General features: G+C 59.5%; 113 protein-coding genes, 4 tRNA genes and 2 pseudogenes (1 of these 119 cut by a window edge). 88 read left to right on the top strand and 31 right to left on the bottom strand.

The window, feature by feature from the left end:
• Window positions 1-189, top strand: the 3' portion of a protein-coding gene (locus EAH74_RS04410) for a DUF2058 domain-containing protein (protein WP_008148015.1). 354 nt of this gene lie to the left of the window's left edge; the window shows 189 of its 543 coding nt (coding positions 355-543); its start codon lies beyond the left edge, outside the window; the stop codon is at window positions 187-189.
• Window positions 190-259: 70 nt separating this feature from the next.
• On the opposite strand, the gene EAH74_RS04405 is transcribed toward EAH74_RS04410, so the two are convergent.
• The 6 genes from EAH74_RS04405 to EAH74_RS04380 form a co-directional block, all read right to left on the bottom strand.
• Window positions 260-448 carry a hypothetical protein gene (locus EAH74_RS04405; RefSeq protein ID WP_095132420.1) on the bottom strand — a complete coding sequence of 63 codons (189 nt, stop codon included), beginning with the start codon at window positions 446-448 and terminating at the stop codon, window positions 260-262.
• Between the two features lie 403 nt (window positions 449-851).
• The gene (gene fabB, locus EAH74_RS04400) at window positions 852-2072 is read right to left on the bottom strand and encodes a beta-ketoacyl-ACP synthase I (RefSeq protein ID WP_140676405.1); all 1221 of its coding nucleotides are present in this window, start codon (window positions 2070-2072) and stop codon (window positions 852-854) included.
• Between the two features lie 11 nt (window positions 2073-2083).
• Window positions 2084-2599: a 3-hydroxyacyl-[acyl-carrier-protein] dehydratase FabA gene (gene fabA / locus EAH74_RS04395; RefSeq protein WP_111451717.1), complete on the bottom strand. Its 516-nt coding sequence runs from the start codon at window positions 2597-2599 to the stop codon at window positions 2084-2086.
• A 247-nt stretch (window positions 2600-2846) separates the two neighbouring features.
• Window positions 2847-4748: an ATP-binding protein gene (locus EAH74_RS04390; RefSeq protein ID WP_140676402.1), complete on the bottom strand. Its 1902-nt coding sequence runs from the start codon at window positions 4746-4748 to the stop codon at window positions 2847-2849.
• Window positions 4745-5677: an ABC transporter substrate-binding protein gene (locus EAH74_RS04385; protein ID WP_140676399.1), complete on the bottom strand. Its 933-nt coding sequence runs from the start codon at window positions 5675-5677 to the stop codon at window positions 4745-4747. The genes EAH74_RS04390 and EAH74_RS04385 overlap by 4 nt, the downstream gene beginning before the upstream one ends.
• Window position 5678: 1 nt before the next feature.
• Window positions 5679-7802, bottom strand: a complete 2124-nt coding sequence (locus EAH74_RS04380; protein ID WP_140676397.1) for a TonB-dependent receptor plug domain-containing protein — start codon at window positions 7800-7802, stop codon at window positions 5679-5681.
• A 196-nt stretch (window positions 7803-7998) separates the two neighbouring features.
• Here EAH74_RS04380 and EAH74_RS04375 point away from each other — a divergent pair, with 196 nt between their 5' ends.
• The 10 genes from EAH74_RS04375 (at window position 7999) to EAH74_RS04330 (ending at window position 16774) form a co-directional block, all read left to right on the top strand.
• On the top strand, window positions 7999-9024 hold the full coding sequence (locus EAH74_RS04375) for an NAD(P)H-dependent glycerol-3-phosphate dehydrogenase (RefSeq protein ID WP_129437532.1): 1026 nt from the start codon (window positions 7999-8001) through the stop codon (window positions 9022-9024).
• Between the two features lie 19 nt (window positions 9025-9043).
• Window positions 9044-9391, top strand: coding sequence for a DUF4389 domain-containing protein (locus tag EAH74_RS04370; RefSeq protein ID WP_046046475.1), 348 nt, complete (start codon window positions 9044-9046; stop codon window positions 9389-9391).
• The gene (sixA, locus tag EAH74_RS04365; RefSeq protein ID WP_123364752.1) at window positions 9388-9840 is read left to right on the top strand and encodes a phosphohistidine phosphatase SixA; all 453 of its coding nucleotides are present in this window, start codon (window positions 9388-9390) and stop codon (window positions 9838-9840) included. Before EAH74_RS04370 ends, sixA begins: the two co-directional genes overlap by 4 nt.
• A gap of 168 nt (window positions 9841-10008) precedes the next feature.
• On the top strand, window positions 10009-11676 hold the full coding sequence (locus tag EAH74_RS04360) for an AMP-binding protein (protein ID WP_140676394.1): 1668 nt from the start codon (window positions 10009-10011) through the stop codon (window positions 11674-11676).
• A gap of 32 nt (window positions 11677-11708) precedes the next feature.
• Window positions 11709-12152: a hotdog fold thioesterase gene (locus EAH74_RS04355; protein ID WP_140676391.1), complete on the top strand. Its 444-nt coding sequence runs from the start codon at window positions 11709-11711 to the stop codon at window positions 12150-12152.
• 308 nt (window positions 12153-12460) lie between these two features.
• A complete protein-coding gene (locus EAH74_RS04350; RefSeq protein ID WP_140676388.1) occupies window positions 12461-13267 on the top strand; it encodes an alpha/beta fold hydrolase in 807 nt (268 codons plus the stop codon).
• A complete protein-coding gene (locus tag EAH74_RS04345) occupies window positions 13264-14118 on the top strand; it encodes an alpha/beta hydrolase (RefSeq protein ID WP_140676385.1) in 855 nt (284 codons plus the stop codon). The genes EAH74_RS04350 and EAH74_RS04345 overlap by 4 nt, the downstream gene beginning before the upstream one ends.
• Before the next feature lie 50 nt (window positions 14119-14168).
• The gene (locus EAH74_RS04340; RefSeq protein ID WP_056745055.1) at window positions 14169-14828 is read left to right on the top strand and encodes a glutathione S-transferase family protein; all 660 of its coding nucleotides are present in this window, start codon (window positions 14169-14171) and stop codon (window positions 14826-14828) included.
• An 8-nt stretch (window positions 14829-14836) separates the two neighbouring features.
• Complete coding sequence (locus EAH74_RS04335; protein WP_140676382.1) at window positions 14837-15643, top strand: DUF4892 domain-containing protein; 807 nt, start codon at window positions 14837-14839, stop codon at window positions 15641-15643.
• Between the two features lie 69 nt (window positions 15644-15712).
• Window positions 15713-16774 carry an AI-2E family transporter gene (locus tag EAH74_RS04330; protein WP_140676379.1) on the top strand — a complete coding sequence of 354 codons (1062 nt, stop codon included), beginning with the start codon at window positions 15713-15715 and terminating at the stop codon, window positions 16772-16774.
• 122 nt (window positions 16775-16896) lie between these two features.
• Here the strand turns inward: EAH74_RS04330 and xopAW are convergent, their stop codons facing one another.
• The 3 genes from xopAW to EAH74_RS04315 form a co-directional block, all read right to left on the bottom strand.
• Entirely contained in the window at window positions 16897-17745 is an 849-nt protein-coding gene (xopAW, locus tag EAH74_RS04325; RefSeq protein WP_140676376.1) for a XopAW family type III secretion system calcium-binding effector, read from the bottom strand.
• 113 nt (window positions 17746-17858) lie between these two features.
• Entirely contained in the window at window positions 17859-18908 is a 1050-nt protein-coding gene (locus tag EAH74_RS04320; protein WP_140676374.1) for a sensor histidine kinase, read from the bottom strand.
• Window positions 18908-19666: a response regulator gene (locus tag EAH74_RS04315; protein ID WP_140676371.1), complete on the bottom strand. Its 759-nt coding sequence runs from the start codon at window positions 19664-19666 to the stop codon at window positions 18908-18910. Before EAH74_RS04315 ends, EAH74_RS04320 begins: the two co-directional genes overlap by 1 nt.
• Before the next feature lie 293 nt (window positions 19667-19959).
• Between EAH74_RS04315 and pyrF the strand changes: the two genes are divergently transcribed.
• Complete coding sequence (gene pyrF, locus EAH74_RS04310; RefSeq protein WP_161990885.1) at window positions 19960-20658, top strand: orotidine-5'-phosphate decarboxylase; 699 nt, start codon at window positions 19960-19962, stop codon at window positions 20656-20658.
• Window positions 20659-20797: 139 nt separating this feature from the next.
• Here the strand turns inward: pyrF and EAH74_RS04305 are convergent, their stop codons facing one another.
• Window positions 20798-21802 (bottom strand): NADP-dependent oxidoreductase, encoded by a 1005-nt coding sequence (locus tag EAH74_RS04305; protein WP_140676368.1) that lies wholly within the window; start codon window positions 21800-21802, stop codon window positions 20798-20800.
• The gene (locus EAH74_RS32960) at window positions 21799-21936 is read right to left on the bottom strand and encodes a hypothetical protein (RefSeq protein WP_161600319.1); all 138 of its coding nucleotides are present in this window, start codon (window positions 21934-21936) and stop codon (window positions 21799-21801) included. The genes EAH74_RS04305 and EAH74_RS32960 overlap by 4 nt, the downstream gene beginning before the upstream one ends.
• A gap of 101 nt (window positions 21937-22037) precedes the next feature.
• Between EAH74_RS32960 and EAH74_RS04300 the strand changes: the two genes are divergently transcribed.
• The 5 genes and pseudogenes from EAH74_RS04300 to EAH74_RS33720 all read left to right on the top strand — a co-directional run bounded on the left by EAH74_RS04300 (window position 22038) and on the right by EAH74_RS33720 (window position 26449).
• Window positions 22038-22799: an SDR family oxidoreductase gene (locus EAH74_RS04300; RefSeq protein WP_140676365.1), complete on the top strand. Its 762-nt coding sequence runs from the start codon at window positions 22038-22040 to the stop codon at window positions 22797-22799.
• A 185-nt stretch (window positions 22800-22984) separates the two neighbouring features.
• Entirely contained in the window at window positions 22985-24376 is a 1392-nt protein-coding gene (locus tag EAH74_RS04295) for a PLP-dependent aminotransferase family protein (protein ID WP_140676363.1), read from the top strand.
• A gap of 108 nt (window positions 24377-24484) precedes the next feature.
• The gene (locus EAH74_RS33730) at window positions 24485-24640 is read left to right on the top strand and encodes a hypothetical protein (protein ID WP_430539702.1); all 156 of its coding nucleotides are present in this window, start codon (window positions 24485-24487) and stop codon (window positions 24638-24640) included.
• Window positions 24641-25588 (top strand): annotated as a pseudogene (locus EAH74_RS33725) (HAMP domain-containing protein); the annotation flags it as partial.
• Window positions 25568-26449: a methyl-accepting chemotaxis protein gene (locus tag EAH74_RS33720; protein ID WP_371317146.1), complete on the top strand. Its 882-nt coding sequence runs from the start codon at window positions 25568-25570 to the stop codon at window positions 26447-26449. The pseudogene EAH74_RS33725 and the gene EAH74_RS33720, both read left to right, overlap by 21 nt.
• Before the next feature lie 506 nt (window positions 26450-26955).
• Here EAH74_RS33720 and EAH74_RS04280 read toward each other — a convergent pair.
• Window positions 26956-27714 carry a hypothetical protein gene (locus tag EAH74_RS04280; RefSeq protein ID WP_193560117.1) on the bottom strand — a complete coding sequence of 253 codons (759 nt, stop codon included), beginning with the start codon at window positions 27712-27714 and terminating at the stop codon, window positions 26956-26958.
• A 393-nt stretch (window positions 27715-28107) separates the two neighbouring features.
• Here EAH74_RS04280 and EAH74_RS04275 point away from each other — a divergent pair.
• The 4 genes from EAH74_RS04275 to EAH74_RS04260 all read left to right on the top strand — a co-directional run bounded on the left by EAH74_RS04275 (window position 28108) and on the right by EAH74_RS04260 (window position 28522).
• A tRNA-Glu gene (locus tag EAH74_RS04275) sits at window positions 28108-28183 on the top strand.
• Window positions 28184-28186: 3 nt separating this feature from the next.
• Window positions 28187-28262, top strand: a tRNA-Gly gene (locus tag EAH74_RS04270).
• Window positions 28263-28367: 105 nt separating this feature from the next.
• Window positions 28368-28443, top strand: a tRNA-Glu gene (locus EAH74_RS04265).
• 3 nt (window positions 28444-28446) lie between these two features.
• Window positions 28447-28522: transfer RNA gene (locus EAH74_RS04260), tRNA-Gly, on the top strand.
• A gap of 58 nt (window positions 28523-28580) precedes the next feature.
• On the opposite strand, the gene EAH74_RS04255 is transcribed toward EAH74_RS04260, so the two are convergent.
• Window positions 28581-29450 carry a response regulator transcription factor gene (locus tag EAH74_RS04255; protein WP_140676358.1) on the bottom strand — a complete coding sequence of 290 codons (870 nt, stop codon included), beginning with the start codon at window positions 29448-29450 and terminating at the stop codon, window positions 28581-28583.
• Between the two features lie 410 nt (window positions 29451-29860).
• Between EAH74_RS04255 and EAH74_RS04250 the strand changes: the two genes are divergently transcribed.
• The 11 genes from EAH74_RS04250 (at window position 29861) to EAH74_RS04200 (ending at window position 39800) form a co-directional block, all read left to right on the top strand.
• Entirely contained in the window at window positions 29861-30046 is a 186-nt protein-coding gene (locus EAH74_RS04250) for a Flp family type IVb pilin (RefSeq protein ID WP_140677269.1), read from the top strand.
• 46 nt (window positions 30047-30092) lie between these two features.
• On the top strand, window positions 30093-30623 hold the full coding sequence (locus tag EAH74_RS04245; protein WP_140676355.1) for an A24 family peptidase: 531 nt from the start codon (window positions 30093-30095) through the stop codon (window positions 30621-30623).
• 2 nt (window positions 30624-30625) lie between these two features.
• Window positions 30626-31954: an AAA family ATPase gene (locus tag EAH74_RS04240; protein ID WP_140676352.1), complete on the top strand. Its 1329-nt coding sequence runs from the start codon at window positions 30626-30628 to the stop codon at window positions 31952-31954.
• Window positions 31955-31969: 15 nt separating this feature from the next.
• Window positions 31970-32785, top strand: a complete 816-nt coding sequence (gene cpaB / locus EAH74_RS04235; protein WP_140676349.1) for a Flp pilus assembly protein CpaB — start codon at window positions 31970-31972, stop codon at window positions 32783-32785.
• A gap of 75 nt (window positions 32786-32860) precedes the next feature.
• Entirely contained in the window at window positions 32861-34186 is a 1326-nt protein-coding gene (locus EAH74_RS04230; RefSeq protein WP_140676346.1) for a Tad domain-containing protein, read from the top strand.
• 8 nt (window positions 34187-34194) lie between these two features.
• A complete protein-coding gene (locus tag EAH74_RS04225; protein WP_140676343.1) occupies window positions 34195-34689 on the top strand; it encodes a TadE family protein in 495 nt (164 codons plus the stop codon).
• On the top strand, window positions 34689-35168 hold the full coding sequence (locus EAH74_RS04220; RefSeq protein ID WP_140676340.1) for a TadE/TadG family type IV pilus assembly protein: 480 nt from the start codon (window positions 34689-34691) through the stop codon (window positions 35166-35168). The genes EAH74_RS04225 and EAH74_RS04220 overlap by 1 nt, the downstream gene beginning before the upstream one ends.
• A complete protein-coding gene (locus EAH74_RS04215; RefSeq protein ID WP_140676337.1) occupies window positions 35162-36382 on the top strand; it encodes an AAA family ATPase in 1221 nt (406 codons plus the stop codon). Before EAH74_RS04220 ends, EAH74_RS04215 begins: the two co-directional genes overlap by 7 nt.
• 3 nt (window positions 36383-36385) lie before the next feature.
• Window positions 36386-37819, top strand: a complete 1434-nt coding sequence (locus tag EAH74_RS04210; protein WP_140676334.1) for a CpaF family protein — start codon at window positions 36386-36388, stop codon at window positions 37817-37819.
• A complete protein-coding gene (locus tag EAH74_RS04205) occupies window positions 37816-38802 on the top strand; it encodes a type II secretion system F family protein (RefSeq protein WP_140676331.1) in 987 nt (328 codons plus the stop codon). The genes EAH74_RS04210 and EAH74_RS04205 overlap by 4 nt, the downstream gene beginning before the upstream one ends.
• A gap of 29 nt (window positions 38803-38831) precedes the next feature.
• Window positions 38832-39800: a type II secretion system F family protein gene (locus EAH74_RS04200; RefSeq protein WP_140676328.1), complete on the top strand. Its 969-nt coding sequence runs from the start codon at window positions 38832-38834 to the stop codon at window positions 39798-39800.
• Between the two features lie 300 nt (window positions 39801-40100).
• On the opposite strand, the gene EAH74_RS04195 is transcribed toward EAH74_RS04200, so the two are convergent.
• From EAH74_RS04195 to EAH74_RS04165, 6 genes are all read right to left on the bottom strand, one after another.
• Window positions 40101-40370, bottom strand: coding sequence for a DUF3613 domain-containing protein (locus EAH74_RS04195; protein ID WP_123364768.1), 270 nt, complete (start codon window positions 40368-40370; stop codon window positions 40101-40103).
• A gap of 18 nt (window positions 40371-40388) precedes the next feature.
• Window positions 40389-41099: a tetratricopeptide repeat protein gene (locus EAH74_RS04190; RefSeq protein WP_140676325.1), complete on the bottom strand. Its 711-nt coding sequence runs from the start codon at window positions 41097-41099 to the stop codon at window positions 40389-40391.
• A gap of 113 nt (window positions 41100-41212) precedes the next feature.
• Window positions 41213-42436: a type II and III secretion system protein family protein gene (locus tag EAH74_RS04185; protein WP_140676320.1), complete on the bottom strand. Its 1224-nt coding sequence runs from the start codon at window positions 42434-42436 to the stop codon at window positions 41213-41215.
• A gap of 635 nt (window positions 42437-43071) precedes the next feature.
• Entirely contained in the window at window positions 43072-43710 is a 639-nt protein-coding gene (locus tag EAH74_RS04175) for a LysE family translocator (protein WP_140676314.1), read from the bottom strand.
• 1 nt (window position 43711) lies between these two features.
• Window positions 43712-44482, bottom strand: coding sequence for a 2OG-Fe(II) oxygenase (locus EAH74_RS04170; RefSeq protein WP_140676311.1), 771 nt, complete (start codon window positions 44480-44482; stop codon window positions 43712-43714).
• Window positions 44483-44574: 92 nt separating this feature from the next.
• Window positions 44575-45201 carry an alanyl-tRNA editing protein gene (locus tag EAH74_RS04165; protein ID WP_140676308.1) on the bottom strand — a complete coding sequence of 209 codons (627 nt, stop codon included), beginning with the start codon at window positions 45199-45201 and terminating at the stop codon, window positions 44575-44577.
• A gap of 91 nt (window positions 45202-45292) precedes the next feature.
• On the opposite strand from EAH74_RS04165, the gene EAH74_RS04160 reads away from it, so the two are divergent.
• Complete coding sequence (locus tag EAH74_RS04160; RefSeq protein ID WP_140676305.1) at window positions 45293-46291, top strand: LysR family transcriptional regulator; 999 nt, start codon at window positions 45293-45295, stop codon at window positions 46289-46291.
• Window positions 46292-46445: 154 nt separating this feature from the next.
• Here EAH74_RS04160 and EAH74_RS04155 read toward each other — a convergent pair whose 3' ends face one another.
• Together EAH74_RS04155 and EAH74_RS04150 are read right to left on the bottom strand one after the other, a co-directional pair.
• A complete protein-coding gene (locus EAH74_RS04155) occupies window positions 46446-46853 on the bottom strand; it encodes a PA2817 family protein (protein ID WP_008152400.1) in 408 nt (135 codons plus the stop codon).
• 83 nt (window positions 46854-46936) lie between these two features.
• Window positions 46937-49384, bottom strand: coding sequence for an acyl-CoA dehydrogenase (locus EAH74_RS04150; protein ID WP_140676302.1), 2448 nt, complete (start codon window positions 49382-49384; stop codon window positions 46937-46939).
• Between the two features lie 249 nt (window positions 49385-49633).
• Here EAH74_RS04150 and EAH74_RS04145 point away from each other — a divergent pair, with 249 nt between their 5' ends.
• From EAH74_RS04145 to EAH74_RS04130, 4 genes are all read left to right on the top strand, one after another.
• A complete protein-coding gene (locus tag EAH74_RS04145) occupies window positions 49634-50293 on the top strand; it encodes a transglutaminase-like domain-containing protein (protein ID WP_140676299.1) in 660 nt (219 codons plus the stop codon).
• Between the two features lie 43 nt (window positions 50294-50336).
• On the top strand, window positions 50337-50960 hold the full coding sequence (locus tag EAH74_RS04140) for a glutathione S-transferase family protein (RefSeq protein WP_140676296.1): 624 nt from the start codon (window positions 50337-50339) through the stop codon (window positions 50958-50960).
• A gap of 133 nt (window positions 50961-51093) precedes the next feature.
• Window positions 51094-52026, top strand: coding sequence for an ABC transporter ATP-binding protein (locus EAH74_RS04135; RefSeq protein WP_123364779.1), 933 nt, complete (start codon window positions 51094-51096; stop codon window positions 52024-52026).
• On the top strand, window positions 52023-52802 hold the full coding sequence (locus tag EAH74_RS04130; RefSeq protein WP_140676293.1) for an ABC transporter permease: 780 nt from the start codon (window positions 52023-52025) through the stop codon (window positions 52800-52802). Before EAH74_RS04135 ends, EAH74_RS04130 begins: the two co-directional genes overlap by 4 nt.
• Window positions 52803-52847: 45 nt before the next feature.
• Here EAH74_RS04130 and EAH74_RS04125 read toward each other — a convergent pair whose 3' ends face one another.
• Window positions 52848-53369: a DUF2062 domain-containing protein gene (locus EAH74_RS04125; protein WP_140676290.1), complete on the bottom strand. Its 522-nt coding sequence runs from the start codon at window positions 53367-53369 to the stop codon at window positions 52848-52850.
• A 135-nt stretch (window positions 53370-53504) separates the two neighbouring features.
• Between EAH74_RS04125 and EAH74_RS04120 the strand changes: the two genes are divergently transcribed.
• The 12 genes from EAH74_RS04120 (at window position 53505) to EAH74_RS04065 (ending at window position 64951) form a co-directional block, all read left to right on the top strand.
• Window positions 53505-55727 (top strand): DNA internalization-related competence protein ComEC/Rec2, encoded by a 2223-nt coding sequence (locus EAH74_RS04120; RefSeq protein WP_140676288.1) that lies wholly within the window; start codon window positions 53505-53507, stop codon window positions 55725-55727.
• A gap of 98 nt (window positions 55728-55825) precedes the next feature.
• The gene (locus EAH74_RS04115; RefSeq protein ID WP_046054381.1) at window positions 55826-56461 is read left to right on the top strand and encodes a MotA/TolQ/ExbB proton channel family protein; all 636 of its coding nucleotides are present in this window, start codon (window positions 55826-55828) and stop codon (window positions 56459-56461) included.
• A complete protein-coding gene (locus EAH74_RS04110; protein WP_140676281.1) occupies window positions 56458-56889 on the top strand; it encodes an ExbD/TolR family protein in 432 nt (143 codons plus the stop codon). Before EAH74_RS04115 ends, EAH74_RS04110 begins: the two co-directional genes overlap by 4 nt.
• Window positions 56889-57899 carry a tetraacyldisaccharide 4'-kinase gene (lpxK, locus tag EAH74_RS04105; RefSeq protein ID WP_140676278.1) on the top strand — a complete coding sequence of 337 codons (1011 nt, stop codon included), beginning with the start codon at window positions 56889-56891 and terminating at the stop codon, window positions 57897-57899. Before EAH74_RS04110 ends, lpxK begins: the two co-directional genes overlap by 1 nt.
• Window positions 57900-57922: 23 nt before the next feature.
• The gene (locus tag EAH74_RS04100; RefSeq protein WP_007945752.1) at window positions 57923-58108 is read left to right on the top strand and encodes a Trm112 family protein; all 186 of its coding nucleotides are present in this window, start codon (window positions 57923-57925) and stop codon (window positions 58106-58108) included.
• Complete coding sequence (gene kdsB / locus EAH74_RS04095; RefSeq protein ID WP_046049062.1) at window positions 58105-58869, top strand: 3-deoxy-manno-octulosonate cytidylyltransferase; 765 nt, start codon at window positions 58105-58107, stop codon at window positions 58867-58869. The genes EAH74_RS04100 and kdsB overlap by 4 nt, the downstream gene beginning before the upstream one ends.
• A complete protein-coding gene (locus EAH74_RS04090; protein WP_140676276.1) occupies window positions 58869-59333 on the top strand; it encodes a low molecular weight protein-tyrosine-phosphatase in 465 nt (154 codons plus the stop codon). Before kdsB ends, EAH74_RS04090 begins: the two co-directional genes overlap by 1 nt.
• Window positions 59330-60349 (top strand): UDP-N-acetylmuramate dehydrogenase, encoded by a 1020-nt coding sequence (gene murB / locus EAH74_RS04085; protein WP_140676273.1) that lies wholly within the window; start codon window positions 59330-59332, stop codon window positions 60347-60349. The genes EAH74_RS04090 and murB overlap by 4 nt, the downstream gene beginning before the upstream one ends.
• Window positions 60350-60592: 243 nt before the next feature.
• On the top strand, window positions 60593-61063 hold the full coding sequence (locus EAH74_RS04080) for a (2Fe-2S)-binding protein (RefSeq protein ID WP_008152370.1): 471 nt from the start codon (window positions 60593-60595) through the stop codon (window positions 61061-61063).
• Complete coding sequence (locus EAH74_RS04075; protein WP_140676270.1) at window positions 61060-63381, top strand: xanthine dehydrogenase family protein molybdopterin-binding subunit; 2322 nt, start codon at window positions 61060-61062, stop codon at window positions 63379-63381. Before EAH74_RS04080 ends, EAH74_RS04075 begins: the two co-directional genes overlap by 4 nt.
• Window positions 63381-64364, top strand: a complete 984-nt coding sequence (locus EAH74_RS04070; RefSeq protein ID WP_140676267.1) for an XdhC family protein — start codon at window positions 63381-63383, stop codon at window positions 64362-64364. Before EAH74_RS04075 ends, EAH74_RS04070 begins: the two co-directional genes overlap by 1 nt.
• Window positions 64361-64951, top strand: a complete 591-nt coding sequence (locus EAH74_RS04065; protein WP_140676264.1) for a nucleotidyltransferase family protein — start codon at window positions 64361-64363, stop codon at window positions 64949-64951. The genes EAH74_RS04070 and EAH74_RS04065 overlap by 4 nt, the downstream gene beginning before the upstream one ends.
• 181 nt (window positions 64952-65132) lie before the next feature.
• Here the strand turns inward: EAH74_RS04065 and rne are convergent, their stop codons facing one another.
• Window positions 65133-68342 carry a ribonuclease E gene (gene rne, locus EAH74_RS04060; RefSeq protein ID WP_140676261.1) on the bottom strand — a complete coding sequence of 1070 codons (3210 nt, stop codon included), beginning with the start codon at window positions 68340-68342 and terminating at the stop codon, window positions 65133-65135.
• A 701-nt stretch (window positions 68343-69043) separates the two neighbouring features.
• Between rne and rluC the strand changes: the two genes are divergently transcribed.
• From rluC to EAH74_RS04045, 3 genes are read left to right on the top strand one after another with little or no spacing between them, the layout of a single operon-like run.
• Window positions 69044-70006 carry a 23S rRNA pseudouridine(955/2504/2580) synthase RluC gene (gene rluC, locus EAH74_RS04055; protein WP_046049069.1) on the top strand — a complete coding sequence of 321 codons (963 nt, stop codon included), beginning with the start codon at window positions 69044-69046 and terminating at the stop codon, window positions 70004-70006.
• Window positions 69993-70655, top strand: coding sequence for an HAD-IA family hydrolase (locus tag EAH74_RS04050; RefSeq protein ID WP_140676258.1), 663 nt, complete (start codon window positions 69993-69995; stop codon window positions 70653-70655). Before rluC ends, EAH74_RS04050 begins: the two co-directional genes overlap by 14 nt.
• Window positions 70656-70679: 24 nt before the next feature.
• Entirely contained in the window at window positions 70680-71669 is a 990-nt protein-coding gene (locus tag EAH74_RS04045) for a S49 family peptidase (protein ID WP_140676255.1), read from the top strand.
• A 144-nt stretch (window positions 71670-71813) separates the two neighbouring features.
• Here the strand turns inward: EAH74_RS04045 and EAH74_RS04040 are convergent, their stop codons facing one another.
• Entirely contained in the window at window positions 71814-72392 is a 579-nt protein-coding gene (locus EAH74_RS04040) for a Maf family protein (RefSeq protein WP_140676252.1), read from the bottom strand.
• Window positions 72393-72497: 105 nt separating this feature from the next.
• Between EAH74_RS04040 and EAH74_RS04035 the strand changes: the two genes are divergently transcribed.
• The 17 genes from EAH74_RS04035 (at window position 72498) to EAH74_RS03955 (ending at window position 86208) form a co-directional block, all read left to right on the top strand.
• The gene (locus EAH74_RS04035) at window positions 72498-73025 is read left to right on the top strand and encodes a YceD family protein (RefSeq protein WP_004371317.1); all 528 of its coding nucleotides are present in this window, start codon (window positions 72498-72500) and stop codon (window positions 73023-73025) included.
• Window positions 73026-73038: 13 nt separating this feature from the next.
• Window positions 73039-73221, top strand: a complete 183-nt coding sequence (gene rpmF / locus EAH74_RS04030; RefSeq protein ID WP_008152339.1) for a 50S ribosomal protein L32 — start codon at window positions 73039-73041, stop codon at window positions 73219-73221.
• Between the two features lie 4 nt (window positions 73222-73225).
• Window positions 73226-74236: a phosphate acyltransferase PlsX gene (plsX, locus tag EAH74_RS04025; RefSeq protein WP_140676249.1), complete on the top strand. Its 1011-nt coding sequence runs from the start codon at window positions 73226-73228 to the stop codon at window positions 74234-74236.
• 125 nt (window positions 74237-74361) lie between these two features.
• On the top strand, window positions 74362-75300 hold the full coding sequence (gene fabD / locus EAH74_RS04020) for an ACP S-malonyltransferase (RefSeq protein ID WP_123364795.1): 939 nt from the start codon (window positions 74362-74364) through the stop codon (window positions 75298-75300).
• 16 nt (window positions 75301-75316) lie between these two features.
• On the top strand, window positions 75317-76060 hold the full coding sequence (gene fabG / locus EAH74_RS04015) for a 3-oxoacyl-ACP reductase FabG (protein WP_123364796.1): 744 nt from the start codon (window positions 75317-75319) through the stop codon (window positions 76058-76060).
• Between the two features lie 191 nt (window positions 76061-76251).
• Window positions 76252-76488: an acyl carrier protein gene (gene acpP, locus EAH74_RS04010; protein ID WP_003442511.1), complete on the top strand. Its 237-nt coding sequence runs from the start codon at window positions 76252-76254 to the stop codon at window positions 76486-76488.
• Window positions 76489-76596: 108 nt separating this feature from the next.
• Window positions 76597-77841, top strand: a complete 1245-nt coding sequence (gene fabF, locus EAH74_RS04005) for a beta-ketoacyl-ACP synthase II (RefSeq protein WP_140676246.1) — start codon at window positions 76597-76599, stop codon at window positions 77839-77841.
• Window positions 77841-78656, top strand: a complete 816-nt coding sequence (pabC, locus tag EAH74_RS04000) for an aminodeoxychorismate lyase (RefSeq protein WP_140676243.1) — start codon at window positions 77841-77843, stop codon at window positions 78654-78656. The genes fabF and pabC overlap by 1 nt, the downstream gene beginning before the upstream one ends.
• A gap of 3 nt (window positions 78657-78659) precedes the next feature.
• Entirely contained in the window at window positions 78660-79925 is a 1266-nt protein-coding gene (gene mltG, locus EAH74_RS03995; RefSeq protein WP_140676240.1) for an endolytic transglycosylase MltG, read from the top strand.
• Window positions 79926-79944: 19 nt separating this feature from the next.
• Window positions 79945-80577, top strand: a complete 633-nt coding sequence (tmk, locus tag EAH74_RS03990; protein WP_140676237.1) for a dTMP kinase — start codon at window positions 79945-79947, stop codon at window positions 80575-80577.
• Window positions 80570-81559 carry a DNA polymerase III subunit delta' gene (locus tag EAH74_RS03985; protein ID WP_140676234.1) on the top strand — a complete coding sequence of 330 codons (990 nt, stop codon included), beginning with the start codon at window positions 80570-80572 and terminating at the stop codon, window positions 81557-81559. The genes tmk and EAH74_RS03985 overlap by 8 nt, the downstream gene beginning before the upstream one ends.
• Window positions 81560-81641: 82 nt before the next feature.
• Window positions 81642-81998, top strand: coding sequence for a PilZ domain-containing protein (locus tag EAH74_RS03980; RefSeq protein ID WP_033056958.1), 357 nt, complete (start codon window positions 81642-81644; stop codon window positions 81996-81998).
• A 14-nt stretch (window positions 81999-82012) separates the two neighbouring features.
• Window positions 82013-82798, top strand: coding sequence for a TatD family hydrolase (locus EAH74_RS03975; RefSeq protein WP_033056960.1), 786 nt, complete (start codon window positions 82013-82015; stop codon window positions 82796-82798).
• A gap of 342 nt (window positions 82799-83140) precedes the next feature.
• Window positions 83141-83779, top strand: coding sequence for a TetR/AcrR family transcriptional regulator (locus EAH74_RS03970; RefSeq protein WP_123364802.1), 639 nt, complete (start codon window positions 83141-83143; stop codon window positions 83777-83779).
• A gap of 139 nt (window positions 83780-83918) precedes the next feature.
• Window positions 83919-84887 (top strand): GTP 3',8-cyclase MoaA, encoded by a 969-nt coding sequence (locus tag EAH74_RS03965; RefSeq protein WP_140676231.1) that lies wholly within the window; start codon window positions 83919-83921, stop codon window positions 84885-84887.
• A gap of 134 nt (window positions 84888-85021) precedes the next feature.
• Entirely contained in the window at window positions 85022-85630 is a 609-nt protein-coding gene (locus EAH74_RS03960; protein WP_033056964.1) for a DUF4823 domain-containing protein, read from the top strand.
• Window positions 85631-85647: 17 nt separating this feature from the next.
• Window positions 85648-86208, top strand: a complete 561-nt coding sequence (locus EAH74_RS03955; protein WP_140676228.1) for a DUF1285 domain-containing protein — start codon at window positions 85648-85650, stop codon at window positions 86206-86208.
• Between the two features lie 58 nt (window positions 86209-86266).
• Here EAH74_RS03955 and EAH74_RS03950 read toward each other — a convergent pair whose 3' ends face one another.
• A complete protein-coding gene (locus EAH74_RS03950) occupies window positions 86267-87139 on the bottom strand; it encodes an esterase/lipase family protein (RefSeq protein WP_140676225.1) in 873 nt (290 codons plus the stop codon).
• Window positions 87140-87350: 211 nt separating this feature from the next.
• Here EAH74_RS03950 and EAH74_RS03945 point away from each other — a divergent pair, with 211 nt between their 5' ends.
• From EAH74_RS03945 to EAH74_RS03895, 10 genes are all read left to right on the top strand, one after another.
• On the top strand, window positions 87351-88067 hold the full coding sequence (locus EAH74_RS03945; RefSeq protein WP_008152308.1) for a FadR/GntR family transcriptional regulator: 717 nt from the start codon (window positions 87351-87353) through the stop codon (window positions 88065-88067).
• 130 nt (window positions 88068-88197) lie between these two features.
• Complete coding sequence (locus EAH74_RS03940; RefSeq protein ID WP_140676222.1) at window positions 88198-89073, top strand: SMP-30/gluconolactonase/LRE family protein; 876 nt, start codon at window positions 88198-88200, stop codon at window positions 89071-89073.
• A gap of 198 nt (window positions 89074-89271) precedes the next feature.
• Entirely contained in the window at window positions 89272-90090 is an 819-nt protein-coding gene (locus tag EAH74_RS03935) for an SDR family oxidoreductase (protein WP_140676219.1), read from the top strand.
• A 114-nt stretch (window positions 90091-90204) separates the two neighbouring features.
• Window positions 90205-91209, top strand: a complete 1005-nt coding sequence (locus EAH74_RS03930; RefSeq protein WP_140676216.1) for a substrate-binding domain-containing protein — start codon at window positions 90205-90207, stop codon at window positions 91207-91209.
• 63 nt (window positions 91210-91272) lie between these two features.
• Window positions 91273-92823, top strand: coding sequence for an L-arabinose ABC transporter ATP-binding protein AraG (gene araG / locus EAH74_RS03925; RefSeq protein WP_140676213.1), 1551 nt, complete (start codon window positions 91273-91275; stop codon window positions 92821-92823).
• Between the two features lie 9 nt (window positions 92824-92832).
• Window positions 92833-93801 carry an L-arabinose ABC transporter permease AraH gene (gene araH / locus EAH74_RS03920; RefSeq protein WP_111451791.1) on the top strand — a complete coding sequence of 323 codons (969 nt, stop codon included), beginning with the start codon at window positions 92833-92835 and terminating at the stop codon, window positions 93799-93801.
• A 227-nt stretch (window positions 93802-94028) separates the two neighbouring features.
• On the top strand, window positions 94029-94742 hold the full coding sequence (locus EAH74_RS03910; protein ID WP_140676209.1) for a GntR family transcriptional regulator: 714 nt from the start codon (window positions 94029-94031) through the stop codon (window positions 94740-94742).
• Window positions 94739-95737: an ADP-ribosylglycohydrolase family protein gene (locus tag EAH74_RS03905; protein WP_140676206.1), complete on the top strand. Its 999-nt coding sequence runs from the start codon at window positions 94739-94741 to the stop codon at window positions 95735-95737. Before EAH74_RS03910 ends, EAH74_RS03905 begins: the two co-directional genes overlap by 4 nt.
• A 222-nt stretch (window positions 95738-95959) precedes the next feature.
• Window positions 95960-97426, top strand: a complete 1467-nt coding sequence (locus EAH74_RS03900; protein WP_140676203.1) for a purine-cytosine permease family protein — start codon at window positions 95960-95962, stop codon at window positions 97424-97426.
• Complete coding sequence (locus EAH74_RS03895; protein WP_140676200.1) at window positions 97419-98348, top strand: PfkB family carbohydrate kinase; 930 nt, start codon at window positions 97419-97421, stop codon at window positions 98346-98348. The genes EAH74_RS03900 and EAH74_RS03895 overlap by 8 nt, the downstream gene beginning before the upstream one ends.
• A gap of 115 nt (window positions 98349-98463) precedes the next feature.
• Here EAH74_RS03895 and EAH74_RS03890 read toward each other — a convergent pair whose 3' ends face one another.
• The 4 genes from EAH74_RS03890 to EAH74_RS03875 form a co-directional block, all read right to left on the bottom strand.
• A complete protein-coding gene (locus EAH74_RS03890) occupies window positions 98464-98844 on the bottom strand; it encodes a Rho termination factor N-terminal domain-containing protein (RefSeq protein ID WP_140676198.1) in 381 nt (126 codons plus the stop codon).
• A gap of 105 nt (window positions 98845-98949) precedes the next feature.
• Window positions 98950-99204, bottom strand: coding sequence for a hypothetical protein (locus tag EAH74_RS03885; protein WP_140676195.1), 255 nt, complete (start codon window positions 99202-99204; stop codon window positions 98950-98952).
• Between the two features lie 101 nt (window positions 99205-99305).
• Window positions 99306-100511 (bottom strand): MFS transporter, encoded by a 1206-nt coding sequence (locus tag EAH74_RS03880; protein ID WP_140676192.1) that lies wholly within the window; start codon window positions 100509-100511, stop codon window positions 99306-99308.
• Between the two features lie 112 nt (window positions 100512-100623).
• Window positions 100624-101277 (bottom strand): HD domain-containing protein, encoded by a 654-nt coding sequence (locus EAH74_RS03875; protein WP_140676189.1) that lies wholly within the window; start codon window positions 101275-101277, stop codon window positions 100624-100626.
• A 172-nt stretch (window positions 101278-101449) separates the two neighbouring features.
• Here EAH74_RS03875 and EAH74_RS03870 point away from each other — a divergent pair, with 172 nt between their 5' ends.
• From EAH74_RS03870 to EAH74_RS03840, 6 genes are all read left to right on the top strand, one after another.
• Window positions 101450-101929, top strand: a complete 480-nt coding sequence (locus EAH74_RS03870) for a GNAT family N-acetyltransferase (protein WP_140676186.1) — start codon at window positions 101450-101452, stop codon at window positions 101927-101929.
• A gap of 190 nt (window positions 101930-102119) precedes the next feature.
• Window positions 102120-103112, top strand: coding sequence for a 2-dehydro-3-deoxygalactonokinase (locus tag EAH74_RS03865; protein ID WP_140676183.1), 993 nt, complete (start codon window positions 102120-102122; stop codon window positions 103110-103112).
• 19 nt (window positions 103113-103131) lie between these two features.
• Window positions 103132-103752, top strand: a complete 621-nt coding sequence (locus EAH74_RS03860) for a 2-dehydro-3-deoxy-6-phosphogalactonate aldolase (protein WP_140676180.1) — start codon at window positions 103132-103134, stop codon at window positions 103750-103752.
• A gap of 62 nt (window positions 103753-103814) precedes the next feature.
• Window positions 103815-104963, top strand: a complete 1149-nt coding sequence (gene dgoD / locus EAH74_RS03855) for a galactonate dehydratase (protein ID WP_140676177.1) — start codon at window positions 103815-103817, stop codon at window positions 104961-104963.
• A gap of 198 nt (window positions 104964-105161) precedes the next feature.
• Window positions 105162-106472 (top strand): MFS transporter, encoded by a 1311-nt coding sequence (locus EAH74_RS03845; RefSeq protein ID WP_074878934.1) that lies wholly within the window; start codon window positions 105162-105164, stop codon window positions 106470-106472.
• A 60-nt stretch (window positions 106473-106532) separates the two neighbouring features.
• Window positions 106533-107336, top strand: coding sequence for an IclR family transcriptional regulator (locus EAH74_RS03840; RefSeq protein WP_140676171.1), 804 nt, complete (start codon window positions 106533-106535; stop codon window positions 107334-107336).
• On the opposite strand, the gene EAH74_RS03835 is transcribed toward EAH74_RS03840, so the two are convergent.
• Window positions 107333-108385, bottom strand: coding sequence for an NAD(P)-dependent alcohol dehydrogenase (locus EAH74_RS03835; RefSeq protein WP_140677268.1), 1053 nt, complete (start codon window positions 108383-108385; stop codon window positions 107333-107335). The two genes, EAH74_RS03840 and EAH74_RS03835, sit on opposite strands and share 4 nt — an antisense overlap.
• Before the next feature lie 193 nt (window positions 108386-108578).
• On the opposite strand from EAH74_RS03835, the gene EAH74_RS03830 reads away from it, so the two are divergent.
• Window positions 108579-109469, top strand: a complete 891-nt coding sequence (locus tag EAH74_RS03830) for an AraC family transcriptional regulator (protein ID WP_140676168.1) — start codon at window positions 108579-108581, stop codon at window positions 109467-109469.
• Window positions 109470-109650: 181 nt separating this feature from the next.
• Here the strand turns inward: EAH74_RS03830 and EAH74_RS03825 are convergent, their stop codons facing one another.
• Window positions 109651-111315 carry an electron transfer flavoprotein-ubiquinone oxidoreductase gene (locus tag EAH74_RS03825; protein ID WP_140676165.1) on the bottom strand — a complete coding sequence of 555 codons (1665 nt, stop codon included), beginning with the start codon at window positions 111313-111315 and terminating at the stop codon, window positions 109651-109653.
• A gap of 549 nt (window positions 111316-111864) precedes the next feature.
• Here EAH74_RS03825 and EAH74_RS03820 point away from each other — a divergent pair.
• Both EAH74_RS03820 and EAH74_RS03815 read left to right on the top strand, forming a co-directional pair.
• Window positions 111865-112614 carry an electron transfer flavoprotein subunit beta/FixA family protein gene (locus tag EAH74_RS03820; protein ID WP_140676162.1) on the top strand — a complete coding sequence of 250 codons (750 nt, stop codon included), beginning with the start codon at window positions 111865-111867 and terminating at the stop codon, window positions 112612-112614.
• Window positions 112615-112870: pseudogene (locus EAH74_RS03815) on the top strand (electron transfer flavoprotein subunit alpha/FixB family protein); the annotation flags it as partial.

Below are 112870 nucleotides of genomic sequence, written 5' to 3'. Positions count from 1 at the left end.
CTCAGCAGCGGTTCGCTGGCCATCGTGCACCATGCCGGCGGCTACGAAGTGATCCCGCGTGAAGCGGCCCTGAAGATCCAGGAGCGCGATCCACAGCGTATCGTGCAGATGAACGTGAAGACCGAAGAAGTCGCTGCCGAGGACGATCCGTACGCGGCCTATCAGATCCCGGACGATCTGATGTGGTAAGCCTTTAAAGGCTGCAACAACGACAAACCCCGCTCATGGCGGGGTTTGTCGTTTTCAATGCTGTCATTGCTTATGCGGATTGGAGCTCTCGTTGCTGCTCCAGTTTTTCCAGTTCGGCCTTGTAGCTGTGGGCATCGGTTTCGGAGTGGAACATCCCCACCAGCATGTCTTGTTGGTGCACGTCCCAGATCCGGATACCGGCGGCTACGCCTTCGTGGGACTTATGTGAATCGTCGCGTTCAGTTACTTTTACAGTCATCTGCTAGCTCCAATCTCTGTTATCTGCAGCAAGGCGTGTGCAGGACTCCGTTATTTGTTTGGTTAGCCTGCTAAGTAAACGACTGAGTTTGGTAACGAATTTTTGCGAAATCTGCAATAGTCCTGCAGCCCGCCAAATACGCGGCATTTGGTCGCAGGGCGTTGAGTTTCATGACAAAAGCTTCATGTTCGCGACGACGAAAACCGAGAGTTCAACACAGAACCTGTGGGAGCGAGCCTGCTCGCGAAGACGGTATCACTTTCAATATCAATGTATCTGTCAGACCGCCTTCGCGAGCAGGCTCGCTCCCACAGGGATTGCGTTGTTCCATATTATTCAGGCACAAAAAAAACGCCCCGAACCAGTCGGGGCGTTTTTGTGTGCAGCGTAGCGGGGCGGGGTATTACTTACCGGCCCAGCGCTTCAGTACCAGCGTGGCATTGGTGCCACCGAAGCCGAAGCTGTTGCTCATCACGGTGTTGATGGTGGCGTCTTCACGAGTCTTGGTCAGGATCGGCATGTCAGCCACTTCCGGGTCCAGTTCGTCGATGTTGGCGGAACCCGCCATGAAGTTGCCTTCCATCATCAGCATGCAGTAGATCGCTTCGTGAACGCCGGCGGCGCCCAGGGAGTGACCCGACAGGCTCTTGGTGGAGCTGATGGCCGGTGCCTTGTCGCCGAACACTTCACGCACACCTTTCATTTCCATGACGTCGCCGACCGGAGTCGAGGTGCCGTGGGTGTTCAGGTAGTCGATCGGAGCGTCAACGGTGGACATGGCCATCTGCATGCAGCGGATGGCGCCTTCGCCGCTTGGGGCGACCATGTCGTAGCCGTCGGAGGTCGCGCCGTAGCCAACGATTTCCGCGTAGATCTTCGCGCCGCGGGCCAGAGCGTGTTCCAGCTCTTCGACCACGACCATGCCGCCACCGCCGGCGATGACGAAACCGTCACGCTTGGCGTCGTAGGCACGGGAAGCTTTTTCCGGGGTTTCGTTGTATTGGCTGGACAGTGCGCCCATGGCGTCGAACAGGAACGATTGGCTCCAATGCTCTTCTTCACCGCCTCCGGCGAACACGACGTCCTGTTTGCCCATCTGGATCTGTTCCATGGCGTTACCGATGCAGTGAGCACTGGTGGCGCAGGCAGAAGCGATGGAGTAGTTCAGGCCCTTGATCTTGAACGGCGTGGCCAGGCAGGCGGAAACGGTGCTGCTCATGGTCCGCGTGACGCGGTATGGGCCGACGCGCTTGACGCCTTTCTCGCGCAGGATGTCCAGCGCTTCCATCTGGTTCAGCGTGGAGGCGCCACCGGAACCGGCGATCAGGCCAGTACGCGGGTTGGACACTTGCTCTTCGGTCAGGCCGGAGTCAGCAATGGCGTCTTTCATGGCCAGGTAGGCGTAAGCCGCCGCGTGGCCGACGAAGCGATAGATCTTGCGATCGATCAGCTCTTCGAGGGGAAGGTCAATGGAGCCGGAAACCTGGCTACGCAGACCCATTTCGGCATATTCCGGGTTGAACCGGATGCCAGGGCGGCTTGCACGCAGGTTAGCGGAGACGGTCTCTTTGTCATTGCCCAGGCACGAAACGATGCCCAGACCAGTGATAACGACGCGGCGCATGCGGATAACCCTTAGAAGTTGTCAGTGGAGGTGAAAACGCCGACCCGAAGGGCTTCGGCGGTGTAGATCTCGCGGCCGTCGACGCTGACCGAACCATCGGCGATGGCCAGGTTCAGCTTGCCCTTCAGTACGCGCTTGATCTGAATGTTATAGGTTACTTTCTTGGCGGTCGGCAGAACCTGACCGAAGAATTTCACTTCGCCCGAACCCAGGGCGCGACCGCGGCCCGGCAGACCTTGCCAGCCGAGGAAGAAGCCGACCAGTTGCCACATGGCGTCGAGGCCCAGGCAGCCTGGCATCACCGGATCACCTTCGAAGTGGCAGGCGAAGAACCACAGGTCCGGAGTGATATCCAACTCGGCGACCAATTCACCCTTGCCGTACTTGCCACCCTCGGCGCTGATATGGGTGATGCGATCCACCATCAACATGTTCGGGGCGGGCAGTTGTGCGTTACCTGGGCCGAACAGCTCACCGCGACTGCAGCGCAGCAGGTCTTCCCGAGTAAAGGCGTTTTGTTGGGTCATGCGAGCTCCTCAATAGTCCCATGCGGCAGGTGGGGCAAATCTTCCCGGCCGATCGAAGCGTTCATGCCTCGAGTCAGCAGCCTACTCATAGACTATTGCGTTGTGGTGAAAGTCACAGCACCAAGGACATGAATGTACACTTGTGCACTGAAATTATTATTCAAGCCCCTTTTCGGGCCTGTTCGGGTGCCTAAGACTGCCGCACTTTCGCCTTTCACGCCAGTCGCAGATAGCCGAAAGGCCTGCACTACTGCACCCAACGCTGCAGAATTTGCTGCAAATCTGTGCGTTTGAAGGGTTTGGCCAGGTAATCGTTCATTCCCGCCGATAAACAGGCTTCGCGGTCACCCTGCAAGGCGTTGGCGGTCAGCGCGATGATCGGCAAGTCTGTGCAGCCGGGTAATTGGCGAATCTGTCGGGTGGCCTCGTAGCCGTCGATGATCGGTAGCCGGCAGTCCATCAGAATGGCTTCAAAAATCAAACTCTCCGCACTGCGTACTGCCTGGGCGCCATCGGTGGCGACGCTGACAGTAAAGCCCAGACTGCGCAACATTGCTTCGATGACCGTCTGATTGACCGGATTGTCTTCCACCAGCAACACGTTGCGCCCTTCGCCATCACCGCTGCCGGTCGGTATGCGCGGCGCCAGTACGGGCAGCGTCTGTTTATAGAGCGCCAGCGGGATTTCCAGGGTGAACACCGAGCCGCGACCTTCCTCGCTCTGGGCGCGCAATGTGCCGCCCATGCGTTCAGCCAGCGTGCGAGCAATCGGCAGGCCCAACCCGGTGCCACCGTATCGCCTCGAAATAGAACTGTCGGCCTGCTGGAAGGCGTTGAACATCAATTCCAGGCTTTCAGCCGAGATACCAATCCCGCTGTCGCGCACCGTGCAGGTGAACCACAGCAGTTCGTGATCCAGCGACTGCCATTGCGGTTCGATGCTGACGCGGCCCTGTTCGGTGAATTTCAGCGCATTGCCAATCAGGTTGACCAGGATCTGCCGGATCCGCGTCGGGTCGCCCTGCACCTGCAACGCGCGCATGTCGTCCGGGATCGACAGCGCCAGGTCGAGCCCACGTTGCACGGCGCTGTGCGAGAACGACTGGGCGCAACTGCCGATCAGGTCTGCGAGGTTGAATGGAATGTGCTCCAGCTCCAGTTCCGAACGCTCGATGCGCGAGAAATCGAGAATGTCGTTGATGACTTTGAGCAGGTGTTCGGTGGACTCCGAGGCAAGCGCCGCGTATTCGACCTGCTCCTCGGTCATCTCGGTGGTTTCCAGCAGTTGCAGCATGCCCAGCACGCCATTCATCGGCGTGCGCAGTTCATGACTCATCATCGCAAGGAAATCGGATTTGGCGTTGTTGGCCTTTTCCGCTTCCTCGCGAGTCTGAATCAACTGCGCCATCGCTTGATGCTGTTCGCGACTGGCTAGTTCGAGCCCGTTGGCGAGGTTGTTGATGTGTTGCGACAACGCGCCCAGTTCGGTGTCGTCGACGATCGGCAGCGGCGTTTTGTAGTCGCCGTCCTGAATCGCCTTGACCGCGTTGCCGATGTCGCGGATCGGTTGCGACAGGCTGCCGGCCAGGCGCCGGGCGAGCAGAAAAGTGAACAACAGGGCGAACAGCGCCAGGATCCCGGCCTTGAGCAGGATTTCCTGCTGACGCTGGCTGAAGGCGTCATTGGACAGGCCGACGATCACCCGGCCCAGATAATCCTCGGTGGGCGCCGTGTTGGCGACGCGGCTGCCCTGCAGGAAATCATTGTGCAGCGGGATTCGTTGCAGCCGCACCGGGGCCTGGAACACTTCGACCTGGTGCGAGCGGTTGTAGGTTTCCGACGGTTGCTCGACGTACACCAGAATCCGGTTGGCGCTGTCCTGGACTTCCAGAAAGCGCACATTGGGCGTGGCCAGAGTGGCCTTGAGCAAACTGTCGAGCACCTCGTTGTTGCCCGAGATCACCCCGTATTCGGTGGCCGGCGCCAGTTGGTTGGCGATCAGTTGCCCAGTGTGATTGAGCTCCTGACGCAGGTCCTGGATCCGCACAAAGGTGAAGAAACTGATCAACAGCAATGTCAGCAACAGGGCAGGGCCGAGGCTGATAATTTGTGTGCGGGTGTTGATGTCCCAACGGCGACGGAAGGTCATGGGCGGTTTTCTCCTTCGGCCAACTGTGTTGCGACAGACGCTTCATTCATCTGTTCAATCCCTAATGAACGAGCCACTTGCGGGTTGCTTAAGACTTTGAAGCGTTGCGGGTAGTGCGTGCGTGGCCACGTGGCCGGTGGCCGGTCGAGCAGTTCGTCGAGCATCGCCAGCCAATCACTCTGATCGCTGTAGGTGCTGGCCAAGCTCCCGGCCCTGACGAACCCGGCGTTAGGGCCGATCAGCGCCAATTGCCGTGCATAGCTGCTGAGCAACAGGTTTTTCGCGGTTTTCGGGTTGTACAGATCCGGGTCGTCGAGGCCCAGCAACACGTCGCTGTTCTTCAGCAAGGTCTGCAGCGGCCGGCTGTCGTTGGTGTTATCCCAGCGCTCGGTGACCACCTCAAGGCCCAGGGAGTGGGCGGCCTGATGCAGTTCTTTCAAAAGGAACTCGCTGTGGCTGTCGAACAGCACGCCGACCCGTTTGGCCTGCGGCAGCAGCAGTCGGGTCAGGCGCAATTGTCGGTCCAGAGGCGGATCGCTCCAGAGCAGGCTGAGGTGTGGGGGCAGGGTGGCCCCCAGATGCTGACGAGCTTGCAGGCGGCTGATGCGCAGCACTAGCGTCGCCGGGCCCTGAGTGTCTTGCAGGCGCCAGTCGAGGCTCGGCAGGTCGAGCAGAATCAAACGGGTGCCGGCGGGCAGTTTGCCTGGCGCCGGCAGGCTGGCCAGTGGCTGGAAGCGCACGTTATCGGCAGGCCGCAAGGCGCTCAGGGCCTGGGTGAAGGATTGCATGCCCGGGCTGTCCTCGGCGCCGGTCAGCAAAATGTCCGCGGCGGTGGCCTCCAGGCTGCTCAGCAGTCCGGCAAACACCAGGCACAACCCGGCCAGCAGGCGGCCAAGAATTGGCGTCTTGCGTGACGGGCTATACAGCATCTTAGAACGCCAGCTCTGCGCTGAAGTAAAGCACCCGGCGCTCGTCGTAGTTGTTGTCGACGAAGGTCGTGGGCTGGCTGTCGAGGCGTTGCTGGAGCACACCGGCCAGTTCCAGGCTCGCCTTGCCCAGGCCGATGCGTTTGGCGATGCGCGTGTCGACCCGTTCGAAGCGGTAGCCGTTCAGGGCATCGTCACCATAGTAGAAGAGCGCGCTGTTCCAGCCGTGGCCCCAGTTGTGCAGCCAACCGGCGGAACCGCTGTTTCGAGCGGTCTGTTGTGCATCCTGCGGGTTGCTCGCCTCGGCATCGACGTAGGCATACGTCAGGCGCAGGCGATCGGCGCTGCCGATTCGCCAGTCGAGCTGGGTTTCTGTCCCGGAGAAGCGCGAGCTGTTTGAGTTGCTGGCGATGTACTGATTGTTGCGCAGCGGTTCGCTGATCATTCCGGTGATTTCGTCGTAGAACAGCTTCACATCGACCGCCAGCCCCACTTCGGCAAAGTAGCCGTTATAGCCCAGCTCCCGGGAGCGCATGTATTCCTGTTCGAGGTCGCCGGGGCCACGGGTCTTGACGAAATAACGGGCACTGGACTGGCCATAAGCGCTGGGCCGCAGGTTCTTTACCTGATAGCTCCAGTTGACGTTGTTCTCGAACATGTCCGGCGAGCGGGTGGCTTCCGAGTACACCGCTCGCAGGCCATGGCGTGGGTTGATCAGGTAGTTGACCGCCACCCGGGGGGTGAGCGAACTGCCGATCAATTGCGTGTCTTCGAACATCGCGCCGCCCTGCAGCAACCAATGCTCGGTGGCGCGCCACTCGAGTTGGCCGAACGCCCGCCAGGTGGTGTCGTCGAGGGTGCCATTGAAGTAGGTCTCGGAATCTGCCCGGTCGTAACGATAGTTCATGCCGCTGACCAGCCGCAGACTGTCGGACAGGCTGAGGGTGTCCTGTAACTCAAGGTCGTAGCGCGATTCCCGGGTGCTCTGGTCAATATCGCCACAGAGGGTTTGCCGGGCGCCGTTTCGCCATTGGTCGAGCACTTGATTGGCCAGTGCGCGCTGGGCCGGATCACCTGCGGGCGCGCCGGGGCCGGTGTAGCGCTCCATGTTGCGCGCCAGGCGTTCGGTGTAATTCGGGTTGAGCTGCCAGAGTTCGGTCAACTGCGGGCTGAACGAAACCTCGGCATCGCAGGCACGCCAGGTCTGCTGACGATCCCAGTGCTGCGCCGAGCCCTGGATGTAAAGGCTGTGATCGGGATTGATGTCGAGGTTCCAGCGCAGCGAGCCGGCGTAGTCCTTGGCGATGACATCGGAATTGTTCCCCGCAGCGGTAATCCCCGAGAAGACCGGGCGGTAGGTATACGGCCGCTGGTTGCTCCCGTCCTTGGCATTCAATTGCCAATCGATGCTCTGGTTTTCAGTGAGCGTCTGGCTGACGGCGAGGTTGAAGCGGTTCAAGCGGCGGCTGTCGCGGTAGTCGGCGCCGTTTCGGTCCGAGTCGAAGCCGTCGTCTTGTTGACCGGACAGTGACAGGCGCAGGTCGCCATCGTCCCAGCCCACGGCCTGGCTGGCGTAAAAGTCGTCGATGCCGCGCTGCCCACGGGTGACTTTCATTCGCGTGCCGTGGCTGTCGGCCGGGTTGCGCGTGATGATGTTGACCACCGCCATCAGCGCATTGGCGCCATAGCTGACGGTGTTCGGGCCGCGGAAAACTTCGATGCGTTCGATGTCTTCCAGGGCCACCGGAATGTCACTCCAGTCCACCGTGGCCAGGCCTGCGCGGTACACCGAGCGGCCATCGATCAACACTTGCATGCGTCGCGCTTCGTTCGCATTGGTGCCGTGATAGTTCACCGCTGCCTGGTTGCCGTTGATGTTGCCGACCATCATTCCCGGCACCAGTCGCAGCAACTCACTGATGTCCCGGGCGCCGCTGGCGTTGATCAGTTCGCTGTCGATCACCGTCATGCTCCCCGGTACCGCGGCCGGCGACTGCTTGAGTCGCGTCGCGGTCAATACTTGCGGCAGCGGCTCGCTGTCGAGGAACAAGTCGTCGGCAAGCAATGGCGAGCTGAAGATCAGCGCCAGTACCAACGGCGAGCGAGGTGATGGAGAGCCAAACGACACAACACATCCTTGATAGCGAACAATTGGCGCGCATGTTAACCGAGCGCAATGACTTTTCCAGTCACGTTGCGGGCATTTTCCTCGGTTTTATTGGTCTTCTTCCTACAAGTGTCGGTAATTGATGCGGGGGCTGGCCGCCACTGGGCCGCTCCGTATAATGCCGACATCGCCACTGGTATGGATTAACGGATTGCATATGACTGAACAGCGCCCAATTGCGGTCCTGGGAGGCGGAAGTTTTGGTACCGCCGTGGCTAATCTGCTGGCCGAGAACGGGCATCAGGTCCGGCTGTGGATGCGTGACCCCGAGCAGGCCGAGGCCATTCGGGTCAATCGCGAGAACCCGCGTTACCTCAAAGGCATCAAGATTCTGCCGGCCGTGGAAGCGGTCACCGACCTGCTGGCCACCCTGCAAGCCTGCGACCTGTGCTTCGTCGCACTGCCGTCCAGCGCGCTGCGCTCGGTATTGATGCCGCACGCCGAACGTTTGAGCGGCAAATTGCTGGTGAGCCTCACCAAAGGCATCGAAGCCCACACCTTCAAGTTAATGAGCGAAATCCTCGAAGAGATCGCCCCGCAAGCGCGCATCGGCGTGCTGTCCGGGCCGAACCTGGCCCGTGAAATCGCTGAACACGCGCTGACTGCCACGGTGGTCGCCAGCGAAGACGAAGAACTCTGCCAGCGGGTCCAGGAGGCGTTGCATGGTCGGACCTTTCGCGTGTACGCCAGCGCCGACCGCTTCGGCGTGGAGTTGGGCGGGGCGCTGAAAAACGTTTACGCAATCATCGCCGGCATGGCGGTGGCGCTGGGCATGGGCGAAAACACCAAGAGCATGCTGATCACCCGGGCGCTGGCGGAAATGACCCGCTTTGCGGTGAATCAGGGCGCCAACCCGATGACCTTCCTCGGTTTGGCGGGCGTCGGCGATTTGATCGTCACCTGCTCGTCGCCGAAAAGCCGTAACTACCAGGTCGGATTTGCCCTCGGCCAGGGTTTGAGCCTGGAAGATGCCGTGACGCGCCTGGGCGAAGTCGCTGAAGGCGTGAACACCCTCAAGGTGCTCAAGGCCAAGGCTCAGGAGGTGGGCGTGTACATGCCGCTGGTCGCCGGGCTGCACGCGATCCTGTTCGAAGGGCGCACGCTTAATCAGGTGATTGAACTGTTGATGCGTGCCGAACCGAAAACCGACGTCGATTTTATTTCCACCAGTGGTTTCAACTAGGCATCAGGGAGAGCGAGACATGAACGATCCGAAAACAGAAGCCAAGTACGAATCCATCCTGCTGCGCGTGTTGTGGATGATCGTCTACGTGCTGGTATGGCAAGTGGCGCAATTCATCCTCGGCGCCGTGGTGTTGGTCCAACTGATCTATCGTTTGATCTATGGCGCACCAAGCGCCAGCCTGATGAACTTCGGCGACAGCCTGAGCCAGTTTCTGGCGCAGATCGGTCGATTCGGCAGTTTCCACAGTGACCAGAAGCCCTGGCCGTTCGCCGACTGGCCGACGCCGCGTACACCGGAAGGTGAAGCGCCGCACGCTGTGGCGCCGGCACCACACCCGGCCCGAGATGAGGAGCCCAAGCTATGAAACTCTGGATACTGCGTCATGGTGAAGCCGAGCCACACGGCAAGCGTCCTGATTCGGAGCGGGCACTGACCGCCCATGGTCGTGAAGAAGTGCTGCGCACGGCCGCCGAGTTGGCCGGCAAGCCGCTGACCGCGATCTATGCCAGTCCTTACCTGCGAGCGCAGGAGACCGCAGAAATTGTGCGTACAGCGCTGAATTTCGCGCCGGAGATTCGCACCGTCGACTGGCTGACTCCCGACAACCGCCCGCAAGCGGTGGCGGAGCAGTTGGTGTCTGTGGATCACGCGTTGCTGGTCAGTCATAACCCGCTGGTGGGCAACCTGTTGGGTTACTTGCAGCACGGCCATGTGCAAGACCCGGAAGCGGTGAAAACCGCCGGCCTTGCAGAACTTGAAGGTGATTTGCCGCTGGCCGGCGCGATGAAACTCAACGGCATCAAGCACCCTTAAAAGCAAAAGATCTCAGCCTGCGACAGCTCCTACATGGGTTTCGCAATCCCCTGTAGGAGCTGCCGCAGGCTGCGATCTTTTGATCTTGTTTTTGCCGACAAATAATTAACCGAGCAACTGCTTGGTTGGCTACGCTTGCTCCAGACCAAAAACAAAGGAGCGAGTCGCATGCCTGCTGCTTTTCGTTTGCCGCTGGACGTCTTCTACGAGCGTGAGGCCCGTCATCCTCGCCAGCGCTTTCTGGTCCAGCCCACGGGCGGCGGACAGGTCGAGACCCTGAGCTGGGCCGACGTCGGTCACCAGGCGCGCTGCGCCGCGCATTGGCTGCGCGCACGCGAACTGCCCCAAGGCAGCCACATCGCCCTGATCTCGAAAAACTGCGCGCACTGGATCATCGCCGACCTGGCGATCTGGATGGCCGGTCATGTGTCGGTGCCGCTCTACCCGAACCTCACCGCCGAGACCGTGGCCCAGGTCCTTGAACACTCCGAAGCGGCCCTGGTGTTCATCGGCAAACTCGATGACTGGCCAGGCATGTCTCGCGGGGTCAGCCCCGATCTGCCAACGATCAGCCTGCCGTTGCATCCGCCTGTTACTTTCGACTACAGCTGGGCCGACCTGCAAAAGAGCTCACCGATCCAGGACGATCCCAAGCCGTCCGCCGACCAGTTGGCGACCATCATTTACACTTCCGGTACCACCGGCATGCCTAAAGGCGTGATGCACAGTTTCGCCAATCTGGGGTTTGCCACCACTCGCGGCACGCAGTTGTTTGGCTTGAATGAGTCGGATCGGTTGCTGTCCTACCTGCCGCTGTGCCATGTCGCCGAGCGGATGTTCGTCGAGCTGGCGTCGATCTACACCGGGCAAACGGTGTTTTTTGCCGAGAGCCTCGACACCTTTCTCACCGATTTGCGCCGTGCACGACCGACCGCGCTGTTCGGTGTGCCAAGGATCTGGACCAAATTCCAGATGGGCGTGTACAGCAAGATCCCGGCAAAGCGCCTCGACTTCTTGCTCGGTCTGCCGATCATCGGCAAGCGGGTCGGCCACAAAGTCCTGGCCGGGCTTGGGCTGGATGCCTTGCGCATCGCCTTGTCCGGTGCCGCGCCAGTGCCGCAGACCTTGCTGCTGTGGTACCGCAAACTGGGGCTGGATGTGCTGGAGGTCTACGGCATGACCGAAAGCTGCGGGTATTCGCACGTTTGCCGGCCGGGCCAGAACAAACCCGGCTGGATCGGCAAGCCCTGCCCGGAGGTCGAGGTGCGGATCGCTGAGTCGGGCGAGGTCATGGTGCGCAGCGGCGCGACCATGCTCGGCTATTTCAAGGAGCCTGAGAAAACCGCAGAAACCATCACCGAAGACGGCTTCCTGCGCACCGGCGACAAGGGCGAGGAGGACGCCGAAGGCAACCTGCGCCTGACCGGGCGACTGAAGGAAATATTCAAGACCAGCAAAGGAAAATACGTTGCTCCGGCACCCATCGAGAATCGTCTGGCGGAGCATTCGCGCATCGAGCAGGTGTGCGTGGTGGGCGATGGTCTGAGTGCGCCGTTGGGGCTGTGCGTGCTCTCGGCGGTCGGTCAGCAGGACGCCAGCGGAACGGCTCGGGCGGGCCTGCATTCAAGCCTGGAAAAACTGTTGGAAGAGGTCAACGGCGTCCTCGACAAACACGAACGCTTGCGTCGATTGGTGGTGGTCAAGGACAGCTGGGCGGTGGAAAACGGCTTCCTGACACCGACCCTGAAGATCAAGCGCAATGTGATCGAGGCCGTCTACGGTGCCCGGTTCGAAGAATGGAGCGAGCGCAGTGAAGCGGTGCTGTGGCAGGATTGAGTCACGAATAAAACCAACAAAGGAAAGCAACAATGAGTCTGTGGCGTACCACTCCCAACGTCGAGCAGTTGAACGCAATCCAGAAAAACACCATCGGCGAAGTGCTGGATATTCGCTTCGAAGCCTTCGACGAAGAGTCTCTGACCGCGAGCATGGTCATCGACCATCGCACTCACCAGCCTTACGGCTTACTGCACGGCGGCGCCTCGGTGGTGCTGGCGGAAACGGTCGGCTCGATGGCCAGTTACCTGTGCATCGACACCAGCAAGTTTTACTGCGTGGGCCTGGAAATCAACGCCAACCATTTGCGCGGCTTGCGCAGCGGACGGGTCACGGCGGTGGCCAAGCCGATTCACATTGGCCGCACGACGCATGTCTGGGATATCCGTTTGACCAGCGATGAGGGGAAGGCTAGCTGTGTGTCGCGGTTGACGATGGCGGTGGTGCCGTTGGGTGAGAATCCGCCAGGTCGTTGAGGGTGTGTGTTCAGATGAATCCACCCCTCACCCCAACCCTCTCCCCAGAGGGTAGAGGGGGGAAAGGGAGCCGATCTTCAAGCTTTTCAAATCCTGAGTTAGACGCTATTGATCAGGTCGCAGTATTTCGAGAGAAACCCACGGTCAGTCCCCTCGCCCCTTTGGGGAGAGGGTTAGGGTGAGGGGGCGATCTAACTGACACCCCATAGCCTTGACCGGACTGTCATCACTCCTGTCACTTACAGTCATTGCTGTAGCCGCCAGTGTTACGGACAATCAACCCTTGTTTTCGTTGATGGATCACCGGTATGTCGCAACAGATATTTTTCGCCCACGCCAACGGTTTTCCCTCGGGCACCTATGGCAAGTTGTTCGCGGCGTTGGCGCCCGAGTATCAGGTGACGCATCTGCAGCAGCACGCCCATGACCCGCGCTTTCCGGCGGACGACAACTGGTACAACCTGGTCGACGAGCTGATTCATCACCTCAAGCAGCAACCGGAACCTGTGTGGGGGGTCGGCCATTCCTTCGGAGGCGTGCTGCATCTGCACGCGGCGTTGCGATGCCCCGAGCTCTATCGCGGCGTGGTGATGCTTGATTCGCCGGTGCTGACCCGCGCTGATCAATGGGTGATCCGCGCCGCCAAACGCTTCGGTTTCATCGATCGCCTGACCCCGGCCGGCCGTACGTTGGGACGTCGGGAAGAGTTCGCTGATCTGGAAGCTGCACGCGTGTATTTCGCCGGTAAAACCCTGTTTCGCGGCTTCGACCCGGAATGCTTTGATGCTTACCTGCAACACGGCTTGCACAAGGTGGGCGACACACTGCGCCTGCGCTTCGACCCGGCCACGGAAATCAGTATCTACCGCGGCGTGCCGCACACCAGTCCCGGCCGCGCACGGCAATTGAAAGTGCCGCTGGCGGTAGTGCGCGGGCACAAGAGCCGGGTGGTGATGCGTCATCACGCAAGCCTCGTGGGGCGCATGCCGCTGGGCGAGTCCCTGACCATGCCCGGCGGCCACATGTTTCCCCTCGAACGTCCCCAGGACACGGCCACGCTGCTGAAGAACCTGTTCAGCCGTTGGGAAGGTCGCCGCCAACAGGATTGCGCATGAGCAACGTCGTTGAAGAAGTTCGCCTGAGCCTGCCGCATATCGAGTTGGCAGCGCACCTGTTCGGCCCCGAAGACGGCATGCCGGTGATCGCCTTGCATGGCTGGCTGGACAACGCCAACAGCTTCGCCCGGCTGGCGCCGAAGCTCAAAGGCTTGCGCATCATCGCACTGGATATGGCTGGTCACGGTCATTCCGGGCATCGGCCGAGCGGTGCCGGTTACGCACTGTGGGACTACGCCCATGACGTGCTGCAAGTGGCCGAGCAATTGGGCTGGAAGCGCTTTGGGCTGCTGGGGCATTCCATGGGCGCGATCGTTTCGCTGGTGCTGGCCGGTTCGTTACCGGAACGCGTGACCCATCTGGCATTGATCGACGGCATCATTCCTCCTACAGACAAAGGCGAAAGCGCTGCCGAACGGATGGGCATGGCCCTGCAAGCGCAGCTGGATTTGCGGGAGAAGCGCAAACCGGTCTACAACACCCTCGACCGGGCCATCGAGGCACGCATGAAAGGCTTGGTAGCCGTCAGTCGCGAAGCCGCAGAACTGCTGGCCCAACGTGGATTGATGCCGGTGCCGGGCGGTTATACCTGGCGTACCGATAACCGACTGACATTACCGTCGCCGCTGCGTCTGACCTCCGAACAGGCGATGGCCTTCGTCCAGCGAGTCGGTTGTCCTGCAAAACTGGTGGTGGCTGCCGACGGCATGCTCGCCAAACATCCCGAGTTGCTGGAGCGTCTACCCTTTAGCCGTGAACAGCTGCCTGGCGGCCATCATTTGCACCTGAATGACGAACCCGGCGCCGACCTTGTCGCAGACTGTTTCAATCGGTTCTTCGCCGTTCCTTGACTTGCGCCGGGCAACTGTCGAGGCTGGGCGGGTTGAAATGGGAGACAACCATGATAGATCTCTACACCGCTGCGACCCCGAATGGCCACAAGGTCTCTATCGTGCTCGAGGAACTCGGCCTGCCCTACACGGTGCACGCCTTGAGTTTCGACAAAAAGGAACAGAAGTCCGAGGGCTTCCTCAAGATCAATCCCAATGGCCGGATTCCGGCGATTGTCGACCGCGCCAACGGCGATTTCGCCGTGTTTGAATCCGGTGCGATCCTGATTTACCTGGCTGAACTGAGCGGCAAGTTGCTGCCAAAAGACCCCAAGGGGCGCTCGGTGGTCCTGCAATGGCTGATGTTCCAGATGGGTGGAATCGGCCCGATGCAAGGCCAGGCCAACGTGTTTTTCCGTTATTTCCCGGAGAAGCTCCAGGGCGCCATCGATCGCTATCAACATGAAACCCGCCGCCTCTATGAAGTGCTCGACACGCGCCTGCAAGCCGTGGAGTTTCTGGCCGGTGAATACAGCATTGCCGACATCGCCACTTATCCGTGGGTCCGTGGCCATGAGTGGTCGGGTGTCGAGGTCGACGGTTTGCCGGCCCTGCAGCGCTGGATGGCAACCATGGAGGCGCGTCCGGCGGTACAGCGCGGTTTGCTGGTGCCTGAGCGCATCGATGACGCCAGTATCATCAAGGGTGCCCAGGCCATGCTGATCCGATGAGTCTATCCATGCGTTCACTCAATCTTCTGGCGCTGTGTTGTTTCAGTCCCCTGTTGTTTGCCGCTGATGTCCCTGGCAGTCAGGACCTGCCGATCGTGCCGCGTATGGCCGATGCGCAGATCGTCGACTATCGTCCGGTCGCCGAACTTGAGCGGATTTATCCATTGGGCTCGATCCGCAAAATCAGCGGCCAGCTGCGCTTTGACGGCCAGGTCGCTGCCCGAGGGCAAACCACTTCGGTAACCTACGAGTTGCCACCGGAGCATTCCTCCACCGAGGCCTTCACCGCCGCTCGTGAAGCCTTGCAGAAGCAGGATGCCCAGTTGCTGTTCTGGTGCCAGGCCCGTGATTGCGGCGAAAGCAGCCTGTGGGCCAATGATGTCTTCGGCAATGCCAAGCTCTATGGCGCTGATGATCAGCAAGCGTTCTTGCTGTTGCGTCTGGCGGCCCCACAGGACAACACGCTAGTGGCGCTTTACAGCATCACGCGCGGCAATCGCAAAGCTTATCTGCACGTCGAACAGTTCGACGCCGCTGCGCCGCTGGGCGATTTGCTGCCGACCTCTGCAACCTTGCTTCGAGAGCTCAAAAGCACCGGTGAGCTCGATTTCCCCAAATTGACCGGCGATCCTGACGATACCTGGCTACGCCTGATCTCTCGTGGGCTGAATCTGGACACCACGCTGCGGGTCAGTGTTTCGGGGCCGAAGGCCGAAGCCTGGCGTCAGGCACTGATCGGGCAGGGTGTGCGTACTGCCAGGATGGAGGCCGGCAGCATCGACGGCTCTGGCTTGCACATCCAACTGTTGCGATAAGCTTTATCAGGCGAACGTACACGCTGCGTTCGCCTACTCTTTTGCGGACTGACTTTTTTCGAGATTTAGATGATCAATAACGATCGGCTGTTGGTGCAGATCCTGCTCCTGGTGCTGTTTGGCGCGAGCTTCTGGGTGATGGCGCCGTTCTGGTCGGCGCTGTTCTGGGGCGCGGTGCTGGCATTTGCCAGTTGGCCGCTGATGCGTTTGCTGACCCGTTTGCTTAATGGTCGCGAATCGCTGGCGGCGGCTTTGCTGACGCTGGGCTGGATGTTGCTGGTGGCAGTGCCATTGGTCTGGCTGGGGTTCAACCTCGCGGACCATGTACGCGATGCCACGGCGTTCATCAAGGATGTGCAGGTCGACGGGCTGCCGGAAGCGCCGATCTGGCTGGGCAGTATTCCCTTGGTGGGCGAGCGGCTGGTGGGTGTCTGGAACAGCATCGATCAGCAGGGCGCGGCGATGATGCTGGCGGTCAAACCTTATCTGGGTCAGGTCGGCAATTGGTTGCTGGCGCGCAGCGCGCAGATTGGCGGCGGGATTCTTGAGCTGACGTTGAGTATCGTCTTCGTGTTCTTTTTCTACCGTGACGGGCCGCGTCTGGCGGCGTTTGTCCACGGGTTGCTGGAACGTCTGATTGGTGACCGTGCCACGTATTACATTGAATTGGTGGCGGGCACGGTGCAGCGGGTGGTGAACGGCGTGATCGGGACGGCGGCGGCCCAGGCGGTTCTGGCGTTGATCGGGTTTTTGATTGCCGGGGTACCCGGGGCGCTGGTGCTGGGGATCGTCACGTTTTTGTTGAGCCTGATTCCGATGGGGCCGCCGCTGGTGTGGATTCCGGCCACGGCCTGGCTGGCCTGGAAGGGCGAGTACGGGATGGCGGTGTTTCTCGGCATTTGGGGGATGTTCATCATCAGTGGCGTCGACAACGTGCTCAAACCGTACCTGATTAGCCGGGGCGGTAATTTGCCGTTGGTGATTGTCCTGCTCGGGGTGTTTGGCGGGCTGATTGCCTTCGGGTTTATTGGCTTGTTCATCGGCCCGACGTTGTTGGCGGTGGCCTACAGCCTGCTGAACGACTGGAGCAAGAGTCAGGCTCGGGTTGAGGATCGCCGGCCTGGAGCTTAGGGCCTCTTCGTCGGAACGCCGCCCGGAGCAAGCTCGCTCCCACATTGATTTTGTATCGATAACAAATTATGTGATCAATGCAGATCAACTGTGGGAGCGAGCCTGCTCGCGATGCTTTTGACTCAGGTCGCGACGTTCAGGTATTTGCCTACGGTCGCCACATTGTCGAGCGAGTACTGCTTGCTCAGGTTGGCGATCATTTTGTTCAGGGCTTCTGTCACGTTCGACTGATCGGTGGAGCTGTCGGTGTTTCGCTCGCGGCCGGCTTGCAACGCCGCTTTCAACTCGTCGCTGCTGATGCCGCCATTGCTGTCGCTATCCAGCACTTTGAGCAACGCGGCGCTGGAGTCGGTGTTGGTCGATGAGGTGCTGCTGGTCTGCAACGCGCTGGTCAGTTCGGTGGCGCTGACACTGCCGTCGCTGTCCGCATCGAGCTGGCTGAACAGTTCTTCGCTGGACACTTGTTGAGGTGGCGGCGGAGGAGGGGCGAGGCTGGCGGCGAGTTCGTCCTGGCTGACGGAGCCGTCTTCGTTCTTGTCCAGGGCCGAGAAGATTTCTGTGCTGTCGGCGCTGCTGCCGGCGCTGGTCAAGCCGTTGCTCAGTTCATCGCTGCTGATGGCGCCGTCCCCGTCGGCATCCAGGGCGCTGATAAGCGCGTCAGCCAGTTCGGTGTTCGGTGCCTGGTCCCGCGGCGGTGGCGGCGCAGGGGCCATCGCGGCCATCTCTTCACTGCTCAGGCTGCCGCTTTCGTCGCTGTCCAGGTCGGCGAAATTCTTGCTCAGGCTGACCAGCAGACCGTCGTCGGTTTTCTGCGACAGGGCGCTCTTGAGTTCATCCTGATCCACCGCACCGTCGCTGTTGCTGTCGAGTTTGGCGAGCAATTCTTTCTGAAATTGCTGGCTGCGGGCGGTGCTGGTGGTGGTGCTGTTGATGCTGGTATAGCTCGTATAACTGCTGACGCTACCGATCATTGCGCTCACTCCTTGGAATGGATAACCGGTGGGTGCACCGGCTTATGCAGCCTCAAGGGGCAAGTTGTCGTGGGTATATGGGGTTTGTACCGAGCGGTACACAGAGCGGGTAATCAGGCTCGGGGCAGGCGAATCACTGCTGTCAGGCCACCACCGGGGGTTTCTTCCAGGCTCAACTGCCCACCCAGGCGTTGGGCCGCCTCGCGGGCGATGGTCATGCCCAGTCCGACGCCACCGGAGTTGCGGTTGCGCGATCCTTCCAGACGAAAGAATGGCTCGAACACGGCTTCACGTTTATCCGCCGCAATACCCGGCCCTTGGTCGATGACCCGGATCACCAGGGTTTCGCGCGTGTCTTCGAGCGTAATCATTGCCTGCCCGGCATAACGCAGGGCATTGTCCAGCAGGTTGTTGATGCACGAGCGCAAGGCCATCGGCTGCACTTGCAACGGTGCGCAGTGGCCGCTGGTCAGAACATCGGCGCCCTGGTCCTGGGCGTTTTCACTCAGGGATTCGACCAGCGCCTGCACGTCCATCCATTGCAGGGCCTCACTGGTGCGCTGCTCGTGAAGGTAGGTGAGCGTGGCGTCGAGCATGCCAATCATGTCGTCCAGATCCTGACGCATCTGGCCTTGCAGTTTGTTGTCGTCGATCTGCTCCAGTCGCAGCTTGAGCCGCGACAGCGGCGTGCGCAGGTCGTGGGAGACGGCGCCAAGCATCCGCGAGCGTTGCTGCACTTGTTCACGAATGCGTTGCTGCATCTTGTTGAAGGTGTGTGCCGCTCGCCGTGCTTCCCGTGGGCCGGACTCATCCAGAGGCGGGCTGTCGAGGTTTTCGCTCAGTCGCTCGGCAGCATCGCTCAGGCGCTGGATCGGCCGGCTCAGCAGTTTGGCACCGTACCAGGCGGCGATGATCAGCGAGACCAGCTGAAAAGTCAGCGGCACCAAGGGGCCGCCGAACCACGGCCGCGGTGGCCGATTTCCGAAGCGCGGGTCCATCGGCGGGCGCTGTCCATCGAAGTTTTCGGAAAACCCCGGCGGCGGAGGGGGCGGCGGCGGGCCGTAATAGTGAAACCAGAAAAACGCCAACAAGTGCGCCAGGATGATCGCCACCAACAGCATGCCAAACAGGCGGCCGAAGAGCGTATCGAAGCGCGCACGCATCAGCCGATGTCTCTGGCGTCGAACAGATAACCCTCACCGCGAACGGTTTTGATCAGTTGCGGGGCTTTCGGGTCGTCACCGAGTTTCTGGCGCAGGCGCGAGACCAGCAAGTCGATGCTGCGATCAAAGGCTTCGATCGAGCGACCGCGAGCGGCATCCAGCAGTTGTTCGCGGCTGAGTACCCGGCGCGGACGTTCGATGAACACCCAGAGCAAACGGAACTCGGCGTTGGACAGCGGCACCACCAGGCCGTCGGCAGCGATCAACTGACGCAGCACGCTGTTCAGGCGCCAGTTGTCGAAACGGATGTTTGCCCGTTGTTCGGTGCGATCGTCGCGTACCCGGCGCAGGATCGTCTGGATGCGCGCCACCAATTCTCGCGGTTCGAACGGCTTGGCCATGTAGTCGTCGGCGCCCAGTTCCAGGCCGATGATCCGGTCGGTGGGTTCGCAGCGGGCAGTGAGCATCAGAATCGGGATGTCCGATTCGGTGCGTAGCCAGCGGCACAGTGACAAACCGTCCTCGCCGGGCAGCATCAGGTCGAGCACCACCACGTCGAAATGCTCCGCTTGCAGCGCCAGGCGCATCGCGGCGCCATCGGTGACGCCGCTGGCGTGAATGTTGAACCGGGCCAGATAGTCGATCATCAGTTCGCGGATCGGGACGTCATCGTCGACGATCAGGGCGCGAATGCTCCAGCGTTTGTCGTCGCCGGGCGCTTTTTGATCGTCGTTCACAGGTGCGTGGAGGTTGTGCATGCGTGCGTTCATCTGCCAGGTAGGCTGCCAACCACAAAGATGGGCTGCGAGGTTGTGGTTTCAGCATAGGCGACCGGCCCGGAGGCGGGAAGTGCTGTAAGGACGTGTTGCGGCTGCCGAAGGTAACGTTGAAGGGTGTTGCAGGCGTGTCATGTGTGTATCTGACTCGACACAATGGGTGCAAGGGCTAGTCTTGCTTGAGCCGCCTCGACGAATTACCGATCATCGGGTCCCGCAGAGGCGCTGGTTCCGCTACAATGCGCGCCGATTTCGACCTGCCTGAGAGCCCACTCATGTCCGCCTGCCAGACTCCTATCATCGTCGCCCTGGATTTCCCCACCCGTGACGCCGCACTGAAGCTGGCCGATCAGTTGGACCCGAAGCTGTGCCGGGTCAAAGTCGGTAAAGAACTGTTCACCAGCTGCGCTTCGGAAATCGTTGGCACCCTGCGTGACAAAGGGTTCGAAGTGTTCCTGGACCTCAAGTTCCATGACATCCCGAACACCACCGCCATGGCCGTCAAGGCGGCTGCGGAGATGGGCGTGTGGATGGTCAATGTGCACTGCTCCGGTGGTTTGCGCATGATGGCCGCGTGCCGCGAAGTGCTTGACCAGCGCACCGGTCCGAAACCACTGCTGATCGGCGTGACCGTGCTGACCAGCATGGAGCGTGAAGACCTGGCAGGTATCGGTCTGGATATCGAGCCGCAGGAGCAAGTGTTGCGCCTGGCCGCGTTGGCGGAAAAAGCCGGGATGGACGGTCTGGTGTGCTCGGCCCTGGAAGCCCATGCCCTGAAATCGGCGCACCCGTCGCTGCAACTGGTCACTCCGGGGATTCGTCCAGCGGGAAGCGCCCAGGACGACCAGCGCCGCATTCTGACGCCGCGTCAGGCGCTGGATGCCGGTTCCGATTATCTGGTGATCGGCCGTCCGATCAGCCAGGCGGCGGATCCGGCCAAGGCTTTGGCAGCCGTAGTCGCCGAACTGGCCTGATCAAACACTGAAAATTCAAATGTGGGAGCGAGCCTGCTCGCGAAGACGGAGTTTCAGCCGACATCAATGTTGACTGATACACCGCTTTCGCGAGCAGGCTCGCTCCCACATTGGTTTTGTGGTCATTTCAAATATCGGGTTAAACCTTCAACACCAACTTCCCGAAATTCTCGCCGCTGAACAATTTCATCAGCGTCTCCGGGAACGTCTCCAGTCCTTCAACAATATCTTCCTTGCTCTTGAGCTGCCCCTTGGCCATCCAGCCGGCCATTTCCTGCCCGGCGGCGGCGAACTGCGCGGCATAGTCCATCACCACAAAACCTTCCATCCGCGCGCGGTTGACCAGCAACGACAGGTAGTTGGCCGGGCCTTTGACCGCTTCCTTGTTGTTGTACTGACTGATGGCGCCGCAGATCACCACCCGCGCCCTCATGGCCAGACGACTCAACACCGCGTCGAGGATATCGCCGCCGACGTTATCGAAATACACATCGACGCCTTTCGGACACTCGCGCTTGAGGCCGGCCAGGACGTCTTCGTTTTTGTAATCGATGGCACCGTCAAAACCCAGTTCGTCGATCAGGAACTGACACTTATCTGCGCCCCCGGCAATGCCGACTACCCGGCAACCTTTGATCTTGGCGATCTGCCCGGCAATGCTGCCCACTGCACCGGCCGCGCCCGACAGCACCACGGTGTCGCCAGCCTTTGGCGCGCCGACATCGAGCAGGGCGAAATAGGCGGTCATCCCGGTCATGCCCAGCGCCGACAGATAGCGCGGCAGAGGCGCCAGTTTCGGATCGACCTTGTAGAAACCTCGTGGCTCGCCGAGGAAGTAATCCTGCACACCCAGGGCACCATTAACGTGGTCCCCGACCGCGAAGCCCGGATTATTCGAGGCAACGACTTTGCCTACGCCCAATGCGCGCATCACTTCGCCGATACCGACCGGCGGGATGTAGGACTTGCCCTCGTTCATCCAGCCACGCATGGCCGGGTCCAGGGACAGGTATTCGTTTTTTACCAGGATCTGACCCGCAGCCGGTTCGCCGACCGGTACTTCTTGATAGGTGAAGGTCTCGCGGGTCGCCGCGCCCACCGGACGTTTGGCGAGCAGGAACTGGCGATTGGTCTGGGTAGTCATGACAGGCACTCAAGATGAATGAAGACTTGTTGATAGACCTTCATGATCGATGCCGCAAGTTTGGCTGATGCGGCGAATGCATATCGATCCAGTGCAGTGATAGTCGAACCGGCGGTTTTATCACTGCCACTCATGGGCGACCAACCGGCCTTCTGATAGTGCTGCCGCGCCGCAGGCCCTTGTGGCTAGATTGCGAACACGCGATCCCCCGCATCTTCTCTTCGAGGACATAACAATGAGCATGACGTTTTCTGGCCAGGTCGCCGTTGTAACGGGCGCCGCCAATGGCATTGGCCGCGCGACCGCCCAGGCATTCGCTGCTGAAGGCTTGAAAGTGGTAGTGGCCGATCTGGACGCGGCGGGTGGCGAGGGCACGGTAGAGCTGATTCGTACCGCTGGCGGTGAAGCCACCTTCGTGCGCTGCAACGTCACGCTGGAAAGCGATGTAAAAAATCTGATGGACGAGGTGGTCAAAATCTACGGCCGTCTCGACTATGCCTTCAACAATGCCGGCATCGAGATCGAGAAAGGCAAACTGGCCGAAGGCACGGTCGATGAGTTCGACGCGATCATGGGCGTCAACGTCAAAGGCGTCTGGTTGTGCATGAAGTACCAGTTGCCATTACTGCTGGCTCAGGGCGGCGGTGCAATCGTCAACACCGCATCGGTAGCCGGCCTCGGGGCTGCGCCGAAGATGAGTATTTACGCGGCGTCGAAACATGCGGTGATCGGCCTGACCAAATCGGCGGCCATCGAATACGCCAAGAAAAAGATTCGGGTGAACGCGGTGTGTCCGGCAGTGATCGACACCGACATGTTCCGCCGTGCCTATGAAGCTGACCCGAAGAAAGGCGAGTTCGCCAATGCCATGCACCCCGTCGGGCGCATCGGCAAGGTCGAGGAAATTGCCAGTGCGGTGCTGTACCTGTGCAGCGACGGCGCAGCGTTCACCACGGGGCATTCACTGGCGGTGGACGGTGGCGTTACGGCGTTCTGAAACCAGGCACTGCAACGTAGGAAAAAAACCCGCATTTGTGCGGGTTTTTTTTCGGTTCCCTAAAAGGGTCGGCCAATGTGTTTCAAATGGTTAGAACCGAAGGTTTTGGCGGCGTTGTCGCACAGCTGATCGACCGCTCTTGTGATTAACTGTTTCCCGCAAAACGGACAGGAGTTTGCTTGCTCATGGAGTTGAGAATCGATCGACAGGCAATGGTGCCGGTCGTACAGCAAATCGTTGATGCGCTAGCCTGCTGGCTTCGCCGTGGCGAGGTGCCGCCGGGGACGCGTTTGCCTTCCGTGCGGCAAATCGCCCGGATCAATTTGCTCAGTCAGTCCAGCGTCGCTGAGGCCTGTGAGCGTCTGGTGGCTCAAGGGGTGCTGGCGTCGCGTCATGGCGCTGGTTTCATTGTCGCCATGCCAGCGCTGGCCGCTCAGGGGCAACAGGATTGCCGCTGGTTTGAGGGGGCAGAAGTGAAGCAGGGCGGCACCTCGGGCGAGCTCAAACTGGGGTGTGGCGGACTGCCCGAGAGCTGGCGTGAAACTGACGACCTGAGCTACGCGATCCGTCAGGTCAGCCGCACCGATATGGCCGGCCTGTTCAACTACAGCACACCGCTGGGCCTGCCAGCCTTGCGCCAGCAGATCCACAAACGCCTGAAACATATGGATATCGTGGTGGAGGAAAGCCGGATCCTGACAACGGCGGGGGCCAGTCAGGGGCTGGACCTGATCGTGCGGACCTTGTTCAAGCCAGGTGATTGCGTGGTAGTGGAGAATCCCGGTTATTCCTTGCTGTTCGACCTGCTCAGATTGCATGGGGTCAGTATGATCGAGGTGCCGCGTACCCCGCGCGGGCCGGACATTGAAGTGCTTGAGGCGCTGCTGGTTAAGTACAGGCCCAGCGGGATCTTCATCAATAGCTTCTATCACAATCCCACTGGCAGCAGCCTGGCGCCGGCGGTGGCGCAGCGGGTTCTGCAACTGGCCAAAACCTACGGCCTTCTGGTGATCGAAGACGACGTCTATGCGGATTTTCACAGCGGCCCTGGTACGCGCCTCGCTGCGTTGGGTATCGATGACAACGTGATCTACGTCGGCAGCTACTCCAAAACCCTAAGCAGCTCGTTGCGAGTCGGTTTTGTAGTGGCCGGCGCCGGGGTTATTTCGCGGCTGGCCGAAGTCAAGATGATCAGCAGCATGGGCGCTTCACGGTTTTGCGAGTCGGTGCTGGCAAGCCTTTTAGCCAGCGGTGCCTACCGCAAACTGGTCCAGCGCCAGCGCCAGCGTTTGAGCAATGACAGGGAGGCGGCGTTGCAGGTGCTTGAAGACGCCGAGTGGGAGGTGTTTGGCAAGCCCGTCGGTGGCTTGTTCATCTGGGCGCGATCGCGGAGGTCCGACTACGCTCAGGTGCGCAAACAAGCCCAGCGCTTTGGAGTCCTGTTGTCTTCTGCGACGGCATTCAGTCCCACCGCAGAGGCCAGTGACTGGCAGCGTATCAATGTGGCCTATGCCTGTGATCCGCGAGCCCGGGCGTTTTTTCAGGCTACCGCTCGGGATCGACCTCAAGCGTTCTGAAAACGACGTTAGCGTAGCTTTTTGCCATTATTCCGACGCCAGAGACTTGTGTTGATACAGGCCCGTTGCGAATCTGCGTCAACAGACTATGTCAGGGGACTAAGTGCAATGATTTCGGCCGTGCAAGGACGTTTTGCCAACCTCGGTATGGCGAAAAAACTGGGTGTCGGGTTTGTACTGGTGCTGCTGTTGACTGCCTTGGTGGCGGCCATCGGCGTATGGTCCCTGCAAACCATCAGCCTGCGCTTTGACGGGCTCAAGTAGATGTCGTCGCTCAACAGTGGTTTGCTCAAGGTGAGACTGCTCGAGCAGGAATACGCCTTGCACGGCAACCCGAAAACCGCTGATGCGCTGCGCGAGGGCGTTGACGGCCTGATCGCTCTGGCAACCCAACTGAAAGCGGCGTCTGCGGCCAACGTGCCGGTGATGAATGACGTCGAGCAGTCCCTGGGGGCTTACCGCAAGGCCTTCGACGAGTTCGTCTCGCTCAGCCAGGCCAAGGACCTGGCACTGGAGATGGCCAGTTGGTCGGTGTCCAGCGTGGCCAACAACCTCGACGTGCTGCAGGCCGGGCTGGCCGATGACGGCGCTTATAGCTTGAAGGAATCCGAAGGCAAGGACGGTGGGCAGTTCATCGAACAGGCCAATCAGGTCAGCCAGGTGTCGCGGTTGATGTTGCAAGCCTTGAACGAAGCGCGTGTGCGCCTGGACCTGAGCCGCAAGGGCGACGACAGCGCAGGGCAGGGCAAGATCGAGCAGGCCGACCAGGCACTGACCCAGGCCGAGCAGCTGAAAACCACGGTCAAGGATGAGGGTTACCAGACGGTCCTCAATGAAGTGGTCGGGCACATTGGTGGATTCAGCGAAAAACTCGCTGAGTACACCGGCCTGCTGGCGCAGGAAAAAACCGTTTATCAACAGCTGCATCAGCGCGCCACTCAGGTGGTGGAACGGGTGGATCAGGCCTATGTCGCCGAAGACCAATCGATGCAGGCGGAGCTGAAAAAGAACTCGCTGCTGATCCTTGGTTCCTCGGCGCTGGCGCTGCTGGTCGGGCTGATTGCGGCCTGGGTGATTACCCGGTTGATCGTGGCACCGCTGCGCAGTGTGATCCGTGTTGCTCAACAGATTGCTTCTGGCGATTTGAGTGCGACGGTTGAAGTGACCCGTCGTGATGAGATCGGGCAGCTGATGCAGGCCATGCAGCAGATGGGCGCAGGGCTTAGCAGTATTGTCAGCGGTTTGCAGGCGGGTATCGAACAGTTGGCCAGTTCAGCGCAGTCACTGTCGGCGGTGACCGAGCAGACCAATCTTGAAGTCAGCAGCCAGAAGGAAGAAACCGAACAGGTTGCTACCGCGATGAATCAGATGACCGCCACTGTGCACGACGTTGCGCGTAATGCGGAGGAGGCCGCTCAGGCAGCGCAGACGGCGGACGGCAAGGTTGAAAGTGGTCAGCAGGTGGTGCGCCAGAGCATGGCGCGGATCGAACAGTTGGCGGATTCAGCCACCTCGGCCAGTTCGAGCATCGAAAGTTTGAGTGCGGAAATCCAGAACATCGGCACGGTGCTGAGCGTCATCAAGAGTGTGGCCGAGCAGACCAATCTGTTGGCCCTCAACGCCGCGATCGAGGCGGCTCGAGCCGGCGAGCAGGGCAGGGGTTTTGCGGTGGTGGCCGATGAAGTGCGGGCCCTGGCCAAGCGTACTCAGCAATCGACCGAGGAGATTGAACGACTGGTGAGCGCCTTGCGTTCGGCGGCTCAGTCTTCTGTTCAGCAGATTCAGAACAGTGGCGAGCTGGTGAAGCTGGCGGTGAGTGATGCGTTGCAGACTGAGAGTGCGCTGGGGAGTATCGCAGCGGCAGTGTCTTTGATTCAGCAGATGAACCAGCAGATCGCAGCGGCTGCCGAGGAGCAGAGTTCAGTGGCCGAGGAGATTAATCGCAGTGTCACGAGTATTCGGGCCAGTGCGGATCAGTCTTCGTTGGCGATGCAGGGGAATGCGGCTTCCAGTATTGAGTTGGCGCAGTTGGGGGTTGAGTTGAAGGGGATGGTGGGGCACTTTCGGCTCTGAGGTGGGAGCTATGTTTTGTTGACTGAGTACATATCCGTTGCTGCGGTAACGGCCACTTAGGGTTTCGCCCTTACGGCGACTCACTTTTTTTACAAGCGCCTAAAAAAAGTAAGCAAAAAAACGCTCGCCCCGAGCGTCCGGCCCCTCGCCTAAGCTCGGCGTTCCTTCGCTCCGGCATTCATCTGGGGGCATCGCCTCCGGTCGGCTTCGCTTCGACCTCCTCTCGATGTGTTCGACTTCGTCGAACGGCGCTACGCGCCTACCCCCCAGATGAACGCCTCCTCTCAGCCTCCCGATGGGGCGGGTGGATCAAGATCAAGGGCTGCAGGCGAGCTAACGCTCGGCCTGTTGAGTGGTGAGGGGCGAAAGGCGTACGCCGATCCCCTGTGGGAGCGAGCCTGCTCGCGATGGCGGCCTGATAGCCGACCTATCTTTCCTGGATGTACACGCCAAATTCAACGCAAAAAAAAAGCCACCTGTTCAGGTGGCTTTTCTGCTTTCTCTGATCAGTCGTAGATCACTTTTTTCTTCCAGTCCGCATCGGCCTCGACGTCTTTGAGGCCTTCGGTCAGCTGATTCACTTCGCCTTCTACCGGGGCGATGTTGTCCATGACTTGTGCGTTGGCGCGAGCCAGGAGTTTTTCCAGGTATTCCAGTTGTTCGGCGTAGACCTGGGGGGCCTGTTGTTTGCGCAGATATTGCACGCCGCGTTCGAATGCCAGGCGGGCCTGGCCGGGCTGGTTCTGTTGCAGGGCGTGCTGGCCAAGGTTGTTGAAGAACTCGATGTGCAGCAGGACCAGGATGTGGCGAACTTCGCGGATCCAGCGTTTGGCTTCGTTGGTTGGCAGGAAGCCGTCCTGTGCGGCGCGAGTGATTTGGCCGTGGAGGGCTTCGAGCAGGAAGCGTACGTCTTTGGCTTTGGCTTCGGTCTGGATCGGTGCTGGCGGGTTGTTGACCGGGATCGATTCGCCTTGGCCAACCAGGGCGCTCAGTTCGCCAATCCGTGCCTTGAGGTTGGAGCTGGTTTTTTCCAGATGGAGCAGGCGTTGGCAGACGTTCAATTCCAGACGGGTCAACAGCAGCTTGAGTGCCGGTGTCATCAATTGGCCGGGAAAGGTCTCGGTGATTTCGCCGCAACGACGCAGACGATCATTGAGCTCAACTTTGGCGCGGGCCTTTTCCAGCTTATTGTTTTCCACCACATGGTTCATGTAGCCAATGGCGATCAATAGTGCGATCCCGGCTACGACTAGCAGGGTGATCATGAGTGGTGTCACCGGTAAGACCTCTTTATGGGGTTCGCGTGCGAGTGTAGTGGCTTGGCATTGGGACGCATAGCGCCACTCAGCGAGTTGAATCGGCTACTGCACTGCCTGTATCGGCCGCGTTCCTGCTTATATAAGTAATAGCGTGCGAGGTGCACATTGCCATCATCTTTGGCGTGGGTGGACTATAACGTCTTGGCGGGTGTCAGAATATAGGCGTCAAACGCCGGGCGACGGAAAAGCCCGATTAGTGTCTGAAAGCGGGGCGAAGTCATTGATTTAAATAAATTTATATCTGGGGGTTGACGACCCCTCAATCCATCCATAGAATGCGCGCCACTTACAGCGTAAAGCACACAGCGAAACGCGGTAGGGAGTGAATGTTGTACGTGTGTCCCCTTCGTCTAGTGGCCTAGGACACCGCCCTTTCACGGCGGTAACAGGGGTTCGAGTCCCCTAGGGGACGCCATATGCGGGAATAGCTCAGTTGGTAGAGCACGACCTTGCCAAGGTCGGGGTCGCGAGTTCGAGTCTCGTTTCCCGCTCCAATTTTAAACAGCGTTGCTTTCGGGCAGGGCTGAGTGAAACCAGAACCGGTATCTTCGGATACGGATTTGGGCACTGAAATACACACCATGTGTTTCAGTTAGCGTGTCCCCTTCGTCTAGTGGCCTAGGACACCGCCCTTTCACGGCGGTAACAGGGGTTCGAGTCCCCTAGGGGACGCCATTTGCGGGAATAGCTCAGTTGGTAGAGCACGACCTTGCCAAGGTCGGGGTCGCGAGTTCGAGTCTCGTTTCCCGCTCCATATTTAACAAAAACGCCGCTCAATGAGCGGCGTTTTTGTGTGCGCGTATAAAACCGCATCAACCGCTGAGGCTTTGTACCAGGCTTTCGAGCGCTTCAGTGGTTTTTTCATCTTGCACCATTTGCGCAGCTGCGGTCGCTCTGAGTTGACGTGCCAAGCGGTATTCACTGGGCGTGCAGTTTGCGAACTGCTTGAAGGCACGTGCGAAGTAGGAAGGATCCTTGAAACCGGCCTCATAGCCGATGCTGGTAATAGGCATCTGGCTGTTGTCGAGTAGTTCTTTGGCGAAGTTCATGCGCTTGTTCAAGATGTAATCCGTGAAGCCAAGTCCATTGGCTTCCTTGAACAGGCGGCTGAAGCGAAATGTCGTCATGCCGCAGCGCTGCGCCAAATCCCTCTGATCAATGCTGTCCCGAAAGTGCTGCTCGATGTACAGCATGATGTTGCTCAGCGCCTGATGTTTTTGGTGTCCGGAGGTCAGCCGGATGCTGTCCGGCAGGGTCGGGGAGTGGTCGATCAGCAGTGTCTTGCGGTGGTTGATAACATTCCGGCGCAGCTCGCAGAGCTGAACTACAGCAGTCAGGTAGCGATTCCTCTCGGTGACCGAGAGGGGGAGCACTATGTATTCCCAGACGCTGGAACGCATGGCCCAGACGGCCAGTTCTTCTGAGTGCTGCACGGTGAACATGGTGATTGGGATGGACGGTGCGCTGCGTTTGATCTCCAGCAACAGCCTCAGGCCTGGTGTGTCGGGGCGATCGAAATGGATGCAGATCATGTCTGCGTGTTCCCCGATGGGCAGCACGGAGTTTTTCGCCAGTTTGCCGTCGCAGGTACCCTCGAACTGCGCAATGAGTTCTTTCGTGGATCGATCATGAGTCAGATCGAACCATAGGAGCGTTGGCCTTCTGGTCAAGTTGGACGTCATGTCTCTACTCTTGGATTCTTGTGACTCTTGTCGCTAAGGAGTATCGACAATGTGCCATCACTTTGCAGATTTAATTTCGATAGGAAAGACGAGTTTTAGTTCTATTCGCTATATGTATTAACTGGAAAGCAGCCGCGGGCGACTGTTTGCTCGTGTGTTGTCGATGAGCCCGGGTTGAGCCGCTTATCGCTTGTGAATTAATGACAATCGCATTTGCCCTGCCATGCCTTGTTTACCCCCTCCCGTTACTTCTGCAAAGGCCAATGACCCCTATTTTGGCCGCCCCGCAAAAAAGTCCTAGCGATGTGCAAAATCCTCCTAACGGCTATGCCTTCACCCTGACTAAGGTTGCATCAGGCAGCACAGAAAGTACTGCTTCCAGAAAAAAACATTCGAGTGAGGTGGGCAAAATGAACATGCAAACAATCAAGGCTTCGGTAATGAAGTTCGTCAAAGACGAAGATGGTCTGACCATTGTGGAATATGCGGTGGCGGGTGGGTTGATTACTCTTTTTGTAGTAGGAGCTTTCCAATTATTGGGCACGGCAGTACAGACAAATATCAATGATCTGACTACCGCCGTTAACGCTCGTTAACTCCCGCGGGGCCCCAGTAATTAAACCCCATAGGGGGGGTGCAGCAATGTCAGCAGAGAGTCTGTTAGCCATTGTCGTGCTGCTAGGGCTGTTGGGCATAGCGGTGGTGAGTGATCTTCGTCACCACCGCATTCCCAACCTGCTGATCCTGGTGGGCCTGGTCCTCGGATTGGCCGGCCATATTTACTCAGGTGGGGTAAGTGGGTTGGGAGACGGCCTGTTTGGCATAATGATCGGCTTTGCGCTGTTCCTGCCCATGTATGCCCTGGGCGGCATGGCCGCTGGCGACGTCAAGTTGATGTCCGTAGTCGGCAGTTTTCTACCCGCCCATTACGCGTTGTGGGCTGGGGTCTTCAGCCTGATATCCGGCGGCCTGTGCGGTTTTCTGATAGTGCTGGTGCGCGGTCAATTATTGCAGACCCTGGGGCGTTATTGGCTGATTCTGAAGGCTCGGGCCTATTTGGCGCCGAGTGCGGACGAGGCAGCCGGCAAGCCCTTTCCTTACGCTGTTGCAATCTTGCTCGGCACTCTGGGCAGCATCTACTGGCAACTCGTTGCCGGTGGGTTGGGAGATTAGTCATGCACGTCATGGTTGATACTGATGCCTTCCCCAATGAGCGGGAAGCGGTGCAACGACTGGCTCCTCAGCCGTGCACAATCCGCGAGACTGGTCTGACCGACAGTTTTCTCGGTGAGTTGGTGTGCAAGCATTTGTTTGATGCCGGCGTGCTGGACATGTCGCGGCTGGTGGAGCGCCTGGCGCTGACCGGCGCGGTACTTGAAGAGGTCCTGGCGTTTCTGCGCAAGGATGGTCGTGTCGAAGTGCTTGGCCAGGGGAGTCAAACGGGCGGGCAGATGTTGCGTTATGGCTTGACCGAGCGCGGTCGCAGTGCCGCCCGCGATGCCCTGTCGCGCAGCGGCTATATCGGTGCGGCACCCTTCCCGGTGAGTACCTACCGGTCCCTGCTCAAACTACAGACCATTCACCATGGTCGCATCAACGCCAACGATATGCGCAATGCCCTCGCGGGCGTAGTGCTCACGGAGGGGATGCTCGATCAGTTGGGTGTGGCGATGAACTCCGGGCGCGCGATCATGATTTATGGCCCTGCGGGTACCGGCAAGACCTATGTCAGCAGTCGACTGATTCGTCTGTTTGCCGAAGCCATCTGGGTGCCTCATGCCATCGTCATCAACGAGTCGGTGATCGAGATCTATGACCCGCAGGTGCATCAGCGTCTGGATGACAACAGTCAAACGAACAATCTGATGCTCGACGAAGGGATCGACCGTCGACTGCTGTGCTGCAAACGCCCGATCGTCATTACCGGCGGTGAATTGAGCATGGAGCAACTGGACGTTCGCTATGACCCCTCCACCCGTCAATACCAGGCTGCCTTGCAGCTCAAGGCCAGCAATGGCCTGTTCATCATCGACGACATGGGGCGCCAGCGCATGGCACCCGCCGAGCTGTTGAATCGCTGGATCGTCCCGATGGAAGAGAAACGCGATTTCCTCAACCTGGGCGGCGGTCGGCATTGCGAACTGCCGTTCGATCTGATTCTGGTGTTTTCCACCAACCTCAATCCTCTGGAACTGGCCGATGAGGCCTTCCTTCGCCGGATTGGCTACAAGCTGCAGTTCGGTTACCTGAAGCCCGAGGAGTACGAAAAGATCTGGCGTCAGGAAAGCGAGCGTCTGGGCATGCCTTATGACCAGCTGCTGTTGCGTTATGTGCTGCAAAGGCTTTATGCAAGTGAAGGCATGCCCCTGGTGCCTTGCCATCCCCGCGATCTCCTGAACATGGCGCTCGATCGTCAGCGTTATATGGGCGGTTCCGGACCACTGTCACCGCAAGATTTGGAATGGGCCTGGCACAACTACTTCGTCCAGCTCAATTTTCTTTGATACGGAGATACTGACATGAGCTCTCGTACTCTTACCCTGATAGGCGTTTCCCTGGTCATGGGCCTTGGAGCTGCATGGATGGCCGACTCCTGGCTGAGCGCACGTCTCAACGCCAGCCCGGATGACCACCTTCGAAGCGTGGTGGTCGCCACGGTAGAGATTCCATTCGGGCAGATGGTCGAGGCCCAGCAGGTCACGACCGTACGCATGCCCATGGACACGATCCCGGACGATGCCTTCGATTCCAGCGAAAAAGCAGTGGGCAAGATCGCTACGTTCGACATTCTGCGGGGCGACATTGTGCGTGGTGCGCGTCTGAGTGAGCACCTGGGTGGCAGCACCCTGGCCTCTTTGATTGCCCCCGACAAACGCGCCATATCGGTACGTGTGGACGATGTGGTCGGTGTCGGCGGATTCCTGTTGCCGGGTAACCGGGTCGATGTACTGGCGACCAAAACCACCAATGCTGGCAGTAACAGTGCCGTGTCCAGGACCATCCTCGAGAACTTGCGCGTATTGGCGGTGGATCAGACGGCGGGTACCGACAAGACCCAACCAGTGGTGGTGCGCGCAGTGACGCTGGAGATGTCGGCCTCTGAAGCGGAAGCACTGGTCACGGCGCAGACGGAAGGCAAGTTGCAACTGGCGCTGCGTAACCCACTGAACCTCGAGAAGAAAACCGCAGCCGTTGCGCCTGTTGCGCCTGTTGTGCCGGCCATGGTTGTGGCCGCCGTCGCGGTGCCAAAACGCGTGGTACAGCGCAGCAGCGGCGAGGGTGGCGGGTCTATTACCGTTATCCGCGGGACCCAAGCCAGTGTAGTCAAGCGTTGACAGGGCGGTAGGGGTGCCCAGGCACCAAAGTATTGGCGGAGCCGATCCGGATCAGTATCGGCAAACGAGGGCTTGATGATGAATATTCGTATTCAGCGGCCGTTCACTTCGACGCCAAGGCGCCAGGAAGGATCGGTGAGTGTATTGATGGTGATTGCGTTGGCGGCGATCCTCATGATGGCGGCGTTGGCGCTGGACGGCGGTCACATATTGCTGAACAAGGCGCGCCTGCAGAACGCTGTGGACGCTGCGGCCCTAAGTGGCGCCAAAACCTTGAGTGAAGTGACAGGGGGGGTCAATGTTGCCAGCACAACGCGCACGGCCGCGCTGAATACGCTGACGCAAAATGCCAATGCCACGGGTAACAACGAATTGGCAACGGCCATCGGCGGCAGCGTGGGCACATTCGCTGTGGTGGAGCTGGCAAGCACTATAGGTGGACCTTTCGCCTATCCCGGGCCGACGAATGCCAAATACGTTCGGGTATCGGTACCGAGCTATCGGCTGACAGGATTTTTCTGGAACTTCGTCCAGTCATTCGGCACTGGTGGCCCGGGCAACAAGGCGGTGGCGGCGATCGCCACCGCTGGACCCAGTCCGACCAGCCCCTGTGATCTCGCGCCGCTGATGATTTGTGGCGACCCGACCAAAAGCAGCCCGTTCGGCTTCAACTTCGGTGATTTGCAGGTATTGAAGACCGCCGCTGGTAATTCCTCCCCCATTGGCCCGGGCAATTTTCAATTGCTCGATTTCGGTTCGGGCGGTAGCACGGTCAGGGAGGACCTGGCCGGAGGAGGCAAGGTATGCCGCAATGTGGGGGACAATGTCCAAACCGCCCCTGGCAACAAGGCTGGCCCTACGTCTCAAGGTATGAATACTCGCTTCGGCATCTACAACGGGCCGCTTAATACTTCGGACTATCCGTCGGACCTGGTGACGACCTCCAGCTCACCCGCTATCACCTGGAACGACAAAAGCACACCGCCGCGGGCGGAGTACAAGGGCCAGCCTGTCACTGCGAGCAACGGCGATCTCTCCGCTGGCGGCCAGGCGCTGCTGGACTACAACGACTGGTTGGCGAGTTCCGCTGCCTGTGTCGCCGCGGGCAGTGGCTGTCAGAGCAATGGGGTATTCGAGCGCCGGATGCTGAAAGTAGTGATTGGCGACTGTACCGGGAAAAATAGTGGTTCAACCTCGATTCCAGTCCTGGGATTTGGCTGCTATTTCGTGGTGCAGCCGCTCGATGGCGGTGGGCAGGAATCGCAGATCTTTGGCCAGTTCGTGAGGCAGTGCGAAGGTGACAATGTGCCAGGCCCCAATCCTTCGGGCGATTTCGGCCCGCAGATCATTCAGCTCTACAAAACCTATACCAATAGCGGCACTCCGAGCACTGACTCTTAGGAGGCGTCATGGGACTTCACACGTTTAGACAGCCCAAGGGCCAGCAAGGAATGGCAATAGTGGAATTCACTATCGTCCTGCCGTTGTTGCTGTTGCTGTTGCTGACCCTCGGCGAGTTCGGCCGCATGCTCTACCAGTACAACAGCCTGTTACAGGCCAGCCGTGATGCCGGCCGCTTCGTCGCCAGCCAGGCCTGGAACTCGACGCTCGGCGCTGTCACTCTGAGCAGCACGCTGAAGACCCAAACGCAAAACGTTGCGGTGTATGGCGTGCCTGCCAGCACCGGGGTTGCAGTGGTGTCAGGGTTGAAGACCACTGACGTGGCCGTCGTCCCGGAGGGCACCGACCCCGTCCACCCCGACCATGTGCGGGTCACCATCACCTATACCTTCTGCCCGGTGATTGGCGGCGGCAATTGTACCGGAGCGATTCCGGCGCTCTTTGGCAATCAGATTGCGCTGAGCATTCCGCTGGTTGCCACCACTGTCATGAGGGCGCTGTGATGAACCGCAAAGGCATGCGCGGCACTTATTCGGTGGAGTTCGCCATCGTTGGCCTGCTGGTGTTCACGCTGTTGTTCGGTGTGCTGGAAATGGGCCGCCTGTACTTCACGATGAATGCCCTCGATGAAGCCGTACGGCGCGGCGCGCGCCTGGCGGCGGTGTGCAATATCAGCGATCCGGTGGTCCTGCAACGGGCGATTTTCAATGCGTCGGGAGACACAGGTGCGAGCCAACTGATCGGCAATCTGAACACCAGCAACCTGACGCTGACCTATCTGGATGCAAACGGTGCTCTGGTGGCCAACCCCGGTACCACCGGGTTTCGTGCCATCCGTTATGTCCAGTTGAGCCTGCAAAATTTTATTTTCAATCTGTTTATTCCTGGGTTTGGCGTGCCCATTACCTTGCCCGTCTTCAGGGCGACCTTGCCACGCGAAAGCCTCGGGCGTAATCCAACAGGGGAGATCACGAAATGTTGAGTACCAGAGAAGCCCCGTTATCCACTGCGACCGGCAAAGCCGGGCTCAGGTTGCTGATCAGTAGCCGTGACGCCAGCTCTTTGCGCGACCTGCAGAGCGTCTGCCAACGCATGCCCAGCCTGGAGGTGAGTACTCGCCTGGTGAGCAATGGGCATGTCGACCCGCTCTACGGTCTGGATCGGATGCCCGATCTGTTGCTGTTGCGCGTTAGCCACCTGTGGCGTGAAGAGCTGTCGGCACTGTTGCAGCGCCCGGCCCATGAGCGTCCGCCGATGTTGGTGTGCGGACTGCTGAGCGAACAGGAAGCCATGCGCCTGGCGATGCAGGCTGGTGCCCGGGACGTGCTGCCGGAGCCCATCGCCGAGACCGAACTGGTCGCCGCCTTGAATCGTCTGGTCACGGAAGTTCGGACCGGCAGTGGGGCAGAAGGAAAATTGATCGCCGTGATGAGCGCCAAGGGCGGCTCTGGCGGAACCCTGCTGGCCTGCAACCTGGCTCAGCAACTCAGCATCAAGGGTGGCAGCACCCTGTTGCTGGATATGGACCTGCAATTTGGCAGCGTGACGCATTATCTGGATGTGGCGCAGACGCACAGCCATCTGGAGGTGTTGCACCAGATCGACGGCATGGACAGCGTCGCGTTACGCGGTTTTTGCAGTCACTTCAGCCCGACCCTGCATGTACTGGGCGGTCGGGCCGGTGAGCTGTGTTTGCCGCAGGATACCCAACCCGAGCAACTGGACACCCTGTTGCAGTTGGCCCGCGCCAGCTATGGCTGGGTGGTGATCGACCTGCCGCGGCAAATCGATCACCTCACCGGCTCTGTGCTGGAGCAGGTGGATCGGGTGTACGTGGTGGTGCAACAGAGTGTCAGCCATCTGCGCGATGCCAGCTCCCTGGTGCGGATTCTTCGCGAAGACCTGGGCGTGCGTGGGGATCAATTGCAGATAGTGGTCAACCGCTATGACAAGGCGGCAGCGGTCAGCCTCAAAGATATCGGTGAGGCGCTGCGCTGCACCAATCTGTCGAAGTTACCCAACGACTTCAATCTGGTCAGCCAGAGTCAGAACACTGGCGTGCCGTTGGGGCTGCATGCGCCGAGGGCAGCGATCACTGCTGCACTGCGCAACATGACCGAGGACCTGATCGGTCAACAGGTGGCCGGCAACAAAGGCTTGCTCAAACGTGCCTTCAACCGTTTTTTCGGGGGATGACCCATGATTAGCGACTTTCGTAACCGCTTGCGCAAACAGTCCAGTAAACCCGCCGCTGCCAAGCTGGGCGACGACCTGTTGGATCCGGCAGAGGAAATAATGGCGTGGGAGCGTGCAGCGCCGGACGTTCTTTACGAAACCAGAAGTCAGGTCACCCCGGTGGAGGCCGAGTGGCGGGAAAAGATCTACCAGCAGTTGCTCAAGGTCATGGACCTGTCCTTGCTGGACTCCCTTGAGCAGGCCGAGGCTACTCGGCAGATTCGCGATATTTGCCTGCGCCTGCTCGATGAGCATACGGCACCGGTGAGTACCGCCAGCCGCCAGTTAATCATCAAGCAGATCACCGACGAGGTGCTCGGCCTGGGTCCTCTGGAACCGTTGCTGGCCGATCACAGCGTGTCCGACATTTTGGTCAACCGGCATGACTCAGTGTATGTCGAGCGCTTCGGCAAACTGCAACGGACCGATGTGCGTTTTCGCGATGATCAGCATTTGCTGAACATCATTGACCGCATCGTCTCCAGCCTGGGTCGGCGTATCGACGAGTCTTCGCCATTGGTGGATGCGCGGCTCAAGGACGGTTCTCGGGTCAACGCGATTATTCCGCCGCTGGCCATCGACGGCCCGAGCATGTCGATCCGGCGTTTTTCCGTGGACCTGCTCAATACCGACAGCCTGATCCAGGTGGGGGCGTTGACCCCGGCCATTGCCCTGCTGCTCAAGGCGATTGTCCGTGGGCGCTTGAACGTGCTGATTTCCGGCGGTACCGGCAGCGGCAAGACCACCATGCTCAATGTGCTGTCCAGTTTCATCCCGCACAACGAGCGGATCGTTACCATCGAAGACTCAGCCGAACTGCAGTTGCAACAGCCCCACGTGGTACGCCTGGAAACCCGGCCTTCGAATATCGAGGGGCGTGGCGAGGTGAGCCAGCGGGAGTTGGTGCGCAACAGCTTGCGGATGCGTCCGGACCGCATTGTGATCGGCGAAGTGCGCGGTGCCGAGGCGCTGGACATGCTGACAGCGATGAACACCGGTCACGACGGCTCGTTGACCACGATCCACGCCAACACCGCACGCGATGCGCTGGGGCGGATCGAGAACATGGTGTCGATGACCGGGGCGACCTTCCCGATCAAGGCCATGCGCCAACAGATCGCTTCGGCCATCGGAGTGGTCATCCAGCTGGAACGCCAGGAGGACGGCAAGCGTCGCCTGGTCAGTGTGCAGGAGATCAACGGCATGGAGGGCGAGATCATCACCATGACCGAAATCTTCTCCTTCGTACGCCAAGGCATGGGCGAAAACGGCGAAGTACTTGGTGATTTTCGGCCCAGCGGCATGATCCCCGCCTTCCGCGATGTGCTGGCCAAGCGCGGTATCGAGTTGCCGCTGACGATGTTCAGGCCTGAGTGGATGGAGGCACGGCAGTCATGAGCCATATTCCTGGTGAATACATTCTGATCTTCCTCGGTATGGTGTTTATCGCTGTCTTCCTCCTGGCTCAGGGGGTGGCGGTGCCGGTGTTCGGTGAAGCGGGCAAGATGCGCAAGCGTATCCGCAGCCGCTTGCATGTCATGGAGAGGGCCAACAATCTGCCAAACATGCAGAGTGTGCTGAGGCAGAAGTACCTGACACGCTTGTCGCCACTGGAGGCCAGGCTTGAGCAGTTGCCCTTTATGGAGGCGCTGACGCAAATGATCGAGCAGTCCGGGCACGAATACCGGGCTTATCGGGTACTGCTGCTCGGGCTGGTACTGGGCGCCTGGGCGGGCATCTTGATCTGGATGATCTCGTCAGTCTGGTGGATGGCGCTGGTGGCGGGTTTCGGGGTGTTCTGGTTGCCACGAATGAAAATCGCTCGTGACCGTAGTAAACGCTTCGCCGAGTTCGAGGAGGGTTTGCCGGATGCGCTGGATGCCATGTGCCGGGCCTTGCGCGCCGGGCACCCGTTCAATGAAACCCTGCGTTTGGTGGCTGAGGAGCACAAGGGCCCGGTGGCTCAAGAATTCGGACTGGCCTTTGCCGATATCAACTATGGCAATGATGTGCGCCGGGCCATGCTCGGCCTGCTGGAGCGGATGCCGAGTATGACGGTGATGATGCTGGTGACCTCGATCCTCATTCATCGCGAGACCGGCGGCAATCTGACCGAGGTACTGGAGCGTTTGAGTCGCCTGATCCGCGGGCGCTTTCGCTTCCAGCGCAAGGTCAGGACCTTGTCGGCCGAAGGGCGAATGTCGGCCTGGGTGCTGGTGGCCATTCCCTTCGTGCTGGCGGCGGTGATCCTGGTCACAACCCCCAGCTACATGCCTTTGCTGCTCAATGATCCGGTCGGTCATAAGCTGATCGTCGGTGCTTTCGGCGCCATGTTGGTCGGAATTTTCTGGATCCGCCAAATCATCCGTATTCAGGTTTGAGCGGTATTCGCTACGCGGAGGTGCAGGTCATGGACTATTTGCTCGGGTTGTTCAGTCGGGTGACGAGTAATGAGGTGCTGGCGCGCCTGTTGTTCGTCAGTGCTATCGGTTTAAGTGCGATGCTCGCGGCCGTTACCGTGGTGTTGCTGGTATTGGGGCTGCAGGATCCGGTGCAGCGTCGTCTGGCGCTGATCAAGCGCGGTCATTCAGGGAATATCGCTGGGCAGGACGCACCGGGGAATCTGCAATTATTGCTGGAGCGAGTCGGTCAACGCTTTGGCGCGACTGAAGCGGCCAAGGCGTCCGTTACCCCAACCCTGTTGATGCATGCCGGTTACCGCTCGCCATCGGCGGTCCAGATGTACTGGGCGGTGCGCTTGCTGTTACCTCTGATACTGGTTGGCCTTGCGCTGTTGCTGTTGCCGATGATCCCCAGGCTTTCTCTGACGATGGGGCTGTTGTTGGTGTTTATGGCTGCGGCTGTCGGGTGGCTAGTGCCAGCGCTGTATGTTCAAAAGCGCAAGAAGGCTAGACAACTCCGGCTGCGTACCGCCTTTCCGGATGCCCTGGACCTGATGGTGGTCTGCGTGGAGTCGGGTCTGGCCTTGCCCCAGACTATCGAGCGGGTGGCTGAGGAAATGGCGGTCAGCCAGGTTGAGCTGGCTGAGGAATTAGCGCTAGTCAATGCGCAAATTCGTGCTGGCATTCCCAGTACCGAGGCCCTGAAACAGCTGGCTGTGCGCACCGGGCTGGAAGACGTACAAGGTTTGGTCAGCCTGTTGGCGCAGAGTATCCGCTTCGGCACCAGCGTGGCCGATACCCTGCGCATCTATGCCGATGAGTTCCGTGACCGGCGTACGCAGGCCGCCGAAGAGATGGGGGCGAAAATCGGCACCAAGCTGATATTCCCACTGATTTTATGTCTGTGGCCGAGCTTCTTTTTGGTCGCCATTGGCCCCGCCCTGATCGGGGTACTCAAAGTATTCGGGAAGCTTTGATATGAACAGGGGGCATGTGCTGTCGAGTCAGATGGCCTTGCCTCCTGAGCCTGATCTGCACGTCCTGCCATAAATCTACATCTCTCCTGAACAGCCGAAGGCTGCGATCTTTTGCTTTTGATCTGTTGAGGCCATGAAATTGCCTGCCAGAAAATGCAAAAGATCGCAGCCTTCGGCCGCTCCAGGGTAATCCGGCCAGGATTAGATAATTTCGATGCTTTCCTGCACACGACGTCTAGCCCGGCTTTGCAGCCAGGCCACTCTAGACGAAGCCAGAGGCTGATCACCCATAGACATGCCTCAGTTGCCGGTGGTCATTTTTCCCGCTGCATCCTGGTCATAAAACTCCGGAATCGGGTAGTTGAAGCTGTTCAGCCAGCGCTGCATGGCCAGGTCACGTTCGGTGGCCGAAGCGGTTTGCAGTTTAGGGGAGGCAACCACACCGCGAATCTGCAGCTGCATCCACTGTTCAGTACCTTGTTGATACGGCGAAGAGGGGCCGGGCTCAATAGCCCAGGCAGTGGTAGACAGGCAAGCCATGCACACGATCAACAGCCTTTTGGTATTCATCTCGACTCCTCGTACGTTCTACTTGATCGCACTGGAAGAGGCATCGGCTACCTCAGTCCTGCGATTCCCCTCGGAAGCCACCACCTTTTTGGCAGAGGCCTTGAGTTTTTCCGCGCGGGTTTGAGCCTCTGTGAATTGCTTGGGGCTCAAGTCGGCGCGGGTCACGAGTTCAGCAGCCGCCTTCCAGTTATCCTGGTAGATCAGCAACGTCACCATATTGAGTGCCGCCAGTGTGTTTGCCTGCTTGAGTTCCATGGCGGTCATGAACTCAAAACGCGCTTCAGGGATCCGTCGCTGATTGAGGTAGACGACCCCCAGGTCATTACGCATCCTGTCGTCAGTGGGGTCCATCTTCACCGCATTCTCAAGGTGAGCGGCTGCGGTGGCGTTATCATTTTTTTCTGCGGCCAACTGGCCCAGACCATGTTCCCCATCAGCAGCCAGACAGGTGCCGAGCAGACTTTGATACAACGGCCCCGCCTCGCTACGCCCCATCAAGCGCAGCACTTGAGCCTTGCGCAGGCGAACCTGGACCAGGTTGTCGGGCAAGCCTTCCAGATTCGCCAGGCTGGCATACAAACGGCCCTCGTTGGCCATGTTGTCGGCCAGGTTCAGGGCCAGCTCTTGCTCCGAAGCGGGCTTGGCACAGATGGCCGGTTGCGAAGACAGGCCGTTGGTGGCACAACCTGCGAGCATTATTGTCGCCGTTATTGCAATGACTGCTTTCATCGAGTGTCCTCTGGCTACAACACGTTGAACGCCTGGCCAATGGCAATAAAGCTGGTCTGGCAAGCGCTCAAGGTCACCGTTACGAGTGAGGGCGAGGCAGGTCTGATTCAGGCTCATTGCGAGAGCCCGGAGCGACTGTCGAAATCGCCATTTTCGAGGAAGAACATGCGGTAGAAGTTCGGGTCGTAATTGCGCAGCTGCTCGCCAGGCAATGACGGTAGTTGTGCATTGGCAGCCAAGGGTTGGACCAGATGCGGGGTAACGATCATCAGCAGTTCGCGCTCTTCACGGTTGATGGAGTTATCACGGAAGAACGCGCCCAGAATCGGGATATCGCCCAGTCCCGGAAACTTGTTCACCTGGGAAGTGTTGCGGGTGCTGATCAGGCCGCTGATGACGAAGCTTTCGCCGTCGGCCAGGGAGATGCTGGTGTCGGTACGGCGTATGGTCAGCGCCGGAACGATGGTGCCGGCGATGCTCACGGCGTTGGTGAAGTCCAGTTCACTGACTTCCGGCGCCACCTTCAGTGCGATACGGTTTTTCCCGACGATGGTCGGCGTCAGGGTCAGGCGGATGCCGAACTCCTTGTACTCGATGGACACGTTATCGCTGCCTGAGCTCGGCACCGGAATCGGCACTTCACCGCCGGCCAGGAAGCTCGCACTTTGCCCGCTGAGCGCTACCAGGCTTGGCCGCGCCAGGGTGTAGGCGAAACCACTGCCTTCCAGCGCGTTGAGCGCCACCAGGGTATTGCCGGTAGCAAAAGTGAGGTTGAAGTTGTTGTTGTTCACCGGTATCACCGGCGAGACAATGCCGCCGATGGTGGGCAAGGTTCTCGGCGAGCCGAACAGGAAGTTGCCGCGGGTGCCGAAAATCGAGGCGGAGGCTTCCTTGAGCTTGGTCCGGCTGACTTCAACGAAGCGGATATCGGTCTGCACCTGGCTCGGCAGCAGCGGGTCGTCGGAAGGCACCGACGGCACGCTGGTCAGCGCCGACGTCGCTTTACCCCTGACGAACACCATGCTTTGGCGCGGCATTTTCGAACAGTCGGTCCAGACCATCAGGCTGGTGGTCCCCGGCGCAATGCCCGTGACTATGAAAGCGTTGTTGCCGCTGGGTTGCACGTCGGCAATTTTCGGGTCACCCACCGCCAGTTTTGTTACCGGAACAGGGCTGCGCAGTTCATTCTGCAGTCCCTGACCGACCTCGAACGTTGTCGGCCAACTGTCCAGTTGCGGACAACTGGCCGTCGCGGCGTGAGCCGCCTCCACGCTGAGGCCCATCCAGAACAGGCCATGGATAATTCTCTTGAAAGCGGGCACGGGACGAAGGCTCATTTAATACATCCTCACTGGATAGGCCATCTTTAGGCTGACTGATTTGTCACGGATCACTTCACGGGGACCGGACTATCCCCCCCAATGCGTCAGACCACTTGTCCATGGCCTTGGTGTTATTCCTTACGTGCTACACACGAGCGGGCGCAATTCGCTGATCTGGCTGGACAGCGAGCGACCTTTGCTAAAACGGTTTTTAGTGATCGGGTTACCTGGACTGCCCGCCAGAGCGAAACTTGCGGCTATGGACGGTACTGTCCGTCGACCTGGCTCCCCCGGAAAGTAATCGGCAATGAAGGTACAGAGCCGGAAAGCGCCTGACAGGATCATAGAGAGGTAACTCCTTTTGCCTATTCACCATCTGATCACTGAAGCTAACGTGAAAATTCGAGCCGTTATGACTTCTTATTGCTTGACGTTAGTTCAATCAAACCAAAGTGCCATGATTTTTAAAAAAACCGCGGGTGCAAAGGCTGGAGAAAGGCGGGCGGGCGAGCGGTGCGGGCAAGGTCGTAGCGCAGTGCGATTGCCTGATATTGACGGGTTATGCTGAATGTCTAGTCCGTAGAACCGTACGTATGGTGGTGTGAGAGGACGGCGGCTGTGAAGCCGCCTCCTACTCGATTTACGCGTATTTACATCGACAAAATCAACCGACCAGCAAACAGGATCAGGATCACCCCCATGGTGCGTTCGAACCAGTGCCCCATGCGCATGAACAGCAACCGTATCCTGCTGCTTGAAAAGAACAGCGCAACGATCACAAACCACAGTGCGTTCACGAAACACATCCAGAGACCGTATAGCGCCTGAATCTTGAGTGGTGTCGTGGTGCTGATGATCGTGGTGAAGATTGCCAGGAAAAACAGTGTCGCCTTGGGGTTGGTGGCATTGGTCAGAAACCCGGTGGTAAACGCTTTTAGCAGTGTTTGCTCGACCATCGGTTCGTCTGCATTTTTTTCACCCTCCGGCATAGATTTGGGTTGGCTGCGCAGCAGGCTTACGCCGAGGTACAGAATGTAGGCGCCGCCCACGACCTTGGCCACGGTCAACAGCCAAGGCGTGGTGTGCATCAATGCGCCGACGCCGAACAGGGTGTAAAGCACATGCACGGAAATGCCCGCACCGATGCCCAGCGCGGTACAGATCCCCACCCATCGACCGAAACGCACGCTCTGGCGGATGGTGACCGCAAAATCCGGTCCGGGGGCAACCACGGCCAGAAAGTGAATAGTCGCCAGCGCCAGAAACTCTCCCAGGTAATTCGAAAGCATCTCAACTCCAGAAAGTAAGGGGTGAAGCATTGCCGCGATAGCCGACAAAGAACGAAAGGCTCAAGCGCGGATCAGCCACACCCGGTGTCACCGAGTGCATGCAGCGCGAATTGAACATGATGAAATCACCCGGCTCGGGAAGAATCTCCAGGGTCGGAGTCCCGAGCAGAGCCGGATCGATTCCGTAACTGTCGCCACGCATTTCGTCGAACTGATCCGGGGAGATGTCGTGGTCCCACATCTGCAGTGCACCGCCCTCGGCGGGCATGTTCAGGTAAACATTGCAGGCGAACTGCGCTTCCAGGCTTTTGGCCTGGTAACTGTCCGGGGCGTCCTTGGCGAAAATGTCGTGGTGGGCCAGAAAACAGACCCCGGGTTTCACCACCCGGGACAGCCCGACATACATCTTGCGACCGTAGAGATTTTCCAGGTGCGCACCCGCCGGCCAGGACTCATCAAGCATGCAGCGCAGGGTGTCGACGGGGGACGAATAGGGCGCGCACCGGTTACGTAATTCCGCAATGTTGCGGGTGGCGCGTTCGAAATAATCTTCGATCAGCAGCGGCTGGTTTTCCGCTTCATAAAACGCCATGCCGATGCGACCGATGCTCGGCGCATTGATATAGCCTTCGAAGCCCGGGGCGAGGATCTTGTCGCCAATCTGAATCGCCAGCGGCTTGGGCAACAAGCCTTTGACGCGGATGGCGAGCACTTCTTCGTTGGCCAGCTTTTTTATGCACGTCTCATCGAGACGCTCGACGTCAAGCATCATGTCTTAGGTCCATCTATCAGATAGTCAACAGAACCCGCGACCGCAGGTTCCCCCGGCGTCAGGCGATGACAGGAACGGCATCGCCCAAATGCTCAATCCACGCTGTAGTGGACTGACAGCGTTCCCTTCTTCAGTGAAAGGGACGAGATCGTGACCGAGCCCAAATCCTTCAGGCTGCGTACATGGGTGCCGCCGCAGCCGTAGGCGGGCAGTTCACCGAAACCGATTTCCCGGGCGCCCTCACGCAGCGACGTCAGGCGCGGCAGATCATTGGTGATCCACTGCTCGATGCCGTGCAGAATCATCTCGGCATCAACCTCTTTTGCCGACTCTGCCGGTTTGAATTGCACGCGTCCTTCACCCGGCCAGTGATGAGCCTTGATTGGCATCCAGCCCAGGGCCTGGACGAAATGGCCGATCAGGTGGCCGGCGGAATGCATGCGTGAATTGAACTGGCGGCGTTGTTCGTCGACACGAATCTGAGTCATGCCCGGTTTTACCGGATGGTCGACGAAATGAATGATCCGGTCCGGATCCTGAACAACCCGCAGCACCCGGCTTTCGCCGATCCAGCCGGTGTCAAAGGGTTGTCCACCGCCTTGGGGATGAAACAACGTGGCGCGCAGCACCACGGCAAATTCGTTCTCGTGGGGCGTGCAATCCAGGACTTCCACATTGGCCTTGAGGTCATCACTATGGAAAAAGAGGCGAAGCGTCATATTCCATGCCCTTATTAACAATTCTATTTTTTATTATATGAAGCGTGGAATTGCGTGATAATCCGTTCAAACATCAAAGGACTGTTGCGCTGTGAGCATAAATCTCCCACTACCGCTGCTCGGTGAAATGGCGATCTTCGTCAAGGTTGTCGAGACCGGCAGCTTCTCCGAGGCCGCTCGCCAGTTGGGGTCTTCTCCCTCGGCGGTCAGTCGCAGCATTTCGCGCCTGGAGAAGGCGCTCGCCACCCGTTTGCTGCAGAGAACCACGCGCAAGTTGCGCTTGAGCGACGGTGGGGAAGAGGTGTTCAAGCGTTGCCAGGAGATGGTCAGCGCAGCCAAGTCGGTGATGGAAATCAGCGGCCAGTTCACCCATGAAGCGGAAGGACTGGTGCGCGTCAGTGTGCCGAAGGCGGTGGGGCGTTTCGTGATTCATCCGCATATGCCGGAATTTTTGCGTCGCTATCCCAAAGTGGATGTGGAGCTGTTGCTTGAGGACCGCCAGGTGGATTTGATCGACGACAACGTTGATCTGGCGATTCGTATTACAGATCGGCCACCAGCTGGACTGGTCGGGCGGCAATTGCTGACCATTGATCATTTGCTCTGTGCAACGCCGCAATACCTGGCCGAACACGGCACACCGACCCATCCCCACGACTTGCTCAACCACAGCTGCATCTACCTGGGCGAAACCCCGAGCGATGCACGCTGGAAATTCAAGAAAGGCACCAAGGCTGTCACCGTTGGCGTGCGCGGACGTTATGCAGCCAATCACACCGGTGTGCGGTTGGGCGCAGTGTTGCAGCACATCGGGATTGGCAGCCTGCCGTACTTCACCGCGCGTTATGCGCTGGAGCAGGGGCTGATCGTGCAGGTGTTGCCGGATTGGACCTTTCTGGCGTCATACCACGGCGGTGCCTGGCTGCTGCATTCACCAACCCGTTATTTGCCACCGAAGTTACGGGTGTTGATCGACTATCTGGTGGAGTGCCTGGAGAAGGAGCCGACGCTGAGCAAACCGGGTAAGCCAAGTGCGTTGGGAAAAGTCGCTGCGCAGTATGAGTTGCCCGAGAGTGATGGGTTATTTTAAAGCAAGATCAAAAAATCGCAGCCTGCGGCAGCTCCTACAGGGTGAGCGCAATTCTAATGTAGGAGCTGCCGCAGGCTGCGATCTTTTGATCTTTGCGGCTAATAAAAAAGCCCGCATGTTCACCATGCGGGCCTTTTGCATTTCTGACCGAGGATCAGTGCTTGCTGTCGTCTTTCGACATCGCCAGCAGCTGTTTTTCCTGGTTCCAGTCGAACGGTTCGTCGTTTTGTTCAGCTTCGAAACGACGTTCTTCCAGCGCCTGGTACAAGTCGATTTCATCGTCGGGCATGTAATGCAGGCAGTCGCCGGCGAAGTACCACAGCAGGTCGCGCGGGACCAGGTGGGCGATTTGCGGGTAGCGGGTGATCACCTGGCACAGAATGTCCTGGCCCAGGTATTGGCTTTCGATCGGGTCGACCGGCAGCAACGCACGCAGTTCGTCGAAGCGCTCCAGGAACAAGGCATGGCTTTCTTCGGGAACCTGTTCGGCCTCACCTACGGCGACCAGGATGCTGCGCAGGTGGTCGAGCAAGACAAGATGATCGGCAACGACATTGGACACGAGATAAGTCCTCAAGAGCAAAACGGGCGCGGGAGTATAAAGCGCCCGCGCCCTTTTTTACATGGTGGAGGACGCTGGCTGGATCAGCGGACCTTTCCTTTGCCCAGCGCCAGTTCCTTTTTGTCGAAATCATCGACATCAATCACCTTGCGTCGCGCCGCTTCAGCATCACGCAGGGTCTGTGCTTCCACGGGCTGCAACACGCCAGCCTCCAGCGCGGTGTCGATGATGTGTTCCCCGGCGACCGCTTTGACCTGACCGCTTTTGAGTGCGACATGCAGCTTTTTCTGCAGCGGTTGCGCGGCACTCAGCAGGTTACACGCATGTTGCAGGGCGCCGACCGGGTCATCAGTGGATTGCGGCCGGTAGCAACCGCCGAGCAACTCTTCCAGGGTCGGATCGCCCTTGGCACGACCGATCACCGCAGCCACTTCGGCGCCGAGTTTGTCCGATGGCCCTTTGTGACGACGACCGAACGGGAACACGATCACCCGCAACAGGCAACCCAACACCTTGTTCGGGAAGTTGGTCAGCAGTTCATCCAGCGCTCGTTCCGACTGGCCCAGGCTTTCTTCCATGGCCCAGGTAAACAGCGGTGCCATGTGCTCCGGTGAATCGAGGTCGTGGTAACGCTTGAGTGCGGCGGAGGCGAGGTACATGTTGCTGAGCACATCCCCCAGACGTGCCGACAGACGTTCGCGTCGTTTCAATTCGCCGCCCAGCAGCATCATGCTCAGGTCGGCGAGCATGGCGAACGCAGCAGCCTGGCGATTGAGGGCGCGGAAGTAACCCTGGCTGAGCTTGTCACCTGGCGCGTGTTCGAAGTGACCGAAGCCAAGGTTCAGCACCAGCGTGCTGGCGGCGTTACTCACGGCGAAACCGATGTGTTTGAGCAGCAGGCCATCGAATTCGGTGAGGGCCTGATCCTTGTCTTCACGACCGGCGAGGGCCATTTCCTTAAGTACAAATGGATGGCAGCGAATCGCGCCCTGACCGAAAATCATCAGGTTGCGCGAGAGAATGTTCGCGCCTTCCACGGTGATGAAAATCGGCGCGCCGTTCCAGCTGCGACCGAGGTAGTTATTCGGCCCCATGATGATTGCCTTGCCGCCATGAACATCCATGGCGTGGCTGATGCACTCGCGGCCGCGTTCAGTGAGGTGATACTTGAGAATCGCCGACAGCACTGATGGTTTTTCGCCCAAATCCACTGCATTGGCCGTGAGCATCCGCGCCGCGTCCATCATCCAGGCGTTGCCGCCGATACGCGCCATCGCTTCCTGAATACCTTCGAAGGCCGACAGTGGAACATTGAATTGTTCACGGACCTGAGCGTACTGGCCGGTCACCAGACTGGTGAACTTGGCGGCACCGGTGCCGACCGCAGGCAACGAAATCGAACGTCCGACCGACAGGCAGTTCATCAGCATCATCCAGCCTTTGCCGATCATTTCCTGGCCGCCGATGAGGAACTCCAACGGTACGAAGACATCTTTGCCGGAGTTCGGGCCGTTCATGAATGAAGCGCCCAACGGCAAGTGACGGCGGCCGATTTCGACACCGGCGGTATCGGTCGGGATCAACGCCAGACTGATCCCCAGGTCTTCCTCTTCACCCAGCAGGTGATCCGGGTCGTAGGCCTTGAACGCAAGGCCGAGCAGGGTGGCGACAGGGCCCAGTGTGATGTAACGCTTTTCCCAGTTCAGGCGCAGGCCCAAGGTTTCCTTGCCTTCCCATTCACCTTTGCAGATCACCCCGGTGTCGGGCATGGAGCCGGCATCAGAGCCGGCCAGGGGGCCAGTCAGTGCGAAGCACGGGATGTCATCGCCGCGTGCAAGTCGTGGCAGGTAGTGGTTGCGTTGCTCGTCGGTGCCGTAATGCAACAGCAGTTCAGCCGGGCCCAGGGAGTTGGGGACCATCACGGTAGAGGCAAGGTCGCCGCTGCGGGTCGCCAGTTTCATCGCCACTTGGGAATGGGCATAGGCGGAGAAACCTTTGCCGCCAAACTCCTTGGGAATGATCAGGGCGAAGAAGCCGTTTTCCTTGATGTAGGCCCAGGCTTCGGGAGGCAGGTCCATGGTTTGACCGATCTGCCAGTCGCTGACCATGGCGCAGAGTTCTTCGGTCGGGCCGTCGATAAAGGCCTGTTCCTCTTCGCTCAACTGTACTTTTGGATAGGCCAGCAGTTTGTTCCAGTCCGGGCGACCGCTGAACAGTTCACCGTCCCACCACACCGTGCCGGCATCGATCGCATCGCGTTCGGTTTGCGACATCGGCGGCAGGGTTTTCTGGAACCAACTGAACAGCGGCGCGCTGAAATATTTACGGCGCAGGTCTGGCAGCAACAAGGGCGCTGCAACAGCCGCGATCAACACCCAGAAAACCAGCAGCAACCAGCCTGGCGCGCGGCTGAAAGCGCCCATCGCCACCACGTAAACGGCAACGACGCACAGGGCGGGCAGCGGGGCGACACGACGGTGGGCTAAATAAGCAATCCCGACAACCAGAACCAGTATCCACAACAGCAGCATATTTAATCCTCCGTGAAACCAGGGCAAAACCAACTTTCAGAGCTTAGACGGCATCCGCAAAACAGGGTGGTCAGAGCGATGTGATTGAATTCGTGGGAAACCATGGATGAGTTTTGTAGGCCCGGTGGGCAACAGGCCGGGGAAATCGTTCGTTGGGCGGACGGCAAAGCGTCCATGATTGGCCGAAACGTCGTTATCTCTGTGCTGAACGTGTCGCTAGACTCGTGGCTTCCCCAGGAGATTGTTCTCATGCATGAGTATCTGAGTCCCGGCCGCTTCATCGATAGTGACCACCCGTCGGTGGTGGAGTTCGCCGAAAAACATCGCGGCAGCCGTCGCGATCCTCTAGAGCAGGCGATCAATCTCTATTACGCCGTGCGTGAAGCCGTGCGCTACAACCCTTACACCTTCAGTCGCGATCCGGATACCTTGCGCGGCAGCTATGCGCTGACAGCGGGGGAGAGTTATTGCGTACCCAAAGCCACGCTGCTGGCAGGTGCAGCCCGGCATTGCGGGATTCCCGCGCGGATCGGTCTGGCGGATGTGCGCAATCATTTGTCGACGCCGCGGTTGCTCGAGTTGCTCAAGAGCGACGTGTTCGCCATGCACGGTTACACGGAGCTTCACCTGAACGGCCGCTGGGTCAAAGCCACGCCAGCGTTCAACCAAGGCTTGTGCGAACTGTTCAATGTCGCACCACTGGAATTCGACGGAATCAACGACAGCGTTTTCCATCCGTTCAATCTCGACGGCGAGCAACTGATGGAATACCTGATCGACCACGGCCAGTTCACCGACGTGCCTGAAACGTTCTTTTTCGAGCACCTGGAGAAGTGCTATCCGCATCTGTTCAGCGACACACTGCCTGCGCTGCTGGGTGACATGCAGAGCGATTTGAGTCGCGCCTGATCCGGCGTATGCTGCCTGCGCATTCATCCATAAAGAGGCGGTCATGCTGAAGATCTGGGGTCGGAAAAACTCGTCGAATGTCAGAAAACCGTTGTGGGCCGCCGAGGAGCTGGGCCTGGCTTATGAAGCCATTGATGCGGGCGGCGCCTTTGGTGTAGTCGATACGCCGCAGTACCGCGCGATGAACCCCAATGGCCGCGTGCCGGTGATTGAAGACGAGGGTTTCGTGCTGTGGGAATCCAACGCCATCGTGCGTTACCTGATGGCTCGCCACGCCAACGGCACGGCCTGGTATCCAGAGGATCTGCAGTCCCGGGCTTCTGCCGACAAGTGGATGGACTGGACCACTTCAAGTTTTGCCGGGCCGTTCCGCACGGTGTTCTGGGGTGTGTTACGTACACCGGAAAGTCAACAGGACTGGCCCGCAATCAACGCCGCGATCAAGGAGTGCGATGGCCTGCTGTCCATGGCCGATCAGGCGCTGGCGACCCAACCCTACCTGTCCGGCGATGAGATCGGCATGGGCGACATTCCTCTGGGCAGTTTCATTTATGCCTGGTTCGAGATGCCGATCGAGCGCGCACCGCAGCCTCATCTGCAAGCCTGGTATGCACGCCTGAAACAGCGTCCGGCGTATCAGAAAGCGGTGATGACCGCGTTGACTTAATACTCACTATCGACACACTTGACTGTACTTGTGTGGCGGCGACAAGCACCATTGCGCTCGTGCGCCGCGGTTGTATTAGTCGCCGCCCGCCCTTATTTGTCCCTTTCTTCCCTTCTTGGTGCGTAAATCCGATATGAGTTCCGCTCTGTCCATCCGGCAGCTAACCAAAACCTACGGCAACGGTTTCCAGGCCTTGAGTGGTATCGATCTGGACGTCGCCGAAGGTGACTTTTTCGCCTTGCTCGGCCCTAACGGCGCTGGCAAATCCACGACCATCGGCATTCTCTCGACCCTGGTGAACAAGACCAGCGGAACGGTGAATATCTTCGGTCACGACCTGGACAAGAATCCTGCAGCACTCAAGCGCTGCATCGGCGTGGTGCCCCAGGAATTCAACTTCAACCAGTTCGAAAAAACCTTCGACATCGTCGTGACCCAGGCCGGTTACTACGGCATCCCGCCGAAAATCGCCAAGGAACGCGCCGAGCAGTACCTGACCCAACTCGGCCTGTGGGACAAGCGCGATGTGCCGTCGCGTTCACTGTCCGGTGGCATGAAGCGTCGCCTGATGATCGCCCGTGCGCTGGTTCACGAACCGCGCCTGTTGATCCTCGACGAACCGACGGCGGGTGTAGACATCGAACTGCGCCGCTCGATGTGGACGTTCCTCACCGAGCTGAACAAGAAAGGCATCACTATCATCCTCACCACCCATTACCTGGAAGAGGCTGAGCAGTTGTGCCGCAACATCGGCATCATCGACCACGGCACCATCGTCGAGAACACCAGCATGAAACAGTTGCTCAGCCAACTGCATGTGGAAACGTTCCTGCTCGACCTCAAAAACACGGTGAACGTCGCGCCGCAGTTGCTCGGTTACCCGACCAAGTTGCTCGACAGCCACACGATTGAAGTTCAGGTCGACAAGGCCATGGGCATCACCGCGCTGTTCACCCAATTGGCGCAGCAGAACATCGAAGTGTTGAGCCTGCGTAACAAAACCAATCGCCTCGAGGAGTTGTTCGTGTCCCTGGTGGAGAAAAATCTGTCGAAGGTGGCGGTATGAGTTCCGAGCTGCAACCCAACCTCGTTGCCCTCAACACCATCGTTTACCGAGAGGTCAAACGCTTTACCCGGATCTGGCCGCAGACGCTGCTGCCGCCGGCCATCACCATGGTTCTGTACTTCGTGATCTTCGGCAATCTGATCGGCCGGCAGATCGGTGACATGGGTGGTTTCACTTACATGGAGTACATCGTGCCGGGGCTGATCATGATGTCGGTGATCACCAACTCCTACGGCAACGTGGTCTCGAGTTTCTTCGGCAGCAAGTTCCAGCGTTCCATCGAAGAATTGATGGTGTCGCCCGTGTCGCCGCATACGATTCTGATCGGCTACACCCTGGGCGGCGTGCTGCGCGGCTTGATGGTCGGGATCATCGTGACCCTGCTGTCGCTGTTCTTCACCCATTTGCAGGTGCATCACCTGGGCGTGACCATTCTGGTGGTGGTGCTGACGGCGACGATCTTCTCGCTGCTGGGCTTCATCAACGCCGTGTTTGCGCGCAACTTCGATGACATCTCGATCATCCCGACGTTTGTGCTGACACCGCTGACCTACCTGGGCGGGGTGTTCTACTCGATCTCCTTGCTGCCACCGTTCTGGCAGACCGTGTCCCTGGCCAACCCGGTGCTGCACATGGTCAACGCCTTCCGTTACGGCATTCTTGGCGTTTCGGACATCAGGATCAGCGTGGCCATCACCTTCATGCTGGTGGCGACCGTGGTGTTGTACATCGGTTGTGCGCGGTTGCTGGTCAGTGGTCGCGGGATGCGCACGTAATCGCGCACGGCTCAATCAGAAACGGCACCTCAGGGTGCCGTTTTTTTATTCTTGCCCCCGTCGTTTCTGGCGCCGCCGCCACTGCCGCCCCACCCACCAGCGCCAGTACATCATGGTCAGGCAATAGGCGAGCGCGCCGAGCACCAGTCCCGTCACCACCGAACCGAGTAAAAACGGCTGCCAAAGAGTCGAGAGTTCGCCGCTGATCCATTCCCAGGTCAGCTCGTCCGGCAAATGGCGGGTGGGAACATCCATCAGCCAGGCACCGGTCTGGTAAGTGCAGAAGAACACCGCCGGCATGGTGATCGGATTGGTTAGCCAGACCAGGCTGACCGCAATCGGCATGTTTCCGCGCACCATGATGGCGAGAATGGCGGCGACCAGCATCTGCAACGGAATCGGCAGGAACGCCGCGAACAGACCCACCGCCATGGCCCGTGCGACGGAATGGCGGTTGAGGTGCCAGAGGTTCGGGTCATGCAGCAGGGTGCCGAGAAAGCGTAAGGACTTGTGTTCCCTGATGCTGGTCGGGTCTGGCATGTAACGTTTGAATAAGCGCCGGGGCATAAGGCTTCTCGGTCGGTTAAGGCGGCAAGTATGTCTGGATTCTATGAGCCGCCCATTCAGACTTTGTGACAATTAATAACGATGCCTGTGCGATTAGCCGGCTATGCCTAGGAGGGGACTCTCAAGGACGGGCGTATGCGCACAGGGATGATGGCGCTGGCGTTGGGTCTTTTGATCCTGCGTTTTTTACCGGCATTACCGCCGGTCTGGTTATGGATAGTGCTGCCGGTAATCGGTTTGATGTTGCTGCCGTTTCGCAGCTATCCACTGGCTTTTTTGCTGTTCGGTTTCAGTTGGGCAGGCGCGAATGCACAGTGGGCGCTGGATGATCGGCTGCCGATGAGCCTCGATGGCGAAACCCGTTGGGTCGAAGGTCGGGTGACGGGATTGCCCCAGAACAATGACGCCGTCGTGCGTTTCGAGTTGGCGGACGCCCGGTCGCGACGCGGCAAGGTGCCGCAACTGCTGCGCCTGGCCTGGTATGACGGGCCGCCGGTCAACAGCGGCGAACATTGGCGACTGGCGGTCAAGTTGAAGCGTCCTGCGGGGCTGCTCAATCCCCATGCCTTCGATTACGACGCCTGGCTGTTGGCGCAACGCATCGGCGCTACCGGAACGGTCAAGGCTGGCGAGCGGCTCAAGCAAGCCCAATGGGCCTGGCGCGACGGCATCCGTCAGCGCTTGCAGTCCGTGGATGCCCAGGGGCGAACGGGAGCGCTGACGGCATTGGTGCTGGGGGATGGCGCCGGACTGAGTCGCGAAGACTGGCAGGTGCTGCAAGACACCGGCACCGTGCATTTGTTGGTGATTTCCGGACAACACATCGGGTTGTTGGCAGGGCTGGTGTATCTGTTGATCGCCGGGCTGGCCCGCTATGGCCTGTGGCCGAAGCGTTTGCCTTGGCTGCCGTGGGCCTGTGGACTCGCGTTCGCGGCCGCTCTCGGTTATGGGCTGCTGGCCGGTTTCGAGGTGCCGGTGCGACGGGCCTGCGTGATGATCGGCCTGGTGCTGTTGTGGCGCCTGCGATTTCGTCACCTCGGCGCCTGGTGGCCGCTGTTGCTGGCACTCGACGGTGTTTTGCTGCTGGATCCGCTGGCGAGTCTGCAACCGGGTTTCTGGCTGTCGTTCGCGGCGGTAGCGGTGTTGATCTTCACCTTCGGTGGTCGGCTGGGCCCATGGCGTTGGTGGCAAACGTGGACCCGCGCCCAATGGCTGATCGCGATTGGTCTGTGCCCGTTGCTGCTGGTGCTCGGGTTGCCGATCAGTCTCAGCGGGCCGGTGGCCAATTTGCTCGCGGTGCCGTGGATCAGTCTGGTCGTGCTGCCACCGGCATTGCTGGGTACGTTGTTTTTACCCCTTCCTTATGTGGGCGAAGGGCTGTTGTGGTTGGCAGGAGGTTTGATCGACCTCTTGTTCAAGGGCCTGACGCTGATGGCCGGGTACTTGCCCGCGTGGGTGCCGGTGGCCATCCCGTTGTGGGTATGGGCACTCGGCACACTCGGTGCCTTTCTACTATTAATGCCTCGAGGTGTGCCGTTTCGCTCGTTGGGTTGGCCGATGCTGCTGTTGCTGGTTTTTCCACCCAGGCAGGTCTTGCCTGAAGGTATCGCCGAAGTCTGGCAGCTGGATGTCGGCCAGGGTTTGGCAATTCTGGTGCGTACCCGTCATCACACACTGTTGTATGACACCGGGCCTCGTTTCGGCGATTTCGACCTGGGCGAGCGGGTGGTGCTGCCTACCTTACGCAAACTGGGGGTGGAGGGGCTCGATTTGATGCTGATCAGCCATGCTGACGCCGATCATGCGGGCGGCGCCCGGGCCGTTGCCAATGGCTTGCCGGTGAAACGGGTGGTCAGTGGCGATCCCCTGGCGCTGCCGGTCGAGTTGCAGGCAGAAGGCTGCGAGAGCGGCAAGCAATGGGTCTGGGATGATGTGAGGTTCCAGCTCTGGCAATGGTCTTCGGCCAGCGACAGCAATCAAAAATCCTGCGTCCTGCAAATCGAAGCCAATGGCGAGCGTATGTTGCTGACCGGTGATATAGACGCCGCCGCCGAGCGGGCACTGCTCGACAGTCCACTGGCCGTCACCACCGATTGGTTGCAGGCGCCGCACCATGGCAGTCGCAGTTCATCTTCCATGGCGTTGCTTACCGGGCTGCAACCCAAAGCAGTGTTGATCTCCCGAGGTCAGGGAAATTCATTCGGTCATCCCCATCCCACGATCATGGCGCGCTATCGAAAGCGCGGCATATCGATCCATGACAGCGCCGAACAGGGTGCCATCCGTCTGCAACTGGGACGCTTCAAGCCACCATGGACGATGCGTCAAGAACAGCGTTTCTGGCGCTCTGCGCAATGACTCCGTGTGATTAACGCCCGACCGGATGCGACATCGCGGTTTTCGGTGCGCCGACCCCCTATGTTAGAGTGGCGCACTTTTTCGAGGGGACTGACACTGTGTGGGAATTAGTCAAATCCGGCGGCTGGATGATGCTGCCGATCATTTTGAGTTCCATCGCGGCAATGGCGATTGTCGCCGAGCGTCTCTGGACCCTGCGAGCCAGCCGTGTGACCCCGGAGCATTTGCTCGGGCAAGTCTGGGTCTGGATCAAGGACAAACAACTCAATAAAGAAAAACTCAAGGAACTGCGCGCCAACTCGCCGTTGGGCGAAATCCTGGCGGCTGGCCTGGCGAACTCCAAGCATGGTCGCGAGATCATGAAAGAGTGCATCGAAGAGGCTGCCGCGCGGGTCATCCACGAGCTCGAACGCTACATCAACGCGTTGGGCACCATCGCCGCCATGGCCCCGTTGCTGGGTCTGTTGGGTACGGTGCTGGGCATGATCGACATTTTCAGCGCGTTCATGGGCACGGGCATGGGCACCAATGCTGCGGTGCTGGCCGGTGGTATTTCCAAGGCCTTGATCACCACAGCTGCGGGCCTGATGGTCGGTATCCCGGCCGTATTCTTCCACCGGTTCCTGCAACGCCGGATCGATGAGTTGGTCGTGGGCATGGAGCAGGAAGCGATCAAACTGGTCGAGGTGGTACAGGGTGACCGTGATGTCGACCTGAATGGGGGCAAAGCGTGAAATTCCGCCGCAAACCGCGGGAAACGGTAGACATCAACCTCGCGTCGCTGATTGACGTGGTGTTTATCCTGCTGCTGTTTTTCGTGGTCACCACCACCTTTACCCGTGAAACCCAGTTGCGCGTTGATCTGCCGGAAGCGGTCAGCGGCTCGCCTGCCGAAGACCAGCAGGTCAAACACCTGGACGTTGCCATCAATGCTGAAGGCGCATTCTCGGTGAATAATCAGGTATTGCCCAAAAACGACCTGGCGACGCTGATGGATGCGTTGCAGAAAGAATCCAGTGGCGACACCAACCTGCCGCTGTCCATCAGCGCCGACGGCAAGACTCAGCATCAGTCCGTCATTACCGCCATGGACGCCGCCGGTAAACTCGGTTTCAGCCACCTGCGCATGACCACTGTCGAGGCGGCGCCGCCCGCGCCCTGATGGCCATGTCCGATCGCTTGCTCGCCGCGTGGTACCAAGGTCATCCGGCCCTGAAGCTGTTGCAGCCGCTGGAGTGGTTGTATCGGCGCGTGGTCAATAACAAGCGCAAGCGTTTTCTGGCGGGAGAGGGCGAGATCTATCAACCGCCGGTGCCGTTGATCGTAGTGGGTAATATCACCGTCGGCGGCACCGGCAAGACCCCGCTGATTCTGTGGATGATCCAGCACTGCCAGCGCAGCGGTTTGCGGGTCGGCGTGGTCAGTCGGGGTTATGGCGCCAAGCCGCCGCAATTGCCGTGGCGGGTTGAGGCGGATCAAAGCGCCGATACCGCAGGCGACGAACCGCTGTTGATCGTCCAGCGCACCGGCGTTCCGTTGATGATCGACCCCGACCGCAGCCGTGCCGTCAAAGCGCTGCTGGCGAGTGAGCCGCTGGACCTGATCCTGTCCGACGACGGCATGCAGCATTACCGTCTGGCCCGGGACCTTGAACTGGTGCTGATCGATGCCGCCCGAGGTTTGGGCAACCAGCGCTGCCTGCCCGCCGGGCCGTTGCGTGAGCCGGCCGAGCGCCTGCAAAGCGTCGACGCGGTGCTGTACAACGGTGCCGATGCCGATCGCGACGGCGGTTTTGCCTTCCAGCTTCAACCCACTGAACTGGTCAATCTGCACAGCGGCGAGCGGCGTCCCCTCGACCACTTTCCCGCTGGCCAGGCGCTGCACGCCGTGGCCGGGATCGGCAATCCGCAGCGTTTCTTCACAACCCTCGAAACGCTACACTGGCAGCCAGTCCCGCATGCGTTTGCCGACCACGCCGAATACAGCGTGCAGGCCTTGAATTTCACACCGTCATTGCCGTTGGTGATGACCGAAAAGGACGCGGTGAAGTGCCGTGCCTTCGCCGCCGCCGATTGGTGGTACCTGGCGGTCGATGCTGCGCCATCACCGGCCTTCGTGGCCTGGTTCGATACGCAGTTGATGCGCCTGTTGCCGGCTCGTCTTTTGCCTTAAATCCATTTATCCAGGGAATGCTCATGGACACCAAATTGCTCGATATCCTTGCTTGCCCGGTCTGCAAAGGCCCGCTCAAGCTCAGCGCCGACAAAACCGAGCTGATCAGCAAGGGCGCAGGTCTCGCTTACCCGATTCGCGACGGCATCCCGGTGATGCTCGAAACCGAAGCCCGCACCCTGACCACCGACGAGCGTCTGGATAAATGACCACAGCCTTTACCGTTGTCATTCCATCGCGCTACGCCTCCACCCGCTTGCCGGGCAAACCGTTGCTGCTGATCGCCGGCAAGCCGATGATCCAGCACGTCTGGGAACAGGCGAGCAAAAGCAGCGCCCAGCGCGTGGTGGTTGCCACTGACGATGCGCGCATCGTCGAGGCCTGTAACGGGTTTGGCGCTGAAGTGGTGCTGACCCGCGAAGATCACAACTCCGGCACCGACCGTTTGGCCGAAGTCGCCGCGAAACTGGGCCTGGCGCCCGACGCCATTGTGGTCAACGTTCAGGGTGACGAGCCGCTGATCCCGCCGAGTGTGATCGATCAGGTTGCCGCCAACCTGGCCGCCCACACCGAAGCGCGCATGGCCACGCTGGCCGAGCCGATCGAAGACGTGGAAACCCTGTTCAATCCCAACGTGGTCAAGGTTGTCAGCGACCTTAATGGTCTGGCGCTGACCTTCAGTCGTGCCACGTTGCCGTGGGCCCGCGACGCGTTCGCCAAAAGCCGCGAGCAATTGCCGGAAGGCGTACCCTATCGCCGCCACATCGGCATCTATGCCTACCGCGCCGGTTTCCTGCATGACTTCGTCAGCTGGGGCCCGTGCTGGCTGGAAAATACCGAATCCCTCGAACAGCTGCGTGCCCTGTGGCACGGCGTACGGATTCACGTCGCGGACGCGCTGATCGCACCGCCGACCGGCGTCGACACCGTCGAAGACCTTGAGCGCGTTCGTCGCCTGCTGGAGGCCTGATGCGGGTTTTGTTTGTCTGCCTGGGCAACATCTGCCGTTCACCTACGGCCGAAGGCGTGCTGCGGCATAAACTGCGCGAAGCGGGGCTGGCCAATCAAATCGAAGTCGCCTCCGCTGGTACCGGTGACTGGCACGTCGGCAAGGCCCCGGACAAGCGCAGTCAGGCGGCGGCCAAGCTGCGCGGTTATGACTTGTCTGCTCAGCGCGCCCAGCAAGTGTCCCGCGCCGATTTCGCCACCTACGACCTGATTCTGGCGATGGACCACAGCAACCTGCGCAACCTCAAGGCCTTGCAACCGGCCAAGGGCAAAGCCGAGTTGGATCTGTTCCTGCGTCGCTACCAGTCGGAAATCGATGAAGTGCCGGATCCGTACTACGACGGCGACCAAGGCTTTGAGCAGGTGCTGGACCTGATCGAGCGCGCCAGTGATTTGCTGGTGATCGAATTGAAGGGACGGTTATGAGTTTGCAGGTGCACGCCCAGGTTTCGCTCAAGCCGTTCAACAGCTTTGGTGTCGACGTTCAGGCCCGGCTGTTTGCCGAAGCCCACAGCGATGCCGACGTGCGTGAAGCCCTGGCTTATGCGCTGGAACATGACGTGCCGCTGTTGGTGATTGGCGGTGGCAGCAACCTGCTGCTGACGGCCGATATCCAGTCGCTGGTGCTGCGCATGGCCACCCGCGGGATTCGCATCCTGAGCGATGACGGCAGCAAGGTCGTGATCGAAGCCGAGGCCGGCGAGCCTTGGCATCCGTTCGTGCAGCACACCTTGGCGCAGGGCTTGTCGGGGCTGGAGAACCTCAGCCTGATTCCCGGCACCGTCGGTGCGGCACCGATGCAGAACATCGGTGCTTATGGCGTGGAGATCAAGGACGTGTTCGCGGGCCTGACCGCGCTGGATCGCCAGACCGGCGACTTGCGGGACTTTACCCTGGAAGAATGCAACTTCGCCTACCGCGACAGCCTGTTCAAACAGGAACCGGGGCGTTGGTTGATCCTGCGGGTTCGTTTCATCCTGGACCGCGCCGCGTACCTGCATCTGGAGTACGGCCCGGTGCGTCAGCGCCTGACCGAGCAAGGTATCGATCACCCGACCGCCACCGATGTCAGCCAGGCGATTTGCAGCATCCGCAATGAGAAGCTCCCGGACCCGGCAGTGCTCGGCAATGCCGGCAGCTTCTTCAAGAATCCTTTGGTGCCAGCGGCGCTTGTCGCGCAACTCAAAGCTGAATACCCGGATCTGGTGGCTTACGCGCAACCTGACGGGCAGATGAAACTGGCGGCGGGGTGGCTGATCGAGCGGGCCGGCTGGAAAGGTTTCCGTGACGCCGATGCCGGCGTGCATAAATTGCAGGCGTTGGTGCTGGTCAACTACGGCAACGCGACAGGTCTGCAATTGCTGAACCTGGCGCAACGCATCCAGAAAGACATTTCAGAACGTTTTCATGTCGACCTGGAAATGGAGCCCAATCGGTATTGAGGCTACGCTTTCAAGACTGATCTCAAAGCCTTGCACACGTTTAACGGTGCAGGGCTTTTTTGTTAATGCTGGGTTAACTTAGCCACCTAACGATGCAAACGTTTGCTCCATCAAAGGCCCGATGCAGACGCTACCGTCCGCATAAGAGAGCCTCATTAGCCTGAGCCGATCTGCGTGATGCCAACCGCCAACCCCAGGCGGCAGATTGCTCGACCCCATAACCAATAATATGCGGGCGTGCCCATGATTACCCTGAAGCTCAATGGTCAAGACCATCAACTCGATGTCACCGAGGATATGCCGCTGCTCTGGGCGATCCGCGACGTGGCCGGTTACAACGGCACCAAATTCGGCTGCGGCATGGGCCTGTGCGGTGCCTGCACCATCCATATCGAAGGCGCCCCGGCGCGCAGTTGCATCACGCCGATCGGTTCGGTGGTCGGCCAGAACGTCACCACCATCGATAACCTGCACGCCGACCCGGTCGGGCAAGTTGTCCAGCAAGCCTGGCTCGACACCGCCGTGGCCCAGTGCGGTTTCTGTCAGGGCGGGCAGATCATGTCCGCCACGGCGCTGCTCAAGACCAACCCGAACCCCAGCGACGAACAGATCGAAGAGGCGATGGTCGGTAATATTTGCCGCTGCGGCACTTACAACCGTATCAAGACCGCCATCCGCCAGGCATCCACTCACCTGAAGGAGGCCAAGGCATGAGCCAGTTACCGAATGATTTCGCGCTGAGCAACCTCAGTCGTCGCGGTTTCCTCAAAGGCGTTGGCGCCACCAGTGCGCTGGTACTGGTGGCGAGCTGGGGCTGGCAAGACGCTTTCGCTGCCGAGAAAGAGAAGAAATTCGGCGCCGACGGCATGCCCAACGGCTGGATCGACGATCCCAAGGTATACCTCAGCATCGCTACTGACGGCACGGTGACCGTGGTCTGCAACCGTTCGGAAATGGGCCAGGGTGTGCGCACCAGCCTGACGATGGTGGTGGCCGATGAGCTGGAAGCCGACTGGGCGATGATGAAGGTGCAACAGGCGCCGGGCGACGAAGTGCGCTTTGGCAACCAGGACACCGATGGTTCGCGCAGCATGCGCCACTGGTACGAGCCGATGCGTCGCTGCGGTGCTGCCGCGCGGACCATGCTTGAACAAGCGGCTGCCGAACAGTGGAAAGTGCCGGTCAGCGAATGCCACGCGCAACTGCATAAAGTCATTCACCAACCGACCGGTCGTGAACTGGGGTACGGCGCCTTGGCCGCCGCTGCTGGTGCGTTGGCAGTGCCGGCGCGTGACAGCCTGCGACTCAAGCAGCCGTCGGAATTCCGCTACATCGGTAAGGAAGGCACCAAGGCCATCGACGGTGCCGACATCGTCAATGGCCGCGCCATTTACGGTGCAGACGTCCATTTCGACGGCATGCTCTACGCCACCATTGCACGCCCTGCGGTTTACGGCGGCAAGGTTAAGTCCGTCGACTCCAGTGCCGCGATGAAAGTCCCGGGCGTGGTCAAGGTCGTGCAGATCGAAGGTCATCCACTGCCATCGGAGTTTCAGCCCTTGGGCGGCGTGGCCGTGGTGGCCAGCAATACCTGGGCCGCGATCAAGGGCCGCGAGGCGTTGAAAATCGAGTGGGATGATGGTCCTAACGCCAGTTATGACTCAATCGCCTACCGCAAGGAAATCGAGGCAGCTTCCCTCAAACCCGGCAAAGTGGTGCGCAATACCGGCAATATCGACGAAGCCATGGGCAGTGCCAACAGCACGCTCGAAGCGTCCTATTACCTGCCGCACCTCACGCAAGCACCCATGGAACCGATGGTCGCCATCGCCCGCTTCAAGGACGGCGTGTGCGAAGCCTGGGCTCCAAGCCAGGCCCCCCAAGTCACTCGCGAACGCATTGGCGAGCGCCTCGGTATTCCGTTCGATAACGTCACCTTTAACGTCACCTTGCTGGGCGGCGGTTTCGGGCGTAAATCCAAACCGGACTTCATCATCGAAGCGGCCATCCTCGCCAAGGAGTTCCCCGGCAAGGCAGTGCGGGTGCAATGGACCCGTGAAGACGACATACACTGCTCCTATTTCCACACGGTGTCGGCCGAGTACCTGAAAGCCAGCCTGAACAAGGACGGCCTGCCGTCCGGCTGGTTGCACCGGACCGTGGCGCCGAGCATCACTGCGCTGTTTGCGCCGGGCATGAACCACGAGGCAGCCTTCGAACTGGGCATGGGTTTCACCAACATGGCTTACGCGATCCCCAACGTGCGCCTGGAAAACCCGGAAGCGGCGATTCACACACGCGTCGGCTGGTATCGCTCGGTGTCGAACATCCCTCACGGTTTTGCGATTCAGAGCTTTGTCGATGAGCTGGCGCACAAGGCCGGCCAGGATCCGCTCAAGTATCAGATCAAATTGCTTGGCCCGGACCGGCAGATCGATCCGCGCACCTTGAGTGAAGAGTGGAACTACGGCGAATCCCCCGAGCGTTATCCGATCGACACCGCGCGGATGCGCACGGTACTGGAAACCGCTGCCAAAGCCGCCGGTTGGGGCCGTGAGTTACCCAAGGGCCGAGGTCTGGGGCTGGCGGTGCATTACAGCTTCGTGACTTATGTGGCGGCGGTGATCGAGGTCGAAGTCAAAGACGACGGCACGCTGATCGTGCACAAGGCTGACATCGCCGTGGATTGCGGCCCGCAGATCAACCCCGAGCGGATTCGCTCGCAGTTCGAAGGCGCCTGCGTCATGGGCCTGGGTAACGCGGTGCTGGGGGAAATCAGCTTCAAGGACGGCAAGGTCCAGCAGGACAACTTCCACATGTACGAAGTAGCGCGCATGTCCCTGGCGCCGAAGGAAGTTGCGGTTCATCTGGTCACACCATCGGGTGATGTGCCATTGGGCGGTGTCGGTGAGCCGGGCGTGCCACCGATTGCGCCAGCACTGTGCAACGCAATCTTTGCCGCCACCGGCAAGCGCATCCGCAACCTGCCGGTTCGCTATCAGCTGCAAGGTTGGCAGAAGGCGCAAGCCTGATGGACAGTGTCGATCTGAACGTCCTGCGCAGCGTGCTCGAATGGCGCCGCGCCGGTCAGCGGGTGGTGTTGTACAGCGTGGTCCAGACCTGGGGCACCGCGCCGCGGGCACCTGGCGCCATGCTGGCCTTGCGTGAAGATGGTGTGGTGATTGGCTCGGTGTCCGGTGGTTGTGTCGAAGACGATTTGATTGCCCGGCTGCATGACGGTCGTATTCCAGCCGATGGGCCGCCGGTGCAATTGATCACTTACGGCGTCACCCGTGAGGAGGCGGCACGCTTCGGTTTGCCGTGTGGCGGCACCTTGCGCCTGACCGAGGAGCGGGTCGGTGACCCGGCGTGGGTCGCCGAGTTGCTGGCGCGCTGCGAGGCACACGAAATCGTGGCTCGCTCGCTCAGTGTCGAGACGGGTGAAGTCATGCTGCAACCGGCTGACAAGACTGATGTGCTGACGTTCGATGGCAAGACGTTGCGGGCCATTTACGGCCCGCGTTGGCGGCTGTTGCTGATCGGTGCGGGGCAGTTGTCCCGTTATGTCGCCGAGATGGCACGTTTGCTGGATTTCGAAGTGCTGATCTGCGATCCGCGCACCGAGTTCGTTTACGGCTGGGAAGAGCAGCACGGGCGATTTGTTTCGGGCATGCCCGATGACGCGGTGCTCAGCATCCAGACCGACGAACGTACGGCCATCGTCGCACTGACCCACGATCCTAGACTCGATGACATGGCGCTGCTCACGGCTTTGGACTCTAAAGCGTTTTATGTCGGTGCGCTGGGCTCCCGGGTCAACAGCTTGAAGCGCCGGGAAAACCTCGCTCAACTAGGCTTGTCACAAGGGGCTATCTCTCGGCTGCACGGCCCGATCGGTTTGCACATTGGCAGCCACACACCGGCGGAAATCGCCTTGTCGCTGCTGGCCGAAATCGTGGCGATCAAGAACGGCGTCGAACTGAAGCAGAAGAAGCTGTTGCAGGAGGTCGTATGAGCGAACCTATCGGCGTCATCGTGTTGGCGGCGGGGCAGGGCAGTCGGTTTCGACAGGAGGCCGGTGCCGAGAGGGACAAGCTGGTGGCGGATTGTACGGGGCGCGAGGGTGCTGTTCATTCGATGATCGAGCAAGTGCTGGTGAATTTGCCAGCTTCCCTTGAGAAGCGCGTCCTGGTGACCACTGTGGATCGACCGCAAGTGATTCGCATGGCTCAGGCCTATGGCTGCGAGATTGTACTAATCGAATCGACCGGCATGGGCGACAGCATCGCGGCCGGGGTGGCGGCGTGTCCGCAGCTCAGTGGCTGGCTGATTGTGCTGGGGGATATGCCGTTCATCCTTGCGTCGAGTATTGAACGTGTGGTGGCGGAGATTGCTGATGACGCCGTCAGTGTTCCGGTGCATCAAGGCGAGTTTGGGCATCCGGTGGGATTTGGGCGCAGCTTTGGTCCGGCGTTGATGGCGTTGTCCGGTGATCGAGGTGCCAAGGCGTTGTTTGCGCAGGCGAGGGTCGTCGAGGTGGCGGTGTACGATCCCGGCGTGTTGTGGGATGTGGATGTGCCAGAGAAATTGATCTTCAAGTAATCGCAAACCCAATGTGGGAGCGAGCTTGCTCGCGATAGCGATTTAGCATTCAACATTAATGCAAGCTGATCCACCGCTATCGCGAGCAAGCTCGCTCCCACAGGGGATCGGTGTGATGTCATGTGGCATAAAAAAAGCCCCGCCTGGATCACCAGGCGGGGCTTTTTAGTGGCCGATGGAATCAGACGAGAGGTTTAGGCTCGTGTTCTTTTTCCAGGGCTTGCTCGTGTTGCTCTACCGCGTCCTGAACGGAGCGCGGTGCTTCGTCGATCACCGATTCAGCTGGTTCGGCAGCAGCGACTTCAGCAGCCGGGGCAGGTGCTGCCTCGACGACTTCAGCGACAACCGGTGCTGGTTCGACAGCAGCCGGAGTAGCAGCGGCAGCCAGTTCGGCTTCTTTCTGCAGACGCTCGGCTTCACGCTTGCGGCGACGTACTTCACGTGGATCGTTCGGCGCACGGCCACTTGGCGTCAGGGCGCTGACAGGGGCGGCTTCGACTTCTGGTGCGGCCACTTCGGCAACAACCGGCGCTTCAACCACCGGAGCAGGCTCGGCAGCAGCAACCACTGGCTCGGACACCATGGCCTCGGCTTCTGGCGCTTCGGCGGCGACTGGCTCGGCAACCCAGTTGAACGCGGTTTGCTCTTCGCGAACTTCACGGACAGCTTCGGTTACTGTTTCGGTGGCTGTTTCGGCAGTCGGTTCTGCGGTAACTACTGGCTCAGCGGCAGCTTCAAATACAGGCTGTGCTTCACGAACCGGCGCCACTTCGATTTCCGGGGCGGCGGTGGCTTCGACCGGAGTCGTTGCTTCAACCACTGGCGCTTCCACTGGAGCAGTTTCCAGGGGGGCGGCAGTCGCGCGTTCGGCTTGCTCGTTAGCCTGTGCTTCGGCTGGAGCGCTGATCACAGTGCTGGCAACGGCTGCGGTAACAGCCAGGCCGGCGGCCAGATCGGCAGCGCTTGGCGCTTCGTTGGTTTCAGCAGCTTCGTTACCTTCGGCGGACTCGGATTCTTCCGAACCTTCGATCACATTACCGTTGGCATCGCGTTGACGCTCGCGACGGTTGCTGCGACGACGCTGGCCACGGGAGCGGCGGCGTGGACGATCGCCTTCGGCGCCGTCCTGGCCGTCTTCCTGCAGTTGCTCTTCGTTGGTAACCAGCTCTTCTTCGGCAACGGCGGCAACGGCGGCAGCGGCTTGCTCGGCACGTGGCTGACGTTCTTCACGCGGTGGGCGTGGAGCACGTTCTTCGCGTGGCTGACGGGCTGGACGCTCTTCAGCGGTAGCAGCAGCGGCGGCGGCCGGAGCGGCATCCAGAGGCTCACGCAGTTCACGAACCGGGCGTTCTTCACGATCGCCACGTGGCTTGCGATCTTCGCGAGGAGCGCGCGGAGCACGTTCTTCACGAGGTGCGCGTGGTGCGCGCTCTTCACGTGGAGCGCGTTCTTCGCGGGCGACTGCTACTGCTGGAGTTTCCTCGCGGGCTTCACGTGGCTCACGTGGTGCGCGTTCTTCACGCGGTGCACGTTCCTCACGGGGCTTGCGCTCTTCATCGCGGCGACCGTTACGGTTGCGGCTCTGCTGACGACCGTTGCGACGCTCTTCGTTGCGTGCCGGACGCTCGGCGGCCGGTTTTTCAACCACAACCGGAGCAGCAGGCTCTTCTTTGGTCGCGAACAGGCTGACCAGCGATTTCACCAGGCCTTTGAACAGGCTTGGCTCTGGCGCGGCGGCCGGTGCGGCAACAGGTGCGGCAGCGACGACTTCGGTCGGAACCGGAGCGTTGGCGCGGGCCGGAGCCGTCTTGACCGCGGCTTCCTGGCGAACCAGGGTGCGGGTCGCAGCGGCTGGCTGTACTTCTTCGACTTCGGCAGCGGCAGCAGCGATTTCGTAGCTGGACTGGCCGACCGCGGCTTCCGGGCTGTCATCGCGCAGACGCTGAACTTCGAAGTGCGGCGTTTCGAGGTGATCGTTCGGCAGAATGACGATGCGGGCACGGGTGCGCAGTTCGATCTTGGTGATCGAGTTGCGTTTTTCGTTGAGCAGGAACGCAGCGACCGGGATCGGCACTTGGGCGCGAACTTCGGCAGTGCGGTCTTTCAGGGCTTCTTCTTCGATCAGGCGCAGAATCGCCAGCGACAGCGATTCAACGTCACGGATGATGCCGGTGCCGTTGCAACGCGGGCAAACGATGCCGCTGCTTTCGCCCAGGGATGGACGCAGGCGCTGACGGGACATTTCCAGCAGGCCGAAGCGCGAGATGCGACCGACTTGCACGCGAGCGCGGTCGGCTTCCAGGCATTCGCGGACTTTCTCTTCCACGGCGCGCTGGTTCTTGGCAGGGGTCATGTCGATGAAATCGATGACGATCAGGCCGCCGATGTCGCGCAAGCGCAACTGACGGGCGATTTCTTCGGCGGCTTCAAGGTTGGTCTGCAGAGCAGTTTCTTCGATGTCGCTGCCTTTGGTGGCGCGCGCCGAGTTGATGTCGATGGACACCAGGGCTTCGGTCGGATCGATAACGATGGAACCACCGGAAGGCAATTCAACGACGCGCTGGAAAGCGGTCTCGATCTGGCTTTCGATCTGGAAACGGTTGAACAGCGGAACGCTGTCTTCGTACAGCTTGATCTTGCTGGCGTACTGCGGCATCACCTGGCGGATGAAGGTCAGGGCTTCGTCCTGGGCTTCAACGCTGTCGATCAGCACTTCGCCGATGTCCTGGCGCAGGTAATCGCGGATGGCGCGGATGATCACGTTGCTTTCCTGGTAGATCAGGAACGGCGCGGAGCGATCCAGCGAGGCTTCTTTGATGGCGGTCCAGAGTTGCAGCAGGTAGTCGAGGTCCCACTGCATTTCTTCGCTGCTGCGGCCCAGGCCGGCAGTGCGAACGATCAGACCCATGTCGGCTGGCGCAACCAGGCCGTTCAGGGCTTCACGCAGTTCGTTGCGCTCTTCACCTTCGATGCGACGGGAGATACCGCCCGCACGCGGGTTGTTCGGCATCAGAACCAGGTAACGACCGGCCAGGCTGATGAAGGTGGTCAGGGCTGCGCCCTTGTTGCCACGTTCTTCTTTTTCGACCTGGACGATGACTTCCTGGCCTTCGCTCAGGACGTCCTTGATGTTGACGCGGCCTTCGGGGGCTTTCTTGAAGTATTCGCGGGAGATTTCTTTAAGGGGCAGGAAGCCGTGGCGCTCAGAGCCGAAATCGACAAAGGCAGCCTCAAGGCTTGGTTCGATGCGAGTAATCCGGCCTTTATAGATGTTGGCCTTTTTCTGCTCGCGTGCACCGGATTCGATGTCCAGGTCGTAGAGGCGTTGGCCATCTACCAGTGCAACACGCAACTCTTCGGGTTGAGTTGCGTTAATCAGCATTCTTTTCATGTAGTACCGTCGGTTTCCGGGCTGCCGGAAACGGCGTTCGGCACACACGACTTCTCATGGTCGGTGTCAGGTGCGTCAGGAGTGGTTGGACACTCCAGTGTCTAGCGAACCCCGACCAATTGGGCCGGCGTCGCGACGTACGCGTCCTGCTTGCTGTGGCTACTTAAGCACTCAGTCAGGAGGAGGAATCAACCAGCGGCTGTGGACGAGATGAAGCGTCTTGATAAAGCCTATTGCTACACAGTCCAGCGGTTGTGCATCTCCACCCTACACGTATCCCTGATAATTCGGGTGCTGCCGCGCGCAGAATCCGCAGCGGGTTGGCATTTACCGTGAGCTCCGAAAGGGGGAGGTCACGCATCATGGCTAATTTAGGCGTTGTTTCCGAAGCGTTCGCTCGGGGTTGTTCGTAGCTGACTGCACTTTGTGAACTGGCCGTGAATATTTGCTCGCAAGGCGAGTGAAAACTCTGCTTTGCGGCATGCTTCAGGCCTCATGTCACCTGCGCTCGTTACAACTGCAAACTCTACCGTTTCGTAGCGAAAGCCCCGTAGGACGGCCTCTCGTCCTCGTGAATTGCGTTGGTCAGGGCCGGTTTTTGACCGTTAGTCCGCTGTCCAGGCCACTTTTGGCGGCGTTCGCGACTATAGCAGCAATGATTAAGTGCTTCAATTCCATAAAAAATTGTTATCATCCGCGCCATGACGACTACTGCCCCTTCGACCCCAGCCGTACAACTGCTGGAGGTCTCGCCGGAATATGCCGGCCAACGTATTGATAACTTCCTTCTCGCTCGGCTCAAAGGCGTGCCCAAGACCTTGATTTACCGCATTTTGCGCAAAGGCGAAGTGCGAGTGAACAAAGGTCGGATCAAGCCCGAATACAAGCTGCAGGCGGGCGATATCGTGCGCGTGCCGCCGGTTCGCGTGCCTGAGCGCGACGAGCCTGTGCCACTGGCCCAAGGCCTGCTGCAGCGCCTCGAAGCCTCGATTGTGTTCGAGGACAAGGCGTTGATCGTGATCAACAAGCCTTGCGGCATCGCGGTTCACGGTGGCAGCGGCTTGACTTACGGGGTGATCGAAGCCTTTCGTCAGTTGCGTCCCGATTGCAAGGAGCTCGAACTGGTTCACCGTCTCGACCGTGACACCTCCGGCCTGTTGATGATCGCCAAGAAGCGCAGCATGCTGCGTCACTTGCACACGGCTTTGCGCGGCGATGGCGTCGATAAGCGCTATATGGCGCTGGTTCGCGGCAACTGGGCGGCCTCGATCAAGCAAGTCCGGGCGTCGCTCGGCAAGAGCAACCTGCGCTCCGGCGAGCGTATGGTCGAGGTCGACGAGGAGGAGGGCAAAGAGTCCGTGACCGTGTTCAAGGTCCTGCGTCGTTTTGGCGACTTTGCCACCCTGATCGAAGCCAAACCGATCACCGGCCGGACTCACCAGATCCGCGTCCATACCCTGCACGCCGGGCATTGCATCGCTGGCGACACCAAGTACGGCGATGAAGGCTTCAGCAAAGAGATTCGTGACCTGGGCGGCAAACGTCTGTTCCTGCACGCCTACATGCTGACCGTGCCGCTTCCGGATGGTGGTGAGCTGAAGTTGCAGGCACCGGTCGACGAGATGTGGGCCAAAACCGTGGAGCGATTGAGTGCGCCCATCTGATTACAAGCTGCTGATTTTCGATTGGGACGGCACTCTCGCCGACTCCATTGGTCGGATTGTCGAGTCGATGCATGTCGCATCCGAGCGCTCCGGGTTTCAGTTGCGCGATGATTGTGCCGTCAAGGGCATCATCGGTCTGGGCTTGCCGGAAGCGATTCGTACGTTGTATCCGCAAATCAGCGATGCCGAGCTGATCGCATTCCGTGAGCATTATGCGGATCACTACATCGCCTCGGAGGCTGTTCCTTCGCCGTTGTTCGAGGGTGTGGTCGAGTCGATGGAAGCGTTTCGTGCCGAGGGTTATCACTTGGCGGTCGCGACCGGCAAGGGCCGTCGCGGGCTGGATCGGGTGCTGAAGTCGCACGGTTGGGAAGGTTATTTCGATATCACTCGCGCGGCCGACGAAACCGCCAGTAAACCCCATCCGCTGATGCTGGAGCAGATCGTTGCTCATTGTGGGGTTCGCCCGGAGCAGGCGCTGATGGTGGGCGATTCGTCCTTCGACTTGCAGATGGCGCGCAACGCCGGCATGGATTCGGTGGCAGTCAGCTATGGCGCGCAATCGATCGAGGCGTTGAAATTATTCGAGCCGGCACTGGCCATTGATCGTTTTTCAGAATTGCATGCCTGGCTTAGTCAGCGGGCTTAATAGGTTTTTGCTGGGGTAGATGTCATGACCGACGAATGGAAAGCGCCCGCCAAGGCGAGCGCAGAGAGCGGTGACGAGAAAAGCTGGAAGCTGCTGGAAAAGACCCTGCTGGCCAGCGTGCAGGAGCAGCGCCGGTCCCGTCGCTGGGGGATTTTCTTCAAGCTGCTGACCTTTGTGTACCTGTTTGGTGCGTTGATCCTGTTCACGCCGCTGATGGACATGGAAAAAGCGGCCACCCGCAGTGGCAACTACACCGCGCTGATCGACGTGACCGGCATGATCGCCGACAAGGAGCCTGCCAGCGCTGACAACATCGTCGGCAGTCTGCGTGCAGCCTTCGAGGACGAGAAGGTCAAGGGTGTCATCCTGCGAATCAACAGTCCGGGCGGCAGTCCGGTGCAGTCGGGTTATGTGTATGACGAAATTGTCCGTCTGCGCGGCTTGCACCCGGATACCAAGGTGTACGCGGTGATCTCGGATCTGGGCGCTTCCGGTGCTTATTACATCGCAAGTGCGGCGGATCAGATTTACGCCGACAAGGCGAGTCTGGTCGGTTCCATTGGTGTGACAGCGGCCGGTTACGGCTTTGTCGGCACCATGGAGAAGCTCGGCGTCGAGCGTCGGACTTACACGTCGGGCGAGCACAAGTCGTTCCTCGACCCGTTCCAGCCGCAGAAGCCCGAGGAGACTCAGTTCTGGCAGGGTGTGCTGGATACGACACACCAGCAGTTCATCAATAGTGTGAAAAAGGGCCGTGGCGACCGTCTCAAGGACAAGGAACATCCGGAGCTGTTTTCCGGGTTGGTCTGGAACGGGGAGCAAGCTTTGCCGCTGGGCCTGATCGATGGTCTGGGGAATGCCAGTTCGGTGGCGCGTGACGTGATCGGCGAGAAAGAGTTGGTGGATTTCACCGTTCAGGAATCGCCTTTCGATCGCTTCTCGAAAAAACTCGGAGCCAGCGTGGCTGAGCATCTGGCGATGTGGATGGGCTTTCAGGGACCTTCGTTGCGCTGATTTTCTGGCTGCATAAAAAAACCGGCTTTTGCCGGTTTTTTTAAGTCAAAAGATCGCAGCCTCGTTTCACTCGACAGCTCCTACAAGGGATACGCATTTCAATGTAGGAGCTGTCGAGTGAAACGAGGCTGCGATCTTTGATCTTTAAGGTATCTGCACACCTTCGGCCAGCAGCATGTCCACCAGGCGAATCAATGGCAGGCCGATCAGGCTGGTGGCGTCAGGGCCTTCGGTGCTTTTAAACAGGCTCACCCCCAAACCTTCGGCTTTGAAGCTGCCAGCGCAGTCGTAGGGCTGTTCGGCGCGCAGGTAACGTTCGATGCGTGCGGTGTCGAGTGTGCGCATGTTCACGGTGAACGGCACACAGTCGACCTGGCAATCGCCGGTCTGGCTGTTGAGCAGGGCCAGGCCGGTAAGGAAGGTCACGCAGTTGCCGCTCGAGGCCAGTAATTGTTCGCGGGCCTTTTCGAAGGTGTGCGGTTTGCCGATGATCCGATCCCCAAGTACGGCGACCTGATCGGAGCCGATGATCAGGTGAGCGGGGTGGCTGCTGGCCAGCGCGCGTGCTTTTTCCTCGGCGAGGCGCTTGACCAGCTCGATGGCGGACTCGTCCGGGCGATGGCTTTCGTCAATATCCGGTGAGCTGCAGGTAAACGGCAGCTGCAGGCGGGCCAGCAATTCCCGGCGATAAACCGAGCTAGAAGCGAGTAATAAAGGCAGCATGCGCATCTCCAGAAGACAGGCACGAATTCTAGCGAGGCTTCCAAGTGACGGACAGGGCTGAATTTCCTTTGACATGGCTGGGGGCATCCCTATAATGCTGCGCCTATGTTGAATGACCCGATTCCACCTCACGTTGACCCGCGCAAATTGGCTGATCGTGGCACCACCCTTCAAGGTGAACTGCTGCTGGCCGATTTGGAGAGACTCTGCGACCCGCTTTCCGATACTGTCGGTACGGTGCAGGCTAAATTCGTTTTTGAACGAGATGAACGTAAGTCTGTGGTAATCCACAGTTTTATCGACACCGAAGTCAAAATGGTTTGCCAGCGTTGTCTTGAGCTGGTCACCCTGCCGATCCATAGCGAATGCAGTTATGCTGTGGTGAAGGAGGGTGCGAATACCCAGTCGTTGCCGAAAGGTTATGACGTGCTGGAACTGGGCGAAGATCCTTTGGATCTGCAGTCACTGATCGAGGAGGAGCTTCTGCTCGCCTTGCCCATTGTGCCTGCTCATCATCCGGAAGAATGCCAGCAGCCGGCGGGTCTCGATGAGCCCGAACCGAGCGAGGACGAGGTAACGCGGTCCAACCCGTTCAGTGTATTGGCGCAGTTAAAGCGTGACCCAAACGTTTAGGAGTTAATCAATTATGGCTGTTCAGCAGAACAAAAAATCCCGCTCTGCCCGTGACATGCGTCGTTCGCACGACGCCCTGACGGCAAGCACTCTGTCTGTAGAAAAAACCACCGGTGAAATTCACCTGCGTCACCACGTTTCGCCAGAAGGCGTATACCGTGGCCGTAAAGTGATCGACAAGGGCGCTGACGAGTAATCACTTGTCTGCTCAAGTCATCGCGATTGACGCAATGGGCGGGGACTTCGGTCCCCGCAGCATTGTTCAGGCCAGCCTTGCTTGCCTGTCTGCTACGCCCTCGCTGCACCTGACCCTCGTCGGTCAACCCTCCCTTCTTGAAGAATTGCTCTCTGGCCAATCGGCTGTGGATCGCTCGCGTCTGTCGATCGCGCCGGCGTCCGAAGTCATCACCATGGACGAAAAACCTGCCCAAGCCCTGCGTGGCAAGCCCGACTCATCGATGCGCGTGGCGCTGGAGTTGCTGCGAGACGGCAAGGTGCAGGCTTGTGTCAGTGCCGGCAATACCGGTGCGCTGATGGCGTTGTCGCGGTTTGTGCTCAAGACCTTGCCAGGCATTGATCGGCCGGCGATGGTGGCGGCGATTCCGACGCAGAAGGGTTATTGCCAGTTGCTCGACCTGGGCGCCAATGTCGATTGCAGCGCCGAGCATCTATTGCAGTTCGCCGTGATGGGATCGGTGGCGGCGGAAACCCTGGGTATCGTTCGTCCGCGAGTGGCGCTGCTGAACATTGGCACTGAAGACATCAAGGGCAATCAGCAGGTCAAGCTCGCTGCAACATTGTTGCAAAGTGCCCGTGGTATCAACTACATCGGGTTTGTCGAAGGTGACGGTGTGTACCGTGGCGAGGCGGATGTGGTGGTCTGTGACGGTTTTGTCGGCAATATCCTGCTCAAATCCAGCGAAGGCCTGGCGACCATGATTGCCGGGCGCATCGAAGCCTTGTTCAAGAAAAACCTTGCGTCGAAAATGGTCGGTGCTCTGGCATTGCCGCTGATGAAACGCTTGCAAGCTGATCTGGCCCCTGCGCGGCATAACGGCGCAAGCTTCCTCGGGTTGCAGGGGATTGTGGTGAAAAGCCATGGTTCGGCGGGGGTTCAGGGTTTCCAGAGTGCCATTCAGCGCGCCTTGATCGAGATCCAGGAAAACCTGCCGGAACGCATTCACGGTCGCCTGGAGGATTTGTTGCTTTAGGCGTTTTCGTCGGACAATGCTTAAATGTGACCGCTCAGTTCAATTTGCCATCCAACTGTCAGTTTCTTGCGTCCCCCAAGCGGGGCGTCAATTCTCCGACGACAAGATCATTAGGGGCTTGTTACATGTCTGCTTCCCTCGCATTCGTCTTTCCGGGACAGGGTTCGCAGTCCCTCGGCATGCTGGCCGAGTTGGGCGCACAACATCCGGTTGTCCTCGAAACATTCAAAGAAGCTTCCGATGCTCTGGGTTACGACCTGTGGGCACTGACCCAGCAAGGGCCGGAAGAGCAACTCAACCAAACCGATAAAACCCAGCCGGCAATCCTGACCGCCTCGATTGCCTTGTGGCGTCTGTGGCTGGCTGAAGGCGGCGCGCGTCCGGCTTATGTTGCCGGTCACAGCCTGGGCGAATACAGCGCTCTGGTCGCCGCGGGCAGTCTGAGTCTGGGCGACGCGGTGAAGCTGGTTGAACGCCGTGGTCAGTTGATGCAGGAAGCCGTTCCGGCCGGGCAAGGTGGCATGGCTGCCATTCTCGGTCTGGACGATGCTGATGTGCTGGCAGCCTGTGCCGAAGCGGCGCAAGGCGAGGTGGTCAGTGCGGTCAACTTCAACTCCCCTGGCCAAGTGGTCATCGCCGGTGCCAAGGCAGCGGTCGAGCGTGCCATCGAAGGCTGCAAGGCCCGTGGTGCCAAGCGCGCCATGCCTTTGCCGGTCAGCGTGCCGTCCCATTGCGAGCTGATGCGTCCGGCAGCCGAGCGTTTCGCCGAGTCGATCGCAGCGATCGACTGGCAGGCGCCGCAGATCCCGGTGGTTCAGAACGTCAGCGCCCATGTGCCGGCCGATCTGGAAACCCTCAAGCGCGATCTGCTCGAGCAGCTTTACAAGCCTGTACGCTGGGTCGAATCGGTTCAAGCGTTGGCTGCCAAAGGTGCTACCCAGTTGGTCGAATGCGGCCCAGGTAAAGTGCTGGCTGGCCTGAACAAGCGCTGCGCCGAAGGCGTGTCGACATCCAACCTCAATACCCCCGACGCCTTCGCTGCCGCTCGCGCAGCGTTGGCCTGAATCAGGAGAAGCCTGCATGAGTCTGCAAGGTAAAGTTGCACTGGTCACTGGCGCGAGCCGCGGTATCGGCCAGGCTATCGCCCTGGAACTGGGTCGTCAGGGCGCCATCGTTATCGGCACCGCGACGTCTGCCTCGGGTGCCGAGCGCATTGCGGCAACCCTGAAGGAAAACGGGATTCAAGGCACTGGCCTGGAACTCAATGTCACCAGCGACGAATCCGTTGCGGCAGTACTGGCGAGCATTACATCGCAGTTCGGTGCGCCGGCGATCCTGGTCAACAATGCCGGTATCACCCGCGATAATCTGATGATGCGCATGAAAAATGACGAATGGCATGACGTCGTCGATACCAACCTGAACAGTCTGTTCCGCCTGTCCAAGGGCGTTTTGCGCGGTATGACCAAAGCCCGTTGGGGACGAATTATCAGTATTGGCTCAGTTGTGGGTGCCATGGGCAACGCAGGCCAAGTAAACTACGCAGCCGCCAAGGCCGGTCTGGAAGGTTTCAGCCGTTCATTGGCGCGTGAAGTCGGTTCGCGTTCGATTACGGTAAACTCGGTGACCCCTGGGTTCATCGACACCGATATGACCCGCGAACTGCCCGAGGCACAGCGTGAAGCCTTGCAGACGCAGATTCCGCTGGGCCGTCTGGGGCAAGCTCAAGAGATCGCGTCTGTGGTCGCTTTTCTTGCATCCGACGGTGCGGCTTACGTTACTGGGGCTACAATCCCGGTGAACGGCGGGATGTACATGAGTTAAATGTGACGGATTGCTTCAAAAAAATGTCATACGAGCTGTCTAAAATCCGTTATAAAGCTGCAATCTATTTATAGGCAGAGGGTCGTCGGGTTTGAGGAGTGAAGCTTTCAGTTGAAAAACTGAAAAGTCTTTCTATACACTTACCCACTGGCCAGCTGCCTGAATTTGTCCATTAGGAGTGAAAACAAGGTATGAGCACCATCGAAGAGCGCGTCAAGAAAATCGTTGCTGAGCAACTGGGCGTTAAAGAAGAAGAAGTGGTCAACACGGCTTCCTTCGTTGAAGACCTGGGTGCCGACTCCCTTGACACCGTTGAGCTGGTGATGGCTCTGGAAGAGGAATTCGAGACCGAAATCCCTGACGAAGAAGCTGAGAAGATCACTACTGTACAAGCCGCAATCGATTACGTTACTAACCACCAGGCTTAATAGCTTGTAATCGTTGCTTGCTGTCATGGAAAAACCGCACTGCCATCACGGCGTGCGGTTTTTTCTTTAGGCCTGATGCAAAGTCGTCATTTGAAAAAGGAGAGTGCTGTGTCGCGTAGACGCGTCGTAGTCACCGGTATGGGTATGTTGTCGCCACTGGGCACGGATGTGCCGAGCAGTTGGCAGGGCATTCTGGCTGGCCGCAGTGGCATTGGTCTGATCGAACACACCGACCTTTCTGCCTATTCCACCCGTTTTGGCGGCTCGGTAAAGGGCTTCAATGTCGAGGAATACCTGTCGGTCAAGGAAGCTCGCAAGCTCGACCTGTTCATTCAATACGGTCTGGCCGCAGGTTTTCAGGCAGTTCGTAACTCCGGTCTGGAAGTCACCGACGCTAACCGTGAGCGCATCGGCGTGGCCATGGGTTCGGGTATTGGCGGACTGACCAATATCGAAGAAACCAGCCGCACACTGCATGATTCCGGCCCACGACGGATTTCTCCGTTTTTCGTGCCTGGCTCGATCATCAATATGATTTCCGGTTTCCTGTCCATCCATCTGGGCGCACAGGGACCTAACTACGCCATCGCCACTGCGTGTACCACCGGTACGCACTGCATCGGCATGGCGGCACGCAACATCATGTACGACGAAGCCGACGTGATGATTGCCGGCGGCGCTGAAATGGCAGCTTGCGGTCTGGGCATGGGCGGCTTCGGTGCCTCCCGCGCACTGTCGACCCGCAACGACGAGCCGACCCGCGCCAGCCGTCCATGGGACAAGGGCCGTGATGGCTTCGTGCTGTCCGACGGTGCCGGGGCTCTGGTTCTGGAAGAACTGGAGCACGCCAAGGCCCGTGGTGCGACGATCTACGCCGAGCTGATCGGCTTTGGCACCAGTGGCGATGCGTACCACATGACTTCGCCACCGGCTGATGGTGCAGGTGCTGCACGTTGCATCACCAATGCGCTGCGCGATGCCAGGATCAATGGCGATCAGGTTCAGTACGTCAACGCCCACGGCACCTCGACGTCGGCCGGCGACCTTGCCGAAGCCTGTGCGATCAAGTCGGTATTCGGCGATCACGCTTACAAACTGGCGGTCAGTTCGACCAAGTCCATGACCGGTCACCTGTTGGGTGCGGCGGGCGCGGTCGAGGCGATCTTCAGTGTGCTGGCGATCAACAGCCAGGTAGCGCCGCCGACCATCAACCTTGATGAGCCGGACGAAGGTTGCGACCTCGATTTCGTACCGCATACCGCGCGCAATATGGATATCGATGTGGTGCTGTCCAACTCCTTCGGGTTTGGCGGCACCAACGGCTCGCTGGTGTTCCGCCGGTTCGCTGACTGATGGACAGCTGGGTCGACGGTCAGCCGGCTGACGCTTTGTCGCTGAAGGATCGCGGCCTGGCTTACGGCGATGGTCTGTTCGAGACCATTGCCGTGCGCAACGGCGCTCCGGTGTTGCTGGATCGGCATCTGGTGCGTTTGGTCAAAGGTTGCCAGCGGTTGGCAATTAATCTCGATCATGCGGCTGTCTGCACAGAGTTACTGGCCTATGCCCAAGCGTTGGGCGAAGGTGTGCTCAAGCTCATCGTCACGCGTGGCGAAAGCGCGCGGGGTTATGCGCCCGATCCTTCGGCTCAGGCGCGCCGCATCATGCTGGGCAACCCTCCTGCGGTTTATCCTGCTGCCAATGCGGAGCAGGGCGTTCGCCTGTTCCCCTGTGCGACGCGACTTTCCAAGCAGCCTCTGCTCGCCGGACTCAAACACCTGAACCGTCTTGAGCAGGTCATCGCCCGCTCCGAATGGCAAGACACCGATCATGCCGAAGGCTTGATGCTCGATCAGGCCGGACGCGTCATTGAAGGCGTGTTCAGCAATCTGTTCCTGATCCGCGATGGCGTGCTGATCACGGCTGATTTGAAGCGCTGTGGCGTGGCCGGCGTGATGCGTGCCGAATTATTGTTTCAAGCCGAGTCATTGGGGATCCCCACACAAATCACCGACATCACCCTCGATCAGCTGCAATGGGCTGATGAAGTCTTTGTCTGCAACAGCGTGTATGGCGTTTGGCCGGTGCGCGCCTATGCAGCACTGAGCTGGCCGGTTGGTCCGCTCACCCGTAAACTCCAAACCATTGCCCGCGCGCTACTGGATGCTTGATACGTGAGACGTAAATTCTTGCTGCTGCTGGAAACCGGATTGGTTCTGGCAGGGCTGTGTCTGGGCGCTTCCGCCTGGAAAATCCATTCGGCGCTGGAACAGCCGCTGAACATCACCCAGGAAGAGCTGCTGGAAGTGCCCAAAGGCACGACACCGACCCGCACCTTCTATCGACTCGAAGCCGATGGCGTCATCAAGGACGCTTTCTGGTTGCGTGTGTATTGGCGCTTCAATCTTGCCAAGCAACCGTTGCACAAGGGCGAATACCGCATGCAGCCCGGCATGACCGTCGAAGGCCTGATTGACCTGTGGAAGCGCGGGGAAATGGTTCAGTACAGCCTGACCCTGGTCGAGGGCTGGAATTTCCATCAGGTCCGCGCTGCTCTGGCCAAGGATGAAAAACTCGAAAAGACCCTCGACGGTTTGAGTGATAGCGAGGTGATGGACAAGCTCGGCCACAGCGGGATTTTTCCGGAAGGGCGATTCTTCCCTGACACCTATCGCTTCGTGCGCGGCATGACCGATGTCGAGCTGCTGAAAAAAGCCTACGACCGCCTCGACGAAGTCCTTGCCAAGGAGTGGAGCCAGCGGGCCGCTGATGTGCCGTACACCGAACCCTATCAGGCGCTGATCATGGCCTCGCTGGTGGAGAAGGAAACCGGCGTGCCGCAGGAGCGCGGGCAAATCGCTGGCGTGTTCGTGCGTCGCATGGAAATGGGCATGCTGCTGCAGACCGATCCGACCGTGATCTACGGCCTCGGTGATCGTTACACCGGCAAATTGACTCGTGCTCATCTCAAGGAAGCGACGCCGTACAACACCTACATGATTTCGGGACTGCCGCCGACCCCGATCGCCATGGTCGGCCGCGAAGCGATTCATGCAGCGCTGAATCCGGTGGCTGGCAATAGCCTCTATTTCGTTGCTCGTGGTGATGGCAGCCACGTGTTCTCCGATGATCTGGACGCGCACAATAACGCTGTGCGTGAGTTCCAGATCAAGCGCCGTGCCGACTACCGCTCCAGCCCCGCGCCCACCACGGCGCCAGAGGCGACGGATGAGCAGGCACCGATTCCGGCTGCTTCGCCCGACACAGTCCCCGAGGCTTTGCCGCAAGTGCCACCGCAGGAGCCTGCTCAGGCGGCGCCACCAGAGCCGCAAGCGCCTGACCCGTCGCCATCACCGGAGCCGGCGCAAGAACCCGCTCAAGAACCCGCAGCCGCACCCGCGCCCGAACCGGATGCAACCGCGCCGCAAAGCCCGCAATGACTCTGACTAAGGACTGCCTGTGACTGGCTTGTTTATTACCCTGGAAGGCCCGGAAGGGGCCGGCAAGAGCACCAATCGCGAATACCTGGCCGAGCGCCTGCGCGCCGCGGGTATCGAGGTCGTGCTGACTCGCGAACCAGGCGGCACGCCGTTGGCCGAGCGGATCCGCGAAGTGTTGCTGGCGCCGGTTGACGAAGTCATGAACCCCGACACCGAGTTGCTGTTGGTGTTCGCAGCGCGAGCCCAGCATCTGGCCGAGGTGATTCGCCCGGCACTGGCCCGCGGTGCGGTGGTCCTGTGTGATCGCTTTACCGATTCGACCTACGCCTATCAGGGTGGCGGTCGCGGCCTGTCGCTGGAGCGCATCGCGACTCTGGAAGCCTTCGTCCAGGGCGATTTGCGTCCGGACCTGACGTTGATTTTCGATCTGCCGGTGGAAGTGGGCCTGGCCCGCGCCAGCGCTCGCGGTCGTCTGGATCGCTTCGAACTCGAAGGCCGAACCTTTTTTGATGCGGTGCGCAGTGCTTTCCTCAAGCGTGCTGAAGCGGTTCCTGCGCGTTATGTCCTGGTCGATGCCGCCCAGCCGCTGACGCAGGTTCAGCAGTCACTGGATGCCTTGCTGCCACGTCTGCTGGAGTTGACCCGTGGCTGAAGCCTATCCGTGGCAGGACAGTCTCTGGCAGCAGTTGGCCGGTCGCAAGCAACATGCTCACGCCTATCTTCTCCATGGCCCCGCCGGGATCGGCAAGCGCGCGCTGGCCGAGCGCTTGATGGCCAGTTTGTTGTGCCAGCGTCCGAGTGCGGCCCACGATGCTTGCGGCGAATGCAAATCCTGTCTGTTGCTCAAGGCCGGCAGTCACCCTGACAACTACATTCTGGAACCGGAAGAAGCCGATAAGGCGATCAAGGTCGATCAGGTTCGTGATCTGGTCAGCTTCGTGGTTCAGACCGCGCAGATGGGTGGGCGCAAAGTGGTGCTGATCGAACCGGCGGAGTCGATGAACGTCAACGCCGCCAACGCCTTGCTCAAAAGTCTTGAAGAACCGTCCGGTGATACCGTGTTGCTGCTGGTCAGTCACCAGACCAGTCGTTTGCTGCCGACGATCAAGAGCCGCTGCCAGCAACAGGCTTGTCCGCTGCCGAGCGAGGCGATGAGTCTGGCGTGGTTGGCGAAGGCGTTGCCGGATTGTTCGCAAGACGAACGCGTCGAACTGCTGACCCTGGCCGCCGGTTCGCCACTGGCCGCCGTCAACTTGCAGGCCCAGGGCGTGCGTGAGCAACGGGCGCTGGTGGTCGATGGCGTGAAGAAGTTGCTCAAGCAGCAACAGTCACCGACGCAACTGGCCGAAGGCTGGAATGCGATTCCGCTGTTGCTGTTGTTCGACTGGTTCTGCGACTGGTCGAGCCTGATACTGCGCTATCAGCTGACTCAGGACGAAGAAGGCCTGGGACTGACGGACATGCGCAAGGTGATTCAGTACCTGGCGCAGAAAGCTGGCCGGGACAAAGTCCTGAATATTCAGGACTGGATTCTCGCCCAGCGCCAGAAGGTAATGAGCAAAGCCAACCTCAATCGGGTGTTGTTGCTGGAGGCGCTGTTGGTGCAATGGGTGGGTTTGCCTACCCAGAAGTGACGGTCTGTGCTTAGTATCCTGTCTCGCAAATACTGTTTGTGAGATGGACACTAGACTCTGAGCATCAGCAACGGAGGTCAGCATGAATGAACTCGTCAATCCGGGGCCGCGCAACGGCATTTTGTCCCTGACGATCAAGGACAAGTCCGTGCTTTACGCGGCCTACATGCCGTTCATCAAGAACGGTGGCCTGTTTATCCCGACCAACAAGAGTTACAAGTTGGGCGATGAGGTATTCATGCTGTTGAACCTGATGGACGAGCCGGAGAAGATTCCGGTCGCCGGCAAGGTCACCTGGATCACCCCCAAAGGTGCGCAGGGCAACCGGGCCGCCGGGGTCGGTGTACAATTCAACGATGGCGACAATACCGCGCGCAGTCGAATCGAAACCCATCTGGCCGGAGCCCTGAAGTCCGACCGTCCCACTCATACGATGTAAGTTGCAGCCCTTTTATGCTCGTAGATTCCCATTGCCACCTTGATCGCCTCGACCTCGCCGCCCACGACGGCTCTCTGGATGCCGCACTGGATGCGGCCCGTCTGCGCGGGGTAGGGCACTTTCTGTGTATCGGCGTCAGTGTCGAGAATGCCGCCGACGTCAAAGCCCTGGCCGAACGTTACGACGACGTCGACTGTTCGGTTGGCGTGCATCCGCTGGACGTGCAGCCGGGCGCTGCGCCAGCACTGGATTGGCTGTTGCGCGAGCTCAACCACCCGCGTGTGGTGGCGATTGGTGAAACCGGTCTGGATTATCACTACGAGCCTGAAGCCGCGGAATTGCAGCAGGAGTCGTTTCGCCTGCATCTGCAAGCGGCACAGCAGACGGGCAAACCGGTGATCATTCACACCCGTGGTGCCCGCGCCGATACGTTGAACCTCCTGCGTGAAGCGGCGCTGCCCCAGGCTGGCGTGCTGCATTGTTTCACCGAAGACTGGGACATGGCCAAAGCAGCATTGGACATGGGGTATTACATTTCCTTGTCCGGGATTGTCACTTTCCGCAATGCCGACGCTCTGCGTGATGTAGCCAGTAAAGTGCCGGCTGACCGATTGCTGGTGGAAACCGACTCGCCTTACCTGGCGCCGATTCCTCATCGCGGCAAGCCGAACCTGCCGCAGTACGTGCGCGACGTAGCGGAATTTCTGGCAATGTTGCGAGGTGAGCCCTACGAGCGGTTTGCCGAACAAACCACCGAGAATTTCAAGCGACTGTTTCCGCTGGCGCATGTGAAAGGTTAAATCGCAGGCAAAAAAAACCCGGGTTCTGGGGGGTGAATCCGGGTTAAGACCATTAGGAGTAAAACAAAGGCACGCGGTCCGTTGGTACCTATATCGGCGCAACACTTGGGGGAGATGTCCCGCCGACAGTTGAAGTATTGATCAGTATTGCGCCGAGTCCAGTTTACTGATCGCGGTTTTTAAACAAATTTGGAATACGGGCGCTTCGGTTGAGTTCTCATTGATCTGCGAGGCTGCCGGAATTCATCAAGAAACACATATATGGTCGGATGATCCGTGCATTTTTGCGCAAGTTAGGCATAATACGCGGCTTCGAATTTTGACCCCTACAGACCTTTTCTTATGCATAAAGAACCTCGTAAGGTCCGTGAGTTTCGTCGCCGCGAGCAAGAAATTCTCGATACCGCGCTCAAGCTGTTCCTCGATCAAGGTGAAGACAGTGTCACCGTCGAGATGATTGCTGATGCCGTCGGTATCGGTAAAGGCACGATCTACAAGCACTTCAAATCCAAGGCCGAGATCTATCTGCGCCTGATGCTCGATTACGAGCGCGATTTGAACGAGCTGTTGCATTCGGCCGATGTCGACAAGGACAAGGAAGCCCTGTCCCGGGCCTACTTCGAATTCCGCATGCGCGATCCACAACGCTATCGGTTGTTCGATCGCCTGGAAGAAAAGGTGGTCAAGGGCAATCAGGTGCCGGAGATGGTCGAGGAGCTGCACAAGATTCGCGCCTCGAACTTCGAACGTCTGACCCTGCTGATCAAGGGCCGGATCAGTGAAGGCAAACTTGAAGACGTACCGCCTTACTTCCATTACTGCGCATCCTGGGCGCTGGTGCACGGCGCCGTGGCGCTGTATCACTCGCCGTTCTGGAGCAATGTGCTGGAAGATCAGGAAGGTTTCTTCCAGTTCCTGATGGACATCGGCGTGCGCATGGGCAACAAGCGCAAGCGCGATACCGACACTCCGGGCAGCTGAACCATTCAGTTGCCTTATTGCGCCATTATTTCGCTACGTGGCGCAGTACCGCAGGAATATACTCAGGCATAGGACTTGCTAAAACTTGATTTGTGAGTCAAGTTTTAGCGGTCCGAATATTCTTCCGCCGGAGTAATCCATGATCGTTGACCGTCAAGGCAGGCGTTTTCGCAATTTGCGGATCAGTCTGACTTCAGCCTGCAATTACGCGTGTACCTACTGCGTGCCCAACGGCAAGCGGTTGGTCGCTGCGCAGGATGAATTGTCGGCTGAGGCCATGGCGCGTGGCGTGGCGTATCTGATTGAAGCGGCGGGCATTGAGCGTTTGCGCATCACCGGCGGCGAGCCGCTGGTCAGCCCAAAACTCGAAGCCTTTATGACCGCTGTCGGGCAGATGGGCCTGGCGGACATCAGCCTGACCACCAACGGTCAGCTGCTGGCGAAAAAGCTGCCACTGCTGGTGGATGCCGGCATTCGTCGCATCAACGTTTCCCTCGATACCCTGGATGCCAGCGCCTTTCGCAGCATTGCCCGTGGTGGCGATCTGGCGACTGTGCTCGACGGAATGGATCAAGCCAGCGCCGCCGGCCTGAAGATAAAGGTCAATATGGTGCCGCTGCGTGGACAGAACCTCGATCAAGTGATGCCGCTACTCGATTACTGTCTGGAGCGCGGCTATGAGCTTCGTTTCATCGAGTTGATGCGCATGGGCCACCTGGCAAGCGACTCCAATGCTTTCCTGCAGCAGTTTGTCAGCCTTCAGCAGTTGCTCAGCCTGATCGGCGAGCGCTACGAATACCTTCAGGCCGATGCGCCGGTAGACGCCACCGCCGTGCGTTACGAAATTCCGGGGCAGGGCTACTTCGGCGTAATCGCCAACGAAAGCGTTCCTTTCTGCCGCACCTGCTCGCGGCTGCGTCTGTCCTCCACGGGCTGGCTGCATGGCTGCCTGTCGTCGAGCAACCGCCACTATGTCGGCGATCTGCTGGACAAGCCCCGTCATCAAGCTTTGCCCGCCTTGCAGAGACTCTTGGTGAAAGCCTTGGGCGATAAGCAGGAAGTAGCGTTCTCCGGTGGCGCGACCATCATGAAAATCATCGGCGGCTAAACACGATCCCTGTAGTAACTGCCGAACGCAGCCTTCGGCAGCTGCTACAAGAGCCATGCCTCTCCCGAGCTGGCGCGGAAGCTGCATCCCATGGCCATTCGCCGGTTTTCCGTCACCGGCCTCTGGAGGGTAGGATGCGTAGCCTGGTTTTGCTGCTGGCCGTTTTGGCGCTTGGTGGCTGCATGAATGTCAGCGATCTGGCTGAAGGGACTCGCTACCACATGAGCGACGCAGGGTTGCTCGACCATAGCGACAGCCGCCGTGTGAATAACCTGCGCATCCAACCGGACTCATTCGTCTATATCGCCCAGGGCGCCTTTGTGCCGCCAGGCAGTACTGTCTACCCACGACCTAACGTGATAGCCGAAGTCGCCTTCGATGGCTTTGTCGAATACTTTCCCATGGTCCGTCGCGCCCGTGCCCCGGAAGGTCTTGATCAAGCCATGGGCGAAGCCCGTGCCGCCGGTGCCCATTACCTGCTCTATACCCGGTTCGCCAAGTCTGATGACCGTATCGGCAACTCGGACGAATGGCTCGATCAGGAAGCCCTGGATCGCCTCGGTATCGATGGCGGCGTGATTCAGATCATGTTGATCGAGACCAGCACCCAGTATTTGATTGATACTGCACGTATCAAGGGGCGTGGCGGTTTACTGACGTTCCACGACAAAAAGCCAGAAGACCTGATGGGCCCGCCGCTGGAACAATACGCGCGCAGCCTGCTGGGGCTCAGCGACCAGTAATTCAAAAGGAGAACGCCATGAGTGGCCCGCAAAAAGCCAACGATCTGTTGGGGCAAATCCCCAAAACCAAAGGCTTGCCGCCGGTCCACCTGTGGAACCCCGACTTCTGCGGCGACATCGACATGCGTATCGCCCGTGACGGCACCTGGTATTACCTGGGTACGCCAATCGGGCGCAAGCCGATGGTCAAGCTGTTCTCCACCATCATTCGTCGCGATGGTGACGATTACTTCCTCATCACCCCGGTCGAGAAGGTTGGCATCAAGGTCGACGACGCGCCCTTCGTGGCGATTGCCGTGGATGTCGAAGGCGAGGGTGAAACCCAGGTCTTGCGCTTCACCACCAATGTTGACGAGACCGCCGACGCCGGCCCCGAACACCCCATGCGCGTGGTGATCGACCCGGTCACGCAGGAACCTGCACCCTACGTGCATGTGCGCACCAACCTTGAAGCGCTGATCCATCGCAATGTGTTCTATCAATTGGTGGAGTTGGCGGTGAGTCGTGAAGTCGACGGGCAACGTTGGTTAGGCGTGTGGAGTGGTGGCGAGTTCTTTCCCATCGGGCTTGAGCCGTAACGCGCGATGATTTTTTTCTGGAAAAATGGCCCGCGGTTCAAGCGGGCCGTTTTTTTGCCTACAAACCTTTGTCCTTGAGTCGGGCCGCATGCTCAAGATAGAGGTGGACCGGGCTTACGTTCCAACTCGTGATCCCGGCCATTTGATTGACTGCGTCGAAATGGTCCATCGGGTAATCCGAACGAATGACTTTGCCCAGGTGCGAGCTGTACTGTCCGACGAGCCCATCGTTTGCGTATTTCTCTTTATAAAATAACTTCGACAGCACGATACAGTTCAAATGGGACGGATCGAGCGGTTGCAGGCTTTGAAAGTTCTGCACGATCCCACTCCAGGAGTAGTAATACACGCCGTTTTCAACTTCGTTGCCTTCACCGCCCCAGTGTTTCGGCACCCCTTGCGGGTACTTTTTATTAAAGGCTGCCAAACCCTCGCTGGTCAACGATTCGAAGGCCGCGCGGGCATCTTGAGGGTTTTTCGGGTGGCCACTGATCAGCGATATAAAGGTGCCGACCGCGGCAAACAGCGCCAGCACGAACGCTTCCGGCAACTCTCCGGGCGTCAAAGCCTTATGCAACTGATCGGCAATTTCGGAACCATGGTTGGGACAGCTGACCGAGGTGACTGACGCTACCTTTTCCGGGTGCAGTGCTGCTACGTAGCGTGCAGCCAATGGACCTTGGCTGTGGCCGATCAGATTGACCTTGGTGGCTCCCGTTTCCTGCAAAATTCGGTTGACGTGGTCGAGCAGTTTTTTACCGCGCTCCTCGTTTCCGTTAACGGCTGGAATGTTGACGGAAAACACCGTGGCCCCAGCATGTTCCAGCGCTTCCTTGATCTCGAAGAAGTAGGGATAACCGGCAATTTTATCGAAGCCAAAAAGACCGTGGACCAAAACAATCGGGTATTGAGTAGACGCATCCATGTTCATGCTTATACCTGTCGATAGCGGACTTGAGTGGAACAGATGCTATTGACTGCTTGATCTGTCGCGGCTAACCGTAGGTCACAATAGGGGTTCGTTCAAATTGCTCGCTTGGACGCCATCAGACAGAAAAATTCAAATTGACACTCAATCGTATGATGATTAGCGTGGACACCCATCGCGAACGGCTTTGTGCCGTCCCTGAACTGAGGTGTCCATGTCCAGCAGTTTTCATGCGTCGACGGTCGATTGGCTGGGTTGCTGGATCGCCACGGGGCAGGTCAAACCGGGTGAGACGCTCAAGGTCGAAGCCGACCTGGGCGAGCAACTCGGTGTCAGTCGCACCGTTATCCGCGAAGCCATCAAAACTCTGGTCGCCAAGGGCATGCTCGAAGTCGGGCCGAAGGTCGGCACGCGGGTGCTGCCGGTGCGCCGCTGGAACCTTTTCGATCCGCAAGTCGTAGGCTGGCTGTCGCGCAGCGGCTTGCCGGAAAACTTCGTCGACGACTTGCTCGACCTGCGCCGCACCATCGAACCAATGGCCGTACGCTGGGCTTGCGAGCGCGCTACCGTCGAGCAGGTTCACGCCATCCTTCAGGCTTACAACGCATTGGAGCGGGCAGTGGACAGCGGCATTGATTACAACCGTGCCGACCAGTTCTTCCACGAGTGCATCCTCGCTGCCAGCCACAATCAATTTATCGAACAAATGGTCCCGGCCCTCGGCGCGCTGCTGGCGGTGTCATTCGAAGTGTCCGCCGCCGACCCGGACGAACTGCGCCGCACGCTACCGATTCACAAAGACATGGCCGAGGCCATCGCCGCCCGGGATGCCGCGCGGGGAGTCTGGGCCTGCATGACCCTGATCGATAACGCCGACCTGGCCATCAAGCGCTTCTACCCGCAAGTCATGGCCGACAAGAAGGCCAGTTGACAATGCAGAATCCTGTGGGAGTGAGCCTGCTCGCGAAAGCGGTGTGTCAGTTAACAGTGATGTTGAATGTGCCGACGCCTTCGCGAGCAGGCTCGCTCCCACAAAAAACAAGAACAATGCAGGAGGTTTCATGACGTGGACTGCGGTTACCGAACACCGGGCACGGCTGGGTGAAGGCCCGTTCTGGGACGCGCCGACCCAGGCGCTGTACTGGGTTGATATCGCCGGTCAACAGGCGCTGCGGCTGATTGGCGCCAACGTGCAGATCTGGCAGATGCCCGAGCATGTGTCCGCCTTCATCCCCTGCGAAAGCGGCGATGCGTTGGTGACGTTGAACAGCGGTGTGTATCGACTCGATCTGGATTCCCCAGGCCTGAAGCCGCGACTGACCTTGCTCTGCGTCGCCGATCCGCAACCCGGCAATCGCGCTAATGAAGCCCGCTGCGATGCTCTGGGCCGGCTCTGGCTCGGCACCATGCAGAACAACATCGGCGAGCAGGGCGAAGACGTGCCTATCGTCCGGCGTTCCGGTGGCCTGTTTCGCATCGATCGCGATGCTCGGGTCACGCCGTTGCTTCGCGGGTTGGGCATTCCTAACACGTTGCTGTGGAGCGAAGACGCAACCACCGTGTATTTCGCCGACAGCCTCGACAACACGCTCTACCAGTACTTCATCCGCACCGACGGCAACCTCGACCCGGCTCGGGTCTGGTTCGGGCCCCATGAACGCGGCGGGCCGGATGGCTCGGCGATGGATGTCGAAGGTTACCTCTGGAACGCCCGTTGGGATGGCAGCTGTCTGCTCAGGCTGACCCCGGACGGGCAGGTTGATCGCGTGATCGAACTGCCCATCAGCCGCCCCACCAGTTGCGTTTTCGGGGGGGAAGACCTCAAAACCCTTTACATCACCAGCGCCGCGAGCCCGCTCAACCATCCGTTGGACGGTGCATTGCTGTCGATTCGAGTGGATGTGGCCGGAAAAACCTGTACTCGATTCGCGGGATAAATCCCAAAATATGGGATGTAAAATTATATATTGAGATTATTTGGCGGTCGGGTTTATAGTCGGCTCCATCAGTTACACGCACTCACACTTAAAAAAACAAAACAGGTGAAGTGATGCAGCGATTTTCCAAAAAGCCTTTTGACCGGACATCGACAGATGCCCGGTTTTTGTCGTGCCTTCAAAAAGGAGTCTTGATCCATGGCTGAACCTCTTTCCTTGCCATCGGTGCCCGAACCGCCGAAGGGTGAGCGCCTGAAAAACAAGGTCGTGCTGCTGACGGGCGCTGCTCAGGGCATTGGCGAGGCGATTGTCGCAACGTTCGCTTCCCAGCAGGCCAAGCTGATCATCAGCGATATTCAGGGTGAGAAAGTCGAAAAGGTCGCGGCGCACTGGCGAGACAAGGGCTTCGACGTTCAGGCAATCAAGGCTGACGTTTCCAACCAACAAGACCTGCACGCCATGGCCAGACTGGCGATCGAGCGTCACGGACGGATCGATGTGCTGGTCAACTGCGCCGGGGTCAATGTGTTCCGCGATCCGCTGGAAATGACTGACGAAGACTGGCGCCGCTGCTTCGCCATCGACCTCGACGGCGCCTGGTTCGGCTGTAAAGCCGTGCTGCCGCAGATGATCGAGCAGGGCGTCGGCAGCATCATCAACATCGCCTCGACCCATTCCACTCACATCATTCCCGGCTGCTTTCCGTACCCGGTGGCCAAACATGGCTTGCTCGGCCTGACCCGCGCCCTGGGCATCGAGTACGCGCCGAAAGGCATTCGCGTCAATGCCATCGCGCCGGGTTACATCGAAACCCAGCTGAACGTTGATTACTGGAACGGTTTTGCCGACCCGCATGCCGAGCGTCAGCGCGCTTTCGATCTGCACCCGCCACGTCGCATCGGCCAGCCGATTGAAGTGGCCATGACCGCCGTTTTCCTGGCCAGCGATGAAGCGCCGTTCATCAATGCCTCGTGCATCACCATCGATGGCGGTCGCTCGGTCATGTACCACGACTGAGTCAATCGGGTCTCAGGCGCGGAACTACGCCTGAAATCCAATCATCATACGATATGACTATTTGCAGTACCGGCTTTCAAATAACGCTCAAAAAAAATAACAAGGAGTCAGCTTATGAATCGTCGTCGTGGGATCCGTTCCCTGTGCTGTGCCGCTTTGGCGGTCACCGCGGTCAGCCTGAGCAGTTCGTTGCTGGCGGCCGAGGAAGTGAAGATCGGTTTTCTGGTCAAGCAGGCGGAAGAGCCCTGGTTCCAGACCGAATGGGCCTTCGCGGAAAAGGCCGGCAAGGACAAAGGCTTCACCGTGATCAAGATCGCTGTGCCGGATGGCGAGAAAACCCTCTCGGCAATCGACAGCCTGGCAGCCAACGGCGCCAAGGGCTTTGTGATTTGCCCGCCGGACGTCGGCCTCGGCCCGGCCATCGTCGCCAAAGCCAAGGCCAACGGTTTGAAAGTGATTGCGGTCGATGACCGTTTCGTCGATGCCAGCGGCAAGTTCATGGAAGACGTGCCTTACCTCGGCATGGCGGCGTTTGAAGTCGGTGAGAAACAGGGCAATGCCATGGCCACCGAAGCGAAAAAACGCGGCTGGGACTGGAAAGAAACCTACGCGGTGATTAACACCTTCAACGAACTCGACACCGGCAAGAAGCGCACCGACGGTTCGGCCAAGGCGCTGACAGATGCCGGCTTCCCGAAAGACCACATCCTCTTCACTGCACAGAAAACCCTCGACGTCCCTGGCAGCATGGACGCCACCAATTCGGCGCTGGTGAAACTGCCCAGCGGCGCGAAAAACCTGATCATCGGCGGCATGAACGACAACACCGTGCTGGGCGGCGTGCGCGCCACCGAAAGCGCCGGTTTTGCCGCGGCCAACGTGATCGGCATCGGCATCAACGGCACTGACGCCATCGGCGAATTGAAGAAGGCCAACAGCGGCTTCTTCGGCTCGATGCTGCCGAGCCCGCACATCGAGGGCTACAACACCGCCAGCATGATGTACGAGTGGGTCACCACCGGCAAAGAACCGCCGAAGTACACCGCGATGGACGACGTTACGCTGATCACTCGCGAGAACTTCAAGCAGGAACTGGAAAAGATCGGCCTCTGGAACTGAGGCGCGGTTGATTTCACGGCGGCCCTGGCGACGGGGCTGTCTGATCTGTGTGATGAGGTGGTTATGGCGCAAACAACAACACAACAACACAGCGGCTGTTCTTCTAGTGGCAGCTTGCGTTTCAACGGGATCGGCAAGACCTTTCCCGGGGTGAAGGCGCTGGATAGCATCAGCTTCGTCGCCCACCCGGGGCAGGTTCACGCCTTGATGGGCGAGAACGGCGCCGGTAAATCGACCTTGCTGAAAATCCTCGGCGGTGCTTACACCCCGAGCAGCGGCGACCTGCAGATCGGCGAGCAGACGATGGTCTTCAAGTCCACCGCCGACAGCATCGGCAGTGGCGTCGCCGTGATCCATCAAGAGCTGCATCTGGTCCCGGAAATGACCGTGGCAGAGAACCTGTTCCTGGGGCATCTGCCGGCCAGTTTCGGCCTGATCAATCGTGGCGCACTGCGGCAACAGGCATTGGCTTGCCTCAAGGGCCTGGCCGATGAAATCGATCCGCAAGAGAAAGTAGGGCGCCTGTCCCTCGGTCAGCGGCAACTGGTGGAAATCGCCAAGGCCTTGTCCCGTGGTGCGCATGTGATCGCATTTGACGAACCGACCAGCAGCCTCTCGGCACGGGAAATCGATCGTTTGATGGCGATCATCGGTCGGCTGCGCGACGAAGGCAAAGTGGTGCTTTACGTCTCCCACCGCATGGAAGAAGTGTTCCGCATCTGCAACGCGGTGACGGTGTTCAAGGACGGTCGCTTTGTGCGCACGTTCGAGGACATGAGCGAACTGACTCATGATCAGTTGGTGACCTGCATGGTCGGTCGCGACATTCAGGACATCTACGATTACCGCCACCGTCAGCGTGGCGCAGTGGCGCTCAAGGTCGACGGCTTGCTGGGTCCGGGTTTGCGTGAGCCAGTGAGTTTCGAGGTACACAAAGGCGAGATTCTCGGGCTGTTCGGTTTGGTCGGCGCCGGTCGCACCGAGCTGTTCCGCATGCTCAGTGGCCTTGAACGCAACACCGCCGGACGCCTGGAATTGCGCGGCCATGAACTGAAGTTGCGTTCACCCCGCGATGCGATCGCCGCCGGGATTCTGCTGTGCCCCGAGGACCGCAAGAAAGAGGGGATCCTGCCGCTCGCCAGCGTCGCCGAGAACATCAACATCAGCGCCCGCGGCGCCCACTCCACCTTTGGCTGCCTGTTGCGTGGCCTGTGGGAGAAGGACAACGCCGACAAGCAGATCAAGGCGCTGAAAGTGAAGACCCCCAACGCGGCGCAGAAAATCATGTACCTGTCCGGCGGCAATCAGCAGAAGGCCATTCTCGGCCGCTGGCTGTCGATGCCGATGAAAGTCCTGCTGCTCGACGAACCGACTCGCGGCATCGACATCGGCGCCAAAGCCGAGATCTACCAGATCATCCACAACCTGGCCGCCAGCGGCATCGCGGTGATCGTGGTGTCCAGCGACCTGATGGAAGTGATGGGTATTTCCGACCGCATCCTGGTGCTCTGCGAAGGCGCGATGCGCGGCGAGTTGTCTCGCGCAGAGGCCAATGAATCCAACCTGCTGCAACTGGCTTTGCCGCGCCAACGCGCTGACGGCGTGGCGAACTGAGAGGTGACTATGACAATCCAAAACAACGCTTTGCCCACCCAGCGCAAACCTCTGGACCTTCGGCGCTTTCTCGATGACTGGGTGATGCTGCTGGCGGCCGTCGGGATCTTCGTGCTCTGCACCTTGCTGATCGACAACTTCCTCTCGCCGCTGAACATGCGTGGCCTGGGCCTGGCGATTTCGACGACGGGGATTGCGGCGTGCACCATGTTGTATTGCCTGGCGTCCGGGCACTTCGATTTGTCGGTGGGCTCGGTGATTGCCTGCGCCGGCGTGGTTGCAGCGGTGGTGATGCGCGACACCGACAGTGTGTTTCTCGGTGTGGTGGCGGCGCTGTTCATGGGGCTGATCGTCGGGTTGATCAATGGCATCGTGATCGCCAAGCTGCGGGTCAATGCGTTGATTACCACACTGGCGACCATGCAGATCGTTCGCGGCCTGGCTTATATCTTCGCCAACGGCAAAGCGGTGGGCGTGTCGCAAGAGCAGTTCTTCGTCTTCGGTAACGGCCAGTTGTTGGGTGTACCGGTGCCGATCCTGATCACCATCGTTTGCTTCCTGTTTTTCGGCTGGCTGCTGAATTACACCACCTACGGGCGCAACACCATGGCCATCGGCGGTAACCAGGAAGCGGCGCTGCTGGCCGGGGTGAACGTTGACCGGACCAAGATCATTATCTTTGCCGTGCACGGCGTGATCGGGGCGTTGGCCGGGGTGATTCTGGCGTCGCGCATGACGTCCGGCCAGCCGATGATTGGCCAGGGTTTTGAGCTGACGGTGATTTCTGCCTGTGTGTTGGGCGGGGTGTCGTTGAGCGGCGGGATCGGCATGATCCGGCATGTGATTGCCGGGGTGCTGATTCTGGCGATCATCGAAAACGCGATGAACCTGAAGAACATCGATACGTTTTATCAGTATGTGATTCGGGGTTCGATCTTGCTGTTGGCTGTCGTCATTGACCGTCTCAAACAACGCTGATTAACCAGGTTCTGCACATAGTCAGTAGGTGCAGGAGACCCAATGTGGGAGCGGGCTTGCTCGCGAAGGCGGCGTGTCAGTCAACATAATTGCTGAATGACACGCCGCCTTCGCGAGCAAGCCCGCTCCCACACTAGACCGCGCAGCGGTCACTATCGAATATCCTTCCGTCACTTCCCCTAAATATTCCTTGCTCGCCCCAGCCCGTTTCGGTTATCACTTTGTACATGATTAGACAGGTACGATTTGACAAGAAACAACGGGTGGTCGATGAACTCATCCGGCGCATCGAAAGCGGCCTCATGGAGGACGGCTTTCTGTTGCCGGGCGAGCATCAGTTGGCTCAAGAATTCAAAGTCAGCCGCGGCACGCTGCGCGAAGCCCTGGCTGAATTGAAACGGCGCAATTACATCGCGACCCAGAGCGGGGTGGGTTCCATCGTCACCTTCGACGGCGTGGTGCTTGATCAGCGCAGCGGCTGGGCACAGGCCCTGGCCGACAGCGGGGCGCTGATCAATACCGAAGTGCTGCGGCTGGAGGCGGTCACTCGTCCTGACCTGTTGCCGCGTTTCGGCACCGACCAATTCATCACCCTCGACCGTCGCCGCCGTTCCAACGAAGGCAAGCTGGTCTCCCTTGAACGTTCATTGATGCCCGCCACCGGAGGCCTGGAAAGCCTGCCGCGGGTCGGCCTTATCGACAACTCCCTGACCATCACCCTGGCCGCTTACGGTTATATCGGCGAGCGTGGCGATCAATGGATCGGCGCCGAACCCTTGAACGCCGAAGACGCCGAACTGCTGGGCCGTCCGCAAGGCACGGTGTTCCTCAAGGCCTTGCGCACCACCTACGACCGGCAAAACCGATTCATGGAGCAGGTCGAAAGCTTGCTCGACCCAGTGCATTTTCGCCTGCACCTGCAGTTTGGAGAGTCAAAGTGACCGCGCTCAACCGTGCCCTCGGCGCGTTCTACGGACTGGCCCTGGGCGATGCGCTGGGCATGCCAACTCAATCGCTGAGCCGTGCCGAGATCAAGGTGCGCTTCGGCGAGATCACTGGCCTGGAAGATGCGGGCCCCGATCAACCGATCGCCGCCAACATGCTCAAAGGCTCGATCACCGATGACACCGAACAGGCGATTCTGGTCGGCCAATTGCTGGTTGAAGGCGAGGGCCGGATCGAACCGTCGGTGCTCGCCCAACGGTTGATCGAATGGGAAGCCGCGATGCAGGCCAAGGGCTCGCAAGACTTGCTCGGCCCTTCGACAAAGCGTGCCATCGAAATGATCCTCGCCGGCCACTCGCCGGAAGAAGCGGGGCGCTACGGCACCACCAATGGCGCGGCAATGCGCATCACGCCGATCGGGATCGCGGCGGATGTCGCCCACCCTGAGCGTTTCATCGACGCTGTCGTGCAGGCTTGCCAGGTCACCCACAACACCACGCTGGGCATTTCCAGCGCGGCGGCGGTGGCGGCGGTGGTTTCGGCCGGTATCAACGGCATGGACCTGGGCGAGGCGTTGAACCTCGGCCAGCAAATCGCTCAGCAAGCTGAAAGCCACGGTTACTGGGTGGCTGGCGGACGCATCGCCTCGCGCATCAGCTGGGCGCGGACCATCAGTGTCGACAGCGACAAGGCATTGCTGGCGGATTTGATGTACGACGTGATCGGCACTTCGGTGGCTTCACAGGAATCGGTAGTGGTCTCGTTTGCCCTGGCCCAGCAAGTGGCCATAGGCGAAATGAACGCTTTCGAAGCGCTGTGCATGGCCGCGAGCCTTGGCGGTGACACTGACACCATCGCGGCGATTCTCGGTGCCATGCTCGGGGCCTGCCTGGGCCTTGAGAGTTGGCCGGCGGCAATGATCGACAAGGTCAAAACCGTTAACCATCTGGAGCTGGAACCGTTGGTGCAGGGGCTTTTAGCTTTGCGTTGACTGGACTGACGCTTTCGCGAGCAGGCTCGCTCCCACAGGGATAGTGCAAACCTTAAGGGACGCGCCGTACCTGTGGGAGCGAGCCTGCTCGCGAAGGACGCGCTGCGCACTCAAATTCTTTCACCCGCAACGGAAAGCACGAATACGGCCAGGACCGCCGGGATGTTATGACGACTTCCGAAACTGCCCACAACCACAACAAAGGCAACAGGAGCATTTCACATGAGTTCATCAAACGCCGGGCAAAGCGCCGGGCAACTGGAAACCCGAGGCATCGAGCCGGTGCCGGAAGCGGAGTGCAACGGTCATCCGTTGCAACTGTTCTGGGTCTGGTTTGCCGCCAACATCTCCATCCTCGGCCTGCCGCTGGGCGCGACCCTTGTCGCCTTTCGCGGCTTGGCGATCTGGCAGGCGATCATCGTCGCGATCCTGGGTGCTGCAGGCTCCTTCGCAGTGGTCGGGATCATCTCCATTGCCGGTCGCCGTGGTCGCGCACCGAGCCTGACGTTGTCGCGAGCGATCTTCGGTGTACGCGGCAACATCGGTCCGACCCTGGTCTCGCTGATGTCGCGTCTGGGCTGGGAAACGGTCAACACCACCACCGCCGCATTCGTGTTGTTGTCGCTGTGCTCGATCCTGTTCGGCTCGCCGGTGGAAGCCAAAAGCGCACCTGTGCTGACGTTGATCTTCATTGCGATTTTCGTGCTGCTGACCCTGTCGGTGTCGGGCCTCGGTCACGCCACCTTGCTGGTGATCCAGAAGTGGGCAACCTACGTGTTCGGCGCGCTGAACATTGTGGTCGGCGGCTTCCTCTGCGCCACCATCGACTGGAGCGCGGTGTTCAATGCCACGCCGGCACCGCTGAGCGCAATGATCATCGGCGTTGGCACCATGGCTGCCGGCACCGGGATCGGTTGGGCCAACGCCGGTGCCGACATGTCGCGCTACCAGCATCGCAGCGTCAAAGCCGTGCGCCTGGTGGCGTCGGCAGCGTTCGGTGCGGGGATTCCGCTGGTGCTGCTGATCACCCTCGGCGGCCTGCTGTCAGTGGGCAACAATGACCTGGCCTCGGCCACCGACCCGATCATCGCGATCCGCGACATGCTGCCGACCTGGATGGCCGTGCCGTACCTGATCACCGCGTTTGGCGGGCTGCTGCTGTCAAACAACCTGTCGGTGTACTCCGCCGGTTTGACCACGCTGACCCTCGGCCTGAAGGTCAAACGCGTTTACGCGGTGGTCGTCGACATCGTCGCGATCTTCGCCGGCTCGATCTATTTCATGCTGATCGCCGACAGTTTCTACGGCCCGTTCATTACCTTCATTTCGCTGCTGGCCGTGCCGATCACCGCGTGGGTCGGGATCTTCGTCGTCGACCTGATTCACCGTCACTACTACAGCCCCAAAGACCTGCTGGACGTCAGCCCGAGCAGCGCTTACTGGTACAGCGGCGGTGTCGAGTGGCGCGCCTTCGGTGCGTGGGCGGTGGCAATCGTGTTGGGCTTCAGCTTCACCACCATCGGTACGACCGAACAAACCGTGTGGTTCCGCGGCTTCCTGTCCGACTCCTGGCTGGGCCATAACGGCCTCGGCTGGATCGTGACGTTCCTGGTGGCCGGCGGCATTTATTTTGTACTCGGCGGGGCCAAGGATCGCCGCGCCGCGATGACCGAGAACGCTCATGCCTAGATTGCTGCACACCGGCCAGGTCATGATCGACCTGGTCATGGCCGTGGATAAACTGCCGCATTCGGGCGGCGACGTGCTGGCGCAATCCGCCAGTTTCGAGGCTGGCGGCGGCTTCAATGTGATGGCTGCCGCCCAGCGTAATGGCTTGCCGGTGGTTTACCTCGGGCGCCACGGTACCGGGCGTTTCGGCGATCTGGCGCGCGAGGCGATGAAGGCTGAAGGCATTCGGATCGGCATCACTCACCGCGCCGAACGGGATACGGGATTGTGCGTCGCGTTGACCGAAGCGTCGGCCGAGCGCAGTTTCATTTCCCATATCGGTGCGGAAGGTGAGCTGACGGCCGAGGATTTGTCCAGCGTGCCGGCCGAGGCGGGTGACTATGTCTACGTCAGCGGCTACAGCCTGCTGCATGGCGGCAAAGCCCAGGCGCTGGTGGATTGGGTCCTGGATTTACCGAGGGGGATCAACGTGGTGTTCGATCCGGGCCCGCTGGTGGATTCGCCGGATGAGCCGTTGATGCAAGCCTTGCTGGCGCGCATCGATTTGTGGACCAGCAACAGTGTCGAGGCGTTGAAGTTTACCGGTGCGGCGGACATTGCCGAGGCGTTGAACCGGTTGGCCGATCACCTGCCGGCCGACGTGTTGATGGTGGTTCGTGACGGCCCGCAAGGGTGCTGGATCAGCCAGCGTGGAGACTGCCAGCATGTGCCGGGTTTCAAGGTTGAGGCGGTGGACAGCAATGGTGCGGGGGATGCGCATGCCGGGGTATTTGTGGCCGGGTTGGCGCAAGGATTGGTACCGGTTGACGCGGCGCGGCGGGCTAATGCGGCGGCTGCGTTGGCGGTCACTCGATGGGGGCCGGCGACTTCGCCGGGGATTGCCGAGGTGGATGAGTTGATCCGCAAGACCTTTGGCGCCTGATCTGACGCTTTCGCGAGCAAGCTCGCTCCCACACAGAATCTGTGAACAACACAAATCCCCTGTGGGAGCGAGCTTGCTCGCGATGGGGCCATAAGATTCACCATCAATCCCGACCTTACCCAGCCTTGCGCAACGCCTCGATCAACGCCTGCTTGCGCATGCCCGACCGTCCCGGAATCTTCTTCGCCCGGGCTTCTTTCATCAAACTGTCGACGGTCTGGGTTTCGCGCGAAGCCTTGCTGTTACGCGAATGACCTTCACGGCTGGCCACCGCACGACGAGCTGATTCCTGGCGATCTTGCGACTTGGCACTTGCGGGTTTCTTGCGGCCGGCCCCACCTTTGCGCTCACCGCCACCCGACTGTTTGTTCACGGTCGCCCAGGCTCGGGCTTCGGCTTCTTCTTTCGAGACACCTTTGTGCTCGTAGCTCTCTTCGATGTGCTCGGCCTTGCGCTTCTGCTCGGCGGTGTATTTGTCTTTGCTTCCACGAGGCATGGGATTTCTCCTGCTGCTCGTAGGAGCTGCTGTAGGCTGCGATCTTTTGCTTTGAATGCTTGAAGATCAAAAGATCGCAGGCTTCGCCAGCTCCTACATCCGTTATTAGACGTCCAGCTTGCGCGCCGCCTCAACCCCTGCGGCATTGAGTTTGATCGGCAAGTTCAACGAGTGCTCACCGGCCTCGTTGCAGATCACATGACCATGCTGGATCAATCCACGATCCTGCAGCGTGGCGAGGGTGCTGGCCACGACTTTCTCCCCCCGGTAATTGTCCAGGACCTCTTTGCCCATGCCGCTTGGATGGGCATGCAGCAGACGGGTCAGGACTTCTTTCTCAAGGTTTTTATCGACGTTCATGGTTACCTCTTCATGGATGTGGATAGGTCCATTTAATTAGAGTCCTTATCTGGGTTGGTCCGCCCCCGATTTGGATTGGTGCCTGATGAACGACGAACGGTCTAGGCCTGCTGCAACGTTTTGCGGGTAACGGCTCGGCGCCAGACTAGCCGGCCGACGCTGATCAGCCAATTCAGTACAGCAACCGCCAATACCGTGAGCAACAGCGTCGCCATCCCCTGTTCCACGATGATTTTCCCGGCCAGCAACGGAAAGCCAAACACACCGATAAAGTAGGACAGGCTGAACAGCAGCAAGGATTGCGCGGTGGTGCCGTTTGGCGCCTCGTTGGCCGCCAGGCCGTTGATCACCGAATAGGTCAGCCCGTAACCGACCCCGAGCATCACCGCCGCCAGCACGTAGCTGAACCCGTCGTCGACGACAAACCCGAACATCAGGATTGAGCCCATCATCAAGCCCGACAGCAGGCAGGACGCCCAGAACGGGTCGCGCTTGACCACGAAACCGGCGATCAGCATGCGGCTGCTGATCGCTGCGCTCATGAAGCCGAGGAAGAACAGTGAATAGTCGAGTGAACGCGCCGCCGCGTAGCTGGTTTGAAAACTCGACAGACCGCCGAAAACACAACCGCCAAGCCCGACCATGATGATCGGAAACACCGCTCTGGACGACAGCACTTGCGCCGCTGCACACCAGGAAATTCGCGACACCGCCGCCGAGTGGGCCGGCGCTTTTTTCAGCTGCGAATCCAACCGCCAGAACAGCAACACGCCGATCAGGCTGGCCAGCGCCGCGAGGTAAAACGCCGCGGTGATCGGATACCCGAGGGCACTGGCAGCGCGGCCTAACAAGGGACCGCTGCCGATCCCGGTCATCATGCTGCCCGACAACAGCGCAAAGTATTTCGCGCGTTGGGCAGGCGTTACCAGACTCGCCACGATGATCGGCCCGAGGGTGTAGAACACGCCCCAACCCAGCCCCAGCAATAGCCCGAAAAACAACAGCAAATTGCCGAAGCCTGGCGCCAAGGCGAAGCCCAGGCTGGCGGCCACCAGCAAGACGCCGAACAGCGCAATCGAGCGCGCCGCGCCGAGCAAATCGGACAAGTGCCCGGAGACGATCACCGCTGCAAACGTACTGAGCATCGCCGCCGAAATCACACTGCCGGCATCGTGCTCGTTACCGCCGCGGGAACCGATCAACAACGACAGCAAAAAGGTCGAGCCATAGGACAGCGACAGCAAATAGCTGGCCAGGCAAAACAGGCCGAACAACCTGCTTGAGACTTGGGGTGTTGCGCTAGGCATGACGCGGTTCCTTGACCCGATAGAAGAGAGCTTCATCTATCTATCACGCAAGGCGTCGATGTTAGGTCTGAGGTTATCGATTTCAGGGTTAGTGTTGGCCGGAGTAAAGCCTTTAGCAGACGCCTATTTCTTCCTTGAACAGCTCCATGAACCCCTTCAGGCGCTCGTGACGAATCCGCGCCAGACGTTGGCCGGTGGTCGTTTTGAATCCGTCCGCCAGGTGCAGCAGCTTGGTCTGGAAATGGTCGAGGCAAAAACGTTTGTCATCGTATTCCCGTGCCTTCGCCTCAGGGTCCTGCGGGTCGTACAACGCGCTACCCATACGTCCGGCGATGTAAAAGGTGCGCGCCACGCCGAGCATGCCGAGGGAATCGAGGCGGTCGGCGTCCTGCAAAATTTTGGCTTCGAGCGTGGTTGGCGCGATGTTAGCGGAAAAACTGTGTGCTTCGATGGCATGGGCAACCGCGCTGATTCTTGCGTCTGGCCAGGCCAGGCCCGCCAGCGTGATCGATGCCTTTTTGGCCGCCAGTCGTGACGCCTGAGAACGCAGTGGCGAGTTCTTTTCTACCGCCACGCAATCGTGCAAGAGCACCGCCGCCAGCAGCACCTCAAGATCGCCACCCTCTTCACTGTGAAGCGTACGCACGTTGTGCCAGACCCGCTGCAAGTGCGACAGATCATGGGCACCATCTTCCGACGGCTCAAGCGCGTGGGGCAGCAGTTGCGCAGCGAGGAATTGCAGTGGCGCGAAAGCATCAGTGTTCATAAACATCCTGTTAAGTAAAAACGTCTTTTGCCGCGACCTAGCCCTGTAGCAGCCGAACGCAGGCTTCGCCAGCTGCTACACATGCTCCATGGATCAGCTTTGAATTTCCAGTGTGACGAGCGCCGCTTGCCGACTTAGTATGGCGTTTTCAACTTTTGACGAAGGCACGTCCATGACGATCGAGATCCGCCCGGCGACCCCGAGCGATGCACCGCAAATCCTCGGGTTCATCACCGAACTGGCCGACTACGAACGTGCCCGCCACGAAGTCATCGCCAGCGTCGCCGACATCGAGCGCAGCCTGTTCAACGAAGGCGCCACCGCTCACGGGCTGATCTGCCTGCGCGATGGCTCGCCAATCGGCTTTGCGGTGTTCTTCTTCAGTTATTCCACGTGGCTCGGCAGCAACTGCCTGTACCTCGAAGACCTCTACATCACCCCCCAACAACGCGGTGGCGGCGCGGGTAAAACCTTGCTGCGTCACCTGGCGAAAATCGCCTGCGCCAATGACTGCGGTCGATTTGAGTGGAGCGTGCTGGACTGGAACAAACCGGCGATCGAGTTCTACAAGTCGTTGGGTGCGCAGCCGCAGGAAGAGTGGGTGCGGTATCGGATGGACGGGGCGGTGTTGAGGGAGTTTGCCGAAGGCTGATCGCAACCGGCGTCTATTAAAGATCGCAGCCTTCGGCAGCTCCACACCTATCCGTAGGAGCTGCCGAAGGCTGCGATCTTTTTTTAACTATATCCCAATATATGGGAATGATATTTATATATTGAGATTTTGCTGCGTCCGGGTTTATAGTCCAGCTCACTCACTGCCAATAAACAAAACAGGTGAAGCGATGCTGGCGCAATTGATCGCGCTCGATTGGGGGACAACCTCATTACGTGCTTACAAACTCGCCGCGGGTGGCCAGGTGCTCGAACAGCGTTCGCTATCGTCGGGGATCATGCAGCTGCCCAGGACGCCGCGAATGATCGCGGGTCAGGAATGTACCGACGGTTTTGAACTGGCCTTCGATGAGGCCTGCGGTGACTGGCTCGACGCGCAGCTCGATTTGCCGGTGATTGCGTGCGGCATGGTTGGCAGCGCACAAGGTTGGCGTGAAGCGGCTTACCGCGATACGCCGGCGAACGTCGCCAATCTCGGAATCTCCCTACAAACGGTTCGCAGTCTTCGCGGTGTCGATGTGCACATCGTGCCGGGCGTGATTCAGCGGTCTCGTTTGCCAAACGTGATGCGCGGCGAAGAAACCCAAGTGCTCGGCGTGCTGCAGAATCTACCGGCCGAGGCGGGTGGTGATCTGTTGATCGGCCTGCCGGGCAGTCATTCGAAATGGGTGGAAGTGGCCGACGGCTGCATCGTGCAGTTCGATACCTTCATGACTGGCGAAGTCTTCGCCGTGCTCCGCGAGCACAGCATTCTGGGGCGCACCCAGCAAAAGGGCGCGTCCTTCGATGGCCAAGCCTTTGATCGTGGTGTGCAGGTGGCCCTGTCGGTGGACGGCGAGATCGGGCCGTTGTCGACATTGTTCAGTGCCCGCAGCCTCGGGTTGACTGGCGAACTCAGCGCCACTGCTCAACCGGATTACTTATCCGGTCTGTTGATCGGCCATGAACTGTCAGCGTTGGCGACTGTTCAGCGACGCCGACGCAACAGCGTTCATCTGCCTTCGATCATCCTCATCGGTAATGCCCAGCTCTGTGCCCGCTACAGCCGGGCGCTCGACGCCTGTGGTTTTGCCCGGGTGACCCTGGCCGAGCAGGCCACCGAACGTGGCTTGTGGCAGCTGGCGGTTGCCGCCGGATTGATCACACCCAACCCATCCCGTTAAACCTGACTGGAGGTCTGACATGCTCAAGCAAGCATTGGCGCAAAACGGTCTGATCGCGATTTTGCGTGGCCTGCGCCCGCAAGAAGCGGCAGCCATTGGCGAAGTCCTTTACGCCGCCGGATTTCGCGTCATCGAAGTGCCGCTCAATTCCCCTGAACCGTACGAAAGTATCCGCATCCTGCGCAGTACTTTGCCCGCCGATTGCCTGATCGGTGCGGGCACGGTGTTGACGCCGGGGCAGGTCGAGCAAGTGAAAGCGGCGGGCGGTCAGGTGATCGTCATGCCGCACAGCGATGCCAAGGTGTTGCGCGCAGCGAAAGCGGCGGGGTTGTTCCTGTCGCCGGGTGTGGCGACACCGACTGAAGCCTTTGCGGCATTGGCCGAAGGGGCGGACGTGCTGAAGATGTTCCCGGCCGAGCAGATGGGCCCGGCAGTCGTCAAAGCCTGGCTCGCGGTACTGCCAGCGGGAACGATTCTGGCGCCGGTCGGCGGGATCACGCCGGACAACATGCAGGTGTTTATCGACGCGGGCGTCAAAGGCTTCGGCCTCGGTTCCGGCTTGTTCAAACCGGGCATGACGCCAGAGGAAGTGGCGGTAAACGCCAAGGCATATGTCGCTGCATGGAACGCTCTGCGTTAAGACTTTTTGGCGCCGAGCGCGCTGCATCTATAAGAGCTGCACTTATAAAAAGAGAGCAAAAGATGAAAATCACCAAACTGACCACCTTCATCGTTCCGCCGCGCTGGTGCTTCCTCAAGGTCGAAACCGACGAAGGCGTGACCGGCTGGGGCGAACCCGTAGTCGAAGGCCGCGCTCACACTGTCGCCGCCGCCGTTGAAGAATTGTCCGACTACCTGATCGGCAAAGACCCACGCAACATTGAGGACATCTGGACCGTGCTTTACCGCGGCGGCTTCTACCGTGGCGGCGCGATCCACATGAGTGCGCTGGCCGGTATTGATCAGGCGTTGTGGGACATCAAGGGCAAGGCCCTGGGTGTGTCGGTCAGCGATCTGCTGGGCGGTCAGGTACGGGACAGGATTCGCGTCTATTCGTGGATCGGCGGCGACCGGCCGGCGGACACCGCTCGCGCTGCGAAGGAAGCCGTCGAGCGTGGTTTCACGGCGGTGAAAATGAATGGTACCGAAGAGCTGCAATTCCTCGATTCCTTCGAGAAAGTCGACCTGGCCCTGGCCAACGTCGCCGCCGTACGCGATGCGGTGGGCCCGAACGTTGGCATCGGCGTGGACTTCCATGGCCGGGTGCACAAGCCCATGGCCAAGGTGCTGATGAAGGAACTTGATCCTTACAAGCTGATGTTCATCGAAGAGCCGGTACTCAGCGAAAACTACGAAGCGCTGAAAGAGTTGGCGCCGCTGACCAGCACCCCGATTGCCCTCGGTGAGCGGCTGTTCTCGCGCTGGGATTTCAAGCGTGTGCTCAGCGAAGGTTACGTCGACATCATCCAGCCGGACGCGTCTCACGCCGGCGGTATCACCGAAACCCGCAAAATCGCCAACATGGCCGAAGCCTACGACGTGGCGCTGGCGCTGCATTGCCCGTTGGGCCCGATTGCACTGGCGGCGTGTTTGCAGCTGGATGCGGTTTGCTACAACGCGTTCATCCAGGAGCAGAGCCTGGGCATTCATTACAACGAGAGCAATGACCTGCTGGATTACGTCAAGGATCCGCGGGTGTTCGACTACGACAAAGGCTTCGTGAAAATCCCGAATGGCCCGGGCCTGGGGATCGAGATCAACGAGGAATACGTCATCGAACGCGCGGCCGTCGGCCATCGCTGGCGTAACCCGATCTGGCGCCATGCCGATGGCAGTTTTGCTGAGTGGTGAGTTCTCCCTGACCCACCGCAAATCCCTGTGGGAGCCAGCCTGCTGGCGATTTGGTCGGCACCCCCAGCATTCTTGGTGACTGACACACCGCTATCGCCAGCAGGCTGGCTCCCACAGTTTGATCTCCATGGACAGGGAGATTTGCGGCAAACCCCGATTTCACATCGACCTCAATAAACATAAGAAGAGGCATTCCCCATGCAACCGCAAACCCTCACCGGGCAGGCGTCGTTGGTGACGCCCAGTCGCAAGCGTTTTTTCATCATGGTGCTGCTGTTTATCACCGTGGTGATCAACTACCTGGACCGCAGCAACCTGTCTATCGCCGCCCCGGCACTCACCAGCGAACTGGGCATCGACCCGATTCACGTCGGGCTGATTTTCTCGGCATTCGGCTGGACCTACGCGGCCATGCAAATCCCCGGCGGCTGGCTGGTGGATCGGGTTCCGCCGCGGATTCTTTACAGCGTCGCGCTGCTGTTATGGTCGATCGCCACCGTCATGCTCGGCTTCGCCGGCAGCTTCATCGCACTGTTCGTGTTGCGTATGGCAGTCGGTGCACTGGAAGCGCCGGCGTACCCGATCAACAGCCGTGTGGTCACCACTTGGTTTCCTGAGCGCGAACGCGCCACGGCCATTGGTTTCTATACCTCCGGGCAATTCGTCGGTCTGGCGTTCCTGACGCCGGTATTGGCCTGGCTGCAGCATCAATATGGCTGGCACATGGTGTTTGTCAGCACCGGTGCGGTGGGCATTCTCTGGGCAGTGATCTGGTACGCGGTGTATCGCGAGCCACGGGATTTCAAAGGTGCCAATGACGCCGAAATCGAGCTGATCCGCGAAGGTGGCGGGCTGGTGGATATCCAGGCTGAACAAGCCAAAGTCAAAGCCAAATTCAGCTGGATCGACCTGGGCATCGTTCTGACCAAACGTAAGTTATGGGGTATCTACCTCGGCCAGTTCTGTCTCAACTCGACGTTGTGGTTTTTTCTGACGTGGTTCCCGACCTACCTGGTGAAATATCGCGGTATGGACTTCATCAAGTCCGGCCTGTTGGCGTCGCTGCCGTTTCTCGCCGCCTTCGTCGGTGTGCTCTGTTCGGGGTTCTTCTCCGACTGGCTGATCCGCCGCGGCTACACCGTGGGTTTTGCCCGCAAGTTGCCGATCATTGGCGGCCTGCTGATTTCCACTTCGATCATCGGCGCCAACTTCGTCGAGTCGACACCGCTGGTGATTGCCTTCCTCGCGTTGGCGTTCTTCGGCAACGGGCTGGCTTCGATCACCTGGTCGCTGGTGTCAACGTTGGCCCCGGCGCGATTGCTCGGGTTGACCGGTGGGGTGTTCAACTTCATCGGCAACCTGTCGGCGATTACCACGCCGATTGTCATCGGTTTCCTTGCTACCGGTGATTCGTTCGCTCCCGCGATCACCTATATCTCGGTTCTGGCGTTGATCGGCGCGCTTTCCTACATCTTGCTGGTCGGCAAAGTCGAGCGTATCAAGTTGTAGTCGCGGCATTCGGGCGACCATAATGCCGCCCGTTCACTCGCTCAACGGTAAAGGCTGGATATGCAGGAAGACGCCCCCAAAATCGCCAAGGACGCCGCACCGACCGGCACCCAGACACTGCTTCGTGGATTGGGTGTGGTTCAGGCCGTGGCCAGTGGTGCCCGCGATCTCAAGGAGATCGCCCGGCTGATCGGCACCACGCGCAGCACCACTCATCGTCTGGCCAGTTGCCTGGTGGACGAGCGTTATCTGCGGGTGGTGCCGCAAGTCGGTTATCTGTTGGGGCCGAAGTTGATCGAGCTGGGCTTCCAGGCGCGTGAAGAATTGCCGCTGGTCACATTGGCCGGGCCGTATCTGGATGAGTTGTCGGCGTTGACCGGCGACACCATTCACCTGGCGATTCGTGAAGGCGACGAAGTGCTGTACCTGCACAAGAATCCGGGACGCAATGGCCCGGAAATGCGTTCGCGGGTTGGCCATCGCATGCCGTTGGCGCGCACCGGGATCGGCAAGGCGCTGATGCTCGATGACACGCAGGAAGAATGGCAGCGGCTGTACGAAGTCAGCTTGCCGACGGGTGGGAAAAATCAGTTCTGGCCACAGCACCCGGAGCAGTCATGGGAGCAGTTTCAGCAGCGCATGGTCGAGTATGTGGCGGGCGGTTATGCGTTCGATCTGGAAGATAACGAACCGTCGATCCGCTGTGTGGCGGCGCCGATCCGTGATGCCAGCAAACGCATCGTTGCCGGCATCAGTATCGCCAGCACCGTGCCGTATATGCCGCTGGAGAAAATGGCCGAGCTGATTCCCCTGATCAAAGGGGTCACGGCTCGGCTTTCGGCGGAGCTTGGCGCTAAGGTTTAGACCTTCAGCGTTGCCATGTCGATCACGAAACGGTACTTCACGTCGCCGGCGATCATGCGGGCGAACGCTTCGTTGATCTGATGGATGTTCAGCATTTCAATGTCGCAGGTGATGTTGTGCTCGGCACAGAAATCCAGCACTTCCTGGGTTTCTGCGATGCCGCCGATCAGCGAGCCGGCCAATACGCGACGGCTCATCACCAGTTTGCCGGCGTGGACCGGTGGATCGACTGGTTCGATCAATCCCACCAGAATGTGCACGCCGTCGAAACGTAGCGTATCGAGGTAGGGATTGAGGTCGTGCTGCACCGGAATGGTGTCCAGCAGGAAGTCGAAATGTCCTGCGGCAGCCTTCATCTGTTCGGCATCGGTGGACACGATCACGTGGTCCGCGCCTTGGCGACGACCTTCTTCAGCCTTGCTCGCCGAGCGGGTGAACAGCGTGACTTCAGCGCCCATCGCCTTGGCGAACTTGATGCCCATGTGGCCGAGGCCGCCCATGCCGAGAATCCCGACCTTGTCGCCCGCCTTCACGCCGTAGTGCTTGAGTGGCGAGTAGGTGGTGATACCGGCGCAGAGGATTGGCGCGGCGCTGGCCGGGTCGAGTTTCTCGGGAATGCGCACAACGAAATGTTCGCTGACCACGATGCTGTCGGAGTAGCCGCCCATGGTGTTGCTGCCATCGACGCGGTCCAGGGTGGCGTAGGTCATGGTCGGACCTTCGAGGCAGTATTGCTCGAGGTTCGATTGGCAGGCTTCGCAGCTGCGGCACGAATCGACCATGCAGCCGACGCCGACCAGATCGCCGACTTTATGTTGGGTGACGTTCGCACCGACGGCGGTAACTTTGCCTACGATCTCGTGGCCGGGCATTAGTGGGTAAACGGCAATGCCCCACTCGTTGCGTGCCTGATGGATGTCGGAATGGCAGACGCCGCAGTAGAGAATATCGATCGCAACGTCGTCAGCACGTGGGCTGCGGCGCTCGAATTTCACGGGGGCGAGGGGAGTGGTGGCCGACTGGGCGGCGTATCCGATGGCGGTGTACATGATGAACCTCGCAAAAAGCTGTGACGGGTGAGGTGGCGCATTCTGGGCGCCGTACCGGCCACCGGCCATGGCGATTCCTCCGGGTGTCATGCCTAATCCTCCGGCATCAGCCTTCAATGGGTCGCATTGGCCATCAGACCTGCGATGATGCTTTCATCCCGATTTCTGCGACTTTTTCTGTGAAGAGCTCCTCATGTTGTTGACCCGTCATCTCGATGCCAATGCCACGCTGGTTTCGCTGATCCAGCCGCTGACCACGCGTGACGGTTTCGCGCCTACGGCATTGCCGGGCGTGCAGGTTTTGCGGGCCAGTTGTGATGTGGCTCGCGGCCCGCAGATTTACGAGCCGAGTCTGGTCATCATCGCCCAGGGCAGCAAGTTGGCGTATCTGGGGCCGCGTACGCTGGAGTACGGCGCCGGGCATTATTTGATTCAGGCATTGCCGGTGCCGTTCGAATGCGAGACGTTTTCAGCCCCCGATGGCCCGATGCTGGGCGTTTCCATCGCCATTGACCGGGTGTTGCTCGGTGAGTTGGTCTTGGCCATGGGGCTGGCGCCGGGGCGTAGTATTGCGGCGCAAACGCCAGAGTCCATGACCTCGGCGGTGCTTGACGATGCGATGCGTGGTTGTGTTGAACGGCTGCTGCGTTGCCTGCACGATCCGCTGGAATGCCAGGTTATGGGGCAGGCTCGATTGCGCGAGTTGTTGTTCGTCGCCTTGCGCGGGCCGCAAGCCGATGTGCTGCGGGCGCTGGTCGAGCAACAGGGGCAATTCGCCCGGATCGCGGCGTCGCTCAGCCATCTGCATGCGCATTACACCGAGCCGCTGAACGTCGAAACCCTGGCCAGTTGCGCGAACATGAGTGCGTCGACCTTTCATGAGCATTTCAAACGCAGCACGCTGTTATCGCCCGTGCAGTACTTGAAGCGCTTGCGCTTGCTGAAGGCGCAGACGTTGCTGGTGGCCGAAGGTTTGGGCGTGGCACAGGTGGCGCATCGAGTGGGGTATCAGAGCACGTCGCAGTTCAGTCGCGAGTACAAGCGCTACTTTGAGCGTAGTCCCGGTGACGAACGCGCTGCCTGACACGGCGATGTCCCTTGTGGGAGCGAGCCTGCTCGCGATAGCAGTGTGTCAGTCGACATCTATACCGGATGATAAACCGCTATCGCGAGCAGGCTCGCTCCCACAGGGGATTGGGGTGAGTTCTGGATTTCGGGCAACAAAAAGGCCCCCGTTCGGGAGCCTTGATGTTCGGGCATTCGACTTACATGTTCGGGTAAGTCGGGCCGCCAGAACCTTCCGGCGCCACCCAGGTGATGTTCTGTGCAGGGTCCTTGATGTCGCAGGTCTTGCAGTGAACGCAGTTCTGGGCGTTGATCTGGAAGCGCTTCTCACCGTCTTCCATGGTCACCACTTCGTACACGCCGGCCGGGCAGTAACGTTGGGCAGGCTCATCGTACAGGGGGAGGTTCTTGGCGATCGGGATGCTCGGATCGGTCAGCTTCAGGTGGCAGGGCTGTTCTTCTTCGTGGTTAGTACCCGAGATGAACACCGAGCTGAGTTTGTCGAAGCTGATCTTGCCGTCCGGTTTCGGGTAGTCGATCTTCTTGCAGTCGGCCGCAAGCTTGAGGCAAGCGTAATCCGGCTTGGTATCGTGCAAGGTGAACGGCAGTTTGCCGCCGAAGATGTTCTGGTCGAGCCAGTTGAAACCGCCGCCGACGATGGCGCCGAACTTGTGGATCGCCGGGCTGAAGTTGCGGCTGGCGAACAGTTCGTCGTAGAGCCAGCTCTTCTTGAACGCGTCGACGTAAGTGGTCAGCTCTTCGGTGCCGTCCTTTTCAGCGAACAGCGCTTCGGCCACGGATTCAGCGGCGAGCATGCCGGACTTCATGGCGGTGTGGCTGCCTTTGATCTTGGCGAAGTTCAGGGTGCCGAGGTCGCAACCGATCAGCGCGCCGCCCTTGAAGACCATTTTCGGCAGCGAGTTCAGGCCGCCTTTGCAGATGGCGCGAGCGCCGTAGCTGATGCGCTTGCCGCCTTCCAGGTACTGTTTGAGTACCGGGTGATGCTTGAGGCGCTGGAACTCGTCGAACGGCGACAGGTAAGTGTTGCTGTAGGACAGGTCGACGATCAGACCGACTACGACCTGGTTGTTTTCCAGGTGATAGAGGAACGAGCCACCGGTGTTCTCGGTGCCCATGATATCCAGCGGCCAACCGGCGGTGTGGACCACCAGACCTGGTTGATGCTTGGCCGGGTCGATTTCCCAGATTTCTTTCAGGCCGATGCCGTAGTGCTGGGCGTCGGCATCGCTGTCGAGGTTGAAGCGCTTGATCAGTTGCTTGCCGATATGGCCGCGGCAACCTTCGGCGAACAGCGTGTACTTGCCACGCAGTTCCATGCCTGGGGTGTACAGGCCTTCTTTCGGGTTGCCTTCGCGGTCAACGCCCAGATCGCCGGTGATGATCCCGCGAACCACGCCGTTTTCGTCGAACAGTGCTTCCTGTGCGGCGAAGCCTGGGTAGATTTCAACGCCCAGGTTCTCGGCCTGCTGGGCCAGCCAGCGGCACAGGTTGCCCAGGGATATGATGTAGTTGCCTTCGTTGTGCATGGTCTTGGGCACAAAGAGGTCAGGAATCTTCTGCGCGCTGTCAGCGTTCTTGAGAACGAAGATGTCATCGCGGGTGACTGGCGTATTCAGCGGGGCGCCGAGTTCTTTCCAGTCAGGGAACAATTCGTTCAGGGCGCGTGGTTCGAACACGGCGCCGGACAGGATGTGAGCACCGACTTCGGAGCCTTTTTCGACCACGCAGACGCTGATTTCCTTACCGGCTTCAGCAGCCTTCTGCTTCAAGCGGCAGGCGGCGGAAAGACCCGCGGGGCCGGCACCGACGATGACCACGTCGAATTCCATGTATTCGCGTTCCACAGGTTATCTCCTACTCAAGGCTCAACAGTTTTTTTTCTAATTGGAGGTTTGGTGTCGCATCCATGAATCCCTGCGTAATGCAGGAAGAGGACAATCGATGAGCCACCTTTCTCTCTAAGGTGGCGCATTATATCTACACCACTCCTAGCGTCCAATACAAACGTTTGTTTGAATCGGCTCAAAGCCAGAGAAATCAAAGTCACGCGGCTTATGACTGGCCATTTTGCCGTATTGACCGGAATAGGTGTTCCGGTCAAGATACGGTCGGTTTTGCGCTCGCCGTAGGCTGACTGTAGGTTTCAAGAGCACCTCTAAAGACAGGGCGATGGCAGTACAAGGTGATGCGCAGCGCAGGTTCTGGCGCGCAGTTTACACGTCGCGATAATGAATGACTCGTCAGTCACCACTGACGAACGGTCATCTTCATCGTGAGCGCTTGTCACTTGACACCTTTGCCAGCGTTTTTAGAGGTGCCCTTGCGCCGATGAGCATCAAACCGCCAGGTTCGCCTAGGCGACTTTCTTTTCACCGGAGAGTAACGAGGAATCCATGAAGGTTCTTGTAGCTGTCAAACGCGTTGTGGATTACAACGTCAAGGTTCGCGTCAAGGCGGACAATTCCGGCGTCGACCTCGCCAACGTCAAGATGTCGATGAACCCGTTCTGCGAAATCGCAGTGGAAGAAGCCGTACGCCTGAAAGAGAAAGGTGTTGCGACTGAAATCGTCGTCGTCTCCGTCGGCCCGTCCACCGCTCAAGAGCAACTGCGCACCGCGCTGGCTCTGGGTGCCGACCGCGCCATCCTCGTCGAATCCGCTGAAGACCTGACTTCGCTGGCCGTTGCCAAGCTGCTCAAGGCTGTTGTCGACAAGGAACAGCCTCAGCTGGTGATCCTTGGTAAACAAGCCATCGACAGCGACAACAACCAGACTGGCCAGATGCTTGCGGCATTGAGCGGCTATGGTCAGGGCACCTTCGCGTCCAAAGTCGAAATCAGCGGCGACACCGTTGCCGTGACTCGCGAAGTCGACGGCGGCGCGCAGACGGTTTCCCTGAAACTGCCGGCCATCGTCACCACTGACCTGCGTTTGAACGAGCCGCGTTACGCGTCCCTGCCAAACATCATGAAAGCCAAGAAGAAGCCTCTCGAAGTGCTGACTCCGGACGCTTTGGGCGTTTCCACCGCCTCCACCAACAAGACCGTGAAAGTCGAAGCGCCAGCTGCACGCAGCGCGGGTATCAAGGTCAAGTCGGTGGCTGAACTGGTCGAGAAACTGAAAAACGAAGCGAAGGTAATCTAAATGACTATCTTGGTTATTGCTGAACACGACAACAAAGTGCTGGCCCCGGCCACGCTGAACACCGTGGCTGCCGCCGTCAAAATCGGTGGTGACATCCACGTGCTGGTTGCAGGCCAAGGCGCTGGCGTCGTGGCTGAAGCCGCGGCGAAAATCGCTGGTGTGAGCAAAGTCCTGAACGCTGACAATGCCGCTTACGCGCATCAGCTGCCGGAAAACGTCGCTCCACTGGTCGCCGAACTGGGCAAGGGCTACAGCC

Source organism: Pseudomonas mandelii (assembly GCF_006438925.1).
GTDB classification, from domain to species: domain Bacteria; phylum Pseudomonadota; class Gammaproteobacteria; order Pseudomonadales; family Pseudomonadaceae; genus Aquipseudomonas; species Aquipseudomonas mandelii_C.
Note: the sequence above shows the minus strand (reverse complement) of the source record. Positions and strands in the feature narration are given on the sequence as shown.

Bases quoted from the DNA above. Each gene is read 5' to 3' on its own strand.
- EAH74_RS03935 (WP_140676219.1), top strand. From the start codon at position 89,272: ATGGCTGAACCTCTTTCCTTGCCATCGGTGCCCGAACCGCCGAAGGGT.
- EAH74_RS04355 (WP_140676391.1), top strand. From the start codon at position 11,709: ATGAGTCTGTGGCGTACCACTCCCAACGTCGAGCAGTTGAACGCAATC.
- EAH74_RS03950 (WP_140676225.1), bottom strand. From the start codon at position 87,139: ATGAACATGGATGCGTCTACTCAATACCCGATTGTTTTGGTCCACGGT.
- rpmF (WP_008152339.1), top strand. From the start codon at position 73,039: ATGGCTGTTCAGCAGAACAAAAAATCCCGCTCTGCCCGTGACATGCGT.
- EAH74_RS04350 (WP_140676388.1), top strand. From the start codon at position 12,461: ATGTCGCAACAGATATTTTTCGCCCACGCCAACGGTTTTCCCTCGGGC.
- EAH74_RS04100 (WP_007945752.1), top strand. From the start codon at position 57,923: ATGGACACCAAATTGCTCGATATCCTTGCTTGCCCGGTCTGCAAAGGC.
- EAH74_RS04230 (WP_140676346.1), top strand. From the start codon at position 32,861: ATGATGAATATTCGTATTCAGCGGCCGTTCACTTCGACGCCAAGGCGC.
- EAH74_RS04090 (WP_140676276.1), top strand. From the start codon at position 58,869: ATGCGGGTTTTGTTTGTCTGCCTGGGCAACATCTGCCGTTCACCTACG.
- EAH74_RS03845 (WP_074878934.1), top strand. From the start codon at position 105,162: ATGCAACCGCAAACCCTCACCGGGCAGGCGTCGTTGGTGACGCCCAGT.
- araH (WP_111451791.1), top strand. From the start codon at position 92,833: ATGACAATCCAAAACAACGCTTTGCCCACCCAGCGCAAACCTCTGGAC.
- EAH74_RS33730 (WP_430539702.1), top strand. From the start codon at position 24,485: ATGATTTCGGCCGTGCAAGGACGTTTTGCCAACCTCGGTATGGCGAAA.
- EAH74_RS03875 (WP_140676189.1), bottom strand. From the start codon at position 101,277: ATGAACACTGATGCTTTCGCGCCACTGCAATTCCTCGCTGCGCAACTG.
- EAH74_RS04070 (WP_140676267.1), top strand. From the start codon at position 63,381: ATGGACAGTGTCGATCTGAACGTCCTGCGCAGCGTGCTCGAATGGCGC.
- EAH74_RS04215 (WP_140676337.1), top strand. From the start codon at position 35,162: ATGTTGAGTACCAGAGAAGCCCCGTTATCCACTGCGACCGGCAAAGCC.
- rluC (WP_046049069.1), top strand. From the start codon at position 69,044: ATGACGACTACTGCCCCTTCGACCCCAGCCGTACAACTGCTGGAGGTC.
- EAH74_RS04220 (WP_140676340.1), top strand. From the start codon at position 34,689: ATGAACCGCAAAGGCATGCGCGGCACTTATTCGGTGGAGTTCGCCATC.
- EAH74_RS04125 (WP_140676290.1), bottom strand. From the start codon at position 53,369: ATGCCCCGGCGCTTATTCAAACGTTACATGCCAGACCCGACCAGCATC.
- EAH74_RS04045 (WP_140676255.1), top strand. From the start codon at position 70,680: ATGACCGACGAATGGAAAGCGCCCGCCAAGGCGAGCGCAGAGAGCGGT.
- EAH74_RS03945 (WP_008152308.1), top strand. From the start codon at position 87,351: ATGTCCAGCAGTTTTCATGCGTCGACGGTCGATTGGCTGGGTTGCTGG.
- EAH74_RS04080 (WP_008152370.1), top strand. From the start codon at position 60,593: ATGATTACCCTGAAGCTCAATGGTCAAGACCATCAACTCGATGTCACC.
- EAH74_RS04190 (WP_140676325.1), bottom strand. From the start codon at position 41,099: ATGAAAGCAGTCATTGCAATAACGGCGACAATAATGCTCGCAGGTTGT.
- EAH74_RS03870 (WP_140676186.1), top strand. From the start codon at position 101,450: ATGACGATCGAGATCCGCCCGGCGACCCCGAGCGATGCACCGCAAATC.
- EAH74_RS03965 (WP_140676231.1), top strand. From the start codon at position 83,919: ATGATCGTTGACCGTCAAGGCAGGCGTTTTCGCAATTTGCGGATCAGT.
- EAH74_RS04300 (WP_140676365.1), top strand. From the start codon at position 22,038: ATGAGCATGACGTTTTCTGGCCAGGTCGCCGTTGTAACGGGCGCCGCC.
- araG (WP_140676213.1), top strand. From the start codon at position 91,273: ATGGCGCAAACAACAACACAACAACACAGCGGCTGTTCTTCTAGTGGC.
- EAH74_RS04210 (WP_140676334.1), top strand. From the start codon at position 36,386: ATGATTAGCGACTTTCGTAACCGCTTGCGCAAACAGTCCAGTAAACCC.
- EAH74_RS04140 (WP_140676296.1), top strand. From the start codon at position 50,337: ATGCTGAAGATCTGGGGTCGGAAAAACTCGTCGAATGTCAGAAAACCG.
- EAH74_RS04135 (WP_123364779.1), top strand. From the start codon at position 51,094: ATGAGTTCCGCTCTGTCCATCCGGCAGCTAACCAAAACCTACGGCAAC.
- EAH74_RS03975 (WP_033056960.1), top strand. From the start codon at position 82,013: ATGCTCGTAGATTCCCATTGCCACCTTGATCGCCTCGACCTCGCCGCC.
- EAH74_RS04205 (WP_140676331.1), top strand. From the start codon at position 37,816: ATGAGCCATATTCCTGGTGAATACATTCTGATCTTCCTCGGTATGGTG.
- EAH74_RS04195 (WP_123364768.1), bottom strand. From the start codon at position 40,370: ATGAATACCAAAAGGCTGTTGATCGTGTGCATGGCTTGCCTGTCTACC.
- EAH74_RS04130 (WP_140676293.1), top strand. From the start codon at position 52,023: ATGAGTTCCGAGCTGCAACCCAACCTCGTTGCCCTCAACACCATCGTT.
- EAH74_RS04405 (WP_095132420.1), bottom strand. From the start codon at position 448: ATGACTGTAAAAGTAACTGAACGCGACGATTCACATAAGTCCCACGAA.
- EAH74_RS04385 (WP_140676399.1), bottom strand. From the start codon at position 5,677: ATGCTGTATAGCCCGTCACGCAAGACGCCAATTCTTGGCCGCCTGCTG.
- EAH74_RS03880 (WP_140676192.1), bottom strand. From the start codon at position 100,511: ATGCCTAGCGCAACACCCCAAGTCTCAAGCAGGTTGTTCGGCCTGTTT.
- EAH74_RS04305 (WP_140676368.1), bottom strand. From the start codon at position 21,802: ATGACTACCCAGACCAATCGCCAGTTCCTGCTCGCCAAACGTCCGGTG.
- EAH74_RS04375 (WP_129437532.1), top strand. From the start codon at position 7,999: ATGACTGAACAGCGCCCAATTGCGGTCCTGGGAGGCGGAAGTTTTGGT.
- EAH74_RS04040 (WP_140676252.1), bottom strand. From the start codon at position 72,392: ATGCTGCCTTTATTACTCGCTTCTAGCTCGGTTTATCGCCGGGAATTG.
- fabB (WP_140676405.1), bottom strand. From the start codon at position 2,072: ATGCGCCGCGTCGTTATCACTGGTCTGGGCATCGTTTCGTGCCTGGGC.
- EAH74_RS04175 (WP_140676314.1), bottom strand. From the start codon at position 43,710: ATGCTTTCGAATTACCTGGGAGAGTTTCTGGCGCTGGCGACTATTCAC.
- EAH74_RS32960 (WP_161600319.1), bottom strand. From the start codon at position 21,936: ATGAGTGGCAGTGATAAAACCGCCGGTTCGACTATCACTGCACTGGAT.
- sixA (WP_123364752.1), top strand. From the start codon at position 9,388: ATGAAACTCTGGATACTGCGTCATGGTGAAGCCGAGCCACACGGCAAG.
- EAH74_RS04165 (WP_140676308.1), bottom strand. From the start codon at position 45,201: ATGACGCTTCGCCTCTTTTTCCATAGTGATGACCTCAAGGCCAATGTG.
- kdsB (WP_046049062.1), top strand. From the start codon at position 58,105: ATGACCACAGCCTTTACCGTTGTCATTCCATCGCGCTACGCCTCCACC.
- EAH74_RS04170 (WP_140676311.1), bottom strand. From the start codon at position 44,482: ATGATGCTTGACGTCGAGCGTCTCGATGAGACGTGCATAAAAAAGCTG.
- EAH74_RS03970 (WP_123364802.1), top strand. From the start codon at position 83,141: ATGCATAAAGAACCTCGTAAGGTCCGTGAGTTTCGTCGCCGCGAGCAA.
- EAH74_RS03890 (WP_140676198.1), bottom strand. From the start codon at position 98,844: ATGCCTCGTGGAAGCAAAGACAAATACACCGCCGAGCAGAAGCGCAAG.
- EAH74_RS03885 (WP_140676195.1), bottom strand. From the start codon at position 99,204: ATGAACGTCGATAAAAACCTTGAGAAAGAAGTCCTGACCCGTCTGCTG.
- EAH74_RS04335 (WP_140676382.1), top strand. From the start codon at position 14,837: ATGCGTTCACTCAATCTTCTGGCGCTGTGTTGTTTCAGTCCCCTGTTG.
- EAH74_RS04280 (WP_193560117.1), bottom strand. From the start codon at position 27,714: ATGATCACCCTGCTAGTCGTAGCCGGGATCGCACTATTGATCGCCATT.
- acpP (WP_003442511.1), top strand. From the start codon at position 76,252: ATGAGCACCATCGAAGAGCGCGTCAAGAAAATCGTTGCTGAGCAACTG.
- EAH74_RS04035 (WP_004371317.1), top strand. From the start codon at position 72,498: ATGTTGAATGACCCGATTCCACCTCACGTTGACCCGCGCAAATTGGCT.
- fabD (WP_123364795.1), top strand. From the start codon at position 74,362: ATGTCTGCTTCCCTCGCATTCGTCTTTCCGGGACAGGGTTCGCAGTCC.
- fabA (WP_111451717.1), bottom strand. From the start codon at position 2,599: ATGACCCAACAAAACGCCTTTACTCGGGAAGACCTGCTGCGCTGCAGT.
- cpaB (WP_140676349.1), top strand. From the start codon at position 31,970: ATGAGCTCTCGTACTCTTACCCTGATAGGCGTTTCCCTGGTCATGGGC.
- EAH74_RS04240 (WP_140676352.1), top strand. From the start codon at position 30,626: ATGCACGTCATGGTTGATACTGATGCCTTCCCCAATGAGCGGGAAGCG.
- EAH74_RS03955 (WP_140676228.1), top strand. From the start codon at position 85,648: ATGAGTGGCCCGCAAAAAGCCAACGATCTGTTGGGGCAAATCCCCAAA.
- fabG (WP_123364796.1), top strand. From the start codon at position 75,317: ATGAGTCTGCAAGGTAAAGTTGCACTGGTCACTGGCGCGAGCCGCGGT.
- EAH74_RS03960 (WP_033056964.1), top strand. From the start codon at position 85,022: ATGCGTAGCCTGGTTTTGCTGCTGGCCGTTTTGGCGCTTGGTGGCTGC.
- EAH74_RS03895 (WP_140676200.1), top strand. From the start codon at position 97,419: ATGCCTAGATTGCTGCACACCGGCCAGGTCATGATCGACCTGGTCATG.
- EAH74_RS03930 (WP_140676216.1), top strand. From the start codon at position 90,205: ATGAATCGTCGTCGTGGGATCCGTTCCCTGTGCTGTGCCGCTTTGGCG.
- EAH74_RS33720 (WP_371317146.1), top strand. From the start codon at position 25,568: ATGCAGGCCATGCAGCAGATGGGCGCAGGGCTTAGCAGTATTGTCAGC.
- pyrF (WP_161990885.1), top strand. From the start codon at position 19,960: ATGTCCGCCTGCCAGACTCCTATCATCGTCGCCCTGGATTTCCCCACC.
- murB (WP_140676273.1), top strand. From the start codon at position 59,330: ATGAGTTTGCAGGTGCACGCCCAGGTTTCGCTCAAGCCGTTCAACAGC.
- EAH74_RS03830 (WP_140676168.1), top strand. From the start codon at position 108,579: ATGTTGTTGACCCGTCATCTCGATGCCAATGCCACGCTGGTTTCGCTG.
- EAH74_RS04340 (WP_056745055.1), top strand. From the start codon at position 14,169: ATGATAGATCTCTACACCGCTGCGACCCCGAATGGCCACAAGGTCTCT.
- EAH74_RS04255 (WP_140676358.1), bottom strand. From the start codon at position 29,450: ATGACGTCCAACTTGACCAGAAGGCCAACGCTCCTATGGTTCGATCTG.
- EAH74_RS04360 (WP_140676394.1), top strand. From the start codon at position 10,009: ATGCCTGCTGCTTTTCGTTTGCCGCTGGACGTCTTCTACGAGCGTGAG.
- EAH74_RS04120 (WP_140676288.1), top strand. From the start codon at position 53,505: ATGCGCACAGGGATGATGGCGCTGGCGTTGGGTCTTTTGATCCTGCGT.
- lpxK (WP_140676278.1), top strand. From the start codon at position 56,889: ATGGCCATGTCCGATCGCTTGCTCGCCGCGTGGTACCAAGGTCATCCG.
- EAH74_RS04185 (WP_140676320.1), bottom strand. From the start codon at position 42,436: ATGAGCCTTCGTCCCGTGCCCGCTTTCAAGAGAATTATCCATGGCCTG.
- EAH74_RS04075 (WP_140676270.1), top strand. From the start codon at position 61,060: ATGAGCCAGTTACCGAATGATTTCGCGCTGAGCAACCTCAGTCGTCGC.
- EAH74_RS04370 (WP_046046475.1), top strand. From the start codon at position 9,044: ATGAACGATCCGAAAACAGAAGCCAAGTACGAATCCATCCTGCTGCGC.
- EAH74_RS04225 (WP_140676343.1), top strand. From the start codon at position 34,195: ATGGGACTTCACACGTTTAGACAGCCCAAGGGCCAGCAAGGAATGGCA.
- EAH74_RS03940 (WP_140676222.1), top strand. From the start codon at position 88,198: ATGACGTGGACTGCGGTTACCGAACACCGGGCACGGCTGGGTGAAGGC.
- EAH74_RS04330 (WP_140676379.1), top strand. From the start codon at position 15,713: ATGATCAATAACGATCGGCTGTTGGTGCAGATCCTGCTCCTGGTGCTG.
- xopAW (WP_140676376.1), bottom strand. From the start codon at position 17,745: ATGATCGGTAGCGTCAGCAGTTATACGAGCTATACCAGCATCAACAGC.
- EAH74_RS04150 (WP_140676302.1), bottom strand. From the start codon at position 49,384: ATGCTGCTGTTGTGGATACTGGTTCTGGTTGTCGGGATTGCTTATTTA.
- EAH74_RS04315 (WP_140676371.1), bottom strand. From the start codon at position 19,666: ATGCACAACCTCCACGCACCTGTGAACGACGATCAAAAAGCGCCCGGC.
- EAH74_RS04320 (WP_140676374.1), bottom strand. From the start codon at position 18,908: ATGCGTGCGCGCTTCGATACGCTCTTCGGCCGCCTGTTTGGCATGCTG.
- EAH74_RS03980 (WP_033056958.1), top strand. From the start codon at position 81,642: ATGAATGAACTCGTCAATCCGGGGCCGCGCAACGGCATTTTGTCCCTG.
- EAH74_RS03900 (WP_140676203.1), top strand. From the start codon at position 95,960: ATGAGTTCATCAAACGCCGGGCAAAGCGCCGGGCAACTGGAAACCCGA.
- EAH74_RS04295 (WP_140676363.1), top strand. From the start codon at position 22,985: ATGGAGTTGAGAATCGATCGACAGGCAATGGTGCCGGTCGTACAGCAA.
- EAH74_RS04250 (WP_140677269.1), top strand. From the start codon at position 29,861: ATGAACATGCAAACAATCAAGGCTTCGGTAATGAAGTTCGTCAAAGAC.
- EAH74_RS03835 (WP_140677268.1), bottom strand. From the start codon at position 108,385: ATGTACACCGCCATCGGATACGCCGCCCAGTCGGCCACCACTCCCCTC.
- dgoD (WP_140676177.1), top strand. From the start codon at position 103,815: ATGAAAATCACCAAACTGACCACCTTCATCGTTCCGCCGCGCTGGTGC.
- EAH74_RS04145 (WP_140676299.1), top strand. From the start codon at position 49,634: ATGCATGAGTATCTGAGTCCCGGCCGCTTCATCGATAGTGACCACCCG.
- rne (WP_140676261.1), bottom strand. From the start codon at position 68,342: ATGAAAAGAATGCTGATTAACGCAACTCAACCCGAAGAGTTGCGTGTT.
- EAH74_RS03910 (WP_140676209.1), top strand. From the start codon at position 94,029: ATGATTAGACAGGTACGATTTGACAAGAAACAACGGGTGGTCGATGAA.
- EAH74_RS04065 (WP_140676264.1), top strand. From the start codon at position 64,361: ATGAGCGAACCTATCGGCGTCATCGTGTTGGCGGCGGGGCAGGGCAGT.
- EAH74_RS04390 (WP_140676402.1), bottom strand. From the start codon at position 4,748: ATGACCTTCCGTCGCCGTTGGGACATCAACACCCGCACACAAATTATC.
- EAH74_RS03860 (WP_140676180.1), top strand. From the start codon at position 103,132: ATGCTCAAGCAAGCATTGGCGCAAAACGGTCTGATCGCGATTTTGCGT.
- EAH74_RS04200 (WP_140676328.1), top strand. From the start codon at position 38,832: ATGGACTATTTGCTCGGGTTGTTCAGTCGGGTGACGAGTAATGAGGTG.
- EAH74_RS04345 (WP_140676385.1), top strand. From the start codon at position 13,264: ATGAGCAACGTCGTTGAAGAAGTTCGCCTGAGCCTGCCGCATATCGAG.
- EAH74_RS03820 (WP_140676162.1), top strand. From the start codon at position 111,865: ATGAAGGTTCTTGTAGCTGTCAAACGCGTTGTGGATTACAACGTCAAG.
- EAH74_RS04245 (WP_140676355.1), top strand. From the start codon at position 30,093: ATGTCAGCAGAGAGTCTGTTAGCCATTGTCGTGCTGCTAGGGCTGTTG.
- EAH74_RS03865 (WP_140676183.1), top strand. From the start codon at position 102,120: ATGCTGGCGCAATTGATCGCGCTCGATTGGGGGACAACCTCATTACGT.
- pabC (WP_140676243.1), top strand. From the start codon at position 77,841: ATGGACAGCTGGGTCGACGGTCAGCCGGCTGACGCTTTGTCGCTGAAG.
- EAH74_RS03840 (WP_140676171.1), top strand. From the start codon at position 106,533: ATGCAGGAAGACGCCCCCAAAATCGCCAAGGACGCCGCACCGACCGGC.